Consider the following 115,343-nt stretch of genomic DNA (forward strand, 5'->3'; position numbering starts at 1 on the left):
AAAAGAAGATATTTATCGTTAGTTTCGAAGAAACAATTTCTTTTCTTTTTAGCATATACTTTGTAAGTATCACACTCATAAAATTCAATTATTTTGGAAGGATGTATAAAGTCAATATCAAATCTTCTTGTTGTGTTTTGTCTATTTGGACCATATAAATCTATCATAATATCATAAATTTCATTATGAAGTATTTTTTCATACTCAGCTGAAATTAATGTTTCGTCTTTTTCTTTAACGAATGATGAGATAGGAGTATGGAGCTTATTGTCTTCAAGATTAGTTAACACTTTTATTAATTCGACAAAAGTCTCAAAGTTTACTTTTTGTTTTATAAAAAAATATGTTGATACTTCTATTAATGTCTTATCATTACTAAAATCAATGAAATTAAAAATTGTTTCTTTTAACTCTTTTCGGAGCTCAAGATTTATTTTTCTTGGAATATCAGTGAAGTTTATAGAATCAGCTAAATTTTGTCCATTTCTAAAAATATCCCTTTCTTCAGTTAGTTTTCCAGCTATATTTCTTAAAGTTATTGATGAAATTTGATCATGATCTAAATCAGCTAGACATTCATATATGTCAATTCCAAAAGTATGATTTAGATATTTTTTCACAACAGAAATTCCACCACCACCTACAAGAGAATATATTTTATCAGAAATAGAAACAAATAAGACAAACGAAATTCTTTTTATTTCGAAATTATGATTATTTGTAATTTCAGTTGGTAGAAATTGTTTCCAATAGGATTCTTTTTCTGGTTCATTATAAACGTATGAAGTTATATTTAAATCATCAATTTCATGATTAGATATTGAAAATTGATTTTCTTCTATTTCAAAATTAGATTTATGACTATCAATTAAATGATTTATTATTTCTTTAGCTGAATTTAGTTTTCGGATTTCATAAAACTCAGTATTAATTTTGAAAATCTTTACATCATATTTAAAATCATTTTCAATAAAGTTTCTCATTATATAAAAATTTCATTAATTGGACTACCTAGTAAATTTGGTGTTTTTTATAAAACTACAGATAAATCTCAATGAATCATAGGTTTACTTATTCACAACTTTTAAAAGTTCTTAACAAATGCTAAGAGTTAGGCTTGGCTAAAGGCTTTACAGCCGTTAAAGTAATTTTTGGTGTTGTTATATACTTTTTCATGTCCTAACAATTCCTTTCTTGTTAGTGTATTTATATGTTGAGTGTTGTGTTTTTGTGAGTTCTGTTATGATTATTGTAAATAAGAAGTAACAAGTTTAAATCATATGTTTTTAAGAAAGAGACCTAATTAAACAAAAAACGGTTTGAGTTTTATACCCAAACCGCTATTGCTTTTATATTTTAAATGATAGTTATTTTAAAATCCACAAAGAGCCATTTTTGGTTGTTTGTTTTTCTAGTTGGTTATTTTTTACAAGATCATTTAATATTGTTTCTGCCTCTTTTCTTGGTATAAGGGCTAACTCTGAAAACTCCCTTGCTGTTAAAGAATGATACGTAGCAAAAAGTGATTGCCAACTTTTATTGTATTCTTTCTTGTTTACTTTAGAGGAACTATTTGTAAGAGCTTGCTCAAATACAGCATAAGGTTTAGATCCATATACGGTTTCTTTTTTTCCTGAGCTATCTATAAATAATAGCGTTGGGAATCCACGTACTCCTTGTTCTTGTGCTAATTTTAAATCTTCTTCAAATAGCGTTTTAGCCTTGGTATCACAATCAATTTTAAACTGTTTGGTATCTAAATTAACTTTTTTTGCAGCCTCTTCTAAATATTCCCATTTGGTAATATTCTTTTTATCTAAGAAAACCATTTCTCTTATTTCTCTTAAAAATAAAATAGCTTTATGCTTGTCTTGTATTTGAGCTGCTTTAAAAGCAATGGAAGGTGGATATGAGGAATGTAAAGGATCTTCTAACCATAGATCACCATCAATTGGCATATCGTAATAAGCACTTACTTCATCCCAATGGTGTGCTACATCCGATGGTTTGCTTATCCCTCCGCTATTGTAATTCCAATCAGGTAATAAACCTCCCATTTTATATTCAATATTCACATAATTTCCATACTCTAATTTTAATCTTTTTAGTTGTGGTTCAATTCCCCAACAAGAAGAGCAAATTGGATCTGTAAAATAAATGATTTGAACTTTGTTGCTATCAACTTCCTGTTTAATAGACTGAGTTTCTGTATTGGTATTGATTTCACATATTCCTAATTGTGGATCACACAAGAGCGGATTTTTTTCTGTTTTTGATGGATTCATTTCTTATTGTTTTGGCTGTCTGTGACAGGATGTGAGGATTGTTAATCAAACTATAATCTTTATAATTTGTTGACTAAAAATCATCACTCAAAAATAGCAGATATTAATTGTACCTTTGATATCTGTTTCCTTTTGGAAAGTAGTTTCATTAAGGAAACTAATAAACAATTTTAATAAAACTGATGAAAAAGAAAGCTACAGTAAACAACACCTTTGTTTGTCAAGTGAGAATGCAAGCAATAAGAGATGCAATGAGTGTTTTATCTGGAAAATGGAAATTTCACATATTAGGGACTCTTATTGAAGGCGATAAATTGGGTTTTATGGATCTATTAAGAGAAGTGGATGGTATAGGAACAAAGATGCTGTCTAAAGAACTTCAGGATTTAGAAATCAATCATCTTGTTAGCAGAACAGTTATGAATACAAAACCAATAACTGTTGAATATGCGATAACAGAACAAGGAAAAACGCTTTCAACTGTTATAGAAGAATTAGCAAATTGGGGAATTGAGTATAGAAAATCAATTCTTGATACTAAATAGTTGGTGACTTGTTTTTATTGGGATTGATGTGTGAATAAAATCACTAAGATGTTTAAATATTTACCAAGCCGAAACTTTTATTTGGGTTTGTTTCTTTCTCTTTCTTTTTCTTTTTCACAATGATGCTCCTAAGTTTAGGAACAGCAAAATTTAACGGCTTAATAAATATTGATAAAATACTAGGGCAGAGCATGAGCCCTATTAATTAGCTATTAGTTTTTATATACTCTAAAGCTTTTAGTGTAATTTCTTTTCTTAGTTTAGGAAACAATTCTTTGTTTGTGTTTTCATTAGGTGCAATATTGGTAGCAAAAAAGTAAGTGTTATTCTTTGTTTCAATATAACCTACAAACCAACCATTGTAGTTTCCATTTCTAATAGATAAACCAGTTTTTCCGTATAATTTATATTTTTTGTTTTCTTCAATAAAAGAGATTCTTTTTAGGATTTCTTCCGTTCTTTTAGAAATTTTTAATTCCGAATTAACCAAACGTTTTAAAAAATCTATTTGTTGAAATTGATTGATTTTTGAGGTTCCTTCTAACCAGAATACGTCTAAATTTTTTGAAGTTACATTCATCTCTCCAAATTGTAATTTGTTGAGATATTCATTCATTCTTTTTTCTCCAATTTTATTGGCAATTTCTTGGTAACAAGGAACACATGAATATTGAAAAGCATCTCTTAATATTAAATCTTGCTCCCAAACTTTATAAGCTCTTTTTTCTCCATTCCATTTAAATAATGTACTGTCATTTTCTACAACTTTAGTTTCTAAAGCAATTATAGAATGCGGAATTTTATATGTAGAAGCAGGTAAACGTCCTGTTTTAGCCCAATGAAAGTTATTTGAGTAAAATACATCTTTTTGTGTGTCATAAATCAGTATAGAACCATCTACATGATTTGAGTTTATAATTGATTGAAATTCGGGTTTAAGTATTTCCTTTGTATTGTTTTTATGACAAGAAATTAAAACACTTACTGTTAAAATAATATTTAAGATTTTCATATTGTTACGGCTGTTAACTACTTTGTATAAAGAGTGGCAAAAGTAAAGAATATTGCTAAAAAATGGTTTGAATTTGTGTTGAAAACCATTGTTGTTGATGCATAATGTTGAGTGTGTTTACTTTAGGTTTTTCCCTAAGTTAAATACTTTATCTAACCACTTTTTTCTAAAATCAGGACTTGAACTTTTAATTGGTGAAATATAAGTTACTTTAACAGGATTAATTCCGCAAAATTGCAAAGTCCCCTTTTTAAATTGATTGATAGCGGGACTTTTCATAATTAAATAATCATACCATTTTGGTGTGTCAGCTGTTATAATTAAACGTGCCGATTTTCCTTTTAAGAGTTTTTCTGGCAATGGTTTTCCCTCAATTGGCTGATAAGTAATTCCAGGTAAAAATGTTCTGTCTATAAATCCTTTCATTAATGCAGGGTAACCATACCACCACATTGGAAAAACCCACACTATATGATCTGCTTTTTTTATTTTATCAATGGCATTTACCAAATCCGGTTCTAGTTCCATTCTTTTTCGATAACCAAATTTTAAATTAGAATTAAACTCTAATTCAGCAATGTTAATTTGAGTCAGCGTAGTTTCTGTATTACTTGCTCCTTTTATATAAGCTTCTGATAAAGCATTATTAAAACTCTCTTTATCAGGATGTCCATTAATGATAAGTACTTGTTTCATGTTTGTTCTATTTTTTTTACAAAGAACCAAACAATTAAACTTCTTTAAAAGGACATTTGTCTAATTTGAAATGGACTTTCTTATTCGACTCAAATGTCTTTGAGTAATACCCAAGTATGAAGAAAGAAAATGAAGAGGAATTAACTGTAAATATTCTGGTTGATGTCTCAATAAATCGAGGTAACGTTTTTCAGCACTTTCTCTTTGTAACATAAAAATTCTTTTTTCTAATTTGATGTATTCTTGCTCAGCCATCATTTTAAAAAACCTTAACCAATTAGTGCTTAATTCTTCTAGTTTTAAAAGTTGATCTCTTGATATTGTTAAAATTTCAGTATCGGTTAAAGCTTGAATATTTTCTACAGTTTTATTTTGAGACAAAAATGAAGAGTAGGCACTGACAAACGAATTAGAAAAAGTAAAACAATAGGTTACTTCTTCTTCCATAGAGGAATGGTAAAATGACCTGAATAATCCAGAAACCACAAATGCAACTTCTTTGCAAGTTTGACCTTCTTTGATGAAAAACGCTCCTTTTTTTAGTTTTTTACGAACTACTTTTTTTTCAAAAAAATCAATTTCCTCTTTGGTAAGGATATTAAATGTTTCTAAATATTTTTTCATTTTATATAGTTACGAACAACAATACTTTTAGGAATAGTTTAGGAGTTTAAAGTTACTAAATTATGATGCAGTACTTGGTTTTCATTTCTATTTTAAGTCAATACAGAATTGCTATTATTTCTAAAAGAATGTTTTTTGTTTGGCTTTTTATGCTGTTTTAATTTTTGAATAAATGTCCAAACTTATCAACTCTCCATTTTTAATTTCACAATCTTTCATCACTCCTTCGTGTTGAAAGTCAAGTTTTGCCATTGCATTTTTACAGTTTGTATTGTCTGATTCTACAAAACCTTCAATTCTATGGAGTCCCAGTTCCTTAAAACCGTAGTTACATATTAGTGGCATGGCTTCTTTCATAATTCCCTTTCCCCAAAAATCGGTTAGTAACCAAAATCCTATTTCTGCTTTTTTATGTTCTTTATTCAAGTCATTCAATCCGCCAGCACCATAAAAAGTTTTATTGTCTAGTGAACAAATAGCAAACCACATGCCTGTTCCTTCTTTCTCAAGATTTGCAAACCAATTCATTTGTTCTTTTGTAGCTTCTATACTCATAAAACTAACTCCGTAATGTTTAATAATATCAGGATTAGAAAGTCCTTTAAAAACATTTTCAATATCACTATCAACAAATTGTCTTAGTAAAAGTCTATCACTTTTTATTTCCTTAGAGTTATTCATTTTATTAAAATTCTGTTTTCAGAGAACTGTTGTAAATCTTATTTGTTATTTACTTCTTTAATAAAGAAATCTTTTAAATGCTCTTGACCAAACAATGGTGATTTCATATCCATAACCATTGTTGTCATAAAAAACTCTATTGGACCGTATGTTTTTGAACTCGTAAATGTTCTCATGCTCCAAAGGACAAATTTTCTTATCCAATCTGGCAGATGAACAATTTTTTTTGGTTTCCCATAAGCTTTTAAAGCCAATTCAGCAATTTCATTTTGCGAGAGTAAATCGGGACCCCCTATATTTATTTCTTTTTTTTCTTGATTAATTGTACCAACAATTTCTTTAGCTAAGTCTTTTCCATGAATTGGATTTAATTTTAGTTTTCCATTTCCAAAAAGATAGACCTTTCCACTTTTGGCCATTTTTAGAAAATCTCCCATGTCCGAAAAAAATCCATTGGGTCTTATGATACAATATTCAAGTCCAGATTGTTTTAAATAATCCACTAATTTCTCTTTAGCTTCACAAATTTTTAAATGTCTTAGTTTTTCTCCATTTAAAACCGAGATATAGATGAATTTTTTTACTCCATGTTTCTTAGCTTCATCTATCAGGTTTACATTAGCTTGATAATCAACATCCATATATGTTAATCCATCTTTTTGTCTTGTAATACCTACTGTACTTATAACTACATCAATATTTTTACAGATGTCTTTTAGTGTTTCTGGTTTGGTAACTTGTGCTTCCAAAATGTTAAGGTTTGGAGCATTCATTTTTATTTTTTCTTTATTTCTAACAATTATTTTGGTTTCATAACCTTTTTCAATCAGCTCTTGAGTTATAAATTTTCCTAAATACCCTGTTGCACCTGCTACTAAAACATTTGTTGGTTTCATCTTTTTTATTACAAAGTTATCTGCTAGATATTCAGGTTCTCTTGACGAACGTCAAGATTTTTTTTTATTGAATACACGAGTTTTAATTCTACTTAAAGTTTCGGGAGATACACCTAAAAAAGATGCTATGTATTGTTGTGGCACACGTTGAAATAATTCTCCTTGAGTATTCAGTAGATCTATATATCTTTCTTCTGCAGATTTAGTAATAAAAGATGCAATTACTTTTTGGCAGGTAATTAATTCATTTTCTGTGGCTATTCTGGCAATTAGTTCAAATTTTGGAACTTGTTTTAGCAATAGGTCAATTTTTGATTTAGTGAAAACAAAAATTTCTGTTTGTTCCATAGCTTGATAGTTTTCTATGGCGGGAATATTAAAAGTATAGCTTTCTCCTGCACAAATAAATTGTCCTTCAGTATAAAAGAAAGCCGTTTTATCAATACCCTCTACATTATAAAAAAGTCTTACACATCCTTTAGTAACAAAATAGATTTCATCTGATATTTTTCCCTCTTTAAAAATAACCTCATTTTTTTGGTAAGTTTTTTTATCAACAGATTCTAGGAGTAATTGTATTTCTTGCTTATTAAGTGAAACATATAACTTTATATTTTCTATTAATTTCTCCATGTCAGTATTTTTTTCCTCTTGTGTTTCATTGTATTCGTTTTAAGCCTTAATGCTTGATTAATACAACATAAAAATAGTCAAGATTTTTGGATACCGTTAAGCTCCAGCTTTTTTATGGAATGATAATTTTTGGATTTTTTATGAGTTATTATAGTTATAATTAACCTGATTAATTCAATAAACGAGAGAACTATGAATAATGTTTTATTTGATTCTAGATATACTTTAAATAGACTAGAAATTAAGTAAATAAACCCAAAAGATAATCCTGTATAAAACAAATATCTAGGTATAAATTGTAGATAGTTAAGATATATCCCCCAGTTTTTATCTTTGATTAATAAATATCCTGAAATTAATAATGAAATTCCTAAGGTTATTTTAGTTAATTGAAACCAGTTTGTTCCAAGATGATTTGGCTGTGTTAATACTAATTGAAAAATTGAAATTGCAGAAAGCAAGTCAAGGTATCCAAATATTTGAGTTATTTTTTTTCTCATTTTTTATTTTTTTATTTTGAATGTATCAATTTAATCTATGTTGATTCAATTACAAATGTCCGTTCTTATATTCAATTTTCATAAAAACTCATTATTGAGTATGGCTAAAAGCTTTGTACTCGTTAAAGTAATTTTTGGTATTGCTATGTACTTTTTCATGTGCTAATAATTCTTGTTTATTGGCCCACCAATACTCAGAATGTTGTTGTTTTGGTAATTCTATAGTTTTTGTGTTTAATTTTAGATGAAAAGCATTTACAATATAATGTGTTCCGAAACCCTCGAGTTCTGCAAAGTTAGTAGGGTATATATGTTCATAAACACCTACAAAAACAGCTTCGTTTAACTGTATCTTAAAACCTAATTCGGCTTCCGATATACGCTGAAAAGCTTCTACAAAAGGTTCATTTTTTCTAATCACACCACCAGGTACAAACCAAGTGTGTTTGGCAGGATTATTTAATCGGTAGCCTAATAATATGTTTCCTTCAGTATCTTCTATAATCAAATCTATAGATACCAAAGGAGTGTTTTTCACCACTTCTATGTATTGTTTTCTAGGTAGCATTATTTTCTATTTCATTCATTATTTTTTTAACTCTTTCTAACTCAAAAGATTCTACTTGAAGTTCCATTTCTAATGTTGGCACATAATTCATGATTTGAGTTGATAGTTCATTTTTTATGAAACATTTAATTCCCTCTGATTCTAATCGGCTTTTTAATATTGATAAATCCGCCTCAATGTTTGATGTTTTGATAGTAATTAAACTCATAATTATTGATGTTTTTAGTGAGAAATCTATGTTAATTTAGTTATTTTTTTAAAATAAAACGGATAACATATTCATTGTCTTCAAAATCTAAAAATACACATTCAATTGTGTCTCTGTTATATTCACTGTTCCAATCATGTATTATTTTATCACACACGCTAAGTGAATCAAAATGTGTATTATTTATTTTTATATACTGATGACCTTCTTTTAAACCTATTTTTTCTGCATAAGAACCAGCAAAAACATTAGTAACAATGGATTTGAGATCAGAATTAACATTAGTTTTAAAGCCCAGCTTTGATGAGAAGTCGGTTGCCTCTCTAGCATATGTCTCAAAATACATCTTGTTGTTAAGGTAATCAATTGTAACAGCCCCTAGACTTAGAATTTTTGCTCCAAGTATAGAATGATTAGCGGGAGAACTGAAAGTATTTGTCTTGTAATTTACAATTTTTTTGCCCATAATTTCAATGCTATCAAATGCAACAATATAATTAAAATTATCATTTTGTTTACCAAAAAGACCTCTTCCATTGTATTCTGACGATATTGTATCTATGATATTACGAGGACTTAGAAAACCTTTTTTTAGCATTTCACGAAACACGATTGTGTTTAGACGATACAAATCGTTAACCGATCCAGTATCAAAAAGTACTCTTTCAGAACTATTTTTTCCTGGAAAATAAATATCAATATAAGGTGCCCCATTATTTTTAATAAAATCCACACCTATTAATGACTTATCCTGAATAAATGGTTTAGCTGAATTGGATACCTGAAATACTTTATTCTTGATGTCAATATGTATTGTGCTATTAGGGAGTAAATCATTCCCCAAGTACCCATCTATTATAACTCCACATGATTGTAAACCTTGAATGGGTCTTAGAATACATATTTGTATGTTTTTTAAAGTAATTTCACCAATAGATATTTCCGGTAATGTTGATGTTGTCATAGTTGATACATTACCATAATAATCCATGGCGTTAACAGTATCTTTTATAGTTAAATTAAGTTCTTTAGCAAGTTTTTTAGAAATGGATGTTGATGCCCCAGTGTCGTATTGAAAAAGATATTCTTTATTATTGATGAGAACAGGAATAATAATAATTTCTCTGAAAATTTCACAATCTATATTTCTTACATGAATATTCTTATCAATGTTAGAACATTTGGTAAATAGAACTAGTAAAACTAGAATGTAAAAATGAAATTTTATTGAACCTGTCATTTAAATGTGGATGTTTTATACCTCTATATAAAATAGCATTTTTAATTTTTATGTAGATTTTTCTATTCAGAAAATATTTATTGCGAATAACATAAAGATACTTTTTAATGTTTTTATAAACAATTGTGTTTTTACACAGTATAAAATTCTAAAAAAAAATCCCGCTAGAAATACTAGCGGGATTTTTTTATTTTATAAGTGATGGTTGTGTTCTCGATACATATTTCTTTCATTTTATTTCAGAAATTCACTTGAACTGACCTCTAAATACTATGTACTCAATACTAGATACTAGTTACTTCGTTAACCATTCTTTTGCGTTTACAAAAGCTTCTAACCAAGGAGAAACTTCATCGTTTCTATCCGTAGGATAGTTTGCCCAGTTCCACTGGAAAATAGAACGTTCAATATGTGGCATCATCACCAAGTGACGACCATCTTCAGAAGTTATCATGGCTGTATTATAACTAGAACCATTAGGGTTCGATGGATATCCTTCGTAACCGTACTTAGCTACTAAGTTATATTTACTTTCTTCATAAGGCAAGTTGAATTTTCCTTCACCATGAGAAATCCATACTCCTAAAGTACTTCCAGCCAAAGTGTTTAACATTACTGAATTGTTTTCTTGAATGCTAACAGAAGTAAATCCAGATTCGTGTTTATGAGAATCGTTGTGTTCCATTACAGGCTTTTCAGCATGGTCTGGATTGATTAGTCCAAGTTCTATTAACAACTGACATCCGTTACAAATTCCTAAAGATAATGTGTCTTTACGAGCGTAAAAGTTGTCTAAAGCTGCTTTTGCTTTTGGGTTGTATAAGAAAGCTCCCGCCCATCCTTTAGCAGAACCTAAAACATCTGAGTTAGAGAAACCTCCAACGGCTGCTAAAAAGTTTACATCTTCTAAAGTTTCACGACCTGTAATTAAATCGGTCATGTGAACATCTTTTACATCAAAACCAGCTAAGTATAAAGCGTTGGCCATTTCACGTTCAGAGTTCGATCCTTTTTCACGTAATACCGCTGCTACTGGTTTTTTAGCTGCTGCTATTTTAGGTAATTTCCCTGTAAAATGAGTAGGGAAAGTAAAATCTAAGGCTTGATTTTTATAATTGTCAAATCTTTCTGTAGCTTTTGCTTCTCCAGATTGTTGCTTGTCTAATAAATAAGAGGTTTTGTACCAAACATCTCGTAGCTCGGCTATAGCGAATTCTTCAGTATGGTCACCGTTAATTAAGGTGACAGTGTCACTTTCAACAGTACTACCAATGTTGGCAAATTTTAATCCAGCTTCTGTTAAAATAGTGGCTACATCAGAAGGATTTAAAGTTTGAATTAAAACTCCAGCATTTTCAGCAAACAATACCTTAGTTGTATCTGATTCTCCTAATCCAGTAATATCAATATTAGCTCCTAAGTTTACATCAGCAAAACACATTTCTAATAAAGCTGTGATCAATCCACCTGCAGAAATATCGTGTCCTGCTGTAATCAATCCTTTTTCTATTAAAGTTTGAATTGTATTAAAGGCCGTTTTAAACTTGGCTGCATCTTTAATATCTGGAGTTTCAGTACCAATTTTGTTTAATGCCTGTGCAAAAGAAGATCCTCCTAATTTAAAAGCATCAGAAGAAAAATCAACATAAAAAATAGCATTTCCTTCTTTTTTAGAGAAGACAGGTTCTACTACTTTTTTAATATCGTTACAATGACCGACTCCAGAAATAATTACTGTTCCAGGAGCAATCACATCTTTGTTAGGATATTTTTGCTTCATAGATAAAGAATCTTTTCCTGTTGGAATGTTAATTCCTAAATCAATAGCAAAATCAGAAACAGCTTGTACAGCCTTGTACAAACGAGCATCTTCTCCTTCGTTTTTACAAGGCCACATCCAGTTAGCAGATAAAGAAACAGAAGTCAATTTGTCTTCTAATGGAGCCCAAACTAAGTTGGTTAAACATTCAGCAATTGCATTACGAGAACCTGCAGCTTCATCAATAATAGCAGAGATAGGAGCGTGACCAATAGAGGTTGCAATTCCTTCTTTACCATTATAATCTAAAGCCATTACAGCTACGTCATTTAATGGCAACTGTAAAGAACCTGCACACTGTTGTTTGGCTACTTTACCACCCACACAACGGTCTACTTTGTTGGTTAACCAGTCTTTACATGCTACAGCTTCTAATTGTAAAACCGTTTGTAAGTTTTGTTGAATGTCTTTGTTGTTATACACTACCTCTTCGTACTTTCTAACTGTAGTACTATCGTGCATATAAGTTTTTGGAGAGGATCCAAACATATCATTTAAATCTAAATCCATAGGAGCTGCTCCTGTAGTGCTAGATTTAAAAGTAAAACGGTTGTCGTTGGTTACATCTCCTACAGTATGCATTGGAGAACGTTCACGAGCAGCCACACGCTCTAAATATTCAATATCTTTTTGGTTAATGACCAATCCCATTCTTTCTTGAGATTCGTTACCAATTAATTCTTTTGCAGACAAAGTAGGATCTCCTACCGGTAATTTATCCGTATCAATCAATCCACCTGTTTCCTCTACCAATTCAGACAAACAGTTCATGTGTCCACCTGCACCGTGATCGTGAATAGAAACAATTGGGTTGATATCGCTTTCTACCATTCCACGAATGGCATTGGCAGCACGTTTTTGCATTTCTGGGTTAGAACGTTGTACTGCATTTAATTCAATTCCAGAATCCATGGCACCCGTATCTGCAGAAGATACTGCTGCACCTCCCATACCAATACGGTAGTTGTCTCCACCAAGAATTACAATTTTATCACCCGCTTCTGGTTCATGTTTAATAGCTTGTTCCGCTTTTCCATACCCAACACCTCCAGCTTGCATAATTACTTTGTCAAACCCTAAAGTCCTTAAATCAGCATCCGCCAAATCTTTATTTGCTTCTTCATGTTCAAAAGTTAATAAAGAACCAGAAATTAAAGGTTGCCCAAATTTGTTTCCAAAATCAGAAGCTCCATTAGAAGCTTTGATTAAAATATCCATTGGTGTTTGGTATAACCACTTTCTTTCTTCTAAATTTTCCCAAGGTCTGTTTGCTTCTAATCTTGAGTAAGAGGTCATATAAACAGCAGTTCCTGCCAATGGCAAAGAACCTTGTCCACCAGCCAAACGGTCTCTAATTTCTCCACCTGCACCTGTTGCCGCTCCGTTAAAAGGTTCTACAGTAGTAGGGAAGTTGTGTGTTTCTGCTTTTAATGAAATGACAGAATTGAATTCTTTGGTTTCATAAAAGTCTGGTTTGTCTGCCGACTTAGGAGCAAATTGAGTTGCTTTAGGTCCTTTTACAAAAGCTACATTGTCTTTGTATGCAGAAACAATTCCGTTAGGATGTTCGTTAGAAGTTTTACGGATTAATTTGAACAATGAAGTTTCTTTTTCTTCTCCATCAATAACAAAAGTTCCGTTAAATATTTTGTGACGACAGTGTTCTGAATTGATTTGTGAAAAACCAAATACTTCAGAATCTGTTAATTTACGTCCTATTCTTTTAGACATATCCTCTAAGTAAGTAATTTCTTCCTCACTTAAAGACAATCCTTCTTGTTTGTCAAACGTTTTGATGTCCTCAATTTCTAAAATAGGCTGTGGTTTTACATCAATGGTATAAGTTTCTTGATTTAATCCTTCGTACATTTTTTGTAACATAGGATCAATTTCAGCCTCTTTAGAAGCTGCTTGTGTAAACTCTTCAATTCTTTCAATACCAGCAATACTCATGTTTTGAGTAATTTCTACAGCATTGGTACTCCATGGAGTAATCATTTCTCTACGAGGTCCTATAAAGAAACCTTCAAGACTATCACTATTTATTTGTTTAGCATTTCCAAATAACCATTCTAGTTTTTGAATGTTTTCAGGAGATTGAGCTGAAGTTTGTACTGCAAAAACAGTCGTGTTTTTTTGAAAGAATAATATCATTATCAATGAAGTTTGTTCAAATTTTACTTAAAGCGCAAATTTAGATAAAATCAGGGACTTTAAAGGAGGTATTTTTTAAAGTTTTTTAAGAATATCATCCCTTTATATAGAGCTTGTTCTATATTGTATTTTTCTTTTAACTACTTTAATTCTAACTTTTAGTCTTTGTAACTGATTTACCAAAACAGGTTCGTATTGTGTCCAAGCTAAAAAGAAGAACACAAAGGTTATGGCTCCGGCAATGGCAAAAAACGGATTTAAATTGTCTTTTAAATAACTACCGAATTTAAATCCAAAAAAACCTTGATATAATAGAATTACGTGGAATACATATACTGATAAAGTATTTTGACCAATATTTAAAAACGTGGTATAATTCCATCCTGTTAATTTCCAAAGAGTAATAACAATAGGAACAAAAAATAAGGTATAAGCAATAATGTTTTGTGAGGTAGTTTCTAAAGGAAAAGTAAAAGAGTAACAACCCAATGCAAAACTGACTACTAACAACACATGAAAGACCAAAGGAGGCATTTGTAATTGTTTGGCTTCTTTGATTTTTAGAACGAATTTTTGGACTAGTACGATAATACCAATAAAAATTAATACCTGAGAAAAACGAACAGGTTCATATTCATATTGAAAAGGTTTTAAAGAACTAAAACCAGGTAAATATTGAATTCCTGTTAATATTGGATAAGTAAGGTATTTGATGATGAAACCCAAAGCAATTAATCCAAAAGGAAAAGCAAAGTGATGTGCTTTATCTTTTAGTTTTACGATTAAACCACCTAAAGCACCTCCCATAAATACATATCCACACCAAGGGAATATAGGGAATACAGAGGTGTTTAAGTTGGTGTTTTTGCTCACTACCAAAATATTTTCTACAAAACGAGGAATGTATTGGTAGTCTAATTCATAAATAGTAGGGGAGATGATGAAGACTAAAAGTCCTAAAACTCCTAACAAAATCCCCAATGAAATCTTTAAAATATAGTGGTTAAAAAGGTATAAACTGATTAGTAAAAACAAAGACAGTCCTATGCATTGCAACACGTGAAATATTTGGGTAAGACCTGTAAATAAAGGTCTGTCTCCAAAAAAGTGTGTGTATAAGTTGAATTGTAATAGGTAGCCTAATAAAATTAAAACTCCGGTTCTTTTAAAACCTTTTTGTACTCTAAGGTTATTCCAGCCTTGTGTTTTATTCTTTAGCAATAAGTAAGTAAAAATCAATCCAGAAATGGATAAAAACAAAGGAGCGGTAATTCCTCTTGAAAATTTCCAAAAATTATAAATAGGGTTTTCCGGATCGCGAAAAACAGGTTGTAAACTAAGGGTCATAAAATGTCCCTCTAACATCATGATAATAGCAACAGATCTAACAATGTCTATAAAATCTAATCTATTTGTTTTCAATAATTTAGGTTGTGAAATTTGCGCGAAAATACACATTTTTTTTGAATTGATAATTTCTGTGAATAGATTATTTTAGTATCACTTAATTAAAGCTTAGTTTTGCATCATGGAAGAATTTAAAAACCTTTTTGAAGAGATTCAAAGCAGCATTGTAGCTGATACGTTTGTAAAGATGACATTTAGCAAACCCATTCGTAAGAACGATGGCTTAAGAAATGTATATGTCCGTTTGGTCACCATTCAGGATCAACAAAAGTTTCAGTTTACCTATCGTAACAAAACCAATGATGTGGTGAAGAATTTTTCTATGGAAGAAACACTGGAACAAATAGAAGATTTATTGATGAATACTTTTCGTGCAGCGGTAGTGTTTACTTTGCCAGATGATATTCAAGTATTTGTTTCTAAAAAGAAAGCAGTAACACTTAAAAAAGTTGCCCCAAGCTTTACCAATAAGTTGCCAGAAACTCACGACAGACCTAAAGAAAAACGAGCTGCGAATAGAGAGTATTTGTTTCATTTAGGAGTGACTGACAAGGATGGAAATGTAATTCCTAAAATGGCAGATAAATATCGTCAGATTAATAAGTATTTAGAAATTATTGAGAGTTTAATCAACGGAGTGAAGTTGCCTAAAAAGATTCAGATTGTTGATATGGGATCTGGAAAAGGATATTTGACTTTTGCTTTGTATGATTATTTAAAAAATGATAGACATAAAGAAGTCTCTGTAACCGGAATTGAATTGCGTGATGGTTTGGTAAAATATTGTAATGATGTAGCTAAAAAATGTGGTTTTGAAGATTTACAGTTTGAAAACAAATTGATTCAGGATTACGACAATAAAAAGATTGATATTTTAATAGCTCTACACGCTTGTGATACTGCTACTGATGATGCGATTGCCAAAGGAATTGTAGCCAATGCTAGTTTGGTGATTTGTGCTCCTTGTTGCCACAAACAAGTTCGTCAACAATTAAAAGGAACAGAGCAGGAGAGCCCAATATTAAAATATGGTATTTTTAAAGAGCGTCAGTTTGAAATGATTACGGATACCATTCGTGCCTTGATCATGGAGAAACATCAATATAGTACCAAAGTATTTGAGTTTATTTCTAACGAACACACTCGTAAAAATGTGATGTTGGTCGGTTCTAAAACCAGCAAAAAGGTTGATACCAAAGACATCAACAATAAGATTAAAGATTTAAAAAATCAATACCATATAGATTTCCATTACTTGGAAAAACAATTGTAAAAAAAGCGCTTAGAAATTTCTAAGCGCTTTTTTTAAGGAGTTAATTTTTCTTATTCAGAAAAGGAATGTTTAGTGGTTCATCTAAAATGAACTTGATTCCTGCTGTAATCATATAAGATTTAAAACTAGAATCTCTATTGTATTTGTTGATTTTGACATCAATGCTTTTGATGGCAAATTTCCAAAGATGCTTTTCTGTAAAAATATCGGTATAAGACATTCCTAGAGTATATTGATGGGCATGGAATTTAGACAAATCATAATCCGAAGTATAATATTCTTCGGTAGAGAGATGTTGTTCATATCCGGCAAAATAATTTACTGCTGTTTGATTGTAATATCTGTAGGCAGTATAAATGGTGAATTTAGGTGAAATCTTAATCGGGATTTCTAAAGATGCGGTGTTAGATTTTATACCCCATGAATCAGTATAATATCGGTAGTAACTTCTTAATACAAAAATTTCGTTGATGTAATAATTCAACCTTAGTCCAGCAGCGATTTTGTTACGAGTACTTGGTAGTCTTTCAATATCATCAGCCAGTTGAAAATCTTTTACAAAAAAATCATTTTTATCACTGAAATAAATTCTGTGAAAAGGAGTTGATAACAATCCATTTTGTTGTACCAAATCTAAAGCCAAGGAGCTTTGTAATTTTTTAGATAAAATTTGTGAAAATCCGAAACCTACACTGTAAGAGTTTCTTGCTTTGCTATCAATAGAAGTGAAGTTTGGTTGATAAGTTCCTGTGCCGGTTATATTATTAGGATTGTAACCTTCTCTTTCTGAATTAGAATCTCTTAATTCTACTGGATAAATTAATTTCCACTGATCTAAATATACACTTCCATGCACACTTAATTCCGTATTTTTTTCGTTAAACAATCTTGAATAGCTACCTCCAAATCCTAAAGAAAAATAATCGAACTCGTTAGAAACGGAGAACTTTCCTGAAGTAATTTGATTTCTATCATCGGAACTATGGGTGTAGCTAGTGGTAAGGTTTACCCAGACATCGTTAGAAGAGGCTCCTGAACTTGCGACATAAGGATTAGCACGATCACTATCAAAAGGATTGATGTTACTTGAAGAAGCAGAAGTATAGGCAGAAACCGAAGCATCTACTTTTAAAATATCATCTGCATTCATGGGTACGGCTACTACAATAGCTCCTGTTCCATCTAATATTTTTTCAGAACCAATTCCTCCACCTGCTGCTGCATTTTCACCGTCTTGATAATATGCACTGGTTAAAAAATCAACTTCGGTATTTTCTAAAACTCTTTTTTTATAGGGAGTTTCCTCTTCGGTTTGTGCAAACATGTTCACAAAAGAGCCTACTAATATTAAAAGAGTGATGATATATTTTGTTTTCATGATCTGTACTTAATTACATCCACAACCTCCACCTGTTTTTCCTCCATTGGCACCAGAAGCCCCTTCTCTGTAGGAATGAAAAGTAGAAATGTTTCTATCTAAAGGTTTATCACTTAAAGTCATGTCCGGGTCGTTGATGTTGATTTTCTCATACTCTTTAACTACAGTACAGGAACTGAGCAGGAGGAGTATACCAAAAAAATAGAGGATTTTGAGTATCATAGTTTGTTGAATAAGATGTTGTTTGATTTGTATAAATTTCCTTCGTCATCTACAATAATGCATTCAACATTTGGAATTTGATTGATTCTGTTTAGCCCGATTTCTTTTCCCATGACAAAAACAGAAGTAGCCAAGGCATCTGCCAATTCTGCTTTGGGTGCAAAAATAGTAACACTACTCAATCCATGTGCAGGATATCCGGTTCTAGGATCAATAATATGTGTATATCTTTTTCCGTTGATGAGGATGAATTTTTCATAATTTCCAGAAGTCACTACAGCATTGTTGTGAATGGGTAACATACCAAAAGCTTTGGTTTTGTCTTTAGGATTGGTAATGGCTACTTCCCAAAAATCTCCATTGGGTTGTATTCCCCAAGTATTCATGTCCCCAGAAGCATTGATAATTCCTGCTTTTACACCTTTCCTCATCAATAATTTTTTAGCGACATCGGCAGCGTAACCTTTCCCTACGGCTCCAAACCCAATTTTCATTCCTACTTTTTTTAAAAATACAGTTTGGTTTAGTTTGTCAATCACAATGTTTTGATAGCCTACTTTTGAAACAGAAGCTTTTACTTTTTCAGGACTAGGCATTTCGGTTACAGAACCGTCAAACTTCCATATTTTGTCCATAGAAGCATAAGTAATATCAAAAGCTCCATCGGTAATTTGAGATATTTTGGTGCAACGTTCTATCAAACCAACTAGTTCTGGACTCGTTTTTACAGGCTTGATTCCTGCATTAGCATTGATTTTCGAAGTGTTAGATTTTGGATCCCAAGAAGAAATAAGCTTTTCTATTCGTTGAATTTCTTCTATGGCTAATTGGATGTATTCATTTCCTTGTGTTTCATTCTCTGCCACCACGGTAATGTCAAATCTACTTCCCATTAATTTTAAAGTTTGGGTATAGGTTTTTTGAGCATTCCCTATAGTAGTAACAAATAATAGACAGTAAAAAATGATGTTTTTCAAAACTATTTGATCATGGCGTTCAACACTTCAATATATTCAGAAGGAGATTTTTTTAAATAGCCAGTATTTCCTAATACTTTGGCATTTTTATCTAATACAACTACGTAAGGAAAGTATCCTTTGTTGTTGTATTTTTCAGCCAATTTGTTGTTGGCTTCTTGTTGTTCATCACTCAAAGCATTCTTTTTTCTTTTAGGAAAATCTGCTTTCACCATGATAAAATGATCTTTAGCATAAGTTTTAAAAGTATCGGTACTCCAAACTTCTTTCTCTAGTTTGATACATGGGGCACACCAATCGGAACCTTGAAAAACCAAAATAATGGTTTTGTTTTCTGCCATTGCTTGTTTTTGAGCGGCACTAAAATCTGTTTTCCATTCTTGAGCAAAAGATTCTTGAAGCCCTAAGAAAGTGGCTAAGATTGCAATGAAAAAATATTTCATGATAAAGAAAAAGTTGAGTTTATAAAATCAATAACGCAATTAAAGATATCATATTTTAATCAATATTGTTTTTATTTATTTTGATATTAAAACTAGGAGCTTTATAATTTTTATCTAAATAGTCTTTTGGAATGGTGGTCATGTTTCCATCTCTGTTAGCACGGTAATGAGGAGATAAAATTTCTATCCCCATTTCGTTACAAACATCTTGAATATTTTGATGAAGCTCTGAATATATAACTGCTTGTTTGGCTACTACTTTAGTATAGGCATTAATCTCATAAGACACATAATTATCATCTAAACTGGTTTGTAGTACAAAAGGTTTTGGTGTGTTAGACAAAGCTTCGGTTCTAATAGCAGCTTCAATTAATGCTTCATGAACTGTTTTCCAAGGAACATCGTAACCAATGGTAACCGTGGTATGCAAAATCAAACCGTTTTCATCGGCAATACTAGAATAGTTGATAATATTACTGGCTAAAATAGTAGAGTTAGGAACGGTAATAATTTCATTTTTAATGGTTTTTAAACGAGTAATTAAGAGGGTTTTTTCAACCACATCTCCTTTTAATTCTCCAATTTTAATACGATCTCCTATTTTGTATGATCCCATATAGGTAATGACCAACCCGGCCACCATGTTAGCAATGGCAGTAGAAGAACCTAAAGAAAATAAAACCCCTACAAATACAGAAACTCCTTTAAAAACATTAGATCCTGAACCTGGTAAATGAGGGAAAATTAAGACAATGGTAAACGCATATAATAAAACTTTTGCAATTCCAAAAGTAGGCATGGCCCAATCTGGATGAAAACCATTGATTTTTAATTTTTCGTTTTTAATTTCATTAAAGATGTATCCTACAAATTTGATGAAATATCTCATTACCATATAAATAACTATAATGGTAAATAAGCTAGGTAAAAAGGATATAAAACTTTTAAAAACATTGGTAATTGGATTCCAAATTAACCCAAATAATGTATCTGCCCAATCTCTTGTAAATGGAAAAATACTAAAGATAATTGGGAGGGTGATGTATAATAAAAGGAAGTAAACAATAATTTTTAGACCTGTAAAAATATAAGAAACCAACACTAAAGCTTGTTCAGTGGAAACCAACACATAGTCATTGTACTTAATGTCTTTTAACCAACTTTCTTGATTTTTTTTAATGATATTGTCAAGTTTTACAAAAAGGCGAGTTACCATTTTAATGATAAACCAGGTTAGTAAAATAGCTCCTAAGGTTAAGGCAATACGAATCAATAGTTTTTGTAAACTGTTTTCTTCTCTAGCGTTAGTAATAGCTATTTTAATAGTGTCCTTAAATCTTTCTGCAGTGTCTTTAATGGTGTGATTATACCAAATGGCATCTGCCTCAGAAATACTCATAATGATGATTTCTTTATAAACAATATCAAAGCTATTCTCGTATTTTGCTACTTTAATTTCATCGATATTTAAAAAGTCATCATTGTATAAATTTTCAATTTTTTTAGAAATGTTACTGGCTCTTTCTTTAGGGGTTGAAGAACCAATTTTGGTATAAATAGAAAATAAAGTGTCTTGTAAAACGCCAACTACAGGAAAACCTTTGGCAGTCTTTCTAAGAGAGTCAATTCTAGCTTTTTTCTCATTTATTCTATCTATTTCACTTTGTTCAATTTCTTTTAATTGTTTTAATAATTCTTGTTTCTGAATATTATCAGTTGTTTTAAGAGACTTTAAAGTGTTTTCTAATTCTACTTTTTTAATAGAATCAGCTTTTCTTTTTTCTTGAATTTCTTCAAGTTTTCTGTTAAAACCATTTAACAAAGCAAGGTTAATAGAATCATTTTTTTTAGCAATACTATCATTAGATTTTTGAATGCTATCTATAGCGGGAGGTTTGTTTTGGGCAAAACTTAAAGTAGTGAAAAGTCCTAAAAATAAGAGAGTAGTATAAGTATTAATGAATTTCATAGATTGTTAGTTCAAATAATATGTAATAACAAGATACATTTTTTAAAATAATAAGGAAAGTTACTTTTCTTATGCAATTTTTTCTAAGCCACTAGGAAATGGTCTGTATGCATAATATTGTAAAATTTCTTCAATAGCCATTTTAAGCGCTTTGTTTACGGGAAGCATTTGGTTTCCCAAATGAAAATCTATTTGGTTTAACTGCATGTAATAATTAGTAAAAATAGGAACAGACAAACCATTGTTAATGGCATCTACTGTATTGTTGTATTTTTCATGCTGTCCTTCTTTAATAATTTTACAAGTAGCCAACCTTAACTTTCCATACTTATCGGTATTGGCAGCAGAACCAAACAAACGACAAATCAATCCTCTATATTTATAATTACTGCAACTACCACTGTTACTATCAATAACAGAAAGAGGAGTGTACAATAAACAGGTAAGAGATTCCCTTTCGTTAAGCGTGTCGAGCATTTTTTCTGCCTCTCCGTTTAAAAATAAGTGAAAAGCCCATGGTAAAAATTCCAGAGGAGAAGCTTCAATAGTTGGATGTGTACAACATTTTCCGCAACCAGCAACACAACTAATACCTGATGCTTTTTGAAATTGAGCGGTATCTTGCTCTAATTGATAAAACAAATTTTCTACCAATTGTACCTTATGTTCCATCGACATATATTTTTATCGAATGTAGGTCAAAAAAGGATACGTTGTTAAAATACTTTATAAAGAAATATCATCATGTTTTTTCTTTTTTTAATAAGTACAAAAGTGATAAAAGAAGTATAACACCAGTAATACTCAACACCTCTACAAGACTTAAATTTATTAAGAAAGCAAGAATCACTATGGATGATAAAATAGGAATTGTAAACCCTCCAGGAAGTTTGAAGTTAGAATTGTCTGTTTTTGTTTTTTTTCTAAGTTTTATTACTGAAAGAGAAACTCCTAAATAAACCAATAAAATAGTAGCACTTGATAATATGGCTAATTGTTCAAAACCACCAAAAGTGGCAAAGGCAAAAGCCAAAATAATATAAATTAAAATAGCGGTGTAAGGCGTTGCAAATTTAGGATGTACTTTTGCAAGCCATGAAATAGGCAATACTTTATCTTTGGCGGCACCGTATAAAACTCTTGGAATCCCTAAAACTTCACTACTTAAATATCCAAACATAGAGACTCCAGCTCCAATAGTTAATATAGAAAATCCTACGGGTCCAAAAACACTATTGGCTACTTGACTTAAAGGATTGTTACTATAATTTGGTAAAGAGTCTCCCAATACACCTTGAGAAATAGTTTGTATTAAAATATATAAGATTAAAACTCCTGTAATGCTAATAAAGATGGCTTTTGGAATGTTTTTTTTGGGGTTGATGACTTCTCCGCTAATAGACAAACCTGATTCTGCTCCTTGAAAAGCAAAAAACAATAATAATGATGTTTTTCCTATTTGCGAAATTTCAGGAAATGAATGAATGTATAGGTTTGAGAATGTTATTTCTCCAAAAGAGAAAATGACTAATAATAAAAGAGGAATCAACTTGGTTATGGTAATTAATTTTACAAGTTTCATTCCTTCTTTAATTCCAATGATGTTAATATATCCTAAGCCTCCAAAAACAAAGGCAAAGAAAATAATTCGTGGTATTTTATTTTTAAAAACAGGGAAAATAGAGCTAAATACATCTGCTACTGCATTGGCAACGGCAGCATCAGCAGAAATAGTAGAGAGTACAAAAAGAATAGCAGTTATAAAGCCAAAATAAGGTCCAAAGGAAGTGTTTAAGTAAGAATATACACCACCAGATCCTGTTATTTTACTACCCACTTCGGCAAAACATAACATGACTAAAATAACAAGAATTCCACAAAATAGATAAGCTAAAACACTGGCAGAGCCTAGAGTAGAAGCAACTAAAGCAGGCAGCGCGAAAATACCTGCCCCCACAATGGTATTGATGATATTTGCGCTTAACCCTAAAACGCCAATTTTTCTTTTTAAATCTTGCATTGATTTTTTGCTTAATAAAATATTACCGCTAATCTAACATATTAAATATTTAATTGATAAATATTATGTCATGTTTGTACTTGTAATAATACAGTTATTTTAGGTTTTCTTTATTTAAATATAGGGTTATAAAAAAAATGGATAATGAAAAAAGAAAAAGGATGAGGTTTTTAAACCTCATCCTTTTTTTGTTAGAATTTAATTTGGTGACCACCAATACTAATTGTGGTGATTGCCATAATTATAGATATGATACCTATAAATAAGAAACAAACTCCAATCCATTTCATTAATTCAATAAAGTCATTTTTATTTTTTTTGCTAACTAGCTTTTCAGGTATTGGTTTTCTTATAATGTAAGATGAAGCTGTTTCAAAATGTTTTATGAAAAGAATACCTAGAAAGATCCATAATATAGATTTAATTAGAGAAATTGTAAAGTTTATCAATAATAAAGCTATCATAAATTTTATTTTTTTAATTCTTCTTCTAATATTTTTTTAATTTCTGTGTTGCTTCGGTGCCCAAATTTAGGATTTACCAATTCACCTTTTTTGTTGACTAAAGCATAGTGAGGAATTCCACGAATATTAAATTTATCAGTTAAATAATTCCATTCATCTTGAGTAACCCTGTAATGCTCTCCTTTGATATCTGGAATGGCATTTTTCCAAGTTTTTTCAGGGGAGCTTGGAGCAGAGATATATAAAAAGACTACATCTTCATCTTTCATTTCTTCTTTTAATGGAGCAATTCTTTTTATTCCGCTTCTACACGGTCCACACCAAGTAGCCCAAAAATCTACATAAATTACTTTTCCTTTAAATTTAGCAATCATAGATTCAAAAAGTTCATCACCTTCTGTTTTTTCAACCTTATTAACGTTGTAACCTGTTTTGGTTTTGTTGGCTTCTATAGTTGCAATTGTTTTGTTGTTGGCAATATCTATGTAATTGGCTACTGCTGTATTTGTAATTTCTTTTTTAATGTTCTTTAATTCACTATTAGTATAGGGGGTTAGGTCAGAAGTCAACTGTGTGGTATATATTTGTAGTGTATATATATCAAGAACCAAAGAAGTATCTAGGTCTAGAATTTCTTTCATTTTATCCTTTTTAGCTTCATAGTATCTTTTCGTTGATATAGTATTAAATTTATCAGAATACTTAGTGTAGAATTCTGATAGTGCTTTTCCATATTTTTCTTGAAATGTTTTTTGAATAGCTTTTTCCTCTGGAGTTGTTTTGTTATCCATAGCAATAAGCATTTCTTCGTCTACAGGACTTAGTTTTCCAGCTTTTTTTAATTGTCTTTTTAGGATTAGAAAAATATCTTCATTAGGTTTTTCTTTTTGTATTTTTTGTATTGCAGCTAGGTTTTCTTTATAAAAAGCACTAAGTCTTTGTCCATACTTTTTGTTAAAACCTTCTTCTCTTTTTTGTTTTTCAGGAGTATTTAAAAGTTCGCTAGCTTTAACGGCATCTATTTGCTCTTGAGGAATGTTTACATTTTGTTCTTGTAAATATTTTAAAAGATCATTGGTTGTTACCGTAGTACTAGTGTTATTGTTAAAAATATCTAAATAAGTTAAGTAGTTGATAAAACTGCTGTAACCTTCTGCCATTACGGCCTTTTCATTATTTAAAATCTTAGGAGTGATATCTGCTAAATAGTTTTTATCAATTCTATAATCAGGAAGGTCTTTTAACTCTTCAGGTTTTAAATTTCTTTTGGCTGATCTTGAATACATATCATAAGAAAGCATCTGCGTTAAGGTTCTGTATTCTAGGGCTAGTTTTTTTAGTTCTAAAGCCTTTTTACTAATAAAAGTTTCTTTGCGCAGTTCTTCCATTTGTTTCAGTGCTTCATCATGTTGTTTGGTATAAATTGCTTTAAAATCTTCTGGTTTTATTTGTAAGATGTTTTCTCTTGTTTTTTGATCAATTCCGTTTATTCTAATTGTTCTCATTTTTTCTAAATCGGTATTTACTTGCGCTAAATCACCTGTAAAAAAATGTTGATTTCCATCAATTATATGAAAAGTTTCTTTTCCTGGAGAAATAAAAATGGATTGATTGTTGTTAAAGACTCGTGATAAAACAAACTGAGGATATGTAATAGGGAGTTCTACTGAAAATGTACCGTTTTCTGCAATTTTAATAAGATGGGGTTCTTGTTCTCCTGTAAAAGCATTGTTTACATAGACCATTCCTGTTTTAATACCAATTCTTGAAGTATAATTTTTAATGATACCTGAATAAATAGCTGTTCCTAGTTTAAAATTTGGTGCTTTTAAACCTTCATTGTTTTTTGGATTATAGTTTACATTGTTTTGAGTTGTTTTAGAGTATATGCCTTTTTTACTACTATCTTCTTTAATGCTTAAAAGTCCTTCTTTATTTAGTTTTGCTTTGATGATTTTTTCTGTTCCATCTTTTTCCAATATTATAGTATATTTATTTTTTTTAGATTTTACAGTCTGGTAGTTCCAAATACTATTGTGTATTATGGCATTGTTTGAGTTAAAGCTGTATTGAAGTAATTCACTTCCATCAGTTTTAAACCAATTACCTAAAATTTTTCTTGGTGTAATGGAGTTTTCATTTGGCGTAATAACAATATCATAAACATACCAAGAACCACCTTCGTTTGCCTCACCAAACTCAATAGTTTTAACATTTTCTTTTATTTTAGGAAAATGCAACGCATATTCTATAATTCCAGATTCTGGTATTTCTTCCCATTTAGACATATTTATTCCTTCAGCCTTGGTGATGTATAATTTATCTGTACTTTCTAAATCTTGGATATATGATCCTGTTGGGATAAAAATTTTAGTATTTGGAGTTGTGTTTAAATGAAAATGCAGAATAGTTTCGGAATTTAATATTTCAATTTTGGTAATAGAACCAGGTAAAATACTTAGTCCATATTCTGGATTTTCAATAGTTTTTTGTGCAAATATTCCAAATGATGTAAGGAATATTATACAGATAAGAAGCTTCTTTTTCATTTTTTTTCTAATTAATAATTTTTTGTGGATTATATTTCTATTTCAAATTCGTGGTAATCTGGTATGCAGCCTTCTTTATTACAAGTCATATAGTCTATTACTCCTGAAATCTTAAGGGTTTTCTTTGAGGTCTGAATACGTTGTTTAAAAGTAGTTTTGTCTTTAAAGTAAGTAACATTCATATTAAAAACTTCTTCATATTTGATCATTCCTTTTTCTTCGGTAGTTTTTCCTAAAAGTTTAATATCGGCATTTTTATCAAAGCTAAAAACGGTAGGTAAGGGACCGTCTTCTGGTATATTCATGGAGTATAATATCCAGTCTTTTTTAATATTAGCGGTAAATATTAATAAATATTCGGTATTAGATATTTTTTCAACCGAAGTTTCCCAAGTAATGGGTTTGTGTATTTGAGAAAAACTGACATAGTTGATCAACAAAAACAATAAGAAAATCTTTTTCATAGCTTTTTTCTTTTTGATAGTAATTTATTATTTGTGGGGTAAAAAGGGGAGTGGTGTGGTTATGTTGTTAAAAACATAAAGCACTCATGAATAAACAATTATAGTGCCATTTTGTTGTTTTTTATTAATTACAGTTTTTTGTAATGAGTTTTACTTTTGTGTTATGAAAGATTTTTTACTTGGTTATTTTGAACACTAGTAAGATCTTCTTTCTCCTTTTTACTAAGTGTTTTATATATGACTTTAAAGCTAATTCCTATAAAAATTATGATAATTCCAAACGTAAGATATTCCCATTCTCCAGTAATTTTAAAATTTGGTATCCTAGAATTGCTATCAGAGATTTTGGAAAAAATCATTTGAAAAATATTTGCAATTACAAATCCAAAACCAGAAATATAAAATAGTTTGTTAAGAATAAATATTAAATCAATAATGCTGTTTTTGGTTGTAGCTTTTTCTTGATTAATAAACTTATCTCTTAAGAAGTTTATTACCATAATTATAAGGAACGTAATAATAATGATAAACACAAGTTTTACAAATAAGTAACTAAAATTATTCATGAAGTTTGTGTTTAAATTAAATGATTGATTTTCTTTCATAGTGTTGTACTTTAATATTTTTCTATTAAGTCTAGTTTTACAAATGTTTCATCATTTAAATTTAAATGGATGACACCATCGTAGGTATATGGAATGGTAAACTTGTGTTTTGTGTTGTTAAAAATAATTTCTTGATTGGTTATTTTATATTGAAACTTAGGGTTTACATTAACAGAATCCTTTAACATATATTGAATCATCTTAGGAGAAACTATTACGGAATCTTTTGAAATAAATTCAAAAACAGCATGATTAAAGAAGTGGTTGATGTATGGTTCAATTTCTTTATTATCAGTGTTTTGTTGTTTTGTAAAGCTAACAACAACATATTTTTCAAGATTTAGTTTTAGTTTTAAACGTTCAAAAAATAATGTTTTAAACTTGTTGCGATTTATTTCAAGAGTAATGTCTTTATTATTAGAAATATTTAAAGGGAAACTTTCTTTAAAAGAGTTATTGTATAAGGTAATAATGTTGTTGTTTATTTTATAATTAAAATGATTATATCCAAAAAGAGTTTCTCCAATACTTTTGTATCCAATAAACTCTAAAGAATCTTGATTAATAACATGAAGTGTACCACTTACGAAACTTAAAGAAGAAATTGTTTTACTGTCAGTTGTAGAGGTTGTTAATTGATAATACCCTTCTTCTAGTATGGATTTTTTTCCTGTAGGATTACAAGAGGATAATATAACACTTATGCCAGTGATTAAAAAGGTAATATATTTATTCATTATTGATGCTTTTTTAAGATATCTTCTAACAAAACATCAAAGTTGTGCATTGGGAAATCACCATCAATTACATCTCCATTTTTATCAATAACCACATATCTAGGAATTCCATTAAATTTAAATAGTTGACGTAAGTAGTTATATTCATCTGTAGAAAGTCTGTATAAATTTTTTAACTCTTGTTCTTTTACAAAGCTATCGTAGTTTTTTTGTGAATATCCATACGTGAATAACAGTCCAAATATTAGACTTAATAATTTCTTTTTCATTCTTTTTCTTTTTATAACGTATTTATATATGCTTTTGACACAGCTTTTTTTTAAATTCTTTCAATTCTCTAAGTTAATTTTTTTGTTTCTAGTAACATACTTTCAATACCTGTGTAAATTCGTATGTTTTAAGGGGTAAATTGATTTAATTGCTAATTTTTAGATTTTAAATTATCAAAATCATAAAAAGTTGCAAAAGATTCTAAGTATAATATATTATCTTCTTTGTCAATAACCGCAGTAAATGTCATTGAAGTATTTTGAAATAACTCATTGATATAATTCATTTCATCCTCTGAAATTCGAATACTATTTTTTAGATTATTTTCTCTAGTGAATTTTTTATAATACCCTTCAGAAGTATATTCGGGACTTGTGATAAAAAGAAAATTCGCCTCTTTTTCATACTTTTTTGAAGCAGGAATTATTTTATTATACATTTCTTTTTTTAAGTATGGACTCTTAAGTTCATTCCATAAAATAACCACCAATTTTTTATCTCTTAAGCCTTTTGTAAGTTTATTAAATACTTTTGTGGCCTGTGTATTAATTGAAAGTTTTTTGATGCTTTCGGAATCTCCTTTAATAATTTTTTTAGCTGTTTTTTTAAATATTGGATCTTCATTTTTATTGATGTTTTGCCAGTATTTAGTATATTTTTCTTTATTCTCAGCTATATTTGTGTAAGAATTTAGATTTCTTATTTTAATCATTTCATAAACAAAATCACTTGGGTTAATATCATAGCTATTGGCTAAAGAATCTGTTAAATGAAATGCTTTTGTTTGATACTTAAGTTGCTCTAAAACATTCTTTGCATAATGGAGGTTTTGTACCATAAAACAAGGTGTGAATTCTAGTCGATTGATAAATTGAGAAAAACGAGGTGACATTAAAAAACTATGTTCGTTTAAAGGAATGTCTTTTAAAAAATGATAATACGCATCTGGGATGTCTAGTTTTTTAATTTTAAAATTGTTATTATCTTTAAATAAGAGTTGATACGATTCCTTAAAAGGATGGATCATGGTGTAATCTAATAAATTACCATAATTATATACCAAAATATTACTCTTTAAGATGTTTTTTGTTTTTTCTGAAATTCCTCTTTTTTGAGTGTAAATTTCTAAGTCTTTTAAATCTTCTTTAAAGTTTTTAAGTTGTTGTTCTTTAAAAGGCAAAGGATCTAGTTTTTCGGCTAACTCATAAAACTTATAAGGCTCATAATTAGAGGGGATAAAATTTGATAAATCATCATTTACTTCCGCTAAAGAACCTTGATAAATGATTTCTGGAATTTTTTTCACATCTATACGAGTATCTAATAGATAGCCATTGTTTAATATAATTCCTAATGTTTGTCCTGGTTCTATGTAGAATTCAACAAATTTATTATTAATCAATAATGAACTATGTATAGGGTGATGTAGTGGTAATTTTATTGTAAACCTTCCATCGGGTTCAATAGGACTAGTTTTTATAAAATTTTCATTTGTAAAATAATTTTTTAAATAAGTTGTTACAGTTGTAAAGTCTAACTCTTGATTACCATTATAATAATCAATATAACCAACAATGGTAGCGTTACCTTCTTTAAAAAAGTCATTACTATTAAGATTAACTAAAGGTTTTTTAGTATTTTTGGCTAACTCACTATTCATCCATTTTGTAATGTGTTTTGGGATTAATGACATTTTTTTTTCTTTAAAAAAAGCAGCAACTTTTTGTGCTTTTTTTGCATCTCCTAACTCATATAAAAGGTTTATATAAACTTCATTGAAATAACTTTTTTGTTGATTATATATTCTTTCATATTGTTTTGTGATAATTTTTAAAGCCTCTAGATCGTTAAAATACTTGTAGTTATTTAATATGTAATCAGCTCTTTTGTATAGTTTTTCAGCACTTGTGTAACTGTTTATAGTGATGTTTTTGTTTTTTTTAACAACAGTTATAAAATCTCTCCATTTTTCTCCATTGGTTCTATTGTTTATACTATTCTCGTAAGCAACAGATAATTCAGCATTCATATACTCAATTTCAGCATTTTTTTTATTTGCTTCTTCACGTTCAGGCCCGTGAATTTTAGTATCAATATAAAAAGCAGTTATAGATGTAAATACCAACAAGGCAAAAGCAATAAAAATAGATGTGCTTTTTTTGCGTGTATGGGTTGTGTTTTCTTTCTTTTTCATAACAATTTTTAAAACTTATTTTTTAGCAGTTGTTTTTTCTAATTCTGTTTGAATGTTGTAGTTATTCAATTGAAAATCATTATCCATAATTTTTTCTTCTTTATTTATAAATACGGTAAAGTTTCTATTAGCACTTTTAAATAACTGTCTTAACTGGTTCATTTCATCTTCTGAAATTCTATAACTATTGGTGAGGTTGTGTTCTTTTACAAATACAACATACCAATCTGTTAAATATTTATTTTCTTCTGTTAGATAAACAAAAGCAACTTCATTTTTATATTTTTTATTAATGGGGTTTATGGTATTTTTTAATTGAGATTCAAACATGTGAATGCCATTATTTGCCCAAATTTTTAAAAAAATTGTTTTCCCTTTGTATGGAGCAATAATCTTTTTTAAAATAGCCCCTGCTTTGGTATTCGGTATCTCAACTCCTTGTTCTTTTTGGGTGTAATATTGATTGATAATTTGTAAAGCTTTTTTGTTTAAAACAGTATTTAGGGTTGTCTTAATACTATTCCAATACTCAATACCTTTTTGTTCGTTTTTCACAAAACCTGAATTGATAGTGTTTTTTACATCTCTTATTTTGGCTGTATTATTGATAAATCCAGAAATATCTATGTTAAAAGTTTTTTTTGTGATAGAGTCTTTTTTCTGCCACTTTTTTGTTAGTTGAGCCAAGTATTCATCATCAGAAGAAAAAGTCTTAACAAGACTAATTTCTAAACGGTCTAAATACTCAAAACGATTGATGAAACTACTAAATTGATCTGTTAACAAAAGACTTTGGTCATTCCAAGGAATGGTGTTTAAAAAGGTATAAAAATCATCTTTAGCATTCGGTTTGTATATTTTGTTTAAGGGTTCTAGTAAAACATCAGTAGGATGATGCTGAAGAAAATTAAATAGATATACTGCATTATCTACTAAAATGGTGTTCTTTAAAATCTTTGCTGCTTTGCTACTAATTTGTCTTTTGGAAACATAAGTATGATAGTTTTCTAAATTATACTGTAATTGTTGTTGTCTATATTTTTTATACGCATCATAAGAAAACTCTTGTGTTTTTTTATCGTTGTTATTATAATTAAAATCTTCAAAATTGTAGTTGATTAAATCATAATTTACTTGTGCCAAATTCCCTAAAAACAAGGTGTTTTTAAATCTATTTTTTCTAGGTTTTTTTGAATACAAACCTTCACTGTCAATTACCATTGCTAATGTTTGTTCAGGTTCTAAATAAAAAGGAATCCATTTGTTGTTGATAAATATCTTTGAAAATACAGGATGAGATAAAGGAAGGTTTGCTTCAAAACGTCCATCAGGATAAATGTTTACAATCGTAGAAAAATAATTTGATTCAAATATGTTTACTGGATAAAACATACCTGTGGTAAAGTCTAATGCTTGATTTCCATTGTATCCTTTAATATATCCTACAACTCTAGCAGAGCTGTCATTAAAAAAATCTGAAGTATCAAGACTGGTTAAAGGTTTTTTGGTGTTTTTTGCCAATTCACTATCTATCCATTCTTTTACAGATACTGGAATTTCATTAATTCTTTTATTTTTTTCGTCTAGCTCAACCTCTTTGGCTTTTTCTACTCTATTAAGTTCATAAAGTATTTTGGCATATTCTCTATTGTAGATATAATCTCCTGAACCTTGATTTTTTATATTCACGATTATATAACTTAGCAATGGTATTTAAAGCAGAAGTATCGTTAAACTTTTTATAATTTAGATGTACATAGTAATAGATTTGTAATAAATCAATATTATTGTATAAGTGAATATTTCTAGGAACAATTAGTTTTTCTATGGACGTCATAAATTCCTCCCACTTTTTATGATTTGTAGGGTCTTTTTCTGATGCTTTTTTCAGAAATTTTATCTCCTCTATGAAGTTTATATAATTAGCAGACTCTATTATTTCTGATCTAATTTCTTCTTTGTGAATCTTAGTATCAACAAAATAAACGGTAATAAAAATCAGTATAAAAAGAACTGAAGTAATAAGGATGTAGTTACTTTTTTTCATTACTAATCATTGTTTTTCAATTCGTTAAAAATTTCTTTAAAATCATTACTGTTTAATTTTAATAGTCTTATTTTTTCTATGATATAAGGCATCTCGTTTTCAAAAAAATCTTTTTTATCCTTTTCTTCTATTTTTTTTAAAGCAATATCATTCACAAAAAAACCTATTCCTCTTTTGTTTACAAATATTTCTTCGTCGTTTAAATAACTATAACTTCTCATTACGGTGTTTCTGTTTACTTCTAATTCAATGGCTAAATCTCTTACGGATGGTACTCTGTCTCCAGGCTGCAATTTTCCTTCTAGAATCTGATTACATAAGTTATCAGCTATTTGAAGAAAAATTCCTTTGTTTGATTTGAATTCCATATTACAGTTCTTTTTCTTTTAACTTAAAATAAGCAAAGGGGATGAGTAATAAACTGGTAAAACTAGTAATGGTTATTATGAGTATTAATCTAGTACCATATCCATATATACCACCATCATAAAGATATCTATTGTAAAGCGTTGGATAAAAATCATCAGTTGCCCCAGGATGAAATATATATGAATAAATTAATAGGATAACATAAATACCAAAAGGAATGGCGATAACAGTAAATACGGTTTTGAATAAGGTGTGTTTTTTATATATGATTGATCCTGTAAATAACATAAGACACATTGCTATAATTAAAGATATTGGTACATACATTTGCATTGGCCTTGAATTTTCTAAAGCAGAAAAGAAATTATAATCATAAATAGCAAAGTGCTTTTTATAATCCGTTAACATATAAAAATGATGTGCTAATTTTAAACTTACCCAAAACAAAACATGGTAAATAATAGTAAAGCAGATAGTTCTTATAAAAAACTGAACCAAATATTTTTCAAAAACAGAAGCCGGAATGGTTAAAAAATAAATGGTTTTTGATTTGGTTCTTAGTTCTGGAAATCCTGTTCCTATAACTAGGATGGCACTTAAACAATAAGATAATGTATATATAGTAACATGTGTATTAGCTTTGTATTCATGATTAGAACACAAATAAATATAATTAGTGCAAACCAATCCTATTAACAAAATAATACAAGTAATAAAATAGGCTTTGTAATGTATGCTTAGGTTGTATCTAAAATATTTAGAGAACCTTGTTAGGTTAAAGTATTTTTCCATTTTTAAATATGTATAGCAATGTTATTATTAATGGCATTAAACAAAAGTTCCATGTCAACTTCTGTTTCTTCATTTTTGTTTACAGGTGTGATAATATGATATCCTTCAGGACATTTTTCTGAGTAAAACACTTGATCTTCATTATGTATGCTCGGTACTTTTTTAAATTGAAGTTTTTCGGCTATCTCATACAAATCATGGTTAAATGTTATTCTACCATGGTCAATCACTATTATTTTGTCTATAATGGTTTCAATGTCTTTTACCTGATGGGTAGAAATCATGACCAACTGATCTTCATTAATAGATTCTATCAATACTTTTCTAAATATTTTTTTAGATGGAATATCCAGTCCATTAGTAGGTTCATCAAGTAATAATAATTTGCTATTGGTAGCCAAAGCAAAAGCAATGATGAATTTTTTTCTTTGTCCATATGATATTTTATCAAGCTTCATGTTTTCATCTAATTGAAACTCAATCAAAATGTTTTTTAGTTTTTCAACATCAAAATTTGGATATAAGGGAGCAAAATTCTTTATGAATGATTTTATTTTAATATTTGGAACATAAGGTTCATCCGTAACCAAATATAAGTCAGATAAAAAATTAGGGTTCTTGTCATAAGGTTCAAAACCATTAATATCAATATTTCCCGATTTTTGACTTAATAATCCTGATAAAAGTTGTAATAAGGTAGATTTACCCGCTCCGTTTTTACCTAACAAACCAACAATGTTTCCTGAATTAAGTTGTAATGTTAAATCCTGAAATAGTTGTTTTTCTTTTGAATGGTTAAAATTTAAATTTTCTATTGTAATCATAGCAGATTGTATTAGTGTCATATTTAACTATGACACGAAGATAAGTGTAAAATTTAAATATCAAAGAATTTTATGGAATTTTTTAAATAATCATGAATAAAAAAAACGCTCAATATCAAATTATTGAGAGTTTTTTTAGTGGAAAAGTATATTTTGTTTAATAAGATCCACGAATGTATGGGTGAACTTTATTTTGATAAAACTCCGAAAGTTCTGTCATTGTTTTTTCTGATAAAGCAGATAAGTTACTTGCTTTTGCATTTCCTTCTATGTGCTTAGAAGAGCTTGCTCCAGGAATAATAGCGCTTACTTCTTCGTGATCTAAAATCCATCTTAATGATAATTCTGTTAATGATAAATCATCAGGGCAAATGGTTTTTAATTCTTCTGTTAATTCAATTCCTTTTTCAAAAGGAAGTCCAGCAAAAGTTTCTCCAACATTAAAAGCTTCTCCATCTTTGTTAAAGTTTCGGTGATCGCTTTCTAAAAACTGAGTGTCTTTAGTAAATTTACCAGTTAACAATCCACTAGCTAAAGGTAAACGGACAATAATTCCCACTCCTTTCGCTTTGGCTTGTGGCAATAATTCTTTGACTAGTTTTTGTCTAAAAATATTAAAGATTACTTGTAAAGATTGAATTCCTTCTTGTTCTAAACATAAAAGACCTTCTTCTACGCTTTCTACACTTGCTCCAAAATGACGAATCTTCCCTTCTTTTTGTAAAGTTCTTAACCAGTTAAAAATATCTCCTTTTTTTAATTCTTCTAAAGGAATACAGTGTAATTGAATTAAATCTAAAGTGGAGACTCCTAATCTTTTTAATGAATCTTCTACATGATTTCTTAAGGAAACTTCAGTATAATGGTTTGGAAAAACGTCAGCACTTCTCCCAAATTTAGTAGCTACTCTAATAGGTGTTTTGCAATTTTTTATAAATTCTCCAATTAATTCTTCGCTACGTCCATCACCGTAAACATCTGCAGTATCAAAAAAAGTAATACCATTTTCTACAGCTTTGTTAAGTATTTCAAATGCTTCTTCTTTGGCTATTTCATTTCCCCAATTGGCTCCAATTTGCCAACAACCTAGTCCAACTTCACTTACAGTAAATCCTTTATTTCCTAATGTTCTAGTATTCATTTATTCTTCTTTTTTTTAAAATTAAAATTGTGACGATTCTTCTATGTTCTTACGCTTTTTGTCACCTTTATAAGTATATAAAAATAAGGCACAAATAAAAATAATAAGAAATAGAAAATACACTCCGTATGTTTTTAACCATTGTACAATGGCGTTAAAATGATCGCTTGCCCACCAAAAATATAACAAACCAGCAGCGATTCCCATAAGTCCACTAATTCCATATTTTTTACTAGTAGTTAAGCTTTTTATGTTTTGCAATATGGCAGAAAAAGAAAATGCAACAATTACCACGACTACTAATGTGCTTACAAAACTAAGTGAACTAGACTGTATATCTACAGACATCATCATTAATATCAATAATTCACTTACTAGTATGGTTAACAAAGCTCCTGTTTTCATATCAATTTAATTTTAAGGTTTAAAAATTAAATATAAGGATAGTATATAAATTATAATGCATTTTTAATATAGATTCAAGGAGAATAAAAATAACGTGGTTTTATTGAGTTAAGAGAATTATATTTTTTTTTGGATTTATGTAATAATTATATACCTGTATTGTTTTTTGAGTAATTATTTAGGTGTTTTAGGGTTGATATGTTTAAAATTTAAAAGTATTTGATTGAAATTTAATAGAGATTGGGCTTATGTTTTGATATTTTCGTAATCGATTACTTTTGTTGTTGATAGAATTCAAATAATTGATTGTTGTAATTAAAAGAATTACTGTAGTTATTAAGTTATTGAGCTAGTATTTTATAAAAAATTAACAAATAAATAATTAGACAGGATGAGAATTAGATTTAAGAATATCCCCTATTTTTTTAGTGTATTGTTGGTTATAATATTGTTTTCATGTAAAAACAGTAAAAAAGAAGAACAGCATAAAACTGAAAAAACTGCTACAGAATTAAAGTGGTCAGAACGTATGTTGATTTCTGAAATGAAACGTTTTCCTGAGTCTTGGATGTTAGATTTTCATACAAAACCAAAATGGAGTTACCCAAACGGATTGGTGTTAATGGCTGCTAAAAGAGTTTATGATGAAACTCAGAAAGAAGAATATTTTAATTATATCTATAGTTATCCTGATACAATGGTAAATTCAAAAGGAGAAATTTTAACCTATTCTTTTGACAAAGCAAATTTAGACATGTTAAAGTCTGGGGATGTTTTATTGTATTTATATGATAAAACTAAGGAAGAAAGATTTTTAAAAGCCATTCAAACTTTAAGAAAACAAATAGATATTCAACCAAGAACTACTGATGGTGGTTTTTGGCATAAGAAAAGGTACACCCATCAAATGTGGTTAGATGGTTTGTTTATGGCAGAGCCTTTTTATGCAAAATATACAAGTATGTTTAATAAAGGAGATGAGGCTACAAAAGCATATAATGATATTGTTCATCAATTTGATTTGATTCAAAAACACACCAAAGATCCTGTTACAGGATTGTTGTATCACGGTTGGGATGAAAGTAAAGAACAAGCATGGGCAAATAAAGAAACAGGAACCTCTCCTAATTTTTGGTCAAGAGCTATGGGGTGGTATGGAATGGCCATAGTTGATGTGCTAGATAATTTTCCAAAAAATCATCCAGGAAGAGAGAGGTTAATTGCTTATTTAAATGAGTTTTCAGAAGCATTGGTAAAAGTTCAAGATCAAAAAACAGGATTGTGGTATCAAGTCTTAGATCAAGGAAACAGAGATGGGAATTATTTAGAAGCAACAGGTTCTTCTATGTTTGCCTACGCTTTTGCCAAAGGAGCAAACAAAGGGTATTTACCTAAAAAGTATAAAAATATTGCTTTAAAAGCCTATAACGGAATCTTAAACAATTTGATTAGTGTTGAAAATGGAGTAGTCAACTTAAATCAATGTTGTGCTGTGGCCGGTTTAGGAGGAAATCCTTATCGTGATGGAAGCTATGAATATTATGTAAACGAGCAAATTCGATCTAATGATCCAAAAGGAACAGGAGCGTTTATTTTAGCAAGTTTAGAATTAGATAAATAATCAGATTAAAAAGAGTATAAAAGAGATGAGACAATTTAGTTTACTAACTATTTTTTTGATGACAACTTTTTGTTTTGCTCAGAAAAATGAAGTTTACGAATCGCAGGTTTGGGTAGCAGATCAAGGTGACGGTACTTATAAAAATCCAATTATTCATGCTGATTATTCCGATCCTGATGTAACTAGAGCAGGAAACGATTATTATATGACGGCATCTAGTTTTAACGCTGCTCCAGGATTGCCTATTTTACATTCAAAAGACATGGTAAATTGGGAGTTAATCAATTATGCATTACCATTACAAGTTCCTGTAGAACATTTTAATATTCCACAACACGGAAATGGAGTATGGGCTCCAAGTATTAGGTATCACAATAACGAGTTTTATATTTATTGGGGAGATCCAGACTTTGGAATTTACATGGTAAAAACCAAAGATCCAGCTGGTGCTTGGGAAGATCCTGTATTGGTTATGAAAGCCAAAGGAGCTATTGATCCTTGTCCGTTATGGGATGAAGACGAAAAAGCTTATTTGTCTGTGGCTTGGGCTGGAAGTCGTGCAGGAGTAAAAAGTATTTTAACCATGTTTAAATTAAGTCCTGATGGTACAAAAGTATTAGATCTTGGACGTCATGTTTTTGATGGACATGAAGATCATCCAACGGTAGAAGGAACTAAAATGTATAAAAGAAATGACTACTATTACATTTTTGCTCCTGCTGGTGGAGTGGCAACAGGTTGGCAATTAATTTTAAGATCTAAAAATATTTATGGTCCTTACGAGGAAAAAGTGGTTTTAGAACAAGGAAAAACAAGTGTTAACGGACCACATCAGGGTGCATGGGTAGAAACTCCTCAAGGAGAAGATTGGTTTTATCATTTTCAAGATGTAGATGCTTATGGTAGAATTGTGCATTTACAACCTATGGATTGGAGAAAAGATTGGCCTGTAATGGGAAAAGACAATGATGGAAATGGAATTGGAGAACCTGTAATGATGCATAAAAAACCAAAGGTGGGAAAAACATATACTGTTGAAACCCCAAAAGAAACAGATGAGTTTAATGGTAATGGTTTAGGCGTACAATGGCAGTGGAATGCAAATCCAAATATTTTGTGGCATGCTAAATTACCTGGAAAAGATTATTTAAGGTTGTTTAGTATGGCAACTCCTAAAGAAGCTAAGAATTTATGGGAGGTGCCCAACTTATTGTTACAAAAGTTTCCTGCACCTAATTTTACTGTTGATACAAAAATCACCTTGATTCCAGAAGATGCCAAACAACCGCGTAAAGCAGGATTGATTGTAATGGGAAGAGATTACGCAACGGTGACTATTACTCAAAAAGAAGAAGTGTTTTATTTACAGCAAACCCAAGCGATTAATGCTGATAGAGGAGCTGAGGAAATTACCAATGAAGAAATAAAATTAAAAGACAATCAGGTTTTCATAAAAGTAGAAGTAGTAGCGCCAGATGCCATGTGCCAGTTTACTTACAGCGAAAATGGTAAGAAATTTAAAAAAATAGGAAAACCATTTAAAGCCAGAGTAGGTAAATGGATTGGAGCAAAAGTGGGATTATTTAGCATTAGTACGCCAGAAGCAAAACGTGGTGGGTATGCGGATGTAGATTATTTTAGAATTACAAAATAAATTAAGAATGAAAATATTAAAAACAATTCTATGTACTGCATTGGTATTAGGGGTAGGGTTCGTTCAAACGAATAACGCTCAATCAAAACAAGAGCAAGATTTAAACGCTATGTATCAAAATATAGAGTTTAAAATGGATTCTGTAAAACAAGTAAAATTTAATAGCTATAAAGCTAATATTAAAGATTTTGGAGCCGTTGGTGATGGAATTTTTAAAAACACAGAAGCTTTTAAACAAAGTATTGAGGCAGTTGTAAAAAAAGGAGGGGGAACTGTAGTTGTTCCATCAGGAATGTGGTACACAGGTCCTATTACTTTAAAAAGTAATATCAATTTACATTTGGAAGATGGAGCATTGATTATTTTTAGTGATGATTTTGATGATTATCCAATTGTAAAAACCAGTTTTGAAGGTTTAAATACTGTACGTTGTGTTTCCCCTATTAATGCTAATAATGCAGAAAACATAGCAATTACTGGTAGCGGAATTATAGACGGTAATGGTGATGCCTGGCGTCCAGTTAAAAAAAGTAAAATGACAGATCAGCAATGGAAAAGTCTAGTGAATTCTGGAGGTGTACTTTCTAAGGATAAAAAGATATGGTTTCCTTCTGAAGGTTCAAAAAAAGGATTTGAAAGCAGTACCAATTTTAATGTACCAGATTTAATAGGTGATGAAGAATTAGCTACTGTTAAAGATTTTCTTCGTCCTGTGATGGTCAGTATAATCAATTGTAAAACAGTTTTGTTAGATGGTCTTACTTTTCAAAATTCGCCAGCATGGAATCTTCATCCATTAATGTGTGAGGATATCACTATTAGAAATTTAAGCATTCGTAATCCTTGGTATTCACAAAATGGTGATGGGTTAGATTTAGAATCTTGTAATCGTGTATTGATTTATAACAATACGTTTGATGTTGGTGATGATGCTATTTGTATAAAATCTGGAAAAGATAAAGATGGTAGAGATCGTAATATACCAACACAAAATGTTATTGTAAAAAACAATATTGTTTACCATGCTCATGGTGGTTTTGTGGTTGGTAGCGAAATGTCTGGAGGAGTTAAAAATGTACATGTATCTAACTGTACATTTATAGGGACTGATGTAGGTTTACGATTTAAGAGTACCAGAGGTAGAGGTGGAGTTGTAGAAAATATTTATATTTCTAATATTGATATGGTTCATATTCCAACAGAGGCTATTCGTTTCAATTTATATTATTCTGGTAAATCACCAGTTTTAGAGGAAGGACAAGAAACAGATACTAAAATTCAAGATCAGGAATTGGTAGCTGTGACAGATGAAACCCCTTCTTTTAGAAACATATTTATGAAAAATATTCATGTAGCCGATTCTGAAACAGCTGTGTTTTTTATGGGATTACCAGAAATGAATTTAAAAAACATCTCTATAGAAAATTCTATGTTCGATACTAAAAAGGGGATTACAGCTATTGATAGTGATGGAATTACATTAAAAAATGTTACCATAAAAGCATTAGATGATTTTGCTTTAACTGTTTATAATAGTAAGAATATTACAACTAGTGGTTTTAACTTTACTAATAGTAAATCTGCTATTAAAGTTTTAGGGTCTAAAACAAGTAATATTCAGTTTGATAAAGCTGATTTTTCAGATGTAAATCAACAAGTTTTTAAAGGAGAAGAGGTTGGTGAAAAAGTAATAAAATATAACAAAGCAAAATAATTTTAACGAATTTTATTCATGAAAGTATTAACGTTTTTAAAAATATTTATGTTGTTATTTGGTGGAGGTTTGTCAACAATAGCACAAGTTAATAAGCCCAATTATACGGTGGCAAAAGATGGCTCTGGAGATTTCATAACTGTACAAGAGGCTATTTTAGCCATTCCTGATTTTAGAAAACAAGAAACAGTTGTTTATATTAAAAATGGAGTGTATAAAGAAAAGTTGATTTTACCAGCTTCAAAAACCAAAGTAACCTTTGTAGGTGAAGACCCAGATAAAGTGATTTTGACTAACGATGATTTTGCAAGTAAGAAAAATATTTTAGGAGAAGAGATGGGGACCACAGGATCATCATCCTTTTATATATTTGGTAATGAGTTTACAGCAAAAAAAATCACATTTGAAAATTCTTCAGGTCCTAAAGGTCAAGCTGTAGCGGTAAGAGTAGACGGAGATATGGTAGTGTTTGAAGATTGTAGATTTTTAGGTTTTCAAGATACTTTGTATTTGCATGGAGAAAAATCTAGACAGTACTATAAAAATTGTTATATAGAAGGAACTACAGATTTTATTTTTGGATGGTCTGTAGCTGTTTTTGAAAATTGTGAAATTTACTCAAAAAAAGGAGGAAGTTATATTACTGCTGCTTCTACAAATCAAGGAGCGAGTTCAGGTTTAACTTTTATCAATTGTAAATTAACAGGAGATGCATCTGAGAAAAGTGTTTATTTAGGAAGGCCATGGCGTAATTATGCACAAACAGTTTTTATCAATTGTAGTATGGGAAAACATATTAAAAGAGAGGGATGGCATAATTGGGGAAAAAAGAGCGCTGAAAAAACTACATTTTATGCTGAGTATAATTCTACGGGAGTGGGGGCTTCATCTAATACCCGTGTAAAATGGACTCATCAATTAACAAAAGAACAGGTTAAAACATATACGGTTAAAAATATTTTTAATGGATGGGTTCCTAAAATATAAAGAATAGAAACCTAAAGAGAATAATTAATTAAAAATTAGTATTCTTTATTAAATAATGATTTTAGAGGTGTAAAACGCACTAATTTGTTAATTTGGTAATAGCTATTACTTAAATTTTGTAAATGATTCAATTCATCAGAATAAAATATTTTGTTCTTATTATAATATTGCTTTTTGGTACCAATACAAAAGCACAAGTTAAATGTATTGTAGAAAGTTATTCAACAGAAAATGGTCTTTCTCATGATGGTATTATGGATATACTAAAGGGCAAAGATGGTTACATGTGGTTTGGAACTTGGGATGGAATCAATAGGTTTGATGGTACTAATTTTACTATTTACAAAGCAAGAGCTGGGTATAAAAGTAAATTAGATAATAATAGAATTAATAAAATAAAAGAAGATGATCTAGGTTATTTATGGGTAAAAGCAGATGATGATCAGATTTATAGGTTTGATAAAAAAAGCGAAACCTTTATGGCTCTTTCTGATTACACGGGAACCCAGAAAATTAACTTCTTAAAAATTATTCCTAAAGGAGAGAATGTTTGGATAACTACAGAAAGTCATGGAGTTTATCTTGTAACGTATAAAGACTCGGTTAATATTGAGTTAACAAAATTTAACAAAGCTAATAAAGCGCTTCATTCTAACAACATTCGTTTTGTTTTTGAACAATCAGATGGAAATATTTGGGTTGGGAGCTCAAAAGGACTATCACTTCTAAAAAAAGATCTTCAAGGAAAATTCACAAGTATTAATTATTTTAATTTATATGATTTTACGAGTGTTAAAGAAGGAGGGAGTAAATTATGGTTTACTACAAATAATGGAGTAATTATTTATTTTGATAAAGTTTTGCAAAAATTTTATCAAAAAAAGATTTCTGATAATTATCTAAGAGATTTATATATATCTAAAAAAGTAAATGCTATTTATGTAGTTAGCTCTAAAGGAGAACTTTTTAAAATTAACGCATCTACTTTAGAAGTAGAAAATATAAGTAAATTTAAAGAAGAATCATTTTATAGTGTTTATGAAGATCAAAATGGTTTGTTGTGGATAGAACCTCAAAATAATGGAGTTATCAAATTTGACCCTCAAACGAATAAGTTTAAAAAGTTTTTTCAGAAAAACGATGCTACTTTTCAAGTATATGAAAAAAGCTATGATGTTTTTGAGGATAAATTTGATAGACTTTGGGTAAGAATGAAAGGAGGAGGATTTGGTTATTATGATAAAACAAATGATAAAATTCATCACTTTTATAATAAAAATGGTGAAACCAATTATTTAGACTCTAATATTATTACAACTAGGTATTTAGACCCTTCAGGTATTATGTGGTTGGTTACTAATGATAGAGGAATTAGTAAAGTTATTTTTCAAAAAGATGACTTTAAACATCATCTTCTTTTTGAAAATACAGACAATAAAACGGATAATGAAATAAGGGGGATTTTATATGATTCTAATAATAGACTTTGGTTGGCCTCAAAATCAAGTAAGTTATTTGTGACCAAAAATGGGAAAGCGGTTAAAGATCTTTTTGTTAATTGGCCAAAAGAAGGCATTATGCTTATTTATAAACTTTTTGAAGATAGCAAAGGAAATATTTGGATTGGAACCAAAGGTAACGGATTATACAAGGCGGAACCACTTAATATAGATAGATCAAAATATAAATTGACACATTTTGTTCATAACGAGAATGACAATAGTAGTATTAGTGGAGATAAAATTTATACCGTTTTTGAAGATAAAAGAGGAGATATTTGGATTGGGAATTATGGATCGGGAATAAATTTAGTCATGGAGAGGCATGGAAAAACTATTTTTAAAAATTCAAAAAATAGTTTTAAAAATTATCCTATCAATACTTGTGGGAAAGTAAGGTTTATTAATGAAGATAAAAAAGGTAAAATTTGGATTGCAACTACCAATGGCTTGCTTAAAATGAATCCTAATACAGATGATTATGATGAGGTGAATTTTGATGCTTATCATAAAATATCAGGAGATATTTCTAGTATTCCCAGTAATGATGTTTTGTATATTTATAATGATTCGGAAAGTAATATGTGGATTTCCTCATCGGGAGGAGGTTTAAGTAAAATAATTGATGAAGGGGATTCTATAAAGTTTAAAACCTTTACAACTAAAGAAGGTTTGTCAAGTGATTTTATTCTAAGTATGATTGAAGACAATCATAAAAATTTATGGTTGGCTACAGAAAATGGAATGTCTAAATTTAATTTGAAAGATTATACTTTTAGAAATTACGATTCGTATGATGGTTTATCTAAAACAGGTTTTTCTGAAAGTTCATGTATAAAGTTACCAAATAATCATTTATTGTTTGGTGGAGTTAAAGGTTATTTGGAGTTTAATCCAGAAGAAATTACGGATTATAAAATAAACGCTAAAATGAGTTTTACTAAGTTAGAAATCAACAATAAAGAGGTTGATTTGTTTTCTGAAAATACTCCTTTAGAAAGTAATATAAACTACAATAAAAGATTAAACTTAGATTATACTCAAAATACCATAGGAATCAATTATCAGGTGTTAGATTATAGATCAAATAACAAGCAAATTTATGTATATAGGCTAAAGGGATTTGATAAAACTTGGCACAATGTTCAAAATCAGAAAAAAGCGACTTATACCAATTTGTCACCTGGAGATTATGTTTTTGAGGTAAAGTGCTTAAATAAAGAACTATATTTTAATACACCATACAAAACTTTAGCAATTACTATTACTCCTCCTTTTTGGAAAACTACTTGGGCGTATATTATTTATGTTTTATTAATAGTTCTTTTTTCGGAAATGATTAGAAGAATTGCTTTCTCAGTTATTCGTTTAAGAAATAAAGTAGCTATAGAGCATCAGTTAACAGAATTAAAACTTAATTTTTTTACCAATATTTCTCATGAATTAAGAACTCCTTTAACGCTTATCGTAAATCCTATAGAAGAGATTGCTATTAACGAAAATTTATCTCCAAGAGGAAATGAATATATGGAAGTTGTTAGAAAAAACACAAGTAGGATAGTTCGTTTTGTAAATCAATTGCTTGATTTTAGAAAAGTACAAAGTGGAAAAGCAACTTTAAATATTAAAAAAATTGAATTAATTTCTTTTGTTAATGAAATTGCTTCGTTGTTTTCTGAGGCTGCTTATGAAAAGAATATAGAGTTAAAAATAGTATCAAATACTGATAGGTTTTTTGTTAAGATAGATGATAAAAAAATAGATGTTGTTATTTATAATTTATTATCAAATGCTTTTAAATTTTCACCTAAAGACAAAACAATTACAGTAGAAATTATTAAAAATGAAGATGATTCTTTTGTTGTTAGAGTAATAGATCAAGGAGTGGGGGTTGAGGAAGATAAATTAAAAGAGATTTTTAAATTATATTACGAAGGGGAAGGTAATAAAGTAGATTATATAGAGGGGACAGGGATTGGTTTGGCTTTGTGTAAAGAATATATAAAGCTTCATCACGGAGAAATATATGCTACTAATAATGCTGGAGAAGGACTTACCGTTACTTTTAAAATGAATTCTATAAAAGAAGAAGGGAAAAAGACCATAACCACCTTAACAACTTCTTATCCAATTAAATTGGAAAAAAACAATATCGAAGAGGTAAAAATAGATGTAGCTAAAGAAACTTCTAGTCAGGTAGATGAACCTCAAGGAAGTTTACCGACAGTGCTTATAGTAGAAGATAATAATGAACTTAGAAGATTTTTGTCCAATCAATTAAGAAAATTCTATAAAGTTATTAGAGCAACTAATGGAAAAGATGGATTAGAAAAAGCCATGGCAAATATACCAGATTTGATATTAAGTGATATTATGATGCCTGTGATGGATGGTTTAGAGCTTTTAGATAAGCTTAAAAATGAAGAAACCACAAGTCATATTCCTATAGTTTTGTTAACAGCAAAATCTACAGTTGATAATAAAATTCAAGCACTTAACTATGGTGCAGATTATTATATTACAAAACCTTTTGATACTGAGTTTTTAAAAGCATCTATAGGGAATTTAATACAGAAAAGGAAAAAGATGTTTGATTCTTTAGTGTTAGATTCTAAAACGGTTGAACTATCTCCTAGTGAAATAGTAGTAACTACTAAAGATGAAGCATTTCTGAAGGAAATTATAGCTGTTGTAGAAGAACAAATGGTAAATCCAGATTTTAAAATAGAGTCTTTTGCAAAATCGATTAATATGCGAAGAGCTACTTTTAATAGAAAATTTAAAAGCCTTACTAATATGACACCTGTCGAGTTTGTAAGAGATATGAGATTAAAAAGAGCCAAACAAATGTTAGATGCAGGAGAGAAAAATATATCTGAAGTAGCTTTTGATGTTGGTTTTAACAGTGCGGGGTATTTTAGTACTTGTTTTAAGGATAAATACAACATATCACCATCAGAATATATTAAGCATCATTAAATTTAAATAAAACGCTGAATGAAATTTTATACATGCTCTAATAACAAAAATAGTATTAATTTATATGGGCTTAACCATTGTTTACGTGTAATTGTTGATTCTTTATAGTTTAAACAAGAGGGGTTTATATTGTTTTTTTATATGTTAATATCTGTTTTTTTAATGAAATGTTTAAAATTTAAAAGAATTTGATTAAAATTTAATAGTTATAAAGGTTGTGATTTAATATTTTAGTAATCGATTACATTAACTTTTTATGTGGTTTAAATAATCTACATATTTTTTGCATATCTATTAATGGAGTCAATAAAAACAAATATTAATTTATTTAAACAATCATTTATGCTAAACTATTATTTTTCAAACTATTTATTTTTCTTACTTAAAGTGAGAAAAAAGAAAAAATTTACATTGAATAAAACAGGTTTATGCTTTATAGCATTTGTTTTGTTTTTTTCTGTAAACGAAATGAATGCACAAAGCAAAACGGTTTCAGGAACAGTTACTACTAAAGATTCAGAATTACCTTTACCAGGGGCTACGGTAATGGTAAAAGGAACTTCAAATGGTACTTTAACTGATTTTGATGGTAATTATTCACTTAATATTACATCAGAAAATCCAACCTTGATTTTTTCATATGTGGGTTATATAACTCAAGAAGTTTTAGTTGGTAACCGTAAGGTCGTTAATTTTGTAATGGAAGGTGATGAGTATAAGTTAGACGAAGTTGTAGTAATTGGATATGGAACCACTAAAAAATCTGATTTAACAGGTGCTGTAGTTACTTTAGGTGGAGATGAGTTAAGGGAGAGGCCAGTATCTAATGTTGCCGAGGCATTACAAGGTCGTATGGCTGGGGTGCAAGTAACATCAACCGATGGTTCTCCAGATTCTGAAATAAATATTAGAGTTCGTGGAGGTGGTTCTTTAACTCAAGATGCTTCTCCGTTGGTTATTGTTGATGGTTTTCCTGTAAATAGTATTAGTGATGTTGCTCCATCTAATATAGAAAATATTACAGTTTTAAAAGATGCTTCTTCAACCGCTATTTATGGTTCTAGAGGAGCTAATGGAGTAATTATTGTAACTACAAAAAGCGGTAAAAATGGTAAAATAACAACAAATCTTAATGCATTTTATGGAGTAAAAACCATAGCAAACACTGTTGGTGTTTTAGATCCCGAAGATTATGTAAGTTGGCAATATGAATATGCTTTGCTTACAGATCCTAAAACTCCAGGAGAATCAGGTTATCTACAATCTTACACAGATTATTTTGGACTTTGGCAAGATCGTGATCAATACAACGGTCAAAAAGGAAATAATTGGCAAAAACAAATGTATGGTCAGATGGGAGAGGTGCATAGCCGTGATTTATCTGTTCGTGGAGGTACAGACAAGTTTAATTATAATTTTAACTATGCTCATTATGATGAAAAATCAATTATGGTTGGTTCTAAGTTTAAAAGAGATAACCTATCATTGGCTTTAAAAAGCAAAGTAAATGATAAAGTTGATTTGGCTTTTACCATTCGTTATGCAGATACTGGAATTGAGAATGGTACGGGTGCAGAGCAGTCAGAAGGAAGTACTCCTAGAGATTCTCGTTATAAACAAACAGTCCTATATTCTCCTATTCCTATTTCAGGTCTTACCACAAGTAATACAGATGATGCTTTGTCTAATGATTTAATCAATCCTTTGGTAGTTTTGGCAGATAATCAAAGAGAAAAACAAAGAAAAAACTATAACTTATTAGGAAGGCTTGATTGGGAGATTATAGATAATTTAAGCTTTCAAACAAGTTTAGGTTTAGATAACTATAATGATTTAGATTACCGTTATTATGGGCGTTCTACTTATTATGTAAGTAACAATGCAGCTGCAGAAAATCAAGGAATGCCTGCATTGATTTTTTCTGATCAAAAAAGAGATCGTTTCAGAAATGCGAATACGTTAAACTATGACTTTAAAAATGTTTTAGGAGCAGATCATAGTTTAGATTTACTAATAGGTGAAGAAATGATTATCTCAAAAAGCAATGAAGTGGAAAACATCATTCAAGGTTATCCTAAGTTTTTTGATTTTGAAACTACTAAAAGTTTAACAACGCAAGGAACACCAGTTTCTATAGATAATAATTACAGTCCAGACGATAAGTTACTATCATTCTTTGGTCGTGTTAAGTATTCATATAAAGATCGTTATTTGCTTAGAGCTACCTACCGTGCAGATGGATCTAGTAAATTTTTAGGAGACAATCAATGGGGGTATTTTCCGTCAGCAGCTGTTGCTTGGAAAATTACAGAAGAAGAATTCTTGAAAGATTCAGACTTCTTAAATACATTAAAATTAAGAGTAAGTTATGGACAGTCAGGAAACAATAATATTCCTTCAGGTCAACAAGTGCAAACTTTCCAATCAAGAACAACTACTTATTTAAATGGAGTGAGCAATTACTGGGCAGCTTCATCAACTTTGGCTAACCCAGATTTAAAATGGGAAACTACCGTAACACAAAACGTAGGTTTAGATTTCGGATTTTTTAATAACCGTCTAACAGGGTCTTTAGAAGCTTATAAAAACATAACCAAAGACTTATTAATTAACTTTCCTACACCAGGTACAGGGTATACTTCTCAGTACAGAAATATGGGAGAGGTTCAAAATTCAGGACTTGAAGCATCTTTTAATGCAGTTGTTTTTAGTGATAAAGACTATGGGTTAAGTTTAGGATTAAACGTTGCCATGAATAAAAACAAAATCAATTCTTTAGGAGTAATGGATGATTTTGGTCAGGCTACAAGTTGGGCTTCTACCCAAATAGGGAATGATTATGTTGTGAATGTAGGACAGTCTTTAGGAGCTATGTATGGGTATCAAAATGATGGACGTTATGAAGTTTCAGATTTTGATTATGATGCTGCAACAAGTACTTATACTTTAAAATCAGGAATTGCAGATGCATCAGCAGTAGTTGGTAATGTAATGCCAGGTACTATGAAATTAAAAGATGTAAGTGGTCCTAATGGTGTGCCGGATGGTATTGTAGATATAAATGATAATGCAATCATAGGAGATGCCAATCCAGATTTTACAGGAGGTTTTACAATGAATGCCAATGCTTATGGATTTGATTTAGCAGCTATATTTAACTTTAGCATTGGTAATGATATTTATAATGCTAGTAAAATTGAATATGCAACTGCTACAGAAAATGGTCAATATAGAAATTTAAGCAATATCATGGCTAGTGGTAATAGATGGAAAAATTTAGATGCAGCTACAGGTCAGTTGGTTACAGACCCTACTCAATTAGCAGCTATGAATGAAAACACTACAATGTGGTCTCCTTATATGCAAAGAAATGTGTTTAGTGATTGGGCAGTAGAAGATGGTTCTTTTTTAAGATTAAATACCATTACATTAGGATATACTATACCTGATGAGAAGCTTTCAAAAATAGGGATTTCAAAATTACGTTTTTATGCAACTACTAATAATGTTTTCGTGTTGACTAATTATTCTGGTCCAGATCCTGAAGTTTCTACAAGAAGAAATACGCCACTTACGCCAGGAACTGATTATTCTCCGTTCCCAAGAAGTAGATCGTTAATTTTTGGTTTAAACCTTAATTTTTAATCACAAATACTTTAGAAAATGAAAAATATATATAAAATAATAATTTCAGGATTGATCATGACAAGTCTGTTTACAGCTTGTGAGGATTCTGAATTTTTAGAAGCTCCAACAAAATCAACCTTAGACGAGTCTATTATTTTCTCTACACCAGGATTGGCAAGAGGAGCCATTGATGGAATTTTAGAACCCATGGGGCAAACAAACTCCTATAGAGGAAGGTTTATCCCTTTTTATGGGTTTAATACAGATATTGAATATAACTTTAGTTCTGATGATGCAGGTAGTTCTCAAGGTGAGTTAATGATATACGATGCAAAACCTAATAATACACAAATGAACTCAACAAATAATGCTTGGGCTATGATGTATTCTGGTATAGAGCGTGCTAACATTTGTATTCGTGGATTACGAGCTTATGGAGATCCACAACCAGGAACAGAGTTAGGACAAATATTAGGAGAGGCATTAACTTTACGTGCTATATATTATGCAGATTTAATGAAAGCTTGGGGAGATGTCCCTGCTCGTTTTGAACCTATTACTTCAGAAACAATTTATTTGGCAAAATCTAATAGAGATATTATTTATAAACAAATTATTGCTGATTTGGGTGAGGCAGCCACATTGGTACCATGGCCAAATGAAACTACGGCAACTTCTACAGTTGAAAAAGTAAACAAAGCTTTTGTAAAAGGATTCAGAGCTCGTTTAGCTATGATTGCTAGTGGTTTTCAGCAATACCCTGATGGAGTTAGAAGAAGTAGTGATCCAGATTTATCTGTAGAGAAAATGTATACATTGGCCTTAAGTGAAGCTACAGATGTAATTCAAAGTGGTAAAGCTTCTTTAAATCCTTCTTTTGAACAATTTTGGAAAAATTACAATAAAGAAATTGTAACAGCAGGAGGAGAGTCTCTTTGGGAAATTCCTTTTGCAGATGGTAGAGGAAGAGTTTTGTTCTCTTTTGCAGTAAGACACCGTAGTGTAGATCAATATACTGGTCAAGGTAGAGGAGGAATTGCAGGGCCAGTTCCAACAGTTTTTTATGACTATGATGAAGAAGATACCAGACGTGATGTAACTTGTGTACCTTATGAATGGGCAACGGCTGTAAATGGTGTTTCTAAACAAGAATTAACGGCTTCAGATACGTGGTATTTTGGTAAGTATCGTTATGAGTGGATGGATAGATATGTGACTTCTACTAATGATGATGGAGTTAATAAAGTTTATATGCGTTATGCAGAAGTGTTGTTAATAGCAGCAGAGGCAGCAAATGAATTAAACGGACCTCAAGCAGCTGCACCATATTTAAAAGAAATTCGTAGAAGAGCGTTTCCCGCAATCGCACATGCTACAAAAGTTGATGCATATGTAGATAATTTATCAACCAAAGAAGATATGTTTAATGCTATTGTAAAAGAACACAAATATGAGTTTACAGGTGAAATGGAGAGAAAACAAAACTTAATACGTTGGAACTTATTAAAAACAAAGTTAGATGAAGCAAAATCTAAAATGACAGATTTCATGAACAGAGCAGGAGATTATGCAGATGTGCCAACGACTTTATATTATAAGTATAAAGCGGATGGAGAAACTTTAGATATTTATGGTTTAAATAGAGGCGAGACTACAAATCCTGGAGTAGACTATTCTACCAAATCATGGGATGCTTTAGATGATGTTACGATAAATTCTATTTATAAAGTTGGGGTAAATCCTGATCAAAGACAGTTTTGGCCAATTTGGCAAGTGTTTATAGATGGAAGTAATAATCAGTTGGTAAACGATTACGATTATTAGAATCTTAGAAAAAAATAAAACGATATTTATGAAAACAAAAAATATATATAAAGGGTTTATAGCATTCTTGGCCTTTATTGTAGCTAGTTGTAGTTACGATGAAGAAGTTGTAGAAAGTTTGTCTATAAATAGAGAGTTTGCACCAGTAAGTCTTAGTACAATTGTAAGAAATCAAACTTATGTTGAAATGAGTTGGACTGTAGATGACAATATAGATAGTTATATAGTTGAATTTAGTGCAGATGATCCAGATTTTACAACTATTTATGAAACTGTTGAGGTTACAGCAGAAGAATTACCAATTACTGTAAGATTAGAAGGGGAAACAGTTTATTCTGTAAGAGTAAAAGCTAAAAGTGCTAGAGAATTAGATGATTCTTCTTGGGCTTTAGGTGAATTTACAACTTTGTCGGAACAAATTATGTTGCCATATGAACTTGGTGATGCAGATGATGACAATGTAACTTTAAGGTGGGAAGCGGGTTTAAATGTTACGCATTTCATGTTACAGCCAGGAGATATAAGACATGATATTACTGCTCAGGAAAAAATAGATGGGGTTGCTAATATCACAGGGTTAACATCTGAGACAGAATATAAAGCTACCTTGTATAATAATGCAAAACAAAGAGGTTTTGCTGAAATTACAACTGGAGTTGCTGTAGGTAATAATACTCTAGTTTCTACAACAGATGATTTAATACAAATACTTAATAATGCTCAAGATGGAGAGATTATTTTAATAGATCAAGGTGATTTTACTGCACAAACAGGAACAATTACTTTAGATAAATCAATAACTATTCGAGGTTTGAAAACAGATTTTAAACCTAAATTAAGTCTTAATTTTGAATTTAATGCAGGTGCAACTGATGTAAATTTAATTGATTTAGATTTAGATGGTGCTACAACTATTCAGGATGTTGCTAGGTATACTGGTGCGGGTAATTATAACTCACTTTTAATAAAAGGGTGTAATATTCATGATTTTGATCGTTCATTTATTGCAGGAAACACAACAGATGCAATAGTACAGTCTGTAACAGTAGAGGACTGTATTGTTACAAATGTTGTAACTAATGGAGGAGATTTTATTGATTTTAGAAATTCTGATGTATTTAATGTAACGGTAAGAACGAGTACTTTTAATAATTGTGCACCAGGTCGTGATTTCTTTAGAATTGATGATGCAGGAACTTCAACTCAAAATGGTCTGGTTTGTAATGTATTGTTAGAAAATAGCACCTTATATGGATGTTGTGATTCATCAAGTAAGAGAGTATTGTATATTAGATTCCAAACAAATGATATTATTGTACAAAATACTTTGATAACTGATACTGGTTCTGAAGGTTATTCTGATCAAAGTAGAACTGATGATACAGTTACTTTTAGTAATAACAATTACTTTAATGCTGATGGATTCTTTAATCCTAGTCAAACTGTATTTGATGGTTCAGGTACGCAATTAGATCCTGAGTTTGCTGATCCTTTAAATGGTGATTTTACTATTGGAAATCAAACAATAAAAGATAATTTAATAGGAGATCCTAGATGGATTAAATAATTTTCCTAATTATTATATGATAGGGGGGGATTGAAAGATATTTCCCCTTTTATCTTTAATAAAAAATACATTTAAAAAAAGAGCGATTCAATTGAATCGCTCTTTTTTTAAAATTAATAATGAAGGAATTAATTAAGCAATTCCGTCAATAATTGTATTTAAAGTTTTACTAACTCTCATTACATCAAAAGTTAACTCTTGATCTAATTTGTAGTAACCACCAATATTTACAGCTTTACCTTGAGCAGAAATCATTTCTTCAACAATTTTAGCTTCGTTTTGAGTCATTGCTTCAGCAACAGGAGTAAAGATTGCCTTTAATTCAGCATCTTTATTTTGAGCTGCTAATTCTTGTGCCCAATATAATGCTAAGTAGAAGTGAGAACCTCTGTTGTCAATACCACCAACTTTACGAGTAGGAGATTTGTCATTGTCTAAGAATTTACCTGTAGCTGCATCTAAAGTATCTGCTAATATTTGTGCTTGTGCATTGTTATATCTACCGCTTAAGTGTTCTAAAGAAACTGCTAAAGCTAAGAATTCACCTAAAGAATCCCAACGTAAATAGTTTTCTTCAATTAATTGTTGAACGTGTTTTGGAGCAGAACCTCCTGCACCTGTTTCAAACAACCCTCCACCGTTCATTAAAGGAACAATAGATAACATTTTAGCAGATGTTCCTAATTCTAAAATTGGGAACAAATCTGTTAAGTAATCACGTAATACGTTTCCAGTTACAGAAATAGTATCTAATCCAGCTTTTACTCTTTCTAAAGTGTATTTAGTAGCTTCAATAGGAGACTTGATTAAAATTTCTAATCCTTCTGTATTGTGGTCTTTTAAGTATTTGTTTACTTTTTTGATGATTTCTGCATCGTGAGCTCTGTTTTCATCTAACCAGAATACAGCAGGAACTCCTGTTGCAGTAGCTCTGTTTACAGCCAATTTAACCCAGTCTTGAATTGGAGCATCTTTTACTTGACACATTCTGAAAACATCTCCAGCTTCAACCTTTTGCTCTAATAATACATTTCCGTTAGTATCAACAACTTGTACAGTTCCTGCTTCATCTAATTGGAAAGTTTTATCGTGAGATCCATATTCTTCAGCTTTTTGAGCCATCAATCCTACGTTAGGAGTAGTTCCCATAGTAGTTGGGTCAAAAGCACCATTTTCTTTACAGAAATCAATAGTTGCTTGGAAAACTCCAGCATAACATCTGTCTGGAATTAAAGCTTTGGTATCTTGTTGTTTTCCTTCTTTGTTCCACATTTGACCAGAAGTTCTAATCATAGCAGGCATAGAAGCATCAACAATAACATCAGAAGGTACGTGTAAGTTTGTAATTCCTTTGTCAGAATTTACCATCGCTACAGCAGGAGCATCAGTATAAACAGCATCAATAGCAGCTTTTACTTCAGCTTCTTTAGGGTGTCCTGCAATTTTAGCATATACATCACCTAAACCATTGGTAGCAGTTACTCCTAACTCAGCAAATAAATCAGCATATTTTTCAAAAACATCTTTGTAGAAAACTTCTACAATAGCACCAAAAATAATAGGGTCAGAAACCTTCATCATGGTTGCCTTCATGTGTAATGATAACAATACACCGTTTGCTTTTGCATCTGCAATTTCTTTGGCAGCATATTCTTTTAAAGCACTAATACTCATTACAGAAGTATCAATGATTTCTCCAGCTTTTAAAGGAGCAAAACCTTTTAAGTCTGTTCCGTTAAAAGTAATTTTAAATTCAGTAGCGTTTTCAATGGTTGTAGATTTTTCAGAACCATAAAAATCATTAGCTTCCATAGAAGCTACATGCGTTTTAGAATCTTTAGACCATTTACCCATTGAGTGTGGGTTTTTCTTAGCGTAGTTTTTAACAGCCTTTGGAGCTCTACGGTCAGAATTTCCTTCACGTAATACAGGGTTTACAGCAGAACCTAATACTTTTGCATATTGAGCTTTGATAGCTTTTTCCTCATCGTTAGATGGATTTGCTGGGTAATTAGGAATGTTGAATCCTTTTTCTTGTAACTCTTTAATTGCAGCTTGTAACTGAGGAATAGAAGCAGAAATGTTAGGTAATTTAATAATGTTTGCTTCAGGAGTTTTAGCTAATTCTCCTAATTCAGCCAAAGCATCAGAAATTTTTTGATCATCTGTTAAAAACTCAGGAAAGTTTGCTAAAATTCTTCCTGCTAAAGAAATATCTCTAGTTTCAACCTCAATACCAGCCTTGCTAGTAAAAGCTTTAATGATTGGTAATAATGAATACGTAGCCAAAGCAGGAGCTTCGTCTGTAAGTGTATAAATGATTTTTGAATTTTCTGTTGCCATTTTAATTCTTTAAAAATTGTTTAATGAGTTTCTTAAAATTATAAACATTAAGCTTATAAAGTTTTGCAAATGTACTAATAATATTATCTTTTTCTACAGGGTGTTAAAAACATAACACCTTTTATAAAAGCTGTGCTATTTTTCATACAAAAAAAAGCTCAATACACAGGGTATTGAGCTTTTTAGAGATTAAGAATAAAAAGAGATTATTTACGTCTAACTTCTTTAATTCTTGCTTTTTTACCAGTAAGTTCTTTAAAGTAGTAAATTCTAGCTCTACGAACTTTACCTTGTTTGTTCAATTCGATTTTTTGAATAGCTGGTAAGTTGATTGGGAAGATACGCTCTACACCAACAGTTCCAGACATTTTACGAATTGTAAATGTTTCTGAAGATCCAGTTCCTCTTCTTTGGATTACTACACCCTTAAAGAACTGAGTTCTTGTTTTAGCCCCTTCTTTAATTTCGTAGTACACAGTAATTGTGTCTCCTGCTTTAAAGTTAGGTACGTCTTTTTTTGCTACAAATTCGTCTTGTACAAATTTTACTAAAGATTCCATCTTATATATTTTATAATGGTTGTAATCTGAAACAACATTCACGAGTATCGTCAGAGGTTAATTCAGGACTGCAAAAATAATAACAAAATATTAGATATTCATAAAAAAATAAATATTTTATTCATCTAATAAATCAGGTCTTACTCGTTGGGTAAGTTCATAGGCTTTATCGGTTCTCCATTCTTCTATTTTAGGAAAGTTTCCGCTGGTTAAAACCTCTGGAACTTGATGTCCTTTATAATCTGCAGGTCTTGTATATACTGGTGGGGACAATAAATTGTCTTGAAAAGAATCTGTTAAGGCAGAAGTTTCATCGCCTAAAACTCCAGGAATCAATCTTAAAATGGTGTCGCATAAAACAGCAGCACCAAGTTCACCACCACTTAAAACATAATCTCCAATAGAAATTTCTTTGGTAATAAATAGATCTCTTACACGTTGATCAACTCCTTTATAATGTCCGCACAAAATAATCATGTTTTCTTTCAAGGAAAGATGATTAGCAGTGCGTTGATTTAGGGTAGGAGCATCGGGAGTCATGTAAATAATTTCATCATATGCTCTTTCTGCTTTTAATTTGCTAATACAAGCATCAATAGGTTCTATCATTAAAACCATTCCTGCACCACCACCAAATTGCATGTCATCAATTTTACCGTAATCATTAATGGCATAATCTCTTAAATTATGAAAGTGAACTTCTGCCAATCCTTTTTCTTGAGCTCTTTTCATAATTGAGTGTTCAAAAGGACTTTTGATTAATTCTGGCGATACCGTAATGATGTCTATGCGCATGGTAATATTTTTTTGCAAAAGTAATTATTTAGTATTGAGTACAAAGTAATGAGTCTAAAGTATTAAGTGCAAAATTACTTAATACTATGTACTGACTACTCGCTACTAAAAAGTAGCCTTAATCATTCTATCGTTTCCAAACATATCTTTTTTTAGTTCTATGTTTTTGAATCCGATTTGCTTTAATAGTTCAATCGTTTCTTTGCCTAAATATTGATTGATTTCATAGTACAAAGCCCCTTTTGGTTTTATGGCTGATATAGCCAATTCAGCAATTTTTTTATAAAAAATTACAGGATCATTGTCTTCTACAAATAAGGCTAAATGGGGTTCAAACTCCAATACATTTTTTTGCATTTCGGCTTTTTCTAAATTCCTTACATAAGGAGGATTGCTGACAATGACATCGTATTGTTGAGGGAACTGATTTGTTGTTAAAATATCTTGGTGAATAAAGTTGATATTCACTTTATTAATTTCAGCATTTTTTTTAGCGGTTTCAATGGCTTTGGTAGAAATATCAATAGTATTTATATTTGCATCATTTAAACTTTTAGATAAAGCAATAGGAATACAACCAGAACCTGTCCCAATATCTAAAACATCTAAATTTGGAGCCGTAGAATAATCATTTAATATCCATCTTATCAATTCTTCAGTTTCAGGTCTAGGAATTAAAACATGCTCATTTACCATGATTTTTAAATCCATAAATTCTGTAAAACCAATTAAATGTTGAATAGGTTGATGTTCTGCCAATCTAGAAATAATCTGATCAATTTTAGTGTTTTTGTCATCAGAAACAATTTTGTTAGGCTCTAATGCAAAATCAATTTTAGAAAGGTTTAGTACATCTTCTAAAATTATTTTAAAAAAAGAATCAATTTCTGAAGTAGGGTAATGACTTTCTAAAGTGGCGTATAATTTTTGTTTAAATGAGAGTAAAGTCATTAATTGGCTTATTTATTGATATTTTTGCGGATACAAATATACAAATATGAAGTTCGTAAAGTTATTATTCGTTTTTATTAGTGTTGCCTTAGTGGTTTCTTGTTCCAATTTAAAAGCTCCGGAATATGTTGGGGTTGGAAAAGTAAATGTTTCAAAAATCATCAATGATTCTATTACCATTAAAGCAGGTTTAAAATTTAACAATCCTAACAGAATGGGAGGAAAAATTGCTTTGAGTGATTTGCATGCTGTGGTGAATGATATAGATTTAGGAAAATTGAAAAATCAAGAAGTAAAAGTGCCATCGAGAAAAGATTTTGAAGTGCCGCTAGAAATTAAACTGTCTTATGGACAAATTTTTGATTCTAAAAAAGGATTGTTAAACTCTATTCTAAGTAGTATTTTAACCAACGAAGTAGCGGTTAAGTTTACTGGAAAAGCTACATTTAAAAAGTTTTTAGTTAAAAAAGAATATCCAATCCAGTTCAACGACAAAATTAAAATATTAAAATAATGCTTTCTTCTCACGAAATATTTATGCAACGTGCTGTTTCCTTGGCAAAAAAAGGAACACGTTTGGCGTATCCCAATCCTTGTGTGGGAGCTGTAATTGTTTGTGATGGGAAAATTATAGGAGAAGGTTATACGAGTGCTTATGGTGGTTCTCATGCAGAGGTAAATGCTATTAATAGTGTGGCTGATGAAAGTTTATTAAGTAAAGCTACTTTGTATGTTACCTTAGAACCTTGTGCGCATTATGGGAAAACACCACCATGTGCCAATTTAATTGAAGCTAAAAATATTCCAAAAATTTATATAGGTTGTGTAGATACTTTTGCAGCAGTGGCGGGTAAAGGAATTGAAATTTTATTAAAAGCAGGTAGAGAAGTTCATGTAGGGATTTTAGAGGAAGAGTGTATAGATTTACATAAACGTTTTTTTACCTATCACAATAAAAAAAGACCTTATGTTTTAATCAAATGGGCTGAAACGCAAGATGGTTTTATAGACAAAGAGAGAGAGATTAATAGTCTTGAAGAAGCCAAACCCACTTGGATTTCTAACGAATTGTCTAAACAAAGAGTACATCAAATTAGAGCCATAGAACATGCTATTTTGGTAGGGACCAATACTGCTTTAAAAGACAATCCTACTTTAACTACAAGATCTTATGGAGGAGTGTCGCCCGTAAGAATTTTAATTGATAAAAATTTAAGAGTTCCTAAAACTTACCACTTGTATAATGGAGAAGTAAGAACAATCATCTTTACGGAGCAAGAAGCAAGTAATGAAGCGGTTCAATTTGCGAAAATTGATTTCTCTAAAAATATTCTTCCTCAAATAATGGAGGTGTTGTATCAAGAAAAAATACAATCTGTTTTGGTAGAAGGTGGAAAACAATTGTTAGATAGTTTTATTGAACAAGATTTATGGGATGAAGCTTTTGTCTTTGTAGGGAATGATAAATTTGAGAAAGGAGTAAAAGCTCCAGTACTAGAAGTAAAACCAAATGAAACTTACGCATTAGGAACAAACACTGTAAAACATTATACCAAAGAAATATGATTTATTTACTGTTGAGTATTTTGTTTACCACAGCTGTTTTTTTAACCCTCAAAGAATTTCAACGTTATCAATTAGATAATTTACAAGCCATTGTAGTGAGTTATTTTATGGCTTTGGGAATAGGATGTTTGCATAGTAACTCTCCTTTTTCGGTTCCTTTTCTACTTTCTCAATCATGGGTTTGGGGGGCTTTAACAATTTCAACTTTGTTTATTATTACATTTAATTTAATGGCGGTTACGGCTCAAAAAGGTGGTTTGTCGGTTATGACAGTTGCTAATAAAATGAGTGTTGTCATTCCCATTTTTATTGGAATTTTTTTGTGTCAAGAAGATGCTGGAGTTTTAAAGATATTAGGAATCGTATTGGCTTTGTTGGGTGTTTGGTTTACCTCAAAAAAGAAAGGAACTTATCAATTTGATAAACGTTTGTGGTATTTACCTTTTTTAATTTTTATAGGAAGTGGTTTGGCTGATGCCATCATCAATCATATGCAAGCATACTATGTAGCCCATAATGCTTTGGATTTGTTTTCTACTTCTTTGTTCTTTTTTTGTGGATGTATAGGGGTTGTTGTGTTAATGATTAAAAAATCAATAGGAAATTTAAAATTGTCTTTTAAGAATTTAATAGGAGGATTGATTTTGGGAATCCCCAATTATTTTTCTATTTATTTTTTGTTAAAAGCATTGTCTCATCCAGATTATGAAACATCTTTAATTTTTTCAGTAAACAATTTATTAGTTGTTTTGATCTCTGTACTTTTGGGCTTATTTCTTTATCAAGAAAAACTAAGTAAACAGAATTATATCGGATTAGGAATGTCCGGGTTAGCCATTATTGTACTTTATTTTGCTATATGAGTAAATCACAAATAGAAACATATAAAACCATAGAAAATCCTGTAGAAGCTACGCTTTACAAAGAAAAAGGAAGTAAGTTTATAGGTTTTTTATTTTCTGTGACCAATGAGGAAGAGGTAAAAGAAAAACTAGAAGAAATTAAAAAACAATATCATGATGCTAGACATTGGTGTTATGCGTATCGTTTGGGTTATGATGGATTGACTTATAGGGTAAACGATGATGGAGAACCAAGTAATACAGCAGGACAGCCTATATACGGTCAACTATTATCTTTTGATGTAACCAATGTTTTATTAATTGTAGTTCGTTATTTTGGAGGTGTGAAATTGGGCGTAGGAGGATTGATTAAAGCTTATAGAACTTCAGCTGAAGAAACTTTAGCGGAAGCGACTATAGAGGAGAAAATAATCAAAGAAGCATTTATTATAAAAAGTTCTTATGAACATGTTGATAAAATCATGCGATTGATTAAAACATATGATTTGGAAATTCAACATCAAGAAATGTATTTAGATTGCCAATTTACATTGCTTTCTCCTGTCGCTATTTTTAATTCTGTAATTCAGTCTTTTGAAGATTTAAGATGTGTTGAAGTTTTAGTAGATAAAGAAGATTAATCTTTTTGTTTTAAAATAATGTCTAAAATGTTTTCAGGGCATTTCATTGGTCTGTTTTTTTTCATGTCAACAAACACCAAAGTTGACTCTCCAGTTGTTAACAATTCACCTTTCTGGTTGTAGATTTCGTAGGTAAAAATAATCTTGGCAGTAGGAATCTGTTTTATTGAGGTTTTTATAGTAAGAACATCGTCATACTTTGCAGGTTTTTTAAACTCAGTCAAGAGGTTAACTACGGGTAATATTATTCCTTGTTCTTCCATCTCTTTGTAGGATATGCCTGCTTCTCTAAGCCATTCAATGCGAGCAATTTCAAAGTACTTAGCGTAGTTGCTGTGGTGCACATATTGCATCTGATCTGTTTCAGAATATCGTACTCTTAATTCAGTTGTTTTTGATTTCATTGGTTGTTTTAAAATATGTTTTATGTTAGGTAAAAAAAACATGAAATACAATACCCATTCCGTTTTTTTTTAATGAATTTTATTCACACTTTTGTAGTCCCCTAGAAGTATCACTTTATTATTGATGTAGTTCAATAATAAATGAACTTTTTTGCGAAACTAAACTAAACTGAAAACTAACCAAAATTAAAGTGCATAAGATTACAATGATTAAAACCGCTGAGACTGTTTGGGCTGCTTGCTTGGAATTTATTAAGGATAATATTACACCAGTTGGATTTAAAACTTGGTTTGAACCTATTGTACCTGTTAAATTAGAAGGAGGAGCATTAACCATTCAGGTTCCTAGTAAGTTTTTCTTCGAGTTCTTAGAAGAAAATTATGTGAAGATTTTAAGAAGTGCTTTGGTTAGAGAGTTAGGTAAAGAAGCACGTTTGTTATATGATGTAAGATTAGAAAATTCATATAGCAGTAAAGTACCCCAAACGGTTAAAATTCCAAGTTCTAACCGTGCCCCAATGCAACCACAGAATGTGAACTTTCCAAGTAAAAATATTAGTAGAGAGGTTAAAAATCCTTTTGTAATTCCTGGTCTTCAAAAGGTAAAAGTTGAATCTAACTTAAACCCTAACTATTGTTTTGAAAATTTTATGGAAGGTGAATCTAATCGTTTAGGAAGATCTGCTGGAATGGCTGTGGCGAATAAACCAGGTGGAACTTCTTTTAATCCATTAATGATTTATGGCGGAGTTGGGTTAGGAAAAACACATTTAGCACACGCAATAGGAGTACAAGTAAAAGATAAATATCCGGACAAAACAGTTTTATATGTTTCTACGGAAAAGTTTATACAGCAATATGGTGATGCCGTTTTAAAGAATAATAACAGAAATGATTTTTTACATTTTTATCAAATGATAGATGTGTTAATTGTTGATGATATTCAATTCTTATCAGGTAAAACCAAAACTCAAGATGCATTCTTCCAGATTTTTAACGAATTGCATCAAAATGGAAAGCAAGTTATTTTAACTTCTGACAAAGCTCCTGTAGATATGCAAGACATTGAACAACGTTTGTTGTCTCGTTTTAAATGGGGATTGTCGGCAGAATTACAAGCACCAGATTATGAAACTAGAATAAACATCTTAAAGAACAGATTGTACAGAGATGGTGTTGAGGTTCCTGAAGAAGTGATTGAGTTTATTGCAAAACACATTAAAACAAATGTTAGAGAATTAGAGGGAGTTGTAACTTCTTTAATTGCTCAATCTGCATTTAATAAAAAAGAGTTTAGCCTTACTTTGGCAAAAGGTATTGTTGATAAGTTTGTTAAGAACACCAAAAAAGAAGTTTCAGTGGATTATATTCAGAAAGTAGTTTCTAAATATTTTGAAATTGATTTGGCTACTTTACAATCTAAAACAAGAAAACGTCATATTGTACAGGCAAGACAATTGGCGATGTATTTTTCTAAAAAGTTAACCAAGTCATCATTGGCTAGTATTGGTTCTCAAATAGGAAAAAGAGATCATGCTACGGTATTACACGCTTGTAAAACGGTAGATAATTTAACAGCTACTGATAAACAGTTTAAGAAATACGTTGATGATATTTCTAAAAAACTTTCATTTTAGTCTATGGTGAAACCAATTAAGGTTTTAATGGTGTGCTTAGGAAATATTTGTAGGTCTCCTTTGGCTGAAGGTATTTTAAAATCTAAGATTCAAAATCAAAATGTTATTGTAGATTCTGCAGGAACAGGAGCTTATCATATTGGTAAGTTACCAGATCCAAGATCTATTGAGGTTGCCAAAAAACACGGAATTGATATTACAGATCAAAAAGCTAGAAAAATATCAAAAGCAGACCTAGATACTTTTGATTTTATTTTTGTGATGGATGAGTCTAATTACAGAAATGTTTTAATGATGGCTACTAATGAAACTCAGTCTGCAAAAATATCGATGATTATGAAAACCATATATCCGCGTGAGGATATATCTGTTCCTGATCCATATTATGGAGGAGATAATGGTTTTGAACAAGTATATCAAATGTTAGATGAAGCTTGTGATGTAATCGTTAACAAAATAAACGCATAGAATGAAAGGAAATTTATATTTAATACCTACAACTTTAGGGGATAATGAACCTCTAGAGGTGATGCCTATTTCTGTAAAGTCTGTAGTAGAAAGTTTAACTCATTTTATTGTAGAGAATGAAAAATCTGCAAGACGTTTTATAAAAAAAATAACCCCATCAAAATCACAGCCTAGTTTACAATTAAAGTTGATAGATAAATATGTAGATCCTGTAGAGGTGAATACTTATTTGGATGTTTGTATGCAAGGAGAATCTATTGGTTTGTTGTCAGAAGCGGGAGTTCCTGCTGTTGCAGATCCAGGTTCTGATGTGGTTGCTTTGGCTCATAAGAAAGGAATTCGTGTAGTTCCTTTGGTAGGTCCATCGTCTATTTTAATGGCTATGATGGCTTCTGGAATGAATGGACAGAGTTTTGCTTTTAATGGTTATTTACCTATTGAAAAAGGGGATAGAAAAAGAGAGATCAAACGTTTAGAGCGTTTGTCTAAAGATCATAAACAGTCTCAAATTTTTATTGAAACACCTTATAGAAATCATAAGATGTTAGATGATTTGCAAGCAACATTGTCTCCATCTACAAGACTTTGTATTGCTGCTGATATTACCATGCCTTCTGAATACATCAGAACTTTTACGGTGGCTGAATGGAAAAATCAAAAGCCAGAAATACATAAAATTCCAGCTATTTTTATTATTCACGCTTAGCAGATTTCTAGTATAAAGTATTCAGTAAACAGTCTTCAGTTGTTAAATTATAACCTGGGTGTTATCTATCTTTAAAATCCATCTCGACTTCGCTCGATGACCTGGTTTAGGGGCTGTTTACAAAGAAGCTTTTATCTATGTATTCTGTGATTGTTTAACCAACGTTGGTAAGCAGCAGCATTTCTGTTGTGTTGGCTTAAATTCTTAGCAAAATTATGTGTTCCTAGTTTATCAGGACTTGCACAAAAATAATAATAAGGATGCCTTTCTGCATTTAAAACAGCATCAATAGCATCTATATCGGGCATGGCAATAGCTGACGGAGGAATACTTCTATTATTGTAAGTATTGTAAGGTGAATTAATATCTAAATCTTTTTTTAAGACTCTTTTGATCACGGTATCTCTTCCGTACTTTTCTTTCAAAGCATATATAATAGTTGGATCGGCTTGTAAAGGCATACCAACTCTAACTCTGTTTAAATAGACTCCTGCCACTTTTGATCTTTCAGGTTTGTATGAAGTTTCTTTGTGTACAATAGAGGCTAAAGAAATAATTTCGTTTTGACTAAGGTTTAACTTATTAGCTTTGGCAATTCTATTCGCATTCCAAAACCTTTTATAAGCTTGTAGTAATTTATCTCTTAGTTGATTTGGGCTAATTGTCCAATAACAATCATAAGTATAAGGCATACACATGTTTAATACGGTTTTGTGTGTAAATCCCTCTTGTTTTAAAAAATCACTATTTATTAAACTATTTAAAATACTGATTGAATCTGCTTCGATTTGTTGAGCTAATCTTCCTGCTAAATTTTCAATATAATTTTGGTTGTTAAAAGTGACCTTAATAGGAGTTTGTTTTCCACTACGCAATAAGTTAATGATGCTATTCGCACTCATATCTTCTTTTAAAATATACATTCCGGGTTTAACATGATTGTATTTTTTTAAAGAAGCTACTGTTTTAATATCACTAATATCATTACAAACAGAATCTAAAGCAATGAGTACCTGAGGTAAAGAATCTGTTGATTTTATATAGATTTTAGTATCGTGTTTTATTTGTGTACCATAAATAATACTATAGAAATAAATTCCTATAATGGCAATTGCTAGACTAAAAATTCCTAGGCTATAATATGTTTTTTTCATGTAAAATTGAAGGATGAATTAACTGGTAAAAAGCGACGTCCTTAAAATCTCCATCACTAAAAATCCAGTCTTTACGAATACCAATCAATTGATATCCTAATTTTTCAAATAGTTGAATACTCTTTTGGTTGTCTGTTGTAATATTTGCGTACAGCTGTCTAAGGTTTAAAAAAGAAAACGCATATTTATTTAAAAGCTTTATGGCTTCGGTGGCATAGCCTTTTTGTTGATGATTTTGATCAATTAAAATACCAACACCAGCTCTTAAGTGCTGGGGGCTAAAATCGAATAAATCAATCATTCCTACAATTTGATGTTTTTTATCTTCGATAGCAAAACGTAATTGCTTGGCTTCATAAATATCTAAATGTGCATTTTCTAAATATTGCTTCAGGATATAACGAGAATACGGCGTTTGAGTATTGCTTACTTCCCAGTAAGCTTCATTATTTTCTATGTTGTATAGAAATTCTAAATCTGTTGGCTCAAGAGCACGTAATCTGATGTTTTTACCTGTTAGCTTCCCCATGATATTTGATGTTTCCGTTGAATACAAATGTAGCTGGTCCTTTTAGGAACACATTTTTGTAGCCATTTTCCGTAGGTTCAAAAGAAACTTCAAGTTCACCTCCTTCAACTTTTAAAGGAATTTTGGTGTTTGTTGTTTGCTTTTGTTCGTACATAGCAATAGCTACTGCTGTTACTCCAGTTCCACAGGCAAGTGTCTCATTTTCAACACCTCGCTCATAGGTTCTTACTCTAAATTTATCATTATTTAATGATTCTACAAAATTTACATTGGTTCCTTTGTCAAAATAAGGGGCACCATATCTAATTTTTGCACCATTTGTTTTTACATCATACTCTCCAATATTATGAACCATTTGTACATGATGAGGAGATCCTGTGTTTAAAAAGCAGTGATTGTTATAAACTTCCACGGCATCTACGTCAATCATTTGTAGGTTGGTAATTCCGTTTTCGTAAGTAGCGTAATGCAAACCATCAATAGCATCAAAAGTGGTTTCTTTTTTAAAAATTCCAAGTTTGTGGGCAAAAGCAACCAAACAACGTCCACCATTACCACACATAGTACTTTCAGATCCATCGGCGTTGTAATACACCATGGTAAAGTCGTATTGATCAGAAGGATTTAGCAACATAAGTCCGTCAGCTCCAACTCCAAAACGTCTATCACATAAAAAGTGAACCAAGTCAGTGTTTTCTCTAGGAAAGCTAAGATCTCTATTGTCTATTACAACAAAATCATTACCTGTTCCTTGATATTTATAAAAGTTAATTTCCATTTCTAAAATTTAATCCTACAAAAATACAAAGAAAAATAGGAGGGCACATAAAACTCAGAATAGATTGAACAGATTTTTGTGTTTCGTTTAAATAGATTGTATTTTTAAAAGAAAAAAAGATGAAACAAATAGTTCAATTATTAGTGAATGCTTTAGCTGTAGTATTAATTGCAAACTTATTGCCTGGTGTTGCGGTGGCAAGTTTGGGAACAGCTGTATGGGTGGCATTAATTTTAAGTATTTTAAACTTATTGGTAAAGCCAATTTTAATTGTATTGACTTTGCCGATAACAGTCTTGACTTTAGGATTGTTTTTACTAATTATCAATGCAATTATTATTAGCATGGCGGATGCTTTAATTTCAGGTTTTACAGTTAATGGAATTGGAATAGCCATTTTGTTTAGTTTATTGTTATCTGTTTTAGAGTCAGTACTATCAGTTTTGTTTGGACTGAAAGAATGACAGTCTGTAGAGGTATTTAAATTCTATTGGCACAGTTTTTGGAAATTTGATTTTGTATCATAAAAAATATAGAAATCATGAAACAAAATATTAAGTTATTTGTAGTTGCTCTTTTGGGAGGTTTTATTTCATTAACCCTATATAATCGTTTAATAACGCCAGAAAGGCAACAAGTAAATCAAACGGAAACCGTAAATCATTTTCCGGTATATACTAATAATTCAAAATTAGTTGCTGCTGAAAATTCAGTAGACTTTACCACAGCTGCAGAAGCAACTGTTAATGCAGTAGTACATGTTACAAATACTTCGGTTGGAGTTCAACAAGATCCTTTTTCTCAATTGTTTTTTGGACAAGGTTATGGTAGAGAGTATAAAAGAGTAGGAACGGGAAGTGGTGTATTAATTTCTCCTGATGGATACATCATTACAAACAACCACGTGATTGACAATGCTACAGATTTAGAAATTGTTTTAAACAACAAAAAAAGATACAAAGCAGAGTTGATTGGTACGGATAAAGCAACAGATATTGCTTTGTTAAAAATTGATGCGGAAGATTTACATTATATTACTTTTGGAGATTCAGATGCTACTAAAATTGGAGAGTGGGCTTTGGCAGTAGGTAATCCATATAATTTAACTTCTACAGTAACAGCAGGAATTATTAGTGCTAAGGGTAGAGATTTAGAAGGTGATGGTAGAATTGAATCTTATATTCAAACCGATGCGGCTGTAAATCCAGGAAATAGTGGAGGGGCTTTGGTAAATACAAGAGGAGAATTGATTGGAATCAATACGGCTATTTCATCACAAACAGGTTCTTTTGTTGGATATTCTTTTGCTGTTCCTTCTAATATTGCCAAAAGAGTGGTAGAAGATTTAATGGAAAATGGAACGGTGAAAAGAGCTGTTCTTGGAATTTCTACAGAATTGAAAGAAGATGTTAACGGGGTTTATGTATCAGAGGTTTCTGAAAATACAGGAGCTAAAAAGGCAGGATTACAATCTGGAGATATTATTACAAAATTAGATAACAACACTATTCATAAATTTTCTGATTTGGTAGGTCAGTTAACGGCAAAAAGACCAGGAGATCAAGTTTTAGTAACAGTTAATAGAGATGGGATTACTAAAGACTTTAAAGTAAAATTATCAGAAATTAACGATATGATTACCGAAGCTTTTGGAATTCAGTTTGGAGGATTGTCAGATTCGTACAAGAAAAAAATGAACATCAATAGTGGATTGATGGTTAAAAAAATAAATAATAGAGGTTTACAAAAGTTGGGAATCAGACCTGGATATGTGATTTTGTCAATCAACAACCAAAAAATAAATAGTTTATCTGATGTGGAAAAAATAAAATCATTGGTAGAAAATGAAGAAGACATCAATAAATTAGTAGTTGTAAATCTAAACGGAGACAGAGAAACGTTCTCTAGAGGTTGGTAAAATCTAAGTATTTATACTGCTAAAAAAAAATACTCATTTTTTATTTGTGTTAAATTATCCTAGCTATTTACGTAAGTCTGTTTATTTGTGTGGATTTTATGTAAATAAAATAGTAAATTTGCAGGCTAGCATAATTAAAAGTAAAAGATGAGTATTTTTTTGGGTACAGGTGTTGCATTGGTAACTCCTTTTGATCAAGATGGGAATGTGGATGTTCAGGCTTTAGAGAAGTTGGTAGAATTCCAGATAGATAATGCTGTAGAATACTTGGTAGTTCTTGGAACTACTGCAGAGGTAGCAACTTTAACTAATGAAGAGAAAGAGTTGGTTAAAGCTACTATCATAAATACAAATGCTGGAAGATTACCTATTGTTTTAGGAATAGGAGGAAATAATACAAGTGCTGTAATAGAAGATATTAAGAATACTAATTTTGATGGAATTAATGCTATCTTATCAGTATCGCCATATTATAACAAGCCTACTCAAGAAGGAATATATCAGCATTATAAAGCTATTGCAGAAGTTTGTCCTGTGGATATTATTTTGTATAATGTGCCTGGAAGAACAGCTTCTAATGTTGCTCCAAAAACAGTAGTAAGATTGGCTGAAATTCCAAATATTATTGGAATTAAAGAAGCTAAAGGAGATATGGATCAAGCTTTGAAATTAATCAAGATGGTACCTAATGATTTTTTAGTAATATCAGGAGATGATATGATTGCTTTACCGATAGTATTAGCGGGTGGTGCAGGAGTAATATCAGTAATTGGACAAGCGTTTCCAAGTGAATTTAGCCACATGGTTCGTTTAGGTTTGTTAGATAAAGGAAGAAAAGCCTTTGCAACACAATATAAAATACAGGAAAGTATAGGGTTAATTTTTTCTGAGGGAAACCCAGTGGGAGTAAAAGCCTTGTTAGAAATATTAGGACTTTGTAACAGTAGTGTAAGATTACCTTTGGTAAAAGCAACCGATAAGTTACAAGGTGAATTGAAGCAATTTTTAGAATCATTTTACGTTGCTTCGTAATAAAATCAATTTATGTTAAGAAGTGTAAAGTTAAGTTTAGTTTTAGGAGTTGTCCTATTAACATCGTGTGGTAAATACAACAAAGTGTTAAATAAGGGTACTTCTGATGAACGATATATCATGGCAAATGATTTATACAAAGAAGAATCATACCAAAAAGCAAATCGTTTGTTCGAGCTAATTTTACCTGCTTATGAAACTAAACCACAAAAAGAAGTAGTAGTTTTTCGTTTGGCTGAAGGATATTTTAAAGTAAAAGATTATACAACAGCAATATATTATTACGAAAAATTCATCAGAAATTTCCCTAAGAGTACCGAGTTGGAAACAGCACAATATCAAATAGCAGAAAGTTATTTTAAGTTGTCTCCAAAATATAGTATTGACCAAACAGATACTAAAAAAGCAATGGAAGCTTTTCAGAGTTTTATAGATAACAATCCTGATTCTGATAAAATTGCTGATGCAAATAAAAGAATTAACGAATTAAGTTATAAGTTAGAAACAAAAGCTTTTGAAATAGCTAAACAGTATTATAAGATAGGAATTTATAATTCTGCTATGGTTGCTTTTGATAATGTTATATTAGATTACTTAGGAACATCTTATAAAGAAGAAGCAATGTTTTATAAGTTTAAATCTGCTTACGAATTAGGAATTAATAGTATTTACTATAAAAAAGAAGCTAGAATTAAAGATGCTATAAAGTTTTATACAAGATATAAAAAAGCATTTCCAAATTCAGAATATTTAAAAGAAGCTGATGATTTATACAACAAATTGTTAGAAGAAAGTCAGCCAAAACAAGAACAAAATAGTTAAGATAATTATATAAAAATCATGGATTACAAAAAAACAGAAGCTCCTTTGTCTACAATTACTTATGACAAATCGAAAGTAGAAGCGCCAACAAATAATATTTATGAGGCGATTTCAATTATATCTCAAAGGGCTACTCAAATTGGTAGTGATTTAAAAAAGGAGTTGGTAGATAAATTAGATGAATTTGCTACATACAACGACAGTTTAGAAGAGGTTTTTGAAAACAAAGAACAAATAGAAGTTTCTAAATTTTACGAAAAATTACCTAAAGCTCATGCCATTGCCGTAGAGGAATGGTTAGAAGGAAAAATTTATCACAGAAGACCAGAACAAGACTAATTTTCTATGAGTATATTAAATGGGAAAAAAGTTTTATTAGGGGTTAGTGCAGGCATTGCAGCGTATAAAACAGCTCATTTAGTAAGACAATTTATAAAAGCAGGTGCAGAAGTACAAGTTGTACAAACACCTGCTTCTAAAGAATTTGTTACCCCATTAACACTTTCCACTTTATCTAAAAATCCAGTACATTCTACTTTTTATAATGAAGAAGATGAGAATGCTATTTGGAACAATCATGTAGATTTAGGACTTTGGGCAGACATTATGCTGATTGCTCCGGCTACAGCAAATACTTTGGCAAAAATGACCAATGGTGTTTGTGATAATTTACTATTAGCTACTTATTTATCAGCCAAGTGTCCTGTGTATTTTGCACCGGCTATGGATTTGGATATGTATCAACATCCGTCTACCAAAACAAGTATTGAAAAATTAACTTCTTTTGGAAATATCTGCATTCCTGCTACTAGTGGAGAATTAGCAAGTGGTTTGGTAGGAGAAGGAAGGTTGGCAGAACCGGAAGATATTGTTGCTTTTATAGAAAAAGATATTCAGTCTAAATTGCCTTTAAGAGGTAAAAAAATATTGATTACAGCAGGTCCAACATACGAAGCTATAGATCCTGTACGTTTTATAGGAAATCATTCTTCTGGTAAAATGGGATTTGAAATAGCAAAATGTGCTGCTAATTTAGGAGCAGAAGTTATTTTAGTTAGTGGTCCTTCTAATCAAAAAATAACACATTCTTTTATTGAAAGAATTGACGTGGTTAGTGCAGAAGAAATGTATGTTGCCTGTCATAATTATTTTAAAGACATGGATGTGGCAATTTTGTCGGCAGCGGTTGCTGACTACAAACCAGCGAATGTAGCCAATCAAAAAATTAAGAAGAAAGACACTAGCTTACAAATTGAATTGTCTCCAACCAAAGATATTTTAGCTTCATTAGGAGCTATTAAGAATCAACAATTGTTGGTAGGTTTTGCTTTAGAAACCAATAACGAAGAAGAAAATGCGAAAGGAAAGATTGAGCGTAAAAACTTAGATTTAATTGTATTAAATTCGTTAAGAGATAAAGGAGCTGGTTTTGCAACAGATACCAATAAAATTACTATTATTGATAAAGATTTTAAGTTGCAAAAATTTCAAATGAAATCTAAAGCAGAAGTTGCTCAAGATATTTTAACAGTTATTACTAAAAAGCTACATGTATAAACAATTATTTTTATGTTTTTTTCTATTCGTTTTTACGTTTGTAAAAGCACAGGAATTAAATTGTAATGTAACGGTTAATGCAGAGCAAATACAGGTCTCTAACAATCAGATATTTAAAACTTTAGAGAATTCATTAACAGAGTTTATGAATCAAACGCAATGGACAAATATTGCGTTTAAGGATCATGAAAAGATTAAGTGCGGAATCACAATTTTGTTAACGGAACAAAAATCAACTAACTCTTTTGTAGGAACGCTTCAAGTACAGGCTTCTAGACCTGTTTTTAACTCAACTTATTACAGTCCTCTTTTAAATTATAAAGACAATAGTTTTTCTTTTCAGTACACAGAATTTCAGCCTATTGTTTATAATGAAAATGGGTACGAATCCAACTTGGTTTCTGTGATGTCTTATTACGCCTACTTAATTTTGGGAATGTATGTAGATACTTTTAGTTTAGAAGGTGGAAAACCTTATTTAAATACTTGTATATACATTGCCAATCAAGCGCAACAATCTGGTTATTTAGGTTGGGAAAATAGCAAAGGAAAAATAACTCGTTTTACTTTGATAGATCAGATGATCTCTTCGGCTAATGAACCTTTTAGAAAATTGTTTTATCAATATCATTTTGAGGTGATGGATGTTTTTGAGAGAAATCAAAAATCAGCTGCCTCAAGAATGGTTCAGTTATTATTGCCTTTAGAAAAAATGTACGATGAAAACCCTAATAGTTTTATGATTCGTATTTTTATGGATGCCAAAGCAGATGAAATTGTTAATATATTTAAAGATAATTCCTCTGTAGATACTTCAGAATTGGTATCAGTACTAAAAAGAGTTTCCTCTAACAACTCTAAAAAGTGGAGACAAATAGATTCTTTATAAACTTTAATTCACATTTATGTTAGTTTCATTATCTGTTCAAAACTATGCTTTGATCAAGAGATTACAAATAGATTTTACCCAAGGTTATTCTGTTATTACTGGAGAAACAGGGGCGGGTAAATCTATTCTTTTAGGAGCTTTAGGATTGGTTCTTGGAAATAGAGCAGACTTAACGAATTTAAAAGATAAAGATAAAAAATGTGTAATAGAAGCTGAGTTTCAAATTGATTCGTATAAAATTGAGCAAATTTTTGAAGAATTAGAGTTAGATTATGAGCCTTTAACTATTATTAGAAGAGAGTTATTACCAAACGGAAAATCAAGAGCTTTTGTAAATGATACACCTGTTAATTTAAAGGCTTTACAAGAACTTAAAGAGTATTTGTTAGACATTCACTCTCAACATAACACAAGATCATTATCAGATAAAAACTATCAGTTTTATGTGGTTGATGCTTTGGCTGGAAATTTAGAGCTTTTAAAAACGTATCAAGCGGAACTTAAAAAATATAAGAAGGCTGTAAAAGAATTAGCAGTATTAAAAGACAATCAGCAAGAAGCACAACAACAATATGAATACAATTTGCATTTGTATAAAGAGTTACAAAATGCCAAATTAAAAGAAGTTGATGAAATTGAAACTTTAGAAGCTGAGATAGAAAAACTTTCACATGCAGAGGACATCAAGACTTATTTGTATGAGAGTTTACAAGTTTCTACCGAAGAGCAAATAGGGGTGCAAACCTTGTTAAATCAGTTACAAGTAGCTTTGTCTAAAATAGCTCCTTTTGATGCTGATTATTCATCTATGCACGAAAGAGCAAAGAGTTTAAAAATTGAATTAGATGATTTGGTTTTTGAGTTAGAAAAACATGCTGATAGAGTAGAAGCCAATCCAGAAGAATTAGAAACATTAAATGATAGATTAAGTTTATTGTTTGATTTACAAAAGAAACATTTTGTAACTTCTTTAGCTGAGTTGATTAAGGTTAGTGAAAATTTAGAGAGAAAAGTTGGTGAAGTAGAAGACGCAGCAGATTTGTTGGCTTCTGCAGAAAAGAATGTAAATACTCAGAAAGCAGTTACTTTAAAAATTGCTCAAGAAATTTCTGACAAGCGAAAAAAAGTAGTAGATGATTTTAAGTTGGAATTGGAAATTGTTTTGTCTAAATTGAGTATGGAAAATGCACAATTTGTAGTTGATATTCAGCCAGTAAAAGAATTTACAGAATTTGGAATTGATGATGTATCTTTCTTGTTATCATCAAACAAAGGATCTGATTTTGGCTTGTTAAAAAAAGTGGCATCAGGAGGAGAGCTTTCTAGAATTATGTTAGGAATTAAGATGATTCTATCAAAATTTGTGAGTTTACCTACCATTTTATTTGACGAAATTGATACTGGAGTTTCGGGTGATGTAGCTACTAAAATTGCAGATGTAATGAATGCTATGGGACAAAATATGCAAGTAATTACCATTACACATTTACCACAAGTAGCTTCTAAAGCACAAACACATTATAAGGTATTTAAGAAAGTTGAAGGAGAAGAAACTGTGAGTTATTTAACTCAACTAGCAAAAAATGAAAGAATAGAAGAGATTGCAGAGATGCTTGGAGGAAAAGATAAAACACAATCTGCTATAGAGCATGCAACCCAATTGCTAAGTATTTAATTGGAAAAACTTATATTTGCCAAAAGTATTTGGTAGCTGGTATCAGGTAGTTGGTATCTAGTATTGATTGAAATGAATGAGTAATATATCAATCACCATTAACTACTAACCATTAACAATTAACCATTATTTACATATGTACAATTTATTAAAAGGTAAAAGAGGAATCATTTTTGGAGCTTTAGACTCTAATTCAATTGCTTGGAAAGTTGCAGAATCTGCACATGCAGAAGGAGCAACTTTTGTTTTAACAAATGCCCCAATAGCAATGCGTATGGGAGAAATTAACGAATTAGCTGAAAAAACAGGTTCTGAAATTATTCCAGCGGATGTTACTAAATTAGAAGACATCGAAAACTTAATTGAGAAATCAGTTGAGATTTTAGGAGGTAAAATTGATTTTGTTTTACACTCTATAGGAATGTCTGTAAACGTTCGTAAAAAAATTCACTATACAGATAATAACTACGATTTTACACATAAAGGTTTTGATATTTCTGCATTGTCTTTTCACAAAGTAATGCAAGTTTTATACAAAAAAGATGCGATGGCTGAGTGGGGATCTATTGTTGCTTTAACTTATATGGCAGCTCAAAGAGTATTTCCTGATTATAATGATATGGCTGATAATAAAGCTTATTTAGAATCTATTGCTCGTTCATTTGGGTATTTCTTTGGTAGAGATCATAAGGTACGTGTAAATACCATTTCTCAATCTCCTACAGCAACTACTGCAGGTAACGGAGTAAAAGGTTTCTCTGGATTTATTAATTATGCAGAAAAGATGTCTCCATTAGGAAACGCAACGGCTCAAGAATGTGCAGATTATACTATTACTTTATTTTCTGATTTAACAAGAAAAGTAACTTTACAGAATTTATTCCACGATGGAGGTTTCTCTAACATGGGAGTTTCTAATGAAATTATGGCTGCTTTTGAAGATCAAGAATAGTTTAAAAAATATAAAAAAAGCCTTCACATTTGTGAAGGCTTTTTTTATGCTATATGATAATTGTATTTATATAAATAACAAAGCCAAAGTCAATAGAATTCCACCTAAAGTAAACCACATCCCTTTTTTAAAAATAGCTGTTTTGGGCATAAACATCCAAAAAGAAGAAATGGAAAAGAATAATAAAGAAACTCCAAAAAATACATTTAACCAATACAAAGGATCGTTAGAAGTTGCTTTGTGTAATTTGGTCATTTGTTTCATTACATAAGGTAGATCTTTAGTGGTGTAATTGGCGATTCCTGTTTGTTTGTTATATCGTCCATTTTCAAAAAAGACAATGTTGTTTTCTTCTTTTAAAATTTTAAAGTGCTTTTGTCTTAAACTTTTACCTAATTCTTTATTGGGGATATTTTCTCCAATATTACGTTCAATAACTGTTTCTTTTTTTAAGAAATCGGTATTTCTAAAAACTAAAACAATTCCACTAAGTGCATAAACACTCATAATTCCAATTAAGAAAAATCCTAAATATCGATGGATGATTCTCATGTATTTATTTGTCATTTTTTTTGATTTAAGACTGTGATTTATAATAAAGGTTTAAATATTGAAAAATAAAAAAGGAAGCAATTTAAACTGCTTCCTTTTTTATTTTATCTATCTCTTTAAGTTTACTCTAAGCTTCCTAAATAACGCTCAGCATCTAAAGCGGCCATACATCCAGTACCTGCAGCTGTAACTGCTTGTCTGTATTCGTGATCTTGTACATCACCTGCTGCAAATACTCCAGGTTTGTTAGTTTTGGTAGATTTTCCGTGGGTAATTAAATAACCAGCATCGTTCATTTCTAACTGACCTTTAAAAATATCTGTATTTGGCGTGTGACCAATGGCAATAAAAACTCCAGTAACAGGAATTTCATGTTTTTCCTGAGTTTGATTGTTTACTACACGAACTCCTTCTACTACATTGTCTCCTAAAACTTCATCTAGTTCAGTATTGTATAATACTTCAATATTTTCGGTTCTGTTCACTCTTTTTTCCATGGCTTTAGAGGCTCTAAAATAGTCTTTACGAACCAACATAGTAACCTTGTTACAAATATTTGCCAAGTAAGTAGCTTCTTCTGCAGCAGTATCTCCAGCTCCAACTACAATTACATCTTGCTTACGGTAAAAGAAACCATCACAAGTAGCACAAGCAGAAACTCCACCACCTTTTAAACGTTCTTCACTTTCTAAACCTAAATACTTTGCAGTTGCTCCTGTGGTAATAATAACAGTTTCAGCTTCTATTTGTTTGTTACCATCAATCGTTACTTTATGAATTCCACCAATTTCATCGCTAAAATCAACAGCAGTAGCCATTCCAAAACGGACTTCTGTTCCAAAACGTTCAGCTTGATTTTTTAAGTCTTCCATCATTGCAGTTCCATCCGTACCATTAGGATATCCAGGGAAATTGTCAACTTCTGTAGTAGTAGTTAATTGACCACCCATTTGCATTCCAGTGTACATTACAGGTTTTAAATCTGCTCTTGAAGCGTATATAGCAGCAGTGTAACCTGCAGGACCTGATCCAATAATCAAGCATTTAATTCTTTCAATAGTATCTGACATTTTCTAATATTTTTAGAATTTATGAGTCGCTAAAATAAATCTTTTTTACACTTTTAAACGTTAATGTTTATAACTTTTAACAATCTAGCTATTGATTTTTTTAATAGTATTTTAGACAAGATAAAATGCCATGTTTATTCGTTTTCTATATCCATAAATAATTCTATTTTTACGTCACTGTTAAATAAAGATTAAGCAGTGTTAAATTTCCTAAGCTAGTCTATAACTATATGTTAGATACCACTAAAAATTATGATTTAATTATTGTAATTCCTTCTTACAATGAGTCTAAATCATTACGAGAAAAAAAGTTTCTATCTTTTTTAAATAATAAAAGAGAAGTGGCTATTTGCTTTGTAAATGATGGTTCTACAGATAATACTTTAGACATTTTAAAAGAGCTAGAAAATAAATCAGAAGATCAAATTGTAGTTTTTGATTGTATTGAAAATCAAGGTAAAGCAGGAGCAACTAAAATGGGGGTAAATTATTGTATCGAACATTTTAACTTTGATAAAATAGCTTATTTAGATGCTGATTTAGCAACTCCCCTTAAAGAGTGTTATAGAATTAGTAAAAAGTTAGATGGAAAATTGACTTTTGTTTTTGGTTCTAGAATTAAAAAATTAGGATCAAGAATTGAAAGGAGTTCTTTTCGATTTTTTACAGGAAGGGTTATTGCTACTTTTATTTCTAATATCTTAAAATTAGGAGTATATGATACTCAATGCGGAATAAAAGTATTTACCAAAGAGTTAAGCATAGAGGTTTTTAACAAGCCATTTTTGTCTAAATGGTTATTTGATGTAGAGATTTTCTTTAGAATTATTCAGTTATATACTAGGGAGGTTGCTATTACCAAAATGAAAGAAATCCCTTTAAGAAAATGGGTAGATAAAGGAGATTCTAAGGTTAAAATGAGCTACTTCTTTAAGTTATGGTTAGATTTGCTTAAAATTAATCAAGCTTATAAAAAACTATAAAATTCATGTTAGCGAATATTAAAAAGTACGCTTTAGAAATTACAGTATTTTTTCTTGCAGCACTTCGTTTACTAGTAGGTGCATGGCTTCCATTATTAGATAAAACCGAAGCAAGATATGCAGAAATTGCACGTATTATGTACGATACAGGTAATTGGGTAACCCCACAAATAGATTATGGAGTGCCTTTTTGGGCAAAACCCCCGATGTCCACTTGGATTTCTGCTTTTAGTTATCAAATATTTGGTGTGAATGAGTTTGCTGCTCGTTTTCCTTCTTTTGTATTGCAAGTTTCTCTAATTATTTTTGTAGCCAAAGCGTTAGATTTTACCAAAAAACAGCTGTATTGGTTTGCATTAATTTTGTTTACCATTCCTGAATATTACATCCATTGTGGAGTTGTTTCTACAGATTCTTCTTTGTTGGTAGGAATTACTTTTATTATGATTGGTTTTTGGAATTCTTTAAAAAATAATTATAATCAAAGAGCGTGGAAGTTTGTTACTTGGTTAGGAGTTGCTATTGGAATGTTGGCCAAAGGACCTATTGTTTTGGTATTAACTGTGCCACCACTTTTTATATGGTCTTGTTTGTATAAAGGTCAACTATTAACGTTTTTTAAAAAAGCATTATGGTTGCCAGGAATGATTTTGGCTTTTGTTATTTCGTTTACATGGTATTATTGGGCTGAAGCTAGAACTCCTGGTTTTATTGATTACTTTTTTGTTGGAGAACATTATAAGCGTTTTTTTGAATCTGGATGGCAAGGAGATAAATATGGCTTTGCCAAACAACAACCTATGGGGATGATTTGGCTATTCTTATTGCTTTTTTCTATTCCATGGATTCAATTTATTATTGTAAAAGTAATTAAGAAAAAAGAGGAGTTAATTAAAGATAAATGGGTAACATATTTATGGCTTTGGATGTTATGGACTCCAGTGTTTTTTACCATTTCTAAAAGTTTAATTCATACTTATACATTACCAAGTATGATTCCTTTAGGACTATTAGTGATGCATTATTTTGAAAGTTACCAAAAACAAAAAGCTTGGTTTGTTGGAGCCATGGTGGTTCCTGTATTGGTTTTTATAGGATTTATAGGAATGAATACTTTTTATAAAGATACCAATTGGCAAAACACAGATAAGCATTTATTAAAAGAAATGACTCATCAAGAGGTGACAGATGTATATGCTTGGGAATTTAAATCTTATTCTTCACAGTTTTATACCTCAGGAAAAATAAAAGTAATTGATACCGCTGAAGAGTTAGGTGAGTTGATGAAACAAGAAAATCCTTTTTATATTTTATCAAGAAATTCTCATTATAAAAATATGCCAGATGTTTTTAAAGAGCAGTTAACTCTTGTTGGAACCAATAAAAAATCTCAATTATTTATATACAATCCGTAAAAAAAAAAAGAGCTGTTACCAAATAACAGCTCTTTTTTTAGTTGCTTATAAAGCTTTTTTATAAGCAGATATGTGATTTAAGGAAGCTAATTTATCTTGAATATATTCTTGACAAGTAACTTTAACAGTGTATTTAGTAGTGTTTTTACCTACAGTAAAAATAATTCCTTTTAAAGATGCACAATCGTTATAATCTTTTCCGTGAGCAATTTTAATATGATTAAAATCTGCTAACATATTGTTTGTAGGGTCAAAACCTACCCAACCAATATTAGGAATATAACATTCTACCCAAGAGTGAATTTCTGAGTTACCAAAATAAGATTGGTCTTGATTTAAGAATCCTGAAACATACCTTGTAGGAATATTGTGTTGTCTTGCTACTGCACAAAATAAGTGGGTAAAATCTTTAGCAACTCCTTTGTTATAATCAATAAGATCCTTTAATTCGGTTCTGATATTTGTAGCTCCAATTGTATAATAAAGAAATATAAAAACCCATTTATTCAAGGCTTTTAAGTTTTCAAAAGTTGTCTTTTTATCATCAAATAAAAAAATGTTTTTTTTATCAGAGGGTAATGTAGTTAAAACAGTATCTTTTAAAAAAGAATGATATTCAATTTTAAAAGGATCACTATTTAATTCTTCAATATCTTTTTTATAAGTTTTAGAATCTTGACTTTGAATTTCTATATTATTTTTAATCAAGGAAAATTCAGCTTCAAAAATAATATCTGTGATTTGATGTTTAGGAGTTACTTTAAAAGTATTGAATCCATAGCCGTTAATAGATTTATTGACTAAGGTGTTATATGAATCGTTAAAAATTGATGTTTCTAAAAACTGACTATCATTATTTTTAGGTTCAATTAAAAATTGCCACAAAGCATTATTCACGGGGTTTTCGTATGTATTATGGGTCACATACTTTATTTTATAATGATATTGCATAATATGTTAGTGTTATAGGTATAACGTGCAAAGTTAATATATATAACATATTAATATATAAACATTAGTTATTTTTAATGCTTAAATAACTCATCTTCAATACTTATACAGATTTCATCTAGCTCACTAATAATTTCTTGAATAAACTTATCAAAACCTATTTCAATTTCGTTAATACGTTTATAATGATATTTGGCTCTTAGTTTACCAATTAAAAAAGCAGAAGATAAACTATGATGATTTTTATTTAAATAATCAATTTGACACTTGGCATTATTTAAACAGCTCATCACTGATTTTGGACATTCTGGATTTAAGATTAAAAAATCTAAAGTGTTTTTACTTGTAGGTGCTTTTTTATAATGACGTTTCATCATGTCAAAAGACTGAATACATTTTAACAAAATAGTCCACTCATAAGAGGTGGCAAAATCTGTTTCATTTTGTACACTAAGTGCATCTTTGTATTTGGTATCTATAATTCTAATAACATCAGTAGCTCTTTCTAAATTAATTCCCAAGTGGATGATCGCATAAGTATCATCATGCATCATGGTAGTAACTATATTTGCTTTAATTTGGGAAACAGCTTTAGATACATAGGTGGTAAATTCGTCTAACCCTCTTTCAGTAAAATACTCAATGGAGTAGTTATTAATGTAATGGTGTAGTTTGTTGATTGATTCATACAATTCTGTAGAAATCATATCTCTAGCACTAGAGGCATTGTCTCTAGCCATTCTAAAATAACTTTTAATAGAAAAAATTTTCTCATCATTTAATGCGGCATCAAAAAGAACTTTTTTCTCAAATAATACCGTTTCTTTTTCTGGATCATCATCAACCATTCTAACTATAGAATTCAAAACAAATTGTCTTGATTGTGAGGTTTCGTTTGGTGCATCGAAAGAAGAAAAATAGTTCACATTTAAATATCTTGCAATGTGTTCAGTTCTTTCAAGGTATCTTCCCATCCAGAATAAATTGTTGGCTACTCTTGCTAACATAAATCTATCTTTTTAAAACCCAAGTATCCTTAGATCCACCACCTTGTGATGAGTTTACAATTAAATTTCCTTCTTTTAAAGCCACACGTGTAAGTCCACCTTTTAAAACAAATTCTTTATCTTTTCCTAAAAGTGTAAAAGTTCTTAAATCTACATGTCTAGGCTCAAAACATTGTTTTTCGTCTATAAAAGTAGCATGTGTAGATAATGCCATAATAGGTTGGGCAATATATTTTCTAGGATTTTCTTTAATTACTGCTTTTACTTTTTCGATTTCTTCTTTGGTTAATTTGTTACCAATTGAAATTCCGTATCCACCAGACTCATCTACTGGTTTTACTACCAATTTATCTATGTTATCTAACACATAAGCCAGCTCTTTAGGTCTACTACAGTGATAAGTATGTACATTGTTTAATATAGGCTCTTCATTTAAATAATATTTAATGATCTGTGGCATATAAGTATAAATAGCTTTGTCATCTGCAACTCCAGTTCCAGGTGCATTTACTAAAGTTACATTCCCTTTTTTATAGGCTGCAAACAATCCTGGAACTCCAAGTACTGAATCAGGATTAAACTCTAAAGGATCAATAAAAGCATCATCAATTCGTCTGTAAATAACATCAATTTTAACAGGTCCATAAATGGTTTTCATGTAAACAAAATCTTTTTCAATAAAAAGATCTCTACCCTCTACCAACTCTATTCCCATAGATTTTGCCAAGAAAGAATGTTCGTAATAAGCAGAGTTGTAAATACCAGGGGTAATGACTACACAGGTTGGTATGTCTACTCCAGCAGGTTTTACAGACTGCATAATTTCTAATAAGTTTTCGGAATAATTAGCTACAGGACAAGTAGGGTAGTTGTTAAATACACCAAACATGGCTCTTTTAAGAGCAACCCTATTACTAACCACATAACTAACTCCAGAAGGACAACGTATGTTATCCTCTAGCACATAATATTCACCATCAGAATGTTTGATGACATCCGTTCCAGAAATATGATTGTAAATGCCTCCGGGAGGCTCTAATCCATTCATTTGATCTAAGTAGTTTTCAGAACTACTGATCAATTCTATAGGAACAATTCCATCTTTAATAATTTGTTTTTTGTGATAAACATCGTACAAAAATAAATTTAAAGCCTTACTTCTTTGTAAAGCTCCAGATTCTATATGATCCCATTCGTCAGCGGTAATTATTTTAGGAAATAAATCAAAAGGGAATACTTTTTCTACAGTGGTTTTATCATAAACCTGAAAAGTAATCCCTTGGTTTAAGAACGATAACTTAGCTTTTTCATTTAATAATTTAAAGTCATCAACTTTATATTCATTAAATAATTTAAATAATTCTCCATAAGTATCTCTAATTTCTTTATCATTCTTAAAAATTTCATCATAAAAAACTGGATTGGTTTTATACGATGAAAATATGGGTAATATTTTTTTAGATTCCATACCTATTTGATTTATATAATAAAGAACGCATTTTTATATTTTATCAGTGAAATTTTATGACAGTTTTTAAACTGTGATATGTCAGTTTGGAGTGTTTTTTAAGTTAAAGATCTGATTATCTATTGGTTATATTGTGTTGTGTTTTTGTTAATTAATTGATAAGAACAGATAAAGTTTTAAAATTGTTAGAATTATCTTCAAATTGTGTCTAAATGATTGAAATCAAGAAGGTTTCAAATAGATACATTGCAATAAAAGGATATGTTTTGTTTCTTCTTTTTTTAATTAAAACATAGAATATTATAAAACTTAAAAAATAATGAAGGAAAATAATTAAATAAGCAATCTTCTTACGGTTTTTAGGGAATTTCTTTAAAGTTATGATAGTTAAATAATTTGTTTTTTTAGGAATTTATTTTCAAATTATGATAGATATCATATTGTTAATCAAAATAATAAGTGACCTTTAAGTATGTAAATAATTAACAATTAAAAAATAAATTGATATGGAATTTAATTTAAAACAATACGGAATTGAAGTAACCGAAATTTACAGAAACAGTAGTGTACCTGTTTTGTACGAATTAGGTTTAAGATTAGAAAAAGGAACTGCTATTTCAGACACAGGAGCTTTATTAGTGTATTCTGGAAAGAAAACAGGAAGAAGTCCTAAAGACAAAAGGATTGTAAAACATCCAGACTCAGAAAAAAATATAGATTGGGGGGATATCAATATCGATTTAGATGAACATACTTATATGGTAAATCATGAAAGAGCTATTGATTATTTAAATATTAAAGAACATTTATATGTAGTAGATGCTTATGCAGGTTGGGATCCTAATTACAGAATAAAAGTTCGTATTATTTGTACCAGAGCTTATCATGCACTGTTTATGCAAAATATGCTTATTATGCCATCCAAACAAGAGTTGACAGATTTTGGAGAACCAGATTATGTTATTTTTAATGCAGGTGGATTTAAAGCTAATAGCTATACAACTAAAATGACCTCTAAAACAAGTATTGATGTAAATTTAGAGAGAAAAGAAATTGTAATTCTAGGAACTGAATATGCCGGTGAAATGAAAAAAGGAATTTTTTCTGTCATGAATTATTTAATGCCTTTACAAGATGTTATGTCAATGCATTGTTCTGCCAATGTTGGAGAAAAAGAAGATGTAACCATTTTATTTGGACTTTCTGGTACAGGAAAAACCACTTTAAGTGCCGATCCAAAACGTAAACTAATTGGAGATGATGAACATTGTTGGACTAATGAAGGAACTTTTAATATTGAAGGAGGGTGTTATGCAAAAGCTGTTGATCTAAGTCAGGAAAAAGAACCAGATATTTTTGGAGCTATTAAATTTGGAACTGTTTTAGAAAATGTAGGATATGCTGAAGAAACTAGAAGAGTTGATTATACAGATGTTTCTATTACCGAAAACACTAGAGCTTCTTATCCAATAAATTATATTAACAATGCAAAAATACCATGTGTTGCTGGTCATCCTAAAAATATTATCTTCTTAACTTGTGATGCTTTTGGAGTGCTACCTCCTATAAGTAAACTAACTCCAGAACAAGCCAGTTATCACTTTATATCAGGATATACGGCTAAAGTTGCTGGAACAGAAATGGGAGTTACAGAACCACAAGCTACTTTTAGTGCTTGTTTTGGTGCAGCTTTTATGATGTGGCATCCTAATAAATATGCAGAGTTGTTATCTAATAAAATAAAAGAACACAATACTACTGCTTGGTTGGTAAATACTGGATGGACAGGTGGTGCTTATGGTGTTGGAAATAGAATGAAATTAAAATACACCAGAGCCATGATTGATGCCATTCATAATGAAGATTTTGGAGATGTTGAATTTGTAGTTGATGAAAATTTTGGATTCCAAATTCCTACAGTTTGTCCAAATGTTCCATCAGATATTTTAACACCAAAAAACACATGGACCGATAAAGAAGAGTACGAAAAAGTTAAAAACAAATTGATTTTATTATTCCAAAAAAACTTTAAACAATTTGAAGAAGGAGTAAACAAAGAAATTATAGAAGCAGGACCTATTGTTACAGAAAAAATAGTGTTATAAAGAATAATAAAATCAACTTTGGTTGACTTTATTAAAGAGAACAGTTTTTTAATTTATTAATAATTTTTTAGTTGGATGTAATGCAACTGAATCTTGTTTGTAAGTTAAAAAACTGTTTTTTTATAAGAACACGAGGCTTTGTTTACAGTAACTTAATTACTTTATAAAAGACAACAGCTACCTTTAAATTAGATAGCTGTCGCTTAAAAAATAGTTAAGTGTAGTTTTTAGTTAGTGTTTCTTTTATATGAAAAAAGATATTTTTTTATAATTTATTAAGCGTATCGTTATAATTACCAGTGATGGTTGGCGTTCCGTTTTTAGTAACAGTACCATATATGGTAATACTAGAATCAGACCCTATAAAATCGATAGTTACATTGTTGTTAATCATTACATCACCATAAATAGTAACAGATCCTGAAACTTTTAGATTAGCACCAGTATTAAATGTCATATTTCCATACACAACCATACTACCTTCAAGTTCTAGAATGGCATTGTCATTAATATTTAATGACAGGTATTTATTATTGTAATTTCCTTGTGCCAAAGAACCACTCATCTTAAAATGACCGTTACTGTTTATATTTAATCCATTACTTACGGCTAAAGAACCACAAAAAGTAAGGTTTGCATTTACATTTAGTCCTTGTAAACTTGTAGAACCACTATAATATTTAGATTCGTTGCTATTAATATTTAACCAAGATCCACCATTATAAGTTGTGAATTCTGGCCCGTCACAAACAATTGATGTTTCTCCAGAATTTGGATTATCTTCAACAGTTTTGATAATTTTTAAACCACCCTTTCCACTAGCTACAAAAATATATCCATTAGCACTTTGTACATAGTTGGTAGAACCATCTATGTCTAAAGTTCCTGTTTTGGTAATATTAGAAATACCTTTTTTTAAATCGTGAACTGTTAAACCAGCTGCACCATTGGCCATAAATATGTGATCTTTTTCTACAGTAACCGCATTGGTCACTACTTCATTAGGGTCTATGTTATTATCAGTTATAGTTGGTAATTCAATCGTGTTTACGGGACTTCCGTTGTCTATATTATAAATTCCTAAACCTTTTTTTCCTTCAGCAACTAAAATATTGTTATTGTAAAAATCAATGGTTCTTTTAGATTCAGCAATATCGGTGCTAGTAGGAAAATTGCTGATTTCACTTAACGTAGAACTGTTGTATACAGACACTCCATCAGTACCACTTAAGACTACAATTTTATTGTCATATTCTCCAATGGCTCTTAAATCATTTACGGAAACACTTTCTTGAAGTAATTGATTAGATATATCATATTTAGCCAACACTCCGTTTACTCCAGAAACACCATATATACCGTTTGTATTTGCTAAAACATCCGTAGCTACGTAGCTAGACATATTGATTAAAACAATATTGTCAGTTGGCAATCCATCTTCTAATTGCATTTTAATTAATACAGCAGGATTAGATTCATCAATATTTGTAGAAGAACTAGCTCCTGCAATATATAATGCATCGTTGTAATAGCTAATAGCACTAACGTCAGTATTAGGAAAAATAGCTCCTAAAGCAATACTAGGATTGTTTGGATCAGAAATATCAATAACATCAATAGCTCCTAAATATGTTGGCCCTTCAACGTTATATGATACATAAGCATATTTTTCGTGAATTACCACATGTGTTGCTCTTAGGGTTGTTTCGTTATGTATTGGGGCAGAAACTTCTGCGATTTGTACTAAAGGAATATTACTGGCTACATCATTTATGTTTGCTGCGTAAGTTTTGTATGCAACTCCAAGTTTTGATGATGTCAACTCAGGATCTTCATCTGGAGCTTCTTTAATACTTATAACTCCTGCTTTAGCAGTATTTAATCGATTTGTTTGGTTGGAGTTATTTAAGATGACTTCTTTTTCTTGATTATTAAAGTCATTATCATCATTAGAGCTACAGCTTACAGCAAAAGCAAACAATGATAAAAAACTAATAGAGATAAATTTTTTCACAATATTGATTATAATTTATAGTAAAATTAAGTTATAAAAAATATTTTAAAGTAGAATATTAGTTTATCAGAAATATACTGTAGATGAATGGTTGTTTTATGTGGTTAAATGGCAATATATAGCAGGTTGAAAAATGTGTTATATTTAAAAAAAAACTCCTGTGAAAACAGGAGTTTTTTTTTAAATAAATTATTTATAAATTCCCTTAGTAGTCATTTGTATAGGTTTTATAGTTCCATTTTTGTTGTATTCTAACTTTTCTATACAAACAGATCTGCTATAACTGCTTCCATCGGTTTGGATAGCCCCATTATGATAAATAAAGTATGTTTTTCCTTTAAAATCTACGATAGCCTGATGATTGGTATTACTATTTCCTGCAATTTCATTTAAAATTCCTTTGTACTCATAAGGACCTTCGATGTTATCTGCCATAGCATATGCAATTTTTTCAGGAAATCCAGAAGCATAACTTAGATAGTATTTCCCTTTGTACTGGTGTACCCATGGAGCTTCAGTAAAATCAAAATCTTTAAAATTAATTTGTTTGATATCTCCGTCAATTTCTATCATGTTATCTTTTAACTTGGCATAATAACATTCTCTATTTCCCCAAAAAATCCAACTTTGACCATCTTCATCAGTGAAAATTGCGGGATCTATACAAGCCCATGAATGTGTTGAAGCAAAACAATCTTCATTGGTTAGTAATGGTTTTCCTAGAGCATCTTTAAAAGGTCCTTGGGGATTATCTGCAACTGCGACTCCAATACCACTCCAATTGGTACTAATATACCAGTAATATTTTCCGTTTTTTTCTATTACATGCCCTGCATAGGCATCACCACTTTTTGCCCAAGAAAAATCTGTAATGTCAAGTGGAGTAGGGTGTTCTGTCCAGTTTTGCATATCTTTTGTAGAAAACACACACCAATCTTTCATTTTATACCCCCTTTGTCCTCCAGCAAAATCATGTCCTGCGTATAACCATAGTGTTTTATCAACTACAATTGCAGCAGGATCGGCGGTGTATTTATGTGTAATAATTGGATTTCCCTCGGATTTAAATTGATAAGTTTCTTGTGGTAATAATTCTTTAGGAACTCCTCCCCATTTTTGGTTTAATTTTTTGGCTTCTTCTCTTGTAATTCCAATCACACTTCCATGTCTAGGGAAGAAGTTTTTGGTAAAGGATTCTGGCTTTTTGGTAAAGTTGTATAAGTCTTTACTTCTTTGGAATTCATATCTACCACTAGAATATAAATCATACATTAAAATGTATTCATCAGTATTGTTAAGTTTAAAAACGGAAGAACCTTCTACTGTTGTTTTTTGGTTAGCATAAAAATCTATGTATTCAAAACTTTCTTTCCAAGGTCCATATAAAGATTTACTAGTAGCTTGTTTGATTCCATTTTGAATTTCTTTTCCATTCTTATCTTTGGTATTTCCTTTATAAAATAGGTGATACGTACCATCTTTATAAATAATATCACTATCTATAGCTCCATCTTTAGCGCTGTATAAAAGAGTAGGAGCGCTCTCAAAACCTGTAAAATCATCATTGGCATAAGCCCCATAAAAATCCAGTTTTAAGTTGTAATTAAAACGGATGGTAAAATAAACTAAGTATTTTTTTACCACAGGATCATAAATAGTTTGCGGAGCCCAAACCCATTTGATGTCTTTAAATTTTACAGGATATTGCTTTTCTAAATCTATCACAGAGGAAGTCCAGTCAATTAAATTATTAGAGTGTAGTAAGGTAATTCCTGGGTTGTGATCCCAACCATTTTTACGGGTATACATATCTGTGGCAACCATGTAAAAATCATTGTTTTCTCCTCTTAAAATATGAGGGTCTCTAACTCCGCCTGTGTTAGATATTTTATCTGAAGGAATTATAGGTTGGTTATTGTTTAGAGCATTCCAGTGAATGGCATCATCACTAACTGCAAAACGAATTTGTTCTTGTTTTTCTCCAGGACCTTTTCCTTCAAAATAAGCAAATAAATAACCTTCAAGATTTTTATTTTGTGCAAATAATGATGATAAACTTAAGACCGTAAAAAGGATAGTTTTTATAAAATATTTATTCATATTATTTAATGTTTTACTTGTTAATAGAAAAATTCATATTCCAATATTTGGCAAGTTTTAAAGCTTCTTTTTTTGAAATAGAAATTACAGAACCATGTTTAGGTGAGGTAAAATTTGTTGTTTTCATAACGCCCTCATTAAAATGTCCAAGATTTTTAAAGTTGACAAAATCTGTGGTTTCTACAAATCCAAAATTATGAGGATTTATACTAAAGATATCGTACATCAATACCCATACATCTTTCCCGTTTCGTTTCCACATATTAGGAGCTTCGCAAGAACCTGGTTCAAAATCTATCCATTTAGGGTTGTATGTATATCCTTTGTTAATTTCATCAGAAAAAGCAACTCTAATTCCTCCTGGATTTTCTTGAGCTACATAAGTCATACAATAACGACCGTCTGGCATTTGAATAATATCAGCATCTAGTACTTGAACTTTTTCATTAGGATAGTCAAATAAAAGTTTTGGTTGGGTAGTGATTTTTGTAAAATCATCATTAGCATAAGCATAGTACATTTTAGTTAATCCATGAGCCATTCTCATGGTAAAATACACCATCATTTTGTCCTCTTTTGGATCATAAATTGTTTGTGGAGCCCATGCACAACCTATTTCTTTTAGTTCCTCAAAAGCTTCATCAAAAAGAAAGTTGCTGTGAGTCCAATGAATCAAATCATAAGATTTCATCATTACAAAACCTCTATTATTTCCCCAATCATATTTTTCAGAAGGTCTTTCCCATTCAGTATCTCTATAACCTAATTTTTTAGCAAAAAGGTGTAAATCAGTCATCACTAAATAATAAGCACCATCCTTTCCTTTGGTTATATGGGGATCTCTAATTCCTTTTTGGCTAGCAATAGTATCACCAGCAATTACTGCTTTTCCATTGTTAATATCAGTAAACGTGTAACCATCAGAACTTAATGCAATATGTAGGCTATGGTCATCATCTTTAAAGTAAGTCATTAAATATGCAGATGAGTCATCTTTGTTTGTTGTTTTTAAAGATTGACATCCAGATAATGATGTAATTAATATTGTTATAAATAACAATGTTTTTAATGAAGTCGTTTTCAAGGCTTATGTTTTTAAATTTGATAAAAACAAATATAAGTGTTTTTGTAACACTTATATATGAGGAGAACAAAAAATGTTATAAAAAAGGAGTTGGTAGGGAATATGTAAAGGAGTAGTTATAAAAAATAAAAGCCTATGAAAATTAATTTTCATAGGCTTTTGTCGGGGTGGCAGGATTCGAACCTGCGACCTCCTCGTCCCAAACGAGGCGCGATGACCGGGCTACGCTACACCCCGAATAGTCATCTAAAAAAAAACACCAACTTAATGGTGTTCTTAGAGCGAAAGACCGGGTTCGAACCGGCGACATTCAGCTTGGAAGGCTGACGCTCTACCAACTGAGCTACTTTCGCATAATTAAATATATTTATAGTTTTATATAAAACTTAGAGCGAAAGACCGGGTTCGAACCGGCGACATTCAGCTTGGAAGGCTGACGCTCTACCAACTGAGCTACTTTCGCATACTGTAAATATACTTAATTATTTTTAAAAAACTAGAGCGAAAGACCGGGTTCGAACCGGCGACATTCAGCTTGGAAGGCTGACGCTCTACCAACTGAGCTACTTTCGCTTATTTTTTTATTTGGTAATCATCTTTTTAAAAGAACTTTTAGTAGCGAAGACGGGAGTTGAACCCGTGACCTCAGGGTTATGAATCCTGCGCTCTAACCAACTGAGCTACCTCGCCATTGCGGATGCAAATATAAAGCATAACTCTGTTATGACAAAACAAAATTTTAACTTTTTTTTAGTGTTTTTTTAGTTGATTTACTATCAATTTGTTACAATAAAAAAAGAGGATAAACTATTCTTCTTCTCTGGCTCTTTCTAGTAATCTTTGGTTGAATTCTTTACTATTTGTTTTAATTCCTAACTGTTTTAGGTTTTCAACTTTTACAATTAAATTTCCTCTACCGGTTAATTTTTTCATAGTAGTGTCATAAGTTCCTTCTACCGTTTTTAATTGTTTTCCTAATTTTATTAACTCTTCGGTAAGCCCTACAAATTGTTCATACAAACGAGAAGCTTGTAAGGCAATTTCCATAGCATTTTTTTGTTGCTTTTCATTTTTCCACATACTTTCAATAGTACGCAAAGTAGCCAGTAAAGTACTAGGGGTTACAATTACAATATTTTTAGCAAAAGCTTTGTTGTACAGCTCGTTGTCTTGTTCTAAAGCTAAAGCAAATGCTGGCTCTATTGGAATAAACATCAATACAAAATCAGGAGATTCTATTTGATATAATTCTGAATATTTCTTTGCACTTAATTGTTCTATATGTCTGTTTAATGATAACAAATGCTCTTTGGCATATTGAGTTCTTTCTAATTCATCATCAGAGCTGACTAACTTTTCATAAGCGGTTAGTGTAACTTTAGAATCTACAATCATCTTTCGATTGTCGGGTAGGTTGATGATGACATCTGGTCTTAAACGAGTTTTAGATTCCATGTCAGTATCAAAACTTTTTTCTAACTCGTATTCTCTTCCTTTTTCTAAACCTGATTTTTCTAACACACGTTCCAAAATCATTTCTCCCCAGTTTCCTTGGGTTTTGCTGTCTCCTTTTAATGCTTTGGTCAAGTTTTCAGCATCTTTACTCATTTTATTATTTAAGTCTTTTAAGCTTTCAATTTGCTGTCTTAAACCTGAGTTTCTGTCGATACTTTCTTTATTGGTGTCTTCAACTTTTTTCTCAAAAGATTGAATTTTTTCTTGAAGTGGTTTTAAAATATCATTGATATTTTTCTGATTTTGATCTGAAAAAGTTTTAGATTTTTCTTCTAAAATTTTATTGGCTAAGTTTTCAAATTCTTTGGTGAATTTTTCTTGGAGCTTTTCAATTTCAGCTTTGTTCTCTCTTAAATCAGTAGTTAGTTCTTCTGTTTTGGCATTGGCTCTTTCTAAAGAAACAGCTAATAGCTCTTTTTCTTTAGAAAGTTCTGCTAATTGTTCTTCTTTTTGATGACGAAGTTGCTCTAAATCTGTTTTAGCATTTTCAATCAATCTTTCTTGTTCTTTTTTACTTTCTAACAATGATTGTTCTAATCTTGCGATGTTTTCCTTTGCATTGTTTTGTTGATATTCTATTTCCTTTTGTAATAAATTGATTTTTTCGTTAGCAGATGCTAAGTCTTTTTCAGCTTGTAATCCACTAATTTTTTTAGCAATTACAAAACCAATCCCCCCACCTATTAAAAGACTTAATAGTATATATATCATTTCCATAAAAAAAGAGTCTTTAGTTGATTATCCTTTGTAAAAAGGCAGTTTTACCACTTTGGCTTTGATTTGTTTTTTTCTAACTTCAATATAAATTTCATCACCTATTTTACTGTTCTCGGTAGTTACATATCCCAAACCAATGGCTTTGTTTAAACTAGGAGACATGGTTCCAGAAGTAACAATTCCAATTTCATTTCCATCAGCATCTACAATAGGGTAATCATGTCTTGCAATTCCTTTGTCAACAATTTCAAAACCGACTAATTTTTTAGAAACTCCATTTTCTTTTTGAGCTAAGATGTTTTCTTTGTTGATAAAATCTTTATTGAATTTTGTTACCCAACCCAAACCAGCTTCAATAGGAGAGGTCGTATCATTTATGTCGTTCCCGTATAAACAATACCCCATTTCTAACCGTAGCGTATCACGAGCAGCCAATCCAATAGGTTTGATTCCGAATTCTTTTCCAGCTTCAAATACTTTATCCCATACTTGAGCTACTTCATCATTTTTACAATAAATTTCAAAACCACCCGCACCAGTATATCCGGTAGCAGAAATAATAACATGTTCTATACCTGCAAAATCTCCTACCACAAATTTGTAAAAAGGAATAGCAGTCAAATCAACAGAAGTTAAACTTTGTAAAGCTTCAATGGTTTTAGGACCCTGAATAGCCAATAAAGAATATACATCAGAAAGATTTTTCATGGCCACATTTAAGTCATTATGTTTTTCTATCCAATTCCAATCTTTTTCAATATTAGAAGCATTTACCACTAAAAGATATAATTCTTCTTTTACACGGTAAATTAACAAATCATCTACAATTCCGCCTTCCTCATTAGGCATACAAGCGTATTGTGCATCACCGATAGCTAATTTACTAGCATCGTTTGAGGATATTTTTTGAATCAAGCCCAAAGCATTAGGACCTTCTAATAAAAATTCTCCCATGTGTGAAACATCAAAAACCCCAACAGCAGTTCTAACGGTTTCATGTTCTGCTTTAACTCCTTCGTATTGTACAGGCATGTTGAATCCTGCAAAAGGAACCATTTTAGCTCCTAATTGTTCGTGTATATGCGTAAGTGCTGTATTTTTCATTGAAATTGATTATGAGAAACAAAAATAAATAAAAAAATCCCCAAAAAGGGGATTTTGATGTGGTGTATATGCACAGATATTAAGATTTTAAAAAATCTGTCAATCCTTTGTAGTCTGAAATTTTAATAGACACTTTTGGTTTGTCAATTACAGCTTTAATTTGCTCTGGTAATTCTATAGTTTCTGCGACTCCAGGATATAAAACATCCATAAATTTAACAGGGTGTGCAGTTTCTAAAAACACTCCTTGCGTATTCTCAGCAGTTTTTAAATAATTTTTTAAAGCCAAGTAACCAATAGCACCATGTGGTTCTGCTACATAATTGAACTTTTTATATAAGTGTCCCATGGCAGCAGTTGCTTCCTCATCGGTATAAGAATATCCTTTTAAGTTGCTACGTAATTTTTCTACATCAAAATCGTGTAGTTTTTCTATTCTGATAAAATTACTCGGTGCACCAACATCCATTGCATTAGAAATGGTTGCAATAGTAGGTTTTGGTTCGTATTTACCAGATTCTAGATAAGCAGGAACGACTCTATTTACGTTAGTACCTGTAATGAATTCTTTGATGTGCAATCCTAATTTTTGAGCAATCATTCCTGCACAAATATTTCCAAAGTTTCCACTAGGAACAGAAAATACAATGTCTTTTGATTTGTCTTTTAATTGCTTGTAAGCAAAGAAAAAGTAAAAAGCTTGTGGTAACCAACGAGCAACATTGATAGAATTTGCAGAAGTTAATGTTCTATATTCTTTTAAAGATTCATCTAAAAACGCAGTTTTTACCATGTCTTGACAATCGTCAAAAGCACCATCAACTTCTAATGCGGTAATGTTTTGTCCCAAGGCGGTTAATTGTTTTTCTTGTACATCAGAAACTTTACCGCTAGGGTATAAAATCACAACATTTACTCCTTGAACACCTAGAAACCCACTAGCTACAGCACCTCCTGTATCTCCAGAAGTAGCCACTAATACAGTGATGTCTTTGTCGTTTTTTTCTTTTTGATTAAAGTATCCTAAACAACGAGCCATAAAACGACCACCAACATCTTTAAATGCCATGGTTGGACCGTGAAATAACTCTAAAGACCCTATATTTTCTTCAATAGGAACTACAGGGAAGTCAAAACACAAAGTTTCTTCTATAATTTGTTTTAAATCTTGTTCAGGAATTTCATCACCTACAAATTGTTTGATAACTTCATAAGCAATTTCGTTATTGCTGTAATGGTCTAAATTATCAATAAATTCTTTTGATAATGGTGTAATACTTTCAGGAAAATACAAACCTCTGTCTGGAGCAATTCCATTAACAACAGCATCTCTAAATGAGACTTCAGGAGCATTTTCGTTTAAACTAAAATATTTCATTTTTTTTATGTTGATGTGTTTATTCGTGTAATTGTTTATTCGTTTTTATCAGTTCAACGAATAAGCAATTACACGTATACACTTATTATAAAATTTTTATTCCTTGATCGTTAATTTTTGAGATGTGAACATCATATGCAACCCCAACTTTATCATAAACAGCTTTCATGGCTTCAGCTACTTTCATAGCGGTTTCTTCCCCTTTACTTAAAGCAAAAATAGAAGGTCCAGAACCAGAAATACCAGAACCCAAAGCACCAGCATTTTTACATTCTTCTTTTACTTTATCAAAAGCAGGAATTAAAATAGAACGAATTGGTTCTACAATTTCATCATGTAATGAACGAGATAGTAATTCGTAATCTTCCGTATATAAGGCACTTACTAAAGCTCCAATATTTCCCCATTGAGTAATGGCTGTTTTTAATCTTAATTTACTTTTTAAGATTTGTCGAGCATCAGCAGTTTTTACTTCAATTTGTGGGTGAATGACTGTTGCATATAACAATGAAGGTGTGTTTAATTTGATGACATCTAATGGAGAAGTAGAACGTACCAATGTAAATCCACCCAATAGGGCAGGAGCAACATTGTCAGCATGTGGAACACCACTTGCTAATTCTTCACCTTTCATAGCGAATTCAATCAAATCATGATTACTAAATGGTTTTCCTAACAATTCATTTACCCCATAAACAGCACCAGCACTACTTGCAGCAGAACTACCAATTCCACTACCTGGTTTGATGTTTTTGTAAATTTCAATTTCAAAACCATCAGTAGTATTGTTTAACTTTTCTAGCATGGCTAAAACAGCCACACCTGCTACGTTTTTTTCGGTAGCCAAAGGTAAATCTTGTCCTATTATTTTAGTGATTTTTACCCCAGGAGTATCTACTTTGCGAATCACCATTTCATCACCTGTGGTGTCTAAACAAAGTCCTAAGACATCAAATCCACAAGAAACGTTGGCAATAGTACCTGGGCAAAATAATTTTATTTCTTTCATTTTTTATTTAGTATTGAGTACTGAGAACAGAGTAATGAGATACTCTATACTTAGTACTATGTACTCATTACTTTTTTAACCTTTCCCAATTCTAATAATATCAGCAAAAATACCAGAAGCAGTTACATCAGCTCCTGCACCAGCTCCTTTAACTATTAAAGGAAACTCAGGATATCTTTCTGTAAAAAACAATACAATGTTATCACTTCCTTGTAGGTTTGAGAATGGATGTTTACTATCTACTTCTTGCAAAGAAACATTTGCTTTACCATTTACAAATTCAGCTACATATTTTAATTCAGCATTGTTTGCCGCTGCTTTTTCTTTGATGGCTTCAAAATGAGCAGCCTCAGACACTAATGTCTTTTTAAAATCTGCAATTGATTCCGCCTCTAAACTTACTTTAGGCAAGAAAGATTTGTTTTCAATATCTTCTAAATTCATTTTAGCACCGCTTTCACGAGCCAAAATTAAAATTTTACGGGCAACATCTACACCACTTAAATCAATTCTTGGGTCTGGTTCAGTATATCCTAATTCTCCAGCTTGATCTACTATTTCTGCAAAATTAGCATCTCCAACAAAAGAGTTAAAGATAAAGTTTAAAGATCCTGAAGCCACCGCTTGAATTTTGATGATTTGATCTCCAGATTGCACCAAGTTATTTAAAGTGTTGATGATTGGTAATCCAGCTCCAACATTGGTTTCGAACAAATAAGGAGCATTGTATTCTTGAGATAATCTTTTTAACTCAGCATACACACTGTATTCTGATGAAGCGGCAATTTTGTTACAAGTCACCACTCCAATACTTTCTTTTAAATAACTAGCATATAAACCAGCAATGGTTGCATTGGCAGTATTGTCTACAAATACACTATTACTTAAGTTCATTTCTTTTACATGTTCGTGGAATAAATCAAGATTTAATTCCTCACCATTGTCAATTAAGTTTTGTTTCCAATCAGTAGAAATATCAATTCCTTCTTCGTTGAAAATCATTTTTTTAGAATTTGCCATTCCAACAACTTCTATACTTAACTGTAATTTATCTAATAAATAAGCTTTTTGCTTTTCTATTTGTTCTAGTAATTTTCCTCCAACGTTACCAACACCTACTACAAATAGGTTTAATTTGGTAATGTGACCTTCAAAAAATTCAGCATGTAAACCGTTTAATGCTTTTTTAACATTTTTGGCATCAATAACTGTAGAAATATTTCTTTCTGAAGCTCCTTGAGCAATGGCGTGAATATTTACGTTGTCTTTTCCTAAAGCACTAAACATTCTACCACTAATTCCTTGATGACTTTTCATTTCTTCTCCAACAATAGCTACAATAGCCATATTGGTTTGTGTGTGTAAAGGATCAATTTTTCCTAAGCTTAATTCAAAAGCAAATTCATCTTGAATAGCCAATTCAGCTTTTTCAACATCATTTCCATCAATAGCGATACAAATAGAATGTTCTGAAGAAGCTTGAGTAATTAAGATCACATTTACTTTTTTCTCAGACAAAGCACTGAACAATCTTTTAGAAACTCCTGGAATTCCAATCAATCCATTACCTTCTACAGTTGCTAAGGCAATATTGTCTATATGACTAATTCCTTTTACCACACCACCCCCTTTGATGTTTTCATTGGTAATAAAAGAACCTGCATCTTCTGGATGAAAAGTATTCTTTATATATAAAGGAATGTTTTTAGTCATGACAGGTTGAACAGTTGGTGGATATAAAACTGAAGCTCCAAAATGAGACAATTCCATCGCCTCACTATAAGACAAAGTTTTAATAGGTTCTGCTTGTTTTACCAATTTAGGATTGGCAGTGTACATTCCACTTACATCTGTCCAAATTTCTAATTGTTCTACTTCTAAAGCAGCCGCCAAAATAGCAGCAGTATAATCAGAACCACCACGACCTAAAGTAGTTTTTTCTCCTTGTTGGTTACAAGCAATAAAACCAGGTAAAACAGTAATGTTATGATTGTGATTAGCAAAATATTCTTTGATGTTGTTATCTGTAACATCAATAATAGGAGCTGCATTTCCATAATTATTATTGGTAATAATTAATTCACCACTATTTTTATAAACAGCATCAATTTCTTGACATTGTAAAGCTTTGGTAATAATAAAAGTTGATAAAAACTCTCCATAACTAACAATAGTATCATTAGTCTTTGCAGAAAGTTCTTGCAATAAAAACACACCTTCAAGAATGTTTTCTAATTCATTAAATATTTTTTTAACACCACTTAATACACCACTTTGATTGTTAACCGGAATTAATTCACGAACAATATCAAAATGATTGTTTTCTAATTCGCTTAAACCAACGTTATAAGTGTCGTCTTGCTTTTGTGCTTTTGATGCAATGTTGATTAAAGCATCAGTAGTTTTGTTAATGGCAGAAAAAACGACTGCAATTTGATTGTTTTCGCTGCTTGATTTTAAGATATCAATAACGCGATTAATATTTGCTGCTGAGGCGATTGAAGAACCACCGAATTTTAAAATTTTCATATGAATTGAGGAATGATTGAGAAAAAAAACAGTACTTGATTTTTAATGAAAGTCATATCAATTAAAGTACAAGATTTTACGGTTTATATATATAAATAACAAAGACAACCCCAAAGGGTAGTAAAGAAAGAAGTTGTTAAATATGTAGTCTCTGTATTTTTCACGCATCAAAATTAAGAAATTATTTAAAACAGCACCTTTAATTTTTATAAAATTAATTATAAATAAGGCAATAAAAACTTTGATATTCCATATATAGTTATAAGAATTGTATATTTGCGACATTATTAAATTAGACAATTACAATTTATGTCAATAAAAGATATTACAAATATTTCTTATGATACCTTTTTAAAAGATTTCAAAGATACTTTAAAAAGCGTTTTTTATGAGAAAGATGATATTCAGAAGTTTAGCCAATTAAGAGGGTTTCCATCTTTGGTTTTTAGAGATATCATGGCTAAAAAACCCTTATCAGTAGCAATTCCTACCGAATATGGGGGAAGAGGCGTAAAGGTAAAAGAGTGTTTAGGGGTTTTAGAAGCTGCTTCATATGAGTCTTTACCACTTTCTTTAACTTTTGGAATTAACATTGCTTTGTTTTTAGAGCCTGTAGCTAAATATGCCAAACCAGAAGTAAAAGTACCAATTTTTAAACGTTTCTTAGAAGAAAGAAACATGGGAGGATTGATGATTACAGAGCCTAGTTTTGGATCTGATGCTTTAAGCATGGAAACATCAAACACCTTTAAAGATGGAAAATACCATATTGAAGGATATAAGCACTGGCAAGGATTAACGGGATTAGCTGATTATTGGTTAATTACTTCTCGTAAAAAAGGAGAAGATGGAAGATTAGGTAGGGATATCGATTTTTTTATTGCTGATAACCAAGATCCAGAACAAAGAGTAATTGTTGATGAATATTACAACAATGCTGGTTTGTATGCTATTCCTTATGGAAATAACAAATTAGATTTAAAGGTTCCTGAAAATCAGAAATTAGAAGGAGGAAGCACAGGTATTAAGTTAATGTTAGACTTGTTACATCGTTCTAGAATGCAATTTCCTGGTATGGCCATGGGATTCATAAAAAGAATGATGGATGAAGCTATTGAACACTGTAGCAATAGAATAGTAGGAGGTAAAAACTTACTGGCTTTAGACAAAGTAAGAGAGCAAATAGCTAATATTCAATCTGCTTTTACAGTTTGTTCTGCAATGTGTGCAAGAAGTTCTGAACATAGTGGAATAGACAATGAATTAGCAATGGATCAGGTGGAAGCAAATAGTATGAAATCTGTGATTACAGATATGATGCAGTTTTCGGCACAAACATTAGTTCAGTTATCAGGTTCTTCAGGTTATAAAGAAGAAAATATTGGAGCTAGAGGAATTATGGATAGTAGAGCGTTTATGATTTTTGAAGGATCAAACGAAATGTTATATACTCAGATTTCAGAAGCTGTAATGAAATTGATGAAACGTCAGAAAGTCACTAATTTATTTGAGTTTCTAAAAGGATACGATTTGACAATTAAATCTTCAGATTTCTTTAAAGATGTCTTAAATTTTAATTTAAACATGGAGCTACCACAACGTAAAATGGTAGACTTAGGAAAAATTATTGGTAGAGTTGTTTCTGCTAATTTTGTAATTGATTTAGGGGTTAAGGGATTTAGATCTGATTTGGTTTCAGAATGTATTACTTCTTTAAAACATGAAGTAACTGCATGCGTAAGTTCTTTAACGTTTCAAGAAAATACAAACTTAATTACTGATTATAAACAAGATAGTACTTGGTTGAACTTAGTGTAAGATTTTGTCAATAGGAGATAGGGATAGCGATGTTTTTACATCGCTATTTTTTTTTAAAAAAGTTTTATTTTTTTGTTGTGTAAATGTAAAAAGGTTGTATATTTGCCACCGCTAACAGCAACGGTCTGGTAGTTCAGCTGGTTAGAATACCTGCCTGTCACGCAGGGGGTCGCGGGTTCGAGTCCCGTCCAGACCGCAAGAGAAACATCAAACTATTACAAAACCTTATAAACATTATGTTTGTAAGGTTTTTTTATTTGTGATGATTTGAATGAAAACCAAAATATTTCATATATTAGGTCAGTAATTCGGTTAGTACAATTTAAACCTTAAAAATACTAACCTCTTTACCTTGAAAAGATACTATTAGTTTGATTTGACTTTCGTCCAATGTTTCACCACAAAAGACGATTACTATGTTATCATCAAACACTTATTCATTACTTACCTGGTTGTACACGCAAAAAGTTGAACCAGGATTTGCAATTATTTATTTTAGAATTACTATCAATTCTAAACGAGCTAACATTAGTTTAAATAAGAAAATTAAAATTGATTCTTGGGATAATTCTAAGTCGAAAGCACGTGGGAATACTCAAGATACTCGAATTTTAAATCATTTTTTAAAAGAAGAAGAATCAAAAATCGCTAATTCCTATAGAGAGTTAGAATTAGAAGGGAAACTCATCACAGCTCAATTAGTAAAGGCTTGATATCTAGGAACCGACCAAAAGCATAAAACTTTACAAGATTTAGTGACTTATCACAATCAATTTGTAGAGAAAAAAATCCATAAAAATACGTTACGTAGTTACAAGACTTCTCAAACTTATCTTTTTTCCTATTTAAAAGAATTACTAAAAACTACCGATTTATATCTTAAAGAATTGGACTATCAATTTTTATTGGGATTTGAATCATATCTACGCAATTACAAGCCTACCAATGGACAAACAAGCATTCAGAACAATACGGTAATGAAACACATTCAAAGACTCCGTAAAATGGTTAAAATGGCTGTTGAAATGGGATGGATTAATAAAGACCCTTTTATAAGGTTCTCTCCTACTATCGAAAAGAAACAACGAGAATATTTATCGGAAACAGAATTAGAGAAAATTCAAAACTATCATTCAAACATTTCAAGATTACGTTTGGTTAAAGATCTGTTTTTATTTAGTTGTTATACAGGTTTATCATACATCGATATTAGAAATTTATCTTCAGATAATATTGTAAAAGGAATTGATGGTGATAATTGGATATTTACAAAAAGACAAAAAACAGGAACTTCTGTAAAAGTTCCTTTGTTGAAACCTGCTGAAAACATCATAAATTCATATTACGAAAACTTACGTGTTTTACATTCAAAACTATTACTACCAACTATTTCCAATCAAAAAGTAAATAGCTATTTAAAAGAAATTGCAGATTGTTGTGGAATTACTAAGAATTTAACATTTCATATGGCACGTCATACCTTTGCTACAACAGTTACTTTATCTAATGGAATCCCTATTGAAACGGTCTCAAAAATGTTAGGACATACCAAGTTGTCTACCACCCAGATTTACGCAAAAATTGTAGACAAAAAAGTAAGTGAAGATATGAGTATTCTTAGAACTAAATTTTCAGAAAACTCATATTTGACACAAGAAGTTAAAGTTTCATAGTGCTCAATTAAGAAAAGTGGGGACTTAAGTCCCCCGTGCAGCAAATCTCTGTACTTCTTGTGCAGAGTGATTTAGTACTTTTTCTATAGTAGCAATTGTATTTATTTCGTAAAGATAGCGAAACCTGTTTGGGATAAATTATTTTTGGGTTTCAATTTTGTTTAATCTTTTATTTAATTCTAGAATCTCTTTTTGTTGTTGTATAGTATACAAAGTCAATTCCTCAATCTTTTGTAACAACTTATTAGTCATTTCCGAAACTTTTAAGTCATTTTTTTTAAACTCTTCAGCAGATGGTATTTCAGGTAAGTGTCTGTTTTGTTTAATGTAATTTTCAACTTCAGTTAACGGTTTTAATTTATAATCCTCATCAAATACCCAATCTGCAGCATCACTTAAACTTACTTTTACTTCTTTAGACCAAATAGTTCCATTGACAGAGAGCTCATGTTTAGGATCTGTGATTCTTATTCCAATATTTCCATTTTGATGAATTCTTAATCGTTCATTTCCTTTAGTACCAATAGCTATTGCATAACCTGTATATGAAAGATATGCTTCTTGAGTGTTATCAGTTCTTTTAAAAGAAAAGAATTTTTGTTCTTCATTAGATATTCCTTCTAGTAAAGGAATACTACCATTTCCGTTTCCTTTGACATGTAATGGTCTAAGTGGTGTAATTCCAATCCCTACATTACCATTAGGTAATTCAATAATTTGCGCATTTAGCGTAACTATAAATAGGAGTGAAGAAAAGATATTTAATATAGTAGTCTTTTTCATGGTTTATTTTTTAGTGTTAAGTATAATTTTTTCTAAAACTTGTAATCTGTTTTCTAAAGATTTTTCCTTTTTATTTTGTGTATTTATTTTTTTTTCTTGTTCAATAGCATAAAGAGTCAATTCCTCAATCTTCTGTAAAAGTTTGTGTATATGATACAATAGATCATAGAAACAGTGCTCCTGAGAAAAAGTATTGTTTTTTCATAGTTTTTTTAACAAGTATAAGGAAGTAAATCTATTTTAAAAAAAAAAAGTGCCATAAAAAATGATTGCTTTTTATGACAAATGATGTTAATTTCCAATTTACTCAGATAGTTATTGAGCTCTTTTAGCCCTAATTATGATAATAGTAATCGTTTTATATAAATATAAACAGTCTACTTTATATGTTTTTCTATATATCTAAATAGCCATATTTTATATCAAATACACAAGTAAACCATATGCAAGTATTTATTATGCACTAGCAAAGAATTACGTTAAAAATTTTTCTATCCCAGAATTTTCAGTTGCAGAAAAGAGGTGCTTTATGAAATTAAAAAGACGAAGTACTATTAATAAATATCTGCTTTTTAAATATATAGAGTGATTTAATTTTAAGATATAAAATGACGACATTATAAAATCATTTCTTTTAAAAAAAGTTTTTTATAAATAGCCAGAACAAACTTTTATTATGCGAAAATATCAATATAAGTTACTTCATCACTAATAGGGATTATACCATGTTTATAAGATGCGTTAAAATATAAACTGTCACCTGATTTAAGAATATATTCAGTGTCTCCTACTTGCATTTTCATACTACCTTCTATAACATAGACAAATTCTTCCCCTTCATGCGATAAATGATGAGGGATTACTTCTCCTTTTCTTGCTACAAATAAAAAAGGTTGCATTTTTTTACCGTGATATTGAGATGCGTATGGAAAAATCATGTATCCTTTTTCAGTTTTTACTAAATTTTCCATCGCTGTTTTCTTATTGGTAATACTTGTTTTATCCCAAGTTTCTTGTTCTAATAAGCCCGAAACAGACGTTCCTAATGTAGATGCTATTTTAACCAATGTAGCAACAGAAGGAGTTGTTTTATCATTTTCAATTTTAGATATCATACTCTTCGATAAACCACAATGATCAGCTATTTCTTGTAATGTTCGTTTTTGGTTTATTCGCAACAATTTTATTCTAGCCCCTACCTTAAGATTTTTTACTGTTATATTTTTGTTTTCTTCCATTTCTTTTATGAAATAATAGGTTCAATCTGTAATTAATATTTGAGTCTTAGTAATGTGTAAATATCCAAAAAGCATTTTATTATTTATGTTGATAAAATAAATTAAAATAGAAATAATCTGATTTTAAGAATAAAAAATTATATTTGTCAACTTAGTTGAATAAAAAGAAACATGTTTGATTTATGCAAACTTACGGAAATCCTGAATAAATAAAATTATTATTATGTCTAAACTACTAAAGTATTGTCTTGCAGTAATTATATTACAATATTTAACTGCTCCATTACACGCACAAAGTCCAGAAATTACTGTAGATCTTAAAGAAGAAATAGCTCCAATGAATCCTGTATGGGCATGGTTTGGTTATGATGAGCCTAATTATACTTATATGAGAGATGGTAAAAAACTTCTTAGTGAAATTGCTGATTTAAGTCCTACTCCAGTATATGTTCGTACACATGGCTTACTTGTTAGTGGTAATGGTGAAGCAGCTCTTAAGTGGGGTTCTACCAATGCTTATACAGAAGATAGTCAGGGGAACCCAGTTTACAATTGGAAAATTGTAGATAGTATTTTTGATACCTATGTTTCTCGTGGTATGAAACCATTAGCACAAATAGGTTTTATGCCTAAAGCACTTTCGACACATCCAGAGCCATACCGTCATTACTGGAAGCCTGGAGATCCATATACAGATATTATTACTGGATGGGCTTATCCTCCAAAAGATTATGATAAATGGAGGAATTTGGTATATGAATGGGTTAAACATTCGGTCGATCGCTATGGTAAAGAAGAGGTTGAAAGTTGGTACTGGGAAGTTTGGAATGAACCAAATGGTCATTATTGGAAAGGAACTCGAGAAGAGTTTTATAAAATGTATGATTATGCAGCTGATGGATTAAAGCGAGCTTTGCCAACAGCAAAAATAGGAGGGATTAATATTGCAGGAACTCGAGGTAGGGGAGCTCAAGAATGGACTAAAGATTTTATTAAACATTGCATTAGTGGTGTTAATTACGCCACTGGAAAAAAAGGATCCCCTATGGATGCTATTCTTTTTCATGCAAAGGGTTGGCCAAAATTAGTAGAAGGAGTTGTTAGAATGGATATGTCTCCTCAGTTAAACGATATTCAAGCAGGGTTTAAATTGGCGATGTCCTATCCAGAAACTAAAGACCTTCCACTTATAATAGGAGAGTCAGATCCAGAAGGTTGTGCAGCATGTGGTATGGCAACTAATCCAGAGAATGCTTATAGAAATGGGACTATGTATTCTAGTTATACAGCTGCTTCTTTTGCTAGAAAATACATTTTAGCTGACCAGACAAAAGTAAACTTTCTTGGTGCAGTATCTTGGTCTTTTGAGTTTGAGAATCAGCCATGGTTTTATGGTTATCGAGATCTTGCTACGAATGGTGTTGATAAACCAGTACTTAATGTTTTTAGAATGTTTGGAATGATGTCAGGAAAACGTTTAGTGGTAAATAGTAATAGGATGTATCCGATAGAAGAAGTTCTAAAATCAAGTATTCGTGGAACGCAGTCTGATATTGGTGCATTGGCGACTAAAGATTCAAAATCTGCAGCTGTAATGGTTTGGAATTATCATGATGATGATAAACCAGGCCCTACAGAAATGGTGAATTTAACTATTAAGAATATTCCTGCTAAAAAAGTTATTTTGAGTATTTATTTAATAGATAAAGAAAATAGCAATTCTTATGAAGTATGGAAGGGAATGGGGTCTCCTCAAAATCCTACGCAAGAACAAATAGATATATTAGAGAAATCTGGAAAACTAAAATGTATTTCATCAAAAAAAATAAAAACACATTCATCTAAAGCATTAGTTTCTTTGGGATTAGAACGTCAAGCTGTTGCTTTAATAAAATTAGATTGGTAATCAATTTAGAAGTAATAAGAAAGAGTTTAAAAAATATAACTTTACTTATGTAAGTGTTTTTTATTAAATTGAATTTTAAGAAAAAGTTAATTTCTTTCAAAACCTTGTAAACCTCATGTTTATAAGGTTTTTTATGTATGTGTTTTTTGCTAAGTATATTTTAAGGTAATTATCAATTAGTGAGATTAAAAAAAGCCCTAAGTGCTATTCTTAGGGCTTTGATGTATTCTTAAATACATTTGAGTTTTGTTACGTTAAAGTAACTTGTTTTTGTTTGGTCGAAAAATTGTTGCTAAGTCTACCAAACTTCTTTTCTCTTTTTATACATCGACTAAAATGTATAAAGAAGATTGCTATGAAAAAGTTGTTGTTACTTCAAAGATACGTCTATGGTCTTTTTCTTTTTAATCTTATTCGGTGACTCGTTCTTTAGTATCGATGAATGGTTGTTTTTTATCGATGAATGGTTGTTTTGAGTAGAGCAATTTTAAGAAGAGATATAGACCCAGGCCTCTATTCCTGAACATAACTCAACAACAATTCTTTTATATTCATTACCCTCATATTCATCACAAATCAATATTTCTTGATCTGATAAATCATAACATGTCCCTTTAATTACTTTAGTTGATTTATTATTTTTAACTAAAATAGGATATATTACTCCGTCTAAAGTTATTTCTTGTTTTTCAAACCCTACAATTGAATCAATACTCCCTTTTAGAGTTTTATTAAAAAGTGCTAATTGTACAGATTTATCTTGTAATGTTCCGTAGGTAAAGAGTTTATGCATCAATAAAAAGAATTAGGAATTAAAAGCTATAAATTTAAGTCTTTCAGTTGATTTTTTTAAATTTACTCATCTTATAATTATCACATGAATTTAGAATTAAACAGACCCATTGTTTTCTTTGATTTGGAAACAACAGGTATCAATATAGCTACAGATAGAATTGTTGAAATATCAATACTAAAAGTATTTCCTAACGGAAATAAAGAAAGTAAAACTTGGTTGGTAAATCCAGAAGTTAAAATTCCTAAAGAAGCTTCAGATATTCATGGAATTACCAATGAAAAAGTTGCAAATGAGCCAACTTTTAAAGAATTGGCTTCAAAAGTACACGAGTTGATTAAAGGTTGTGATTTGGCTGGTTTTAACTCTAACAGATTTGACGTACCACTTTTAGCAGAGGAAATGTTAAGAGCGGAAGTTGATTTTGATTTAACAAACATAAAATTTGTTGATGTTCAAACTATTTTTCATAAAAAAGAACAAAGAACATTAAGTGCCGGATATCAATTTTACTGCAATAAAGAATTAGAAGGAGCACATTCTGCAGAAGCTGATACCAATGCTACTTATGAAATTTTGTTAGCTCAAATAGAAAAATACGACGATATAGGAAACACAGTTAATGAATTAAGTGCATATTCTTCTCATCAAAAAAGAGCAGATTTTGCAGGTTTTATACAGTTTAATGATAATGATATAGAGATTTTTACGTTTGGTAAATATAAAAACCGAACTGTTTTAGAAGTATTAGCTGAAAATCCAGGATATTATAATTGGATTATGAATGCTGATTTTCCTTTATACACAAAAAAGGTTTTAACCAATATTAGGTTAAAATCATTAAATACAAAATTAAAATAATATGTACGTACCCTACAATACTTTACCCGATACTGCTCGTGTGTGGATTTATCAATCTAACCGAAAGTTTAACGAGCAAGAAAAAGAAAAAATAAGTGAAATGACCACTGATTTTGTGGAGCAATGGACAAGACATGGAGAAAATGTTCGAGGGAGTTTTACAATGCTATACGATCAGTTTTTAATCATCGCTGTAGATCAAAATTTTGTAGAAGTTTCAGGTTGCTCAATTGATGCTTCTGTGAAATTAGTACAACAAATACAGGTGCAATTTCAAGTAGACATGCTAAATAAACTGGCTATTGCTTATAAAGAAGGTGATGAAATTAAAATAACTCCTATGGCTAATTTCACACAACTGGCAAAAGCGGGAACGGTAAAATCAGACACAGTTGTTTTTAACAACATGGTTAATTCTAAAAAAGGAGTTGCTACTTTGTGGGAGGTGCCAGCAGCAGAAAGTTGGCATGCTCGTTTTTTTAACTAGATTCCCCCTCTCTCATATGAAATATACTTTTTTATTATTCGTTTCATTAAATTTTGCTCTGTTTGGTCAAAACTTAAATGAAACTAAAAATACTATTGCAAAACCTTTAATATCAAAAGATAGTTTGGCTCAAAAAGTTTGGGTAGATAGCTTATTGTCTAAAATGACTTTAGATGAAAAAATAGGTCAACTATTTATGGTACAAGCCTATTCTAATAAAAATGATAACCATAAGCAAGAAATTATCAATTTAATAGAAAAGCATCATATTGGTGGAATGATATTTATGCAAGGAAGTCCAGAAAAACAGATCAACTTGTATAACGATTATCAATCTAAAAGTAAAGTTCCTTTGTTGGTGGGGTTTGATGGCGAATGGGGGTTGTCTATGCGTATAAAACCATCTTTTGCTTATCCTTGGAACATGACTTTGGGAGCTGTGCAAAATGATTCGTTAATTTATCAAGTAGGAAAACAAATAGGAAAACATTGTAAAGAAGTTGGGGTGCATATTAATTTTGCTCCTGTGGTAGATATCAATACCAATCCTAAAAACCCAATCATCGGAAATAGATCTTTTGGAGAAGATAGGGAGAATGTTACTCAAAAATCAATTGCATTTATTAACGGAATGCAAAGTGTTGGTGTGTTGGCAAATGCAAAACATTTTCCTGGACATGGAGATACCGCTTCAGATTCTCACAAAACTTTACCAGTAGTAAATTTTGATATTAACAGGCTGGATAGTATTGAAATGTATCCATATAAGCAATTAGCACAATCTAATTTGGCAAGTGTTATGGTTGCTCATTTAGACGTACCAGCTTTAAAAACTGAAAAAGGCAGACCTACTTCTATTTCTAAAAAAGTAATTACTGATTTACTAAAAAATAAAATTGGATTTAAAGGATTGGTGTTTACAGATGCTTTAAATATGAATGGTGTAGCAAGTTATACAACTGCTGACCAAGTAGCATTAGAAGCTTTTAAGGCTGGAAATGATATGTTACTAATTCCCGTTGATGTTGAAAAAGGAATTGCAACCATTCACAAAGCAATTACCGATAGTTTGATATCAGAAAAAAGATTAGACAGTTCTGTTGTAAAAGTATTACAAGCAAAATATTGGGCAGGTTTAAATGAATTAGAGTTGTTAAAAACAACCAACATTCAGCAAAGAATTCACACAGTAGAAGATGATTTATTATTTAAAAAAGTAGCAGAAAATGCTATTACTTTGGTAAATAACAATCATGACTTTCTACCTTTAAAAAGATTAGATACTTTAAGTATTGCTTCTATTTCTTTAGGAGATGAAAGTAGTAGTGAATTTGTGGAAATTCTTAATAAGTATAAAAATATTAATATTGTTAAAGGTGTTGATCAAGGGAACTTTAAGAATAAGTTAGTTAAATATAATACAGTTATTATAGGTGTTCATAAGTCTGATGCGAATCCTTGGAAATCCTTTGAAATTTCTAATGCTGAAATAAGTTTGATTAATGCAATATCCAAAACTAAAAAAGTAATATTAACAGTGTTTGCAAGTCCATATGCACTACTTAAGTTGAATGGATTTAAAAATATTTCAAATGTTATTGTTGCTTATCAAAACAATCCTGTTTTTCAATCTGTAGCTGCACAGCAAATTTTTGGAGCTTTACCTTTTTTAGGAAAATTACCTGTTTCGGTTGCTAAAGAACATGTTGTAGGTAGTGGAATTGTTACAAAATCTATCAATAGATTACAATATGGAACTCCAGATGAAGTTGGTATGAATACTGCTAAATTATCTAAAATAGATTCTATAGCAAATATTGTAATTTCAGGAAAAATGTCTCCAGGCCTACAGGTGCTAGTTGCTAAGGATAATAAAGTAGTTTTTGAAAAATCATATGGATATTACACGTATGATAAACAGCAAAAAGTAAACAACAACTCCATGTATGATTTAGCTTCGTTGACAAAAATATTGGGAGCTTTTCCTTTGTATCTAAAAGCTTTTGAGGATGGTGTTTATCATTTAGATGATACTTTAGGAGATTTGTTACCCATGTATAAAGATAGTCCATTGGGGGATTTATTAGTGATTGATATGTTTGCGCATCAATCTGGTTTAAAAGCTTGGATTCCTTATTATTTAAAAACATTAGATAGTGTATCTAATAAGCCTATGTCAAAATGGTATCAACCTACAAAAGGGAATGGTTATAATGTTAAAGTGGCTGAAAATATATTTATGAAAGATGAATATATAGATAGCATTTATGAAACTATAAAAATAACACCTCTTAGAAAAAAAAGAGATTATATGTATAGTGGTTTGCCTTTTTTGTTGTTTAAAAAAATATTAGAAAATCATTATCATAAACCTATGGATGTACTGTTGGCTGAAAACTTCACCAATTCTTTAGGAGCTGACAAACTATTATATACACCACTCAATAAATATAAAAAAGATAGTATTGTTCCATCTGAAGAAGATCATTATTATAGATACCAGAGGCTACAAGGAAATGTTCACGACATGGCTGCTGCAATGTTTGGAGGTGTTACAGGAAATGCTGGGCTTTTTGGTAATGCAAATAATGTTGCTAAAATGATGCAATTGTATTTAAATAAAGGAGTTTATGGAGATCATAAATATTTTAAATCTAACACCTTTAACAATTTTAACAAGTCTTATTTTAGAAATAGAGACAATAGAAGAGCATTAATTTTAGACAAACCTTCTTTTGATTCAAAAGTTCTTAATACTTGTAATTGTGTTTCTTCTAAAAGTTTTGGGCACAGTGGGTTTACTGGAACTTTTGCATGGGCTGACCCAGAGACTAATCTTATTTATATATTTCTATCTAATCGAACTTACCCAACCATGGATAATAATCTACTAGGTAAAAAAGACATTAGAACCAATATTCAACAACTTATACAAGATGCTGTTATTGAATAATTCTGCATTTTTAAGTACTCTTTTATACTTCTTTCTATCAATTAATTTATTTACATCTCATTTGTTAGTATAAATTTTCGCTTATTTTTAGTAAACATATATTTATATGCAAAAAAAATATGTTTCTGTTTTTTTTAAAAAGATATAGATTAATTTTTAATGTTTTGTTTTTCAATGCTTTAATCATTATAAAGCTCGTTTATTAAAAAGTATTTTTTTAATAAGGTATTTTTTACTATCTTAAGGTAGACTTAAAATAACCTATTAATTAACCTCATTGTTTCACATTAAAATAATAGAAATGAATTGTAAAAAATAAAATAAAATTATTTCATTGATGGAGTGATGAACAAATCTTTAATGCTATGAAGATACGTTCGTTGTTGTTGTTTGTAATGATTGTTGCCTCATTACAAGTTTTTGCCCAAAAAAAAGGAATTATCCAAGTTTCTTTAGACCCAACTATGTTGGTTAATGGACCTTATAGTGATAGTCAAAACGGAGCATTAGATTTTTTAATTAAAGCCTCTATAGGTAATCCTAAAAATGAATTAGGATTGTATTATGAAAGATTTAAAGCGATGGATTACACTAGCGCTGGAGTATTGTATAATCACAAAATGGAATTAGCTAAAGTTTCATCAGTGTTAAGCAATATGATTGGTTTAATTGGATTAGATGCAGGGTACATTAGAAGAGATCTTGCAAAAAGATCAGATGCTTTTACTGTATCGTTAAACGCTGAGTTAAGGTACTTAGTAAGTAAGAATTTCGGAGTGAATTTAACTTCTAATTACAGAGTGAGAGGAGATTTAATTGATTTATACAATGACAAAACTCCTTTCATCTTTAGTGGATATGTAGGATTGTTTGTAATTCTATAATATAACTACCTCTTTAAATCACATTATCTAAGCACATAATTTAAGTGTTTAGATAATGTGATTTCTTATTTTAATATATAAGCAAGTTTTTATCTAAAACTTCCCTTTAACATAAACCTTTAAAGCTTTCTTTTGTTAAAGCTATAAACCTTATATTTGCAAATTGGAAATAAGGGTAAGATATTTTTGTATTTACGACCCAATAGCCAAACAAAATTTATGGCAAATATTAGAGAAGAACTTAAGAAAAGAATTTTAGTGTTAGATGGTGCTATGGGTACCATGATTCAACAATATAAATTTACAGAAGAAGATTATAGAGGTGAACAATTTAAGGATTGGCATGTTTCTGTAAAAGGTAATAATGATATGTTATCTATTACACAGCCCAATGCTATCAAAGAAATTCATGCAAAATACTTTGAAGCTGGAGCAGATATCGCAGAAACCAATACATTTTCTAGTACAACCATTGCCATGGCTGACTATGAAATGGAAAATTATGTTTATCAATTAAATTATGAGTCTGCTAAGATAGCCAAAGAAGTAGCAGATGAATTTACAGCTAAAGAGCCACATAAACCACGTTTTGTAGCAGGATCTATAGGGCCTACCAACAGAACATTAAGCATGTCTCCAGATGTAAATGATCCAGGATATAGAGCAGTAACTTTTGACGAGTTACGCATTGCCTACAAGCAACAAACAGAAGCTCTGTTAGATGGTGGTGTTGATGTGTTATTGGTTGAAACTGTTTTTGATACTTTAAACGCTAAAGCTGCTTTATTTGCTATTGAAGAAGTAAAAGAAGAAAGAGGAATTGATGTGCCTATTATGTTAAGTGGTACAATTACAGATGCCTCCGGAAGAACTTTATCAGGGCAAACAGCAGAAGCCTTTTTAATCTCAGTTTCTCACATTCCGTTACTAAGTGTAGGATTAAATTGTGCACTGGGAGCTGATGCATTGGTACCTCACTTGGAAGCTATTGCAAGTAATACTCAATATGGAGTATCTGCGCATCCAAATGCTGGATTGCCAAATGCTTTTGGTGAATATGATGAAAGTCCATCACAAATGGCTGCTCAAATTCAAGGATATTTTGATAAGGATTTAATCAATATTATTGGAGGTTGTTGTGGAACCACACCAGCTCATATTAAAGCTATTGCAGATATTGCAGCATTGGCAAAACCAAGACTAATTGCGGAGCAATTAAGTACAAAGTAAAGAGAAATAAGTAGTTAGTAATACATAATGAGTTTCTATGTACTTTGTACTTAGTACTCACTACGAAGCGAGAGGAATGAGCAAAATAAAACAAACAAAATACATGAAGTTATCAGGATTAGAACCTTTGGTTTTAGGTCCTGATATGAATTTTATTAATGTTGGAGAAAGAACAAATGTAGCTGGTTCTAAAATGTTCTTAAGGTTAATCAAAGAAGAAAAATTTGATGAAGCTTTATCTGTTGCCTTACATCAAGTAGAAGGTGGTGCTCAAATCATTGATATTAACATGGATGATGGTTTAATTGATGGAAAAGAATCTATGGTTCGTTTTCTTAATTTAATCATGGCCGAACCTGATATTGCCCGTGTTCCAATTATGATTGACTCTTCTAAATGGGATATCATTGAAGCTGGTTTACAAGTGGTTCAAGGAAAATGTGTAGTAAACTCTATTTCTTTAAAAGAAGGTGAAGAAGTTTTTAAAGAACATGTTCGTAAATTAAAAATGTATGGAGCTGCTGTTATTGTCATGGCTTTTGATGAAGTTGGACAAGCAGATAATTATCAACGTAGATGTGAAATAGCAGAACGTTCTTATCGCATTATGGTAGATGAATGTGGATTTCCATCAGAAGATATTATTTTCGATTTAAATATATTTCCTGTAGCTACAGGAATGGAGGAACACAGAAGAAATGCGATTGATTTTATAGAAGCAACACATTGGGTTCGTACCAATTTACCAAATGTTAGTGTTAGTGGTGGTGTGAGTAATGTGTCTTTTTCTTTTAGAGGAAATAATCCTGTTAGAGAAGCAATGCACTCTGTCTTCTTATATCATGCTATTAAAAAAGGAATGAACATGGGGATTGTAAATCCAGCCATGTTAGAAGTATATGATGACATTCCAAAAGATTTATTAGAATATGTAGAAGATGTAATTTTGGACAGACGTGATGATGCCACAGAACGTTTGTTAGATTTTGCAGAAAGTTTTAAAGGAGAAGTAAAATCTGAAGCTCAAAAATTAGCTTGGAGAGACTTGCCTTTACAAGAAAGAATCACCCACGGATTGGTAAAAGGTATTGATCAATTTATTGTGGAGGATGTAGAAGAAGCTCGTTTGCAAGTAGCCAAACCTTTAGAAGTGATTGAAGGTCATTTAATGATTGGAATGGGAGTGGTAGGAGACTTGTTTGGTGAAGGGAAAATGTTCTTACCACAGGTTGTGAAATCAGCTCGTGTCATGAAAAGAGCCGTAGCTCACTTAATGCCATTTATCGAGGCAGCAAAAGATGAAAATAGTCCGCCACAAGGAAAAGTATTGTTGGCAACCGTAAAAGGAGATGTGCACGATATTGGTAAAAATATTGTAGGAGTAGTATTGGCCTGTAACAACTATCAAATAGTTGATCTAGGTGTAATGGTGGCTCCTGAAAAAATATTACAAGCTGCCATTGATGAAAAAGTTGATGTGATTGGGTTGAGTGGATTGATTACTCCATCCCTAGATGAAATGGTGCATATTGCCAAAGAAATGAAACGATTGAATTTTACCATTCCTTTGTTAATTGGTGGGGCTACAACATCAAAAGCACATACTGCTGTAAA

At 30.7% G+C, this 115,343-nt stretch carries 97 protein-coding genes and 6 tRNA genes (2 of these 103 only partly in view); 40 read left to right on the forward strand and 63 right to left on the reverse strand.

Annotated elements, in window-relative coordinates; all coding sequences use genetic code 11:
• Positions 1-983, reverse strand: partial view of a DUF6119 family protein gene (locus BUB70_RS07720; protein ID WP_073120262.1) — the 5' portion only. It extends 775 nt beyond the left edge of the window; the window shows 983 of its 1,758 coding nt (coding positions 1-983); the start codon lies at positions 981-983; its stop codon lies off the left edge, out of view.
• Between the two features lie 384 nt (positions 984-1,367).
• Positions 1,368-2,285 carry a ClpXP adapter SpxH family protein gene (locus tag BUB70_RS07725; protein ID WP_073120264.1) on the reverse strand — a complete coding sequence of 306 codons (918 nt, stop codon included), beginning with the start codon at positions 2,283-2,285 and terminating at the stop codon, positions 1,368-1,370.
• A gap of 182 nt (positions 2,286-2,467) precedes the next feature.
• Here BUB70_RS07725 and BUB70_RS07730 point away from each other — a divergent pair, with 182 nt between their 5' ends.
• Positions 2,468-2,830 carry a winged helix-turn-helix transcriptional regulator gene (locus tag BUB70_RS07730; RefSeq protein ID WP_073120266.1) on the forward strand — a complete coding sequence of 121 codons (363 nt, stop codon included), beginning with the start codon at positions 2,468-2,470 and terminating at the stop codon, positions 2,828-2,830.
• A gap of 205 nt (positions 2,831-3,035) precedes the next feature.
• Here the strand turns inward: BUB70_RS07730 and blaOXA are convergent, their stop codons facing one another.
• The 12 genes from blaOXA to BUB70_RS07790 form a co-directional block, all read right to left on the reverse strand.
• Entirely contained in the window at positions 3,036-3,842 is an 807-nt protein-coding gene (blaOXA, locus tag BUB70_RS07735) for a class D beta-lactamase (protein WP_073120268.1), read from the reverse strand.
• 117 nt (positions 3,843-3,959) lie between these two features.
• Entirely contained in the window at positions 3,960-4,538 is a 579-nt protein-coding gene (locus tag BUB70_RS07740; protein WP_073120270.1) for an NAD(P)H-dependent oxidoreductase, read from the reverse strand.
• A gap of 60 nt (positions 4,539-4,598) precedes the next feature.
• Positions 4,599-5,162: a Crp/Fnr family transcriptional regulator gene (locus BUB70_RS07745; RefSeq protein ID WP_073120273.1), complete on the reverse strand. Its 564-nt coding sequence runs from the start codon at positions 5,160-5,162 to the stop codon at positions 4,599-4,601.
• A 147-nt stretch (positions 5,163-5,309) separates the two neighbouring features.
• Positions 5,310-5,843 (reverse strand): GNAT family N-acetyltransferase, encoded by a 534-nt coding sequence (locus BUB70_RS07750; protein WP_073120275.1) that lies wholly within the window; start codon positions 5,841-5,843, stop codon positions 5,310-5,312.
• Between the two features lie 38 nt (positions 5,844-5,881).
• Positions 5,882-6,739: an SDR family oxidoreductase gene (locus BUB70_RS07755; protein WP_073120278.1), complete on the reverse strand. Its 858-nt coding sequence runs from the start codon at positions 6,737-6,739 to the stop codon at positions 5,882-5,884.
• A 51-nt stretch (positions 6,740-6,790) separates the two neighbouring features.
• On the reverse strand, positions 6,791-7,372 hold the full coding sequence (locus tag BUB70_RS07760; protein ID WP_073120280.1) for a Crp/Fnr family transcriptional regulator: 582 nt from the start codon (positions 7,370-7,372) through the stop codon (positions 6,791-6,793).
• Positions 7,373-7,449: 77 nt separating this feature from the next.
• The gene (locus BUB70_RS07765) at positions 7,450-7,872 is read right to left on the reverse strand and encodes a hypothetical protein (RefSeq protein WP_073120281.1); all 423 of its coding nucleotides are present in this window, start codon (positions 7,870-7,872) and stop codon (positions 7,450-7,452) included.
• 91 nt (positions 7,873-7,963) lie between these two features.
• Positions 7,964-8,440 carry a GDP-mannose mannosyl hydrolase gene (locus tag BUB70_RS07770; protein ID WP_084730223.1) on the reverse strand — a complete coding sequence of 159 codons (477 nt, stop codon included), beginning with the start codon at positions 8,438-8,440 and terminating at the stop codon, positions 7,964-7,966.
• Positions 8,430-8,648, reverse strand: coding sequence for a putative signal transducing protein (locus BUB70_RS07775; protein WP_073120283.1), 219 nt, complete (start codon positions 8,646-8,648; stop codon positions 8,430-8,432). The genes BUB70_RS07770 and BUB70_RS07775 overlap by 11 nt, the downstream gene beginning before the upstream one ends.
• Before the next feature lie 40 nt (positions 8,649-8,688).
• The gene (locus BUB70_RS07780) at positions 8,689-9,888 is read right to left on the reverse strand and encodes a retroviral-like aspartic protease family protein (protein ID WP_073120284.1); all 1,200 of its coding nucleotides are present in this window, start codon (positions 9,886-9,888) and stop codon (positions 8,689-8,691) included.
• Between the two features lie 295 nt (positions 9,889-10,183).
• The gene (gene purL / locus BUB70_RS07785) at positions 10,184-13,861 is read right to left on the reverse strand and encodes a phosphoribosylformylglycinamidine synthase (RefSeq protein WP_073120285.1); all 3,678 of its coding nucleotides are present in this window, start codon (positions 13,859-13,861) and stop codon (positions 10,184-10,186) included.
• Between the two features lie 102 nt (positions 13,862-13,963).
• Positions 13,964-15,283, reverse strand: coding sequence for a heparan-alpha-glucosaminide N-acetyltransferase domain-containing protein (locus tag BUB70_RS07790; RefSeq protein ID WP_073120286.1), 1,320 nt, complete (start codon positions 15,281-15,283; stop codon positions 13,964-13,966).
• A gap of 106 nt (positions 15,284-15,389) precedes the next feature.
• Between BUB70_RS07790 and BUB70_RS07795 the strand changes: the two genes are divergently transcribed.
• The gene (locus tag BUB70_RS07795; protein ID WP_073120287.1) at positions 15,390-16,541 is read left to right on the forward strand and encodes a class I SAM-dependent methyltransferase; all 1,152 of its coding nucleotides are present in this window, start codon (positions 15,390-15,392) and stop codon (positions 16,539-16,541) included.
• A 40-nt stretch (positions 16,542-16,581) separates the two neighbouring features.
• Here BUB70_RS07795 and BUB70_RS07800 read toward each other — a convergent pair whose 3' ends face one another.
• The 20 genes from BUB70_RS07800 to BUB70_RS07900 all read right to left on the reverse strand — a co-directional run bounded on the left by BUB70_RS07800 (position 16,582) and on the right by BUB70_RS07900 (position 36,411).
• Positions 16,582-17,919 (reverse strand): DUF3570 domain-containing protein, encoded by a 1,338-nt coding sequence (locus tag BUB70_RS07800; protein ID WP_073120288.1) that lies wholly within the window; start codon positions 17,917-17,919, stop codon positions 16,582-16,584.
• Positions 17,920-17,928: 9 nt separating this feature from the next.
• A complete protein-coding gene (locus BUB70_RS07805) occupies positions 17,929-18,141 on the reverse strand; it encodes a DUF4266 domain-containing protein (protein ID WP_073120289.1) in 213 nt (70 codons plus the stop codon).
• Positions 18,138-19,118 carry an FAD:protein FMN transferase gene (locus tag BUB70_RS07810; protein ID WP_073120290.1) on the reverse strand — a complete coding sequence of 327 codons (981 nt, stop codon included), beginning with the start codon at positions 19,116-19,118 and terminating at the stop codon, positions 18,138-18,140. Before BUB70_RS07810 ends, BUB70_RS07805 begins: the two co-directional genes overlap by 4 nt.
• 2 nt (positions 19,119-19,120) lie before the next feature.
• On the reverse strand, positions 19,121-19,561 hold the full coding sequence (locus tag BUB70_RS07815) for a thioredoxin family protein (RefSeq protein WP_073120291.1): 441 nt from the start codon (positions 19,559-19,561) through the stop codon (positions 19,121-19,123).
• Positions 19,562-19,616: 55 nt separating this feature from the next.
• Positions 19,617-21,530, reverse strand: a complete 1,914-nt coding sequence (locus BUB70_RS07820) for a mechanosensitive ion channel family protein (RefSeq protein ID WP_073120292.1) — start codon at positions 21,528-21,530, stop codon at positions 19,617-19,619.
• A 69-nt stretch (positions 21,531-21,599) separates the two neighbouring features.
• Positions 21,600-22,202 (reverse strand): YkgJ family cysteine cluster protein, encoded by a 603-nt coding sequence (locus BUB70_RS07825; RefSeq protein ID WP_308691393.1) that lies wholly within the window; start codon positions 22,200-22,202, stop codon positions 21,600-21,602.
• A 70-nt stretch (positions 22,203-22,272) separates the two neighbouring features.
• Positions 22,273-23,550, reverse strand: a complete 1,278-nt coding sequence (locus BUB70_RS07830) for an APC family permease (RefSeq protein ID WP_073120296.1) — start codon at positions 23,548-23,550, stop codon at positions 22,273-22,275.
• Between the two features lie 469 nt (positions 23,551-24,019).
• On the reverse strand, positions 24,020-26,563 hold the full coding sequence (locus tag BUB70_RS07840; RefSeq protein ID WP_073120300.1) for a TlpA family protein disulfide reductase: 2,544 nt from the start codon (positions 26,561-26,563) through the stop codon (positions 24,020-24,022).
• A gap of 29 nt (positions 26,564-26,592) precedes the next feature.
• The gene (locus BUB70_RS07845) at positions 26,593-27,027 is read right to left on the reverse strand and encodes a protein-disulfide reductase DsbD domain-containing protein (protein WP_073120302.1); all 435 of its coding nucleotides are present in this window, start codon (positions 27,025-27,027) and stop codon (positions 26,593-26,595) included.
• 161 nt (positions 27,028-27,188) lie between these two features.
• A complete protein-coding gene (locus BUB70_RS07850) occupies positions 27,189-27,593 on the reverse strand; it encodes a hypothetical protein (RefSeq protein ID WP_159431423.1) in 405 nt (134 codons plus the stop codon).
• Between the two features lie 50 nt (positions 27,594-27,643).
• Positions 27,644-28,369, reverse strand: a complete 726-nt coding sequence (locus BUB70_RS07855; RefSeq protein WP_073120307.1) for a hypothetical protein — start codon at positions 28,367-28,369, stop codon at positions 27,644-27,646.
• Complete coding sequence (locus BUB70_RS07860; RefSeq protein ID WP_073120309.1) at positions 28,369-28,638, reverse strand: hypothetical protein; 270 nt, start codon at positions 28,636-28,638, stop codon at positions 28,369-28,371. The genes BUB70_RS07855 and BUB70_RS07860 overlap by 1 nt, the downstream gene beginning before the upstream one ends.
• 152 nt (positions 28,639-28,790) lie before the next feature.
• A complete protein-coding gene (locus tag BUB70_RS07865; RefSeq protein WP_073120311.1) occupies positions 28,791-30,833 on the reverse strand; it encodes a hypothetical protein in 2,043 nt (680 codons plus the stop codon).
• Positions 30,834-30,848: 15 nt separating this feature from the next.
• Complete coding sequence (locus BUB70_RS07870) at positions 30,849-32,522, reverse strand: hypothetical protein (protein WP_073120313.1); 1,674 nt, start codon at positions 32,520-32,522, stop codon at positions 30,849-30,851.
• The gene (locus BUB70_RS07875) at positions 32,479-32,880 is read right to left on the reverse strand and encodes a hypothetical protein (RefSeq protein WP_073120316.1); all 402 of its coding nucleotides are present in this window, start codon (positions 32,878-32,880) and stop codon (positions 32,479-32,481) included. The genes BUB70_RS07870 and BUB70_RS07875 overlap by 44 nt, the downstream gene beginning before the upstream one ends.
• Before the next feature lie 2 nt (positions 32,881-32,882).
• Entirely contained in the window at positions 32,883-33,248 is a 366-nt protein-coding gene (locus tag BUB70_RS07880) for a GntR family transcriptional regulator (protein ID WP_073120318.1), read from the reverse strand.
• A gap of 1 nt (position 33,249) precedes the next feature.
• Complete coding sequence (locus BUB70_RS07885; protein ID WP_143155266.1) at positions 33,250-34,041, reverse strand: hypothetical protein; 792 nt, start codon at positions 34,039-34,041, stop codon at positions 33,250-33,252.
• 2 nt (positions 34,042-34,043) lie between these two features.
• The gene (locus BUB70_RS07890) at positions 34,044-34,865 is read right to left on the reverse strand and encodes an ATP-binding cassette domain-containing protein (protein ID WP_073120911.1); all 822 of its coding nucleotides are present in this window, start codon (positions 34,863-34,865) and stop codon (positions 34,044-34,046) included.
• A 157-nt stretch (positions 34,866-35,022) separates the two neighbouring features.
• Positions 35,023-36,006, reverse strand: a complete 984-nt coding sequence (locus BUB70_RS07895; protein ID WP_073120322.1) for an aldo/keto reductase — start codon at positions 36,004-36,006, stop codon at positions 35,023-35,025.
• 21 nt (positions 36,007-36,027) lie between these two features.
• On the reverse strand, positions 36,028-36,411 hold the full coding sequence (locus BUB70_RS07900; protein ID WP_073120325.1) for a hypothetical protein: 384 nt from the start codon (positions 36,409-36,411) through the stop codon (positions 36,028-36,030).
• 391 nt (positions 36,412-36,802) lie between these two features.
• Here BUB70_RS07900 and BUB70_RS07905 point away from each other — a divergent pair, with 391 nt between their 5' ends.
• The 8 genes from BUB70_RS07905 (at position 36,803) to BUB70_RS07940 (ending at position 53,883) form a co-directional block, all read left to right on the forward strand.
• The gene (locus BUB70_RS07905) at positions 36,803-38,032 is read left to right on the forward strand and encodes a glycoside hydrolase family 88/105 protein (RefSeq protein ID WP_073120327.1); all 1,230 of its coding nucleotides are present in this window, start codon (positions 36,803-36,805) and stop codon (positions 38,030-38,032) included.
• A gap of 58 nt (positions 38,033-38,090) precedes the next feature.
• Entirely contained in the window at positions 38,091-39,686 is a 1,596-nt protein-coding gene (locus BUB70_RS07910) for a glycoside hydrolase family 43 protein (RefSeq protein ID WP_229742980.1), read from the forward strand.
• A 7-nt stretch (positions 39,687-39,693) separates the two neighbouring features.
• A complete protein-coding gene (locus BUB70_RS07915) occupies positions 39,694-41,400 on the forward strand; it encodes a glycoside hydrolase family 28 protein (RefSeq protein ID WP_073120332.1) in 1,707 nt (568 codons plus the stop codon).
• A gap of 18 nt (positions 41,401-41,418) precedes the next feature.
• Positions 41,419-42,387 (forward strand): pectinesterase family protein, encoded by a 969-nt coding sequence (locus tag BUB70_RS07920; RefSeq protein WP_084730225.1) that lies wholly within the window; start codon positions 41,419-41,421, stop codon positions 42,385-42,387.
• A gap of 122 nt (positions 42,388-42,509) precedes the next feature.
• Positions 42,510-46,865, forward strand: a complete 4,356-nt coding sequence (locus BUB70_RS07925) for a hybrid sensor histidine kinase/response regulator transcription factor (protein ID WP_073120334.1) — start codon at positions 42,510-42,512, stop codon at positions 46,863-46,865.
• Positions 46,866-47,252: 387 nt separating this feature from the next.
• Complete coding sequence (locus BUB70_RS07930; protein ID WP_073120915.1) at positions 47,253-50,510, forward strand: SusC/RagA family TonB-linked outer membrane protein; 3,258 nt, start codon at positions 47,253-47,255, stop codon at positions 50,508-50,510.
• Between the two features lie 18 nt (positions 50,511-50,528).
• Complete coding sequence (locus BUB70_RS07935) at positions 50,529-52,316, forward strand: RagB/SusD family nutrient uptake outer membrane protein (protein WP_073120336.1); 1,788 nt, start codon at positions 50,529-50,531, stop codon at positions 52,314-52,316.
• A 28-nt stretch (positions 52,317-52,344) separates the two neighbouring features.
• Positions 52,345-53,883, forward strand: coding sequence for a DUF5123 domain-containing protein (locus BUB70_RS07940; RefSeq protein WP_073120339.1), 1,539 nt, complete (start codon positions 52,345-52,347; stop codon positions 53,881-53,883).
• Positions 53,884-54,015: 132 nt separating this feature from the next.
• Here the strand turns inward: BUB70_RS07940 and BUB70_RS07945 are convergent, their stop codons facing one another.
• The 4 genes from BUB70_RS07945 to prmC form a co-directional block, all read right to left on the reverse strand.
• Positions 54,016-56,226, reverse strand: coding sequence for an NADP-dependent isocitrate dehydrogenase (locus BUB70_RS07945; protein WP_073120341.1), 2,211 nt, complete (start codon positions 56,224-56,226; stop codon positions 54,016-54,018).
• Between the two features lie 206 nt (positions 56,227-56,432).
• Positions 56,433-56,786 (reverse strand): 50S ribosomal protein L19, encoded by a 354-nt coding sequence (gene rplS / locus BUB70_RS07950; RefSeq protein WP_073120344.1) that lies wholly within the window; start codon positions 56,784-56,786, stop codon positions 56,433-56,435.
• A 117-nt stretch (positions 56,787-56,903) separates the two neighbouring features.
• Positions 56,904-57,581 carry a tRNA (guanosine(37)-N1)-methyltransferase TrmD gene (gene trmD, locus BUB70_RS07955; RefSeq protein WP_073120917.1) on the reverse strand — a complete coding sequence of 226 codons (678 nt, stop codon included), beginning with the start codon at positions 57,579-57,581 and terminating at the stop codon, positions 56,904-56,906.
• A gap of 105 nt (positions 57,582-57,686) precedes the next feature.
• A complete protein-coding gene (prmC, locus tag BUB70_RS07960; RefSeq protein WP_073120346.1) occupies positions 57,687-58,532 on the reverse strand; it encodes a peptide chain release factor N(5)-glutamine methyltransferase in 846 nt (281 codons plus the stop codon).
• A 46-nt stretch (positions 58,533-58,578) separates the two neighbouring features.
• Here prmC and BUB70_RS07965 point away from each other — a divergent pair, with 46 nt between their 5' ends.
• From BUB70_RS07965 to BUB70_RS07980, 4 genes are read left to right on the forward strand one after another with little or no spacing between them, the layout of a single operon-like run.
• Positions 58,579-59,046, forward strand: a complete 468-nt coding sequence (locus BUB70_RS07965; protein WP_073120349.1) for a hypothetical protein — start codon at positions 58,579-58,581, stop codon at positions 59,044-59,046.
• Positions 59,046-60,098 (forward strand): bifunctional diaminohydroxyphosphoribosylaminopyrimidine deaminase/5-amino-6-(5-phosphoribosylamino)uracil reductase RibD, encoded by a 1,053-nt coding sequence (gene ribD / locus BUB70_RS07970; protein WP_073120351.1) that lies wholly within the window; start codon positions 59,046-59,048, stop codon positions 60,096-60,098. Before BUB70_RS07965 ends, ribD begins: the two co-directional genes overlap by 1 nt.
• Complete coding sequence (locus BUB70_RS07975; RefSeq protein ID WP_073120353.1) at positions 60,095-60,961, forward strand: hypothetical protein; 867 nt, start codon at positions 60,095-60,097, stop codon at positions 60,959-60,961. The genes ribD and BUB70_RS07975 overlap by 4 nt, the downstream gene beginning before the upstream one ends.
• On the forward strand, positions 60,958-61,581 hold the full coding sequence (locus BUB70_RS07980; protein ID WP_143155267.1) for an IMPACT family protein: 624 nt from the start codon (positions 60,958-60,960) through the stop codon (positions 61,579-61,581). Before BUB70_RS07975 ends, BUB70_RS07980 begins: the two co-directional genes overlap by 4 nt.
• On the opposite strand, the gene BUB70_RS07985 is transcribed toward BUB70_RS07980, so the two are convergent.
• Complete coding sequence (locus tag BUB70_RS07985) at positions 61,578-61,985, reverse strand: acyl-CoA thioesterase (RefSeq protein ID WP_073120920.1); 408 nt, start codon at positions 61,983-61,985, stop codon at positions 61,578-61,580. The genes BUB70_RS07980 and BUB70_RS07985 overlap by 4 nt on opposite strands.
• Positions 61,986-62,191: 206 nt before the next feature.
• Here BUB70_RS07985 and dnaA point away from each other — a divergent pair, with 206 nt between their 5' ends.
• The 3 genes from dnaA to BUB70_RS08000 are packed head-to-tail and all read left to right on the forward strand — an operon-like array spanning position 62,192 to position 64,796.
• Positions 62,192-63,622 carry a chromosomal replication initiator protein DnaA gene (dnaA, locus tag BUB70_RS07990; protein WP_073120355.1) on the forward strand — a complete coding sequence of 477 codons (1,431 nt, stop codon included), beginning with the start codon at positions 62,192-62,194 and terminating at the stop codon, positions 63,620-63,622.
• Positions 63,623-63,625: 3 nt separating this feature from the next.
• Positions 63,626-64,090 carry a low molecular weight protein-tyrosine-phosphatase gene (locus BUB70_RS07995; RefSeq protein ID WP_229742979.1) on the forward strand — a complete coding sequence of 155 codons (465 nt, stop codon included), beginning with the start codon at positions 63,626-63,628 and terminating at the stop codon, positions 64,088-64,090.
• 1 nt (position 64,091) lies between these two features.
• Entirely contained in the window at positions 64,092-64,796 is a 705-nt protein-coding gene (locus BUB70_RS08000; RefSeq protein ID WP_073120357.1) for an SAM-dependent methyltransferase, read from the forward strand.
• A gap of 131 nt (positions 64,797-64,927) precedes the next feature.
• Here BUB70_RS08000 and mltG read toward each other — a convergent pair whose 3' ends face one another.
• Genes mltG through dapF form a run of 3 tightly spaced genes read right to left on the reverse strand, consistent with a single transcriptional unit; the run spans position 64,928 to position 67,257 of the window.
• A complete protein-coding gene (mltG, locus tag BUB70_RS08005) occupies positions 64,928-65,950 on the reverse strand; it encodes an endolytic transglycosylase MltG (RefSeq protein ID WP_073120359.1) in 1,023 nt (340 codons plus the stop codon).
• Positions 65,931-66,479 carry a GNAT family N-acetyltransferase gene (locus BUB70_RS08010; protein ID WP_073120361.1) on the reverse strand — a complete coding sequence of 183 codons (549 nt, stop codon included), beginning with the start codon at positions 66,477-66,479 and terminating at the stop codon, positions 65,931-65,933. Before BUB70_RS08010 ends, mltG begins: the two co-directional genes overlap by 20 nt.
• Entirely contained in the window at positions 66,460-67,257 is a 798-nt protein-coding gene (dapF, locus tag BUB70_RS08015) for a diaminopimelate epimerase (RefSeq protein WP_073120362.1), read from the reverse strand. Before dapF ends, BUB70_RS08010 begins: the two co-directional genes overlap by 20 nt.
• Before the next feature lie 119 nt (positions 67,258-67,376).
• On the opposite strand from dapF, the gene BUB70_RS08020 reads away from it, so the two are divergent.
• From BUB70_RS08020 to BUB70_RS08060, 9 genes are all read left to right on the forward strand, one after another.
• On the forward strand, positions 67,377-67,721 hold the full coding sequence (locus BUB70_RS08020) for a phage holin family protein (protein ID WP_073120363.1): 345 nt from the start codon (positions 67,377-67,379) through the stop codon (positions 67,719-67,721).
• A gap of 77 nt (positions 67,722-67,798) precedes the next feature.
• Entirely contained in the window at positions 67,799-69,175 is a 1,377-nt protein-coding gene (locus BUB70_RS08025) for a trypsin-like peptidase domain-containing protein (protein ID WP_073120364.1), read from the forward strand.
• A 147-nt stretch (positions 69,176-69,322) separates the two neighbouring features.
• Complete coding sequence (gene dapA, locus BUB70_RS08030) at positions 69,323-70,207, forward strand: 4-hydroxy-tetrahydrodipicolinate synthase (RefSeq protein ID WP_073120365.1); 885 nt, start codon at positions 69,323-69,325, stop codon at positions 70,205-70,207.
• Positions 70,208-70,219: 12 nt separating this feature from the next.
• Positions 70,220-71,029 (forward strand): outer membrane protein assembly factor BamD, encoded by an 810-nt coding sequence (locus BUB70_RS08035; RefSeq protein ID WP_073120366.1) that lies wholly within the window; start codon positions 70,220-70,222, stop codon positions 71,027-71,029.
• An 18-nt stretch (positions 71,030-71,047) separates the two neighbouring features.
• A complete protein-coding gene (locus tag BUB70_RS08040; RefSeq protein WP_073120367.1) occupies positions 71,048-71,368 on the forward strand; it encodes a DNA-directed RNA polymerase subunit omega in 321 nt (106 codons plus the stop codon).
• Positions 71,369-71,374: 6 nt separating this feature from the next.
• Positions 71,375-72,586, forward strand: a complete 1,212-nt coding sequence (coaBC, locus tag BUB70_RS08045) for a bifunctional phosphopantothenoylcysteine decarboxylase/phosphopantothenate--cysteine ligase CoaBC (RefSeq protein WP_073120368.1) — start codon at positions 71,375-71,377, stop codon at positions 72,584-72,586.
• A complete protein-coding gene (gene porD, locus BUB70_RS08050; RefSeq protein WP_073120369.1) occupies positions 72,579-73,475 on the forward strand; it encodes a type IX secretion system protein PorD in 897 nt (298 codons plus the stop codon). Before coaBC ends, porD begins: the two co-directional genes overlap by 8 nt.
• Before the next feature lie 16 nt (positions 73,476-73,491).
• The gene (recN, locus tag BUB70_RS08055; RefSeq protein WP_073120370.1) at positions 73,492-75,150 is read left to right on the forward strand and encodes a DNA repair protein RecN; all 1,659 of its coding nucleotides are present in this window, start codon (positions 73,492-73,494) and stop codon (positions 75,148-75,150) included.
• Positions 75,151-75,286: 136 nt separating this feature from the next.
• Positions 75,287-76,102 carry an enoyl-ACP reductase FabI gene (locus tag BUB70_RS08060; RefSeq protein WP_073120371.1) on the forward strand — a complete coding sequence of 272 codons (816 nt, stop codon included), beginning with the start codon at positions 75,287-75,289 and terminating at the stop codon, positions 76,100-76,102.
• Between the two features lie 66 nt (positions 76,103-76,168).
• Here BUB70_RS08060 and BUB70_RS08065 read toward each other — a convergent pair whose 3' ends face one another.
• Complete coding sequence (locus BUB70_RS08065; RefSeq protein WP_073120373.1) at positions 76,169-76,669, reverse strand: hypothetical protein; 501 nt, start codon at positions 76,667-76,669, stop codon at positions 76,169-76,171.
• Between the two features lie 107 nt (positions 76,670-76,776).
• Complete coding sequence (trxB, locus tag BUB70_RS08070) at positions 76,777-77,724, reverse strand: thioredoxin-disulfide reductase (RefSeq protein WP_073120374.1); 948 nt, start codon at positions 77,722-77,724, stop codon at positions 76,777-76,779.
• 230 nt (positions 77,725-77,954) lie between these two features.
• Between trxB and BUB70_RS08075 the strand changes: the two genes are divergently transcribed.
• Both BUB70_RS08075 and BUB70_RS08080 read left to right on the forward strand, forming a co-directional pair.
• Positions 77,955-78,707 carry a glycosyltransferase gene (locus BUB70_RS08075; protein ID WP_073120376.1) on the forward strand — a complete coding sequence of 251 codons (753 nt, stop codon included), beginning with the start codon at positions 77,955-77,957 and terminating at the stop codon, positions 78,705-78,707.
• A gap of 5 nt (positions 78,708-78,712) precedes the next feature.
• Complete coding sequence (locus BUB70_RS08080; protein WP_073120377.1) at positions 78,713-80,122, forward strand: ArnT family glycosyltransferase; 1,410 nt, start codon at positions 78,713-78,715, stop codon at positions 80,120-80,122.
• A 45-nt stretch (positions 80,123-80,167) separates the two neighbouring features.
• Here the strand turns inward: BUB70_RS08080 and BUB70_RS08085 are convergent, their stop codons facing one another.
• The 3 genes from BUB70_RS08085 to BUB70_RS08095 form a co-directional block, all read right to left on the reverse strand.
• Positions 80,168-81,046, reverse strand: coding sequence for a transglutaminase-like domain-containing protein (locus BUB70_RS08085; protein WP_229742978.1), 879 nt, complete (start codon positions 81,044-81,046; stop codon positions 80,168-80,170).
• A 101-nt stretch (positions 81,047-81,147) separates the two neighbouring features.
• The gene (locus tag BUB70_RS08090; protein WP_073120380.1) at positions 81,148-82,080 is read right to left on the reverse strand and encodes an alpha-E domain-containing protein; all 933 of its coding nucleotides are present in this window, start codon (positions 82,078-82,080) and stop codon (positions 81,148-81,150) included.
• Positions 82,081-82,084: 4 nt separating this feature from the next.
• Positions 82,085-83,548, reverse strand: a complete 1,464-nt coding sequence (locus BUB70_RS08095) for a circularly permuted type 2 ATP-grasp protein (RefSeq protein WP_073120382.1) — start codon at positions 83,546-83,548, stop codon at positions 82,085-82,087.
• Between the two features lie 506 nt (positions 83,549-84,054).
• Here BUB70_RS08095 and pckA point away from each other — a divergent pair.
• Positions 84,055-85,653 carry a phosphoenolpyruvate carboxykinase (ATP) gene (pckA, locus tag BUB70_RS08100; protein WP_073120383.1) on the forward strand — a complete coding sequence of 533 codons (1,599 nt, stop codon included), beginning with the start codon at positions 84,055-84,057 and terminating at the stop codon, positions 85,651-85,653.
• A 265-nt stretch (positions 85,654-85,918) separates the two neighbouring features.
• Here pckA and BUB70_RS08105 read toward each other — a convergent pair whose 3' ends face one another.
• From BUB70_RS08105 to thrA, 13 genes are all read right to left on the reverse strand, one after another.
• Positions 85,919-87,667, reverse strand: coding sequence for an LVIVD repeat-containing protein (locus BUB70_RS08105; RefSeq protein ID WP_084730226.1), 1,749 nt, complete (start codon positions 87,665-87,667; stop codon positions 85,919-85,921).
• Positions 87,668-87,856: 189 nt separating this feature from the next.
• Complete coding sequence (locus BUB70_RS08110; RefSeq protein WP_084730227.1) at positions 87,857-89,767, reverse strand: family 43 glycosylhydrolase; 1,911 nt, start codon at positions 89,765-89,767, stop codon at positions 87,857-87,859.
• Positions 89,768-89,780: 13 nt separating this feature from the next.
• A complete protein-coding gene (locus tag BUB70_RS08115) occupies positions 89,781-90,851 on the reverse strand; it encodes a glycoside hydrolase family 43 protein (protein WP_073120386.1) in 1,071 nt (356 codons plus the stop codon).
• 162 nt (positions 90,852-91,013) lie between these two features.
• Positions 91,014-91,088, reverse strand: a tRNA-Pro gene (locus BUB70_RS08120).
• Positions 91,089-91,131: 43 nt separating this feature from the next.
• A tRNA-Gly gene (locus BUB70_RS08125) sits at positions 91,132-91,204 on the reverse strand.
• Positions 91,205-91,241: 37 nt separating this feature from the next.
• A tRNA-Gly gene (locus BUB70_RS08130) sits at positions 91,242-91,314 on the reverse strand.
• Between the two features lie 37 nt (positions 91,315-91,351).
• Positions 91,352-91,424 (reverse strand) — tRNA-Gly (locus tag BUB70_RS08135).
• A 43-nt stretch (positions 91,425-91,467) separates the two neighbouring features.
• Positions 91,468-91,541 (reverse strand) — tRNA-Met (locus BUB70_RS08140).
• A 117-nt stretch (positions 91,542-91,658) separates the two neighbouring features.
• The gene (gene rmuC / locus BUB70_RS08145; protein WP_073120388.1) at positions 91,659-93,083 is read right to left on the reverse strand and encodes a DNA recombination protein RmuC; all 1,425 of its coding nucleotides are present in this window, start codon (positions 93,081-93,083) and stop codon (positions 91,659-91,661) included.
• A gap of 21 nt (positions 93,084-93,104) precedes the next feature.
• Positions 93,105-94,187 carry a glycine cleavage system aminomethyltransferase GcvT gene (gene gcvT, locus BUB70_RS08150; RefSeq protein WP_073120389.1) on the reverse strand — a complete coding sequence of 361 codons (1,083 nt, stop codon included), beginning with the start codon at positions 94,185-94,187 and terminating at the stop codon, positions 93,105-93,107.
• A gap of 79 nt (positions 94,188-94,266) precedes the next feature.
• Complete coding sequence (thrC, locus tag BUB70_RS08155; RefSeq protein ID WP_073120391.1) at positions 94,267-95,565, reverse strand: threonine synthase; 1,299 nt, start codon at positions 95,563-95,565, stop codon at positions 94,267-94,269.
• 85 nt (positions 95,566-95,650) lie between these two features.
• Entirely contained in the window at positions 95,651-96,574 is a 924-nt protein-coding gene (locus tag BUB70_RS08160; RefSeq protein WP_073120393.1) for a homoserine kinase, read from the reverse strand.
• Positions 96,575-96,649: 75 nt separating this feature from the next.
• Positions 96,650-99,103: a bifunctional aspartate kinase/homoserine dehydrogenase I gene (gene thrA, locus BUB70_RS08165; protein WP_073120395.1), complete on the reverse strand. Its 2,454-nt coding sequence runs from the start codon at positions 99,101-99,103 to the stop codon at positions 96,650-96,652.
• Between the two features lie 309 nt (positions 99,104-99,412).
• Between thrA and BUB70_RS08170 the strand changes: the two genes are divergently transcribed.
• From BUB70_RS08170 to BUB70_RS08180, 4 genes are all read left to right on the forward strand, one after another.
• A complete protein-coding gene (locus tag BUB70_RS08170) occupies positions 99,413-100,921 on the forward strand; it encodes an acyl-CoA dehydrogenase family protein (protein ID WP_073120397.1) in 1,509 nt (502 codons plus the stop codon).
• A gap of 122 nt (positions 100,922-101,043) precedes the next feature.
• Positions 101,044-101,117 (forward strand) — tRNA-Asp (locus BUB70_RS08175).
• Positions 101,118-101,337: 220 nt separating this feature from the next.
• On the forward strand, positions 101,338-101,634 hold the full coding sequence (locus BUB70_RS14335; RefSeq protein ID WP_308691380.1) for an Arm DNA-binding domain-containing protein: 297 nt from the start codon (positions 101,338-101,340) through the stop codon (positions 101,632-101,634).
• Between the two features lie 42 nt (positions 101,635-101,676).
• Complete coding sequence (locus BUB70_RS08180) at positions 101,677-102,594, forward strand: site-specific integrase (RefSeq protein WP_308691379.1); 918 nt, start codon at positions 101,677-101,679, stop codon at positions 102,592-102,594.
• A gap of 138 nt (positions 102,595-102,732) precedes the next feature.
• Here BUB70_RS08180 and BUB70_RS08185 read toward each other — a convergent pair whose 3' ends face one another.
• On the reverse strand, positions 102,733-103,377 hold the full coding sequence (locus BUB70_RS08185) for a hypothetical protein (protein ID WP_073120400.1): 645 nt from the start codon (positions 103,375-103,377) through the stop codon (positions 102,733-102,735).
• A gap of 674 nt (positions 103,378-104,051) precedes the next feature.
• Positions 104,052-104,615 carry a helix-turn-helix domain-containing protein gene (locus BUB70_RS08190; RefSeq protein WP_073120402.1) on the reverse strand — a complete coding sequence of 188 codons (564 nt, stop codon included), beginning with the start codon at positions 104,613-104,615 and terminating at the stop codon, positions 104,052-104,054.
• Between the two features lie 223 nt (positions 104,616-104,838).
• Between BUB70_RS08190 and BUB70_RS08195 the strand changes: the two genes are divergently transcribed.
• Positions 104,839-106,521: a GH39 family glycosyl hydrolase gene (locus BUB70_RS08195; RefSeq protein ID WP_073120404.1), complete on the forward strand. Its 1,683-nt coding sequence runs from the start codon at positions 104,839-104,841 to the stop codon at positions 106,519-106,521.
• A 487-nt stretch (positions 106,522-107,008) separates the two neighbouring features.
• On the opposite strand, the gene BUB70_RS08200 is transcribed toward BUB70_RS08195, so the two are convergent.
• Positions 107,009-107,314: a gamma-glutamylcyclotransferase family protein gene (locus tag BUB70_RS08200; protein WP_073120407.1), complete on the reverse strand. Its 306-nt coding sequence runs from the start codon at positions 107,312-107,314 to the stop codon at positions 107,009-107,011.
• An 84-nt stretch (positions 107,315-107,398) separates the two neighbouring features.
• Between BUB70_RS08200 and BUB70_RS08205 the strand changes: the two genes are divergently transcribed.
• From BUB70_RS08205 to metH, 6 genes are all read left to right on the forward strand, one after another.
• Positions 107,399-108,175 (forward strand): 3'-5' exonuclease, encoded by a 777-nt coding sequence (locus tag BUB70_RS08205; protein WP_073120409.1) that lies wholly within the window; start codon positions 107,399-107,401, stop codon positions 108,173-108,175.
• A 1-nt stretch (position 108,176) separates the two neighbouring features.
• Entirely contained in the window at positions 108,177-108,662 is a 486-nt protein-coding gene (locus BUB70_RS08210; RefSeq protein ID WP_073120412.1) for an ABC transporter ATPase, read from the forward strand.
• A gap of 16 nt (positions 108,663-108,678) precedes the next feature.
• On the forward strand, positions 108,679-111,615 hold the full coding sequence (locus BUB70_RS08215) for a serine hydrolase domain-containing protein (RefSeq protein ID WP_073120414.1): 2,937 nt from the start codon (positions 108,679-108,681) through the stop codon (positions 111,613-111,615).
• A 365-nt stretch (positions 111,616-111,980) separates the two neighbouring features.
• Positions 111,981-112,499: a hypothetical protein gene (locus BUB70_RS08220; protein ID WP_143155269.1), complete on the forward strand. Its 519-nt coding sequence runs from the start codon at positions 111,981-111,983 to the stop codon at positions 112,497-112,499.
• A 219-nt stretch (positions 112,500-112,718) separates the two neighbouring features.
• Positions 112,719-113,729, forward strand: coding sequence for a homocysteine S-methyltransferase family protein (locus tag BUB70_RS08225; RefSeq protein ID WP_073120418.1), 1,011 nt, complete (start codon positions 112,719-112,721; stop codon positions 113,727-113,729).
• Between the two features lie 37 nt (positions 113,730-113,766).
• On the forward strand, positions 113,767-115,343 hold the 5' portion of the coding sequence (gene metH, locus BUB70_RS08230) for a methionine synthase (protein ID WP_229742977.1). Its footprint extends 1,159 nt past the window's final position; only the first 1,577 of its 2,736 coding nucleotides appear in the window; it begins with the start codon at positions 113,767-113,769; the stop codon falls past the right edge of the window.

The organism is Wenyingzhuangia marina (assembly GCF_900130035.1).
GTDB lineage: Bacteria > Bacteroidota > Bacteroidia > Flavobacteriales > Flavobacteriaceae > Wenyingzhuangia > Wenyingzhuangia marina.

Coding starts and splice junctions, on each gene's coding strand:
- BUB70_RS08195 (WP_073120404.1), top strand. CDS start 104,839: ATGTCTAAACTACTAAAGTATTGTCTTGCAGTAATTATATTACAATAT.
- coaBC (WP_073120368.1), top strand. CDS start 71,375: ATGAGTATATTAAATGGGAAAAAAGTTTTATTAGGGGTTAGTGCAGGC.
- prmC (WP_073120346.1), bottom strand. CDS start 58,532: ATGACTTTACTCTCATTTAAACAAAAATTATACGCCACTTTAGAAAGT.
- BUB70_RS08090 (WP_073120380.1), bottom strand. CDS start 82,080: ATGTTAGCAAGAGTAGCCAACAATTTATTCTGGATGGGAAGATACCTT.
- BUB70_RS07940 (WP_073120339.1), top strand. CDS start 52,345: ATGAAAACAAAAAATATATATAAAGGGTTTATAGCATTCTTGGCCTTT.
- BUB70_RS07885 (WP_143155266.1), bottom strand. CDS start 34,041: ATGGAAAAATACTTTAACCTAACAAGGTTCTCTAAATATTTTAGATAC.
- BUB70_RS08035 (WP_073120366.1), top strand. CDS start 70,220: ATGTTAAGAAGTGTAAAGTTAAGTTTAGTTTTAGGAGTTGTCCTATTA.
- BUB70_RS07900 (WP_073120325.1), bottom strand. CDS start 36,411: ATGAAAACAGGAGCTTTGTTAACCATACTAGTAAGTGAATTATTGATA.
- dnaA (WP_073120355.1), top strand. CDS start 62,192: ATGATTAAAACCGCTGAGACTGTTTGGGCTGCTTGCTTGGAATTTATT.
- BUB70_RS08160 (WP_073120393.1), bottom strand. CDS start 96,574: ATGAAAGAAATAAAATTATTTTGCCCAGGTACTATTGCCAACGTTTCT.
- thrA (WP_073120395.1), bottom strand. CDS start 99,103: ATGAAAATTTTAAAATTCGGTGGTTCTTCAATCGCCTCAGCAGCAAAT.
- BUB70_RS08040 (WP_073120367.1), top strand. CDS start 71,048: ATGGATTACAAAAAAACAGAAGCTCCTTTGTCTACAATTACTTATGAC.
- BUB70_RS07890 (WP_073120911.1), bottom strand. CDS start 34,865: ATGATTACAATAGAAAATTTAAATTTTAACCATTCAAAAGAAAAACAA.
- BUB70_RS07965 (WP_073120349.1), top strand. CDS start 58,579: ATGAAGTTCGTAAAGTTATTATTCGTTTTTATTAGTGTTGCCTTAGTG.
- BUB70_RS08075 (WP_073120376.1), top strand. CDS start 77,955: ATGTTAGATACCACTAAAAATTATGATTTAATTATTGTAATTCCTTCT.
- BUB70_RS07805 (WP_073120289.1), bottom strand. CDS start 18,141: ATGATACTCAAAATCCTCTATTTTTTTGGTATACTCCTCCTGCTCAGT.
- BUB70_RS08025 (WP_073120364.1), top strand. CDS start 67,799: ATGAAACAAAATATTAAGTTATTTGTAGTTGCTCTTTTGGGAGGTTTT.
- BUB70_RS08110 (WP_084730227.1), bottom strand. CDS start 89,767: ATGAATAAATATTTTATAAAAACTATCCTTTTTACGGTCTTAAGTTTA.
- BUB70_RS07915 (WP_073120332.1), top strand. CDS start 39,694: ATGAAAATATTAAAAACAATTCTATGTACTGCATTGGTATTAGGGGTA.
- thrC (WP_073120391.1), bottom strand. CDS start 95,565: ATGAAATATTTTAGTTTAAACGAAAATGCTCCTGAAGTCTCATTTAGA.
- BUB70_RS07800 (WP_073120288.1), bottom strand. CDS start 17,919: ATGAAAACAAAATATATCATCACTCTTTTAATATTAGTAGGCTCTTTT.
- BUB70_RS07905 (WP_073120327.1), top strand. CDS start 36,803: ATGAGAATTAGATTTAAGAATATCCCCTATTTTTTTAGTGTATTGTTG.
- BUB70_RS07935 (WP_073120336.1), top strand. CDS start 50,529: ATGAAAAATATATATAAAATAATAATTTCAGGATTGATCATGACAAGT.
- BUB70_RS08215 (WP_073120414.1), top strand. CDS start 108,679: ATGAAATATACTTTTTTATTATTCGTTTCATTAAATTTTGCTCTGTTT.
- BUB70_RS07765 (WP_073120281.1), bottom strand. CDS start 7,872: ATGAGAAAAAAAATAACTCAAATATTTGGATACCTTGACTTGCTTTCT.
- BUB70_RS07780 (WP_073120284.1), bottom strand. CDS start 9,888: ATGACAGGTTCAATAAAATTTCATTTTTACATTCTAGTTTTACTAGTT.
- BUB70_RS08210 (WP_073120412.1), top strand. CDS start 108,177: ATGTACGTACCCTACAATACTTTACCCGATACTGCTCGTGTGTGGATT.
- blaOXA (WP_073120268.1), bottom strand. CDS start 3,842: ATGAAAATCTTAAATATTATTTTAACAGTAAGTGTTTTAATTTCTTGT.
- BUB70_RS08020 (WP_073120363.1), top strand. CDS start 67,377: ATGAAACAAATAGTTCAATTATTAGTGAATGCTTTAGCTGTAGTATTA.
- BUB70_RS07825 (WP_308691393.1), bottom strand. CDS start 22,202: ATGGAACATAAGGTACAATTGGTAGAAAATTTGTTTTATCAATTAGAG.
- BUB70_RS07795 (WP_073120287.1), top strand. CDS start 15,390: ATGGAAGAATTTAAAAACCTTTTTGAAGAGATTCAAAGCAGCATTGTA.
- BUB70_RS07725 (WP_073120264.1), bottom strand. CDS start 2,285: ATGAATCCATCAAAAACAGAAAAAAATCCGCTCTTGTGTGATCCACAA.
- BUB70_RS07865 (WP_073120311.1), bottom strand. CDS start 30,833: ATGAAAAAGAAAGAAAACACAACCCATACACGCAAAAAAAGCACATCT.
- BUB70_RS07945 (WP_073120341.1), bottom strand. CDS start 56,226: ATGGCAACAGAAAATTCAAAAATCATTTATACACTTACAGACGAAGCT.
- BUB70_RS08060 (WP_073120371.1), top strand. CDS start 75,287: ATGTACAATTTATTAAAAGGTAAAAGAGGAATCATTTTTGGAGCTTTA.
- BUB70_RS07815 (WP_073120291.1), bottom strand. CDS start 19,561: ATGAAATATTTTTTCATTGCAATCTTAGCCACTTTCTTAGGGCTTCAA.
- pckA (WP_073120383.1), top strand. CDS start 84,055: ATGGAATTTAATTTAAAACAATACGGAATTGAAGTAACCGAAATTTAC.
- BUB70_RS07975 (WP_073120353.1), top strand. CDS start 60,095: ATGATTTATTTACTGTTGAGTATTTTGTTTACCACAGCTGTTTTTTTA.
- BUB70_RS07770 (WP_084730223.1), bottom strand. CDS start 8,440: ATGCTACCTAGAAAACAATACATAGAAGTGGTGAAAAACACTCCTTTG.
- BUB70_RS07760 (WP_073120280.1), bottom strand. CDS start 7,372: ATGGAGAAATTAATAGAAAATATAAAGTTATATGTTTCACTTAATAAG.
- BUB70_RS07820 (WP_073120292.1), bottom strand. CDS start 21,530: ATGAAATTCATTAATACTTATACTACTCTCTTATTTTTAGGACTTTTC.
- BUB70_RS07840 (WP_073120300.1), bottom strand. CDS start 26,563: ATGAAAAAGAAGCTTCTTATCTGTATAATATTCCTTACATCATTTGGA.
- rmuC (WP_073120388.1), bottom strand. CDS start 93,083: ATGGAAATGATATATATACTATTAAGTCTTTTAATAGGTGGGGGGATT.
- BUB70_RS08225 (WP_073120418.1), top strand. CDS start 112,719: ATGGCAAATATTAGAGAAGAACTTAAGAAAAGAATTTTAGTGTTAGAT.
- BUB70_RS07740 (WP_073120270.1), bottom strand. CDS start 4,538: ATGAAACAAGTACTTATCATTAATGGACATCCTGATAAAGAGAGTTTT.
- gcvT (WP_073120389.1), bottom strand. CDS start 94,187: ATGAAAAATACAGCACTTACGCATATACACGAACAATTAGGAGCTAAA.
- mltG (WP_073120359.1), bottom strand. CDS start 65,950: ATGAAAAAAACATATTATAGCCTAGGAATTTTTAGTCTAGCAATTGCC.
- BUB70_RS08010 (WP_073120361.1), bottom strand. CDS start 66,479: ATGGGGAAGCTAACAGGTAAAAACATCAGATTACGTGCTCTTGAGCCA.
- BUB70_RS07925 (WP_073120334.1), top strand. CDS start 42,510: ATGATTCAATTCATCAGAATAAAATATTTTGTTCTTATTATAATATTG.
- BUB70_RS08065 (WP_073120373.1), bottom strand. CDS start 76,669: ATGACAAATAAATACATGAGAATCATCCATCGATATTTAGGATTTTTC.
- BUB70_RS08080 (WP_073120377.1), top strand. CDS start 78,713: ATGTTAGCGAATATTAAAAAGTACGCTTTAGAAATTACAGTATTTTTT.
- trxB (WP_073120374.1), bottom strand. CDS start 77,724: ATGTCAGATACTATTGAAAGAATTAAATGCTTGATTATTGGATCAGGT.
- dapF (WP_073120362.1), bottom strand. CDS start 67,257: ATGGAAATTAACTTTTATAAATATCAAGGAACAGGTAATGATTTTGTT.
- BUB70_RS08220 (WP_143155269.1), top strand. CDS start 111,981: ATGAAGATACGTTCGTTGTTGTTGTTTGTAATGATTGTTGCCTCATTA.
- BUB70_RS08000 (WP_073120357.1), top strand. CDS start 64,092: ATGAAAGGAAATTTATATTTAATACCTACAACTTTAGGGGATAATGAA.
- BUB70_RS08170 (WP_073120397.1), top strand. CDS start 99,413: ATGTCAATAAAAGATATTACAAATATTTCTTATGATACCTTTTTAAAA.
- BUB70_RS07845 (WP_073120302.1), bottom strand. CDS start 27,027: ATGAAAAAGATTTTCTTATTGTTTTTGTTGATCAACTATGTCAGTTTT.
- BUB70_RS07855 (WP_073120307.1), bottom strand. CDS start 28,369: ATGAATAAATATATTACCTTTTTAATCACTGGCATAAGTGTTATATTA.
- BUB70_RS07860 (WP_073120309.1), bottom strand. CDS start 28,638: ATGAAAAAGAAATTATTAAGTCTAATATTTGGACTGTTATTCACGTAT.
- BUB70_RS07745 (WP_073120273.1), bottom strand. CDS start 5,162: ATGAAAAAATATTTAGAAACATTTAATATCCTTACCAAAGAGGAAATT.
- BUB70_RS07985 (WP_073120920.1), bottom strand. CDS start 61,985: ATGAAATCAAAAACAACTGAATTAAGAGTACGATATTCTGAAACAGAT.
- BUB70_RS07730 (WP_073120266.1), top strand. CDS start 2,468: ATGAAAAAGAAAGCTACAGTAAACAACACCTTTGTTTGTCAAGTGAGA.
- BUB70_RS08185 (WP_073120400.1), bottom strand. CDS start 103,377: ATGAAAAAGACTACTATATTAAATATCTTTTCTTCACTCCTATTTATA.
- BUB70_RS07995 (WP_229742979.1), top strand. CDS start 63,626: ATGGTGAAACCAATTAAGGTTTTAATGGTGTGCTTAGGAAATATTTGT.
- BUB70_RS07830 (WP_073120296.1), bottom strand. CDS start 23,550: ATGCAAGATTTAAAAAGAAAAATTGGCGTTTTAGGGTTAAGCGCAAAT.
- trmD (WP_073120917.1), bottom strand. CDS start 57,581: ATGCGCATAGACATCATTACGGTATCGCCAGAATTAATCAAAAGTCCT.
- BUB70_RS08205 (WP_073120409.1), top strand. CDS start 107,399: ATGAATTTAGAATTAAACAGACCCATTGTTTTCTTTGATTTGGAAACA.
- BUB70_RS07755 (WP_073120278.1), bottom strand. CDS start 6,739: ATGAAACCAACAAATGTTTTAGTAGCAGGTGCAACAGGGTATTTAGGA.
- dapA (WP_073120365.1), top strand. CDS start 69,323: ATGAGTATTTTTTTGGGTACAGGTGTTGCATTGGTAACTCCTTTTGAT.
- BUB70_RS07910 (WP_229742980.1), top strand. CDS start 38,091: ATGACAACTTTTTGTTTTGCTCAGAAAAATGAAGTTTACGAATCGCAG.
- BUB70_RS07875 (WP_073120316.1), bottom strand. CDS start 32,880: ATGAAAAAAAGTAACTACATCCTTATTACTTCAGTTCTTTTTATACTG.
- BUB70_RS07775 (WP_073120283.1), bottom strand. CDS start 8,648: ATGAGTTTAATTACTATCAAAACATCAAACATTGAGGCGGATTTATCA.
- recN (WP_073120370.1), top strand. CDS start 73,492: ATGTTAGTTTCATTATCTGTTCAAAACTATGCTTTGATCAAGAGATTA.
- BUB70_RS07880 (WP_073120318.1), bottom strand. CDS start 33,248: ATGGAATTCAAATCAAACAAAGGAATTTTTCTTCAAATAGCTGATAAC.
- ribD (WP_073120351.1), top strand. CDS start 59,046: ATGCTTTCTTCTCACGAAATATTTATGCAACGTGCTGTTTCCTTGGCA.
- BUB70_RS07920 (WP_084730225.1), top strand. CDS start 41,419: ATGAAAGTATTAACGTTTTTAAAAATATTTATGTTGTTATTTGGTGGA.
- porD (WP_073120369.1), top strand. CDS start 72,579: ATGTATAAACAATTATTTTTATGTTTTTTTCTATTCGTTTTTACGTTT.
- BUB70_RS07980 (WP_143155267.1), top strand. CDS start 60,958: ATGAGTAAATCACAAATAGAAACATATAAAACCATAGAAAATCCTGTA.
- BUB70_RS08190 (WP_073120402.1), bottom strand. CDS start 104,615: ATGGAAGAAAACAAAAATATAACAGTAAAAAATCTTAAGGTAGGGGCT.
- BUB70_RS07750 (WP_073120275.1), bottom strand. CDS start 5,843: ATGAATAACTCTAAGGAAATAAAAAGTGATAGACTTTTACTAAGACAA.
- BUB70_RS08095 (WP_073120382.1), bottom strand. CDS start 83,548: ATGGAATCTAAAAAAATATTACCCATATTTTCATCGTATAAAACCAAT.
- BUB70_RS14335 (WP_308691380.1), top strand. CDS start 101,338: ATGTTATCATCAAACACTTATTCATTACTTACCTGGTTGTACACGCAA.
- rplS (WP_073120344.1), bottom strand. CDS start 56,786: ATGGAATCTTTAGTAAAATTTGTACAAGACGAATTTGTAGCAAAAAAA.
- BUB70_RS07895 (WP_073120322.1), bottom strand. CDS start 36,006: ATGAATACTAGAACATTAGGAAATAAAGGATTTACTGTAAGTGAAGTT.
- BUB70_RS07850 (WP_159431423.1), bottom strand. CDS start 27,593: ATGAATAATTTTAGTTACTTATTTGTAAAACTTGTGTTTATCATTATT.
- BUB70_RS08200 (WP_073120407.1), bottom strand. CDS start 107,314: ATGCATAAACTCTTTACCTACGGAACATTACAAGATAAATCTGTACAA.
- purL (WP_073120285.1), bottom strand. CDS start 13,861: ATGATATTATTCTTTCAAAAAAACACGACTGTTTTTGCAGTACAAACT.